This is a genomic window from Enterobacter sp. KB-221C9, from assembly GCF_041320715.1.
Classification (GTDB): Bacteria; Pseudomonadota; Gammaproteobacteria; order Enterobacterales; family Enterobacteriaceae; genus Enterobacter; species Enterobacter asburiae_D.
Window position 1 is genome coordinate 288,358 of record NZ_JBGIWG010000002.1, and the last position, 114,009, is coordinate 402,366.

Consider the following 114,009-nt stretch of genomic DNA (forward strand, 5'->3'; position numbering starts at 1 on the left):
CTTTATCCGTTAGCGTGCGCTGTTCAAGCACCGGCAGATTGCGCCCCAGCAGGCGGAAGTAGTCGGAATCGGTATGACCAAATTTCGCCAGGATGGCAACCTCATCGTCACGGAAATCCGCCAGCGGTTTGGCCGCTATCCACGGTTCCCATCCCAGCTCCTGCTGGGTAAACGCGACGGGGGCCGCCTTTCCGGTGACCGTTGTTGCGGTTGTGTGCCAGATGCCTGCCGCCACCGGCGCATCGCTTTTGGCGACGGGCTTGTCGTTCAGCAGCCGCAGCCCGGTGATGAGTCGGCTCTGGAAGCTCACAAACGCGACGAGCTGCGCCAGGGTAACAATGCCTTCCTTGCTCCATCCCGCCTGGATCAGCGCCTTCAACGCCGCAGGCGTCGCTTCGACGGGGGAGAACGTCAGCAGCCGCGCGAAATTCAGCGCCGGGGTCAGGCGTTCTGAGGTGGGGTCGGCCAGGCCAAACCCCGCATAGTGCGCGGCCAGCGCCTCCGCGCTGTGCCAACGGGCGACTTTTGCCGCCACGGCGAAGCGCTCGTCGAGTGCAAAATCACCATCCTGCTGGCTAAACAGGATTTCGTAGCTGCCCTGCGCGTGGCGCGTGGCGGCATCACGCGTGGCGCGCGCCTCTGCCAGAGGGGAACCGGGTTTAATTTCCGCCAGCTCGGCGAGAATGTCCTGACTTAATGACATAGGTGTCTCCTCAAAGTATGTGGGGGGCAATACGTTCGGCAATCAGTTCGATGGACCGCAGCGTGTCGCGATGCGTGGGTTCGACCGAATGAACCTGGAATGAGATATCCGTGGCGCGCCTGAGAATGGAATCCGCATTCAGTGAATGCAGCACCGTATCGGGCGAACCAATATGGGCGTCGAACTGGCGGCGATAATCGGTGACGCTGTCACCTTTAACCGTGTGCCCGGCAGCGCGATGCTGCTGGGCTTGCTTCGTGAGGCCCGGCGCCGCGACCTTGAGCGCATAGTCGTCGCTGTCGGCGACGAACGCCGTGCGGGAGGCCAGAATACGCGGCGCGATGCTCGCCGGCAGCGCATCGAGGTAGGCATCCACAATCGGGTTCTGGATCTCGTCGAGCGTTAAATCCAGCCGATCTGCCGGGCGCGGCTGCGTGCGCGAGAGCATTAAACCGTGTCCGGCCTGCGCGGCGCGAACGGCACCGTCGACAGAGAAGGTGGCAATCCAGATACGGTCAGCAAGCTGTGGCGCAGGCGGGTAAAGGTGGTTATCCGGATGGGTCAGGGAATCCCCGCGCCAGGCGCTTTGGATCACATGCAAATGGTCGGCAAAGGCCGCGCCGCGCTCCTCAAACGTCAGGCCGAACGGCAGAAATGAGGTCGGTGTGCCGCCCGATCCAAAACCGACTTCAAGACGTCCATCGGCGAGTAAATCGAGCACGGCGGCATCTTCTGCGACGCGCAGCGGGTTTTCCATCGGCAGGGTAATGATGGCCGTGCCCAGGCGGATGGTTTCGGTATGCGCGGCGACGTGCGCCAGAAACAGCAGCGGCGACGGCAGGCCGCCTTCACTTTCGTGGAAGTGGTGCTGCGCGATCCAGGCGCTGTCAAAACCGTGGCGTTCGGCGTGGCGGATCTGTTCAGTTGCCAGACGATAGCGCTCCTTCGGCGTAGCGTCGTCAAGCAGGCGGGTGAAAAATCCCAGGCGTTTTCGCGTCATGCGAACTCCTCCGTAGCGGGTGAAAAATGGGGAATGGCGTCAATCAGCTCGCGGGTATAATCGTTCTGCGGCGACGCGAATAAGGTTCCAACGTCGCCCTGTTCGACCACCTGACCGCTGCGCAGCACCGTGACGCTGTGGGCGATCCGGCGAACGGTAGACAGATCGTGCGTGATAAAAAGGTAGGTCAATCCCAGCTGCTGCTGCAGCTGCTGAAGCAGAGCCAGGATCTGCGCCTGGACGGTGACGTCCAGCGCGGAGGTGGCTTCGTCCAGCACCAGAATGGTCGGCTCGAGGATCAGCGCCCGGGCGATGGCAACGCGCTGGCGCTGTCCGCCTGAAAGTTCCCGGGCGGTGCGGCTCAGGAGTTCGACGGGCAGGGCAACCCGCTGCGCCACGGTCTCCACCCGGATCTTTCGCTCCGCTTTGCTCAGGCGAGAAAAATTCTTCAGGGGTTCTTCGATGATCTCGAACAGCGTCTGACGCGGGTCGAGAGAGGCAAACGGGTTCTGGTAGACAAACTGGATCTTCTGGCGCAGCTGACGGCGGGCCTCGCGGCTGAGCGCGGTGGCATCAATATCATCAATGATGACCTGCCCGCTGTCGGCCTGTTCAAAACCCAGCAAAATACGGGCGAGGGTGGTTTTCCCGGAGCCGGATTCACCGACCAGCGCATGCGTACTGCCGCGCCTGACGTCAAACGTTACCCGATCCAGCGCCTGAAGCTTGTGACCTTTGCCGAGGGAGAATTGTTTGCTGATGGCGAGGGCGCGAATGGCCGGTGACGCGAGCCGGCGGCCTGCTACCGGGGCGATGGTCAGGCGCTGGCCCTGGAGATCGCTCAGCAGCTGGCGGGTGTAGGCGTGCTGCGGCGTGCGGACGATATCGGCGGTGTTGCCCTGTTCCTGAACCTCGCCATCGCGAAAAACCAGCAGCCTGTCCGCGCGCTGTGCGGCCAGCGCCAGATCGTGGGTGACAAACAGAACGGCGGTACCCGACTCCCGGCGCAGGATATCCAGCAGATCGAGAATGCGTTTTTGCACCGTCACATCCAGCGCGCTGGTGGGCTCATCGGCAACGATCACATCCGGGCGCAGCGCAATCGCGATGGCAATCAACACGCGCTGTTTCATTCCGCCGGAGAGCTGGTGGGGATACTGCGTCATGCGCTGTTCGGGGTGGCTCAGGCCGACCTTTGTCAGCAGGGAGAGCACCTGCTCGTCGCGCTCGGCGCGGGTCACCTTCTGGTGTAGCTGAATAATTTCTCCGACCTGCGCACCGATGGTTTTCACCGGGTTGAGCGAATTACCCGGATCCTGCGGTACCAGGCTAATTCGCGCCCCGCGAAGGGTATCGAGACGCTTAGCGGACCATCGGCTAATCTCCTCGCCGTTGAGCGATATTTTTCCCGCATCGCGCCGGGCGTTGTCAGCCAGCAGACCAATGATCGCCTGTGCCGTGGTCGTTTTGCCGGATCCGGATTCGCCGACAAACGCCAGCATTTCCCCTCGCCCGAGCGTAAAGCTGACGCTATGCACCACCTCTCGCCACTGGCGCGCGGTACGGTAGCTAATCGTCAAATTTTCCACTGAGAGAACGGTCATTAGCGACCTCCGCTGAACTGTTGGCTGATACGGTTGGTGGCCAGCACCACGGCGATGACGACGACGCCGGGGAAGGTGGTGAGCCACCAGGCGGTAGAGAGATAGTTACGGCCTTCGGCAATCAATAAGCCCCATTCCGGCACCGGCGGCGGGGTGCCGTAGCCGAGAAAGCTCAGCGTGGAGAGCGCCAGGATGGCCTGACCAAACTGCAGCGTGGCAAAGGCGAGGACGGCGGTTAACGCGTTGGGCAGGATGTGTCGCCACAGCACCGCAAAGAACGTCCCGCCGCTGCCAAACGCCGCTTCGACATAATCCGTATGCCGGATGCGCACGACCTCACCGCGCGCGAGGCGGGCGAAGCTGGCAATTGAGGCCACGCCGACGGCAATCGCGGCGTTAACGGTGCCAAACCCGAGCAGAATAATCACCGTTAGCGAGAGCAGCAGAGACGGGATGGACAGCAGCACGTCGACGAAACGCATCAGCAGAGACTCGACGCGTCCGGCGAACGCCCCGGCAACCACGCCTAAGCCGGTGCCTACCACCAGACCCATCGTCACGGCGGCCAGCGCCGCGCTCAGGGAGTGTGATGCACCATAGACAATACGCGTGTAAACATCGCGGCCAAGCTGATCGGTGCCGAGCCAGTGTCCCGCCTGCGGCGCCAGGCGTTGTGCCCCGGCGATGCCCTCAATCGGGCTGTAGTGGGTTAACAGGCCGGGCGCCACGGCGGCAAAAGCGGCGAGAATAATCACCCCCCATGCCAGCCACAGTCCGGGCTGCCATTCCACGCCCTGCCACGCTGGAACGCGTTTTCGCGCAGCGGCAGCGTAATCGACAAGGCTCATGATGCACCTCCGGTAACGGTTTGCAGGCGGGGATCCAGCAGCGGCATCAGCAGATCCACCAGCAGATTGATCAGGACAAAACCGAGGGCGGAAATCATCACCACCGCCTGAAGCACGGCGATATCCTGGTTATTTACCGCCTGCTGGGTCAGCTGTCCGAGCCCGCTGCGGCCAAAAACGGTTTCCGTGATCAGCGCCCCGGCAATCAGCTCGCCCAGCAGCAGCCCGGCAATGTTCAGGACCGGCAGCAGGGCGTTGCCGGTAACGTGACGCCACAGGACGGCGGTTTCACTCAGCCCTTTGGCCCGGGCGACGGCGACAAACGGCTGCGTTGCCACCTGGTCCAGACTGCGCATCAGAATTTGTGCCAGCGGGGCGGAGATCGGGATCGCGACGGTCACGATCGGCAGGATCAACCCCTGCAGCGGCGTTGGGTTAATCACCGGGATCAGCCGCAGCTGAAAAGAAAAGAGCTGGATGAGGGCAATCCCCAGCCAGAACGTCGGTAAGGAGATAAACAGGACCGGCAGAGACTGGAGGGCATTGCTCAGCCAGCGCAGACCCGGCAGACGCGATGCAAAGGCCAGCGCGAACGCCAGCAGGACCGCGAGTACAAACGCGGGCAGGGCGAGACTCAGGGTATCCGGCAGATTGCTGGCAATCAGCTCGCTGACCGGCACGCCTGCCTGTAGCGAATAGCCGAAATCACCGCGCAGCATCGCCAGCAGCGTGTGGCCGTATTGCTGCCACAGCGGGCTGTCCGCGCCGTAGGCCACGCGCATCTCCTCGATTTGCGCCGGGCTTAAGCCCAGGTCCGGGTTCTGAAATTTAATCAGCACCGCGTCGCCCGGTAGCACCTGGAGCAACACGAACGAGAGGGTAAAGGCGGCCCACAGTACCAGCAGCCCGTGCCCAAAGCGTTGAAGAAGTGCGTGGCGCATCGTCAGCTCCTCAGTGTTTCTCAATCCACGCGCCGTAGAACGACGGGCGGCCTACCGCTTCAAAATTGACGCCTTTCAGCCACGGCGCGCCGGCAAAGACCTGCGGCTCTTCGAAAATCGGAATGACGTAGGCGTTATCCAGCAGGTAGCGCTGGGCATCGCCGCTCAGCTGCAGGCGTTTTTGCGGATCGACCTCAGCCGAAATGTTCACCAGCAGTTCATTCAGCTTGTCGTCACGGAAGTTTTTGACCTTGTCGCTGGATCCGCCTTTTTGCAGCAGCGCGTCGCGGTTAGCCGGGTAGAACATGCTTTTCACCACGTCAGGATCGGCGCGGCCCACTTCGGAGACGGTTAACGGGGTTTTCAGCGGGTCAAGGTTATCCAGCGTGCGGCTGCCTGCGTCACCGGCTTTGACGCTCAGCGCTACGCCCACCTGGCGCCACTGCTGGGCAACCAGCTGCAGCACCTCTTTGTTTTGCGGCTGCGGCAGGGATTCATACACCGTCAGTGCCAGCCGCTGGCCGTCTTTGGCGCGGATCCCGTCGCCGCCGGCTTTCCAGCCCGCGTCGTCCAGCAGCTGGTTAGCTTTTGCTGGGTCAAAGGTCAATTTGTCGCTGAGGTCGACAAAGCCAGCGGCGGAATCGGCAATCACCGACTTCGCCTGCGGATAGTTGGCCGAGAAGAGGGTCTCGACCACCTGTTTTGCATTGGTGGCATGCAGCAGCGCCTGGCGAACGCGAATATCGGAGACCAGCGGGTTATCCGGGCGGAAGCTGATGCTGTCATTCACCCCGCGCGTCGGGGCGGCGTAGATCTTATAGCCCTGGTCTGTCGCCTGCTTTTCGTCATACGCCTGCACCTGGCGAATAAAGTCGGCCTGACCGGCCAGCAGGGCGCCAACGCGCACGCTGTCTTCCTGAGTGACGATAAACTTAATGCCGTCTAGATTGGCTGGCCCCTGTTGCGCCAGATTTTTGGGACCCCACTGATAGTCTTTGCGCGCTTCGAGCGTCACTTCACGACCCAGCTTCTCGTCCTTCACCACAAACGGACCGGAGCCAATGATATGGCGGGCATCCCCCAGTTCTTCGAAGTTGCGCTTCAGCGTGCTGAGCGAAACCAGACCCGAGCCAATGGTGGCGGTGCCTTGCAGGAACCCCGGCGACGGTTTTTTGAAGTAGAACTTCACGGTCAGCGGGTCGATGACTTCGCTACGATCGTAGTTGTTGATCACTTCTGACACCGGCAGGCGCTGCGCCTTATTGCCTAAACCGTAGGTATCAAAATTTTTCGCCACGGCGTTTGCGTCCAGCGGCGTGCCGTCGGAGAAGGTGATGCCGGGACGAAGTTTAAAGGTGTATTCGGTTTTATCGGCGTTGGTTGTCCAGCTTTCTGCCACCCAGGGTTCCACCTGCAGCGTCTTTGGGTTCTGCCACGTCAGTTTGTCGGTGATTTGATTCAGAATGCCGCCGTTCGGGTAAAAGCCACCGGCAGGAGGATAGAGGTTGGTGTGCGCCTGTTGCTCCAGATAAATCAGCGTGCCGCCTTTTACGGGCGCATCTGCTGCCCAGGCTGCGGTTGTCGCCAGAATCAGCGCCGCCAGCAGCGGCAGACGAAATGGGGTTTGCATGGTGAATTCCTTTGTTATCTTCTTGTTAGCGTCGGATTCATCATCGGGCGCGGGGGAAAGCAAGGGAACAAAGGAATTAAGATAAGGATTGCCGGAAACTGAAAATAAAAAACGCCCCGTAACGGGGCGATGGCGGGGGGACTAGACGAATTTCGCCAACGGATCGGCGGCGGCAAATGCGACCGTTTTGTCTGCTGCTGGCGGATAGATCAGCTCGTTCGTGATGGCGATTTTGATCTTCTTCGCCTCGTCGCGGACGGATTTGACGGCCTGTTCCCAGCCCTCGGTATAGACTGCGCCCCACGCCCCTAAATCCAGGCAGGTAACATAGTTCACCTGACGATAAGGATATGGCGCGATGTTTAGCAGGCTGGCCGCCGCATTGTGTCCGGCAAATTTCCCAAGCTGGATGGCGTGCTGGCAGGTCATCAGCGCCGTGTTGCCCGCATCGTCCGTTTTGGCGTGCGCCATGTCGCCCGTTGCATAGATGTCCGGATGGGCTGGAACCTGCAGCGACTCGGTAACGATAAGCCGCCCCTGGTTGTCACGTTCGCCGTCAATCTGCTGGCTGAGGGGGCTGGCCTCAACGCCTGCCGTCCAGACCACGGTAGAGGCGGCAATACGTTCGCCATTTTTTAAGGTAACGCCGTTTGCGTCGATGGCTTCCACTTCGCTGTTAAGACGCCATTCAACGCCCAGCTCGCGGCTTGCGTCTTCAATGGTCTTGCGCAAGGCTTCGCTGTAACGTCCACCGATAACTGCACCGCGTTCAACTACGATTACTTTAATCGCCGTATTTTCACCTAATCGAGAACGAAGCCGGGCAGGGAGCTCGGTCGCTAGCTCAATGCCGGTGAAACCGCCGCCGCAGACCACAACGGTGTTGCGTTCTTTTGAGGCAGGCCGTGAAGCCAGTGAATCCAGGTGCTGTTCAAATACCAGCGCCGATTCCAGCTGGTCGATATCAAATGCGTACTCGGTAAGCCCGGCAATGGAAGGGCGTTTGGTCTGGCTACCCGTCGCCAGCACTAAACGTTCGTAAGCCACCGAGGATGTTATCCCTTGATTATCACGGAATACCACCGTTTTTGCCTGAGTATCAATATGTTCTGCGCTCCCGGCAATGAACTCAATATTCAGCTCAGCGAACAGTGCGGTCAGCGGCGCGACCAGCGTTGATACCTTTTCTTCATAGAAGCGCGGGCGAACGCGCAGCTCAGGAACGGGCGCCAGCACGGCAATCTTAAGACTGTCTTTTCCTTCCAGCGCCGACAGGCGAGCGGCACTGACCGCAGCCCACATACCGGAAAAGCCGCTACCCACAATTAAAATCTGCTTTTTCATACTCGATCCTTTTGATCGCCAGGCCGTGTACCTGACATAACTGCCACTATACTTGTCGGAGTTAACTGCGACAACTTCTTTCTGAGTTAAAAATCGTTATAATGGCCTGAACAGCAAACTGGGGTTAACCATGGCGTTTTACAGTTCCGGTGTGGAATACGGCATTCACAGCCTGATGTGCATGGTGGATGCGAAGGGCAACGAGCGGGAGATGAGCGTCAGGGAGATGGCTGCCCTTCAGGGCGTGCCGTACGATTATCTCGGTAAAATATTCACCCGCTTGTCGCGTGCCGGGCTGGTCATCAGTACGGAGGGCAAGGGCGGGGGCTTTAAGCTGGCGCGTCCGGCGGAGCTGATCACCGTGCTGGACGTAACGCACGCCATCGACGGCGAGAAAAATATGTTTGAGTGCAGGGAGATACGCCAGCGGCTGGCCGTGTTTGATGAAACGCCGCCTGCCTGGGTGTGTGACGGTCCGTGCGGGGTACGTTCGGTGATGGACAGCGCGCAGCAGCGAATGGAAGAGGAGTTAGCCCGGCATACCATTCTCGATCTGGCGCGCAAAATGTATCGGAAAGCACCGGACACGTTCCAGATAGAGGTTCAGGAGTGGATTTCGGACCGGCGTTCGTCGTAACTGTTGGCCGGGTAAGGCGAAGCCGCTACCCGGCGACAGGTATTTACGAGCGGAGATCAATGACCATACGGCCGCGGATCTGGCCCTGCTCCATCTCTTTAAAGATGGCGTTGATGTCCTCCAGCGGGCGCATCGTGACTTTCGGCACGACCTTACCTTCAGCGGCGAACTGGAAAGCTTCCTGCAGATCCTGACGGGTGCCGACCAGCGAACCTACCACCTGAATACCGTCCAGCACCAGACGCGGAATGTCGAGACTCATCGCTTCCGGCGGCAGGCCAACCGCGACCACGCGGCCACCGGCACGCACGGCATCAACGGCGGAGTTGAATGCTGCTTTTGCAACGGCAGTAACGACTGCGGCATGCGCGCCGCCCGTTTTCTCCTGCACAATTTTAGCGGCATCTTCGCTGCGGGAGTTGATGGTTAAATCTGCACCCATGCTGGCCGCCAGCTTCAGCTGTTCGTCGTTAACGTCAAGGGCGATAACTTTGGCGTTAAAGACGTTTTTGGCGTACTGCAGCGCGAGGTTGCCCAGCCCGCCCAGACCATAGATTGCAATCCACTGGCCCGGTTTGATACCCGAGACCTTCACCGCTTTGTAGGTGGTAACGCCAGCGCAGGTGATGCTGCTGGCCGCCGCCGAATCCAGGCCGTCCGGCACTTTTACCGCGTAATCCGCGGTGACGATGCACTCTTCCGCCATCCCGCCGTCAACGGAGTAACCGGCATTTTTCACATCGCGGCACAGGGTTTCGTTGCCGGTATTACAGTATTCGCAGTGGCCACAGCCTTCAAAAAACCAGGCCACGCTTGCGCGGTCGCCGACTTTCAGCGACTTCACGCCTGGGCCGACTTCTTTTACGATACCAATCCCTTCATGGCCCAGGATTACCCCGGTTTTATCGCCGAAATCACCGTTCTTCACGTGGAGATCGGTATGGCATACTCCACAGCATTCCATCTTCAGCAGGGCTTCCCCGTGCTTAAGCGGGCGTAATGTTTTTTCGGTGACGTTGACCTGGTGATCCTGAGTGACAACAGCAGCCTTCATGTGTATCTCCTTGTTCATGATAAGAATCTGTATAGCAGGTGTAGTACCCCTTAAGGATTGATACATTAGCCTGGTAATGCAAGGTTGCGGCAACATAATGTCATCATTTGATTCGATTGCAGATTAAGAATACGGCGTTCCTCTAATAATTTAGGGGGAAAATACTGGCCCGACGAGAGATACTCGCCGGGCGCAGACTTACAGCTGTGCCTCTATCTCCTCAATCTCTTTACGCCATTGTGCCTGCAGCTGCGGCTTTTGATGCTTTGGCTTTCGCGCCAGATCGTCTTCCAGCAGCGTTTCCAGCGCGACCAGCCGTTCGAGCAGGTCGTCATACGGCGAGGATTGAACCGACGCAGTAGCGATAACAGGCGCGGTGGATGTCACCAGCCCCGCGCTTTCACGCAGGCGCTCAAACACCGCTTCTGCATCGTGCCACTCGCTCAGCTTTCCCTCTTCAATCAGCCAGAAACGGTTGCAGCTTTGGCTAATTAACTGACGGTCATGGCTGACCAGCAGCACGCCGCCTTCGAACTGCTGAAGGGTTTGTGCCAGCGCCTCTTTGCCTTCCATGTCCAGGTGGTTGGTCGGCTCATCCAGCATTAGCAGGCTATAGCGGGCAAGCGTCAGGCCAACGAACAGCAGGCGCGAGCGCTCGCCACCGCTGAGCGTGCTGACCGTTTGCCCGTGACGCGCCCACGGGAAACCCGCGCTTATCAGCGCCATTTTGCGGTTCTGCGGATCCGGTGCGAAAGGCTCCAGCGCGTCGAGCAGCGTGGCGTTGTCCGCAAGCTGATGAAGCGTCTGGTCGTAATAGCCTGGCGACACGCGCGGATGGATTTTCAACCCGCTGTCTGCGGACTCTTCGGCGAACTGTTGCCAGATAAGCCTCATCAGCGACGATTTGCCACAGCCGTTACGACCGACAATCGCCACGCGATCGCCGCTTTTTAGCCGCGCCACGTCGATGTTAAACAGCGGCGGTAGCCCGGGCGCAGGCGGGACGCTGAGGTTTTCCATCTCCAGCAGACGGTCTGCCCGCAGCGCGTCGCCGCGCAGGGTTAACGTCCACGGGCTGCCTGCCGTGAGCGCCGTCTGGCTCTCCTTCAGCCGTTCGACCTGTTTTTCCATCTGTTTGGCTTTGCGGGCCAGGTCTTCGTTGTCGTAAACCTTGCCCCAGGTCGCCAGACGTTTGGCGCTGGCGGTCACGCGGTCTATCTCCTTTTGCTCCGCCTTGTGGCGCTGCGCGTCGCTTTCATCCTTTGCTTCAAGCGCCTTGCGGGCGGCCGTGCAGGGAAGGGCGAAGTAGTGCAGCGTTTTATCGCGCAGGATCCAGCTGCCGTTGGTGACGGCATCCAGCAGCTGTCTGTCATGCGAGACCAGCACGAAGCTGCCCGACCAGTTCTGTAGAAAATGCTCCAGCCAGAGCATGGTCGGCAGGTCAAGGTGGTTGCTGGGTTCATCGAGCAGGAGCAGATCCGGCTCGTGAATCAGCGCCCGCGCCAGCAGCAGGCGGGTGTGTTGCCCGCCGCTCAGCGTGGCGGATTGCAGCATCATATCCTGCGGCGTGAAGCCCATGCTCGCCAGCAGCGTTTCGGCTTTCCAGCGCAGGCTATCGCGCTCGGCTAAAGGCAGCTGTGCGAGTACGGCATCCAGCATGGTCAGCGGGAAAATGGCGTCCGGGAGATGTTGCTCCACGCGCGCCATCAGGCAGTGCCCGGCAAGCGCTACCGTTCCGGCGGCGGGGGAGTCTGTGCCGTCCAGCACCTTCAGCAGCGTGCTTTTTCCGCAGCCGTTGTCGCCCAGCAGGCCAATGCGGTCGCCTTTTTTCAGCGTAAAGGAGAGTGAGTCGAAGAGCGTGCCAAACGCCGTATCAACGCGTAAAGATTGTGCAGTGAGTAAAGTGCTCATTGTTGCTTACCCAAGAGTTACAGGCATGTTTATGCCTCGTCAAACATCGCTGACGATAACTCAGTAAGCCCGAGAGAAGGGATTTCAGGGGTTGGTGTCTTCGCTCAAGCAGAAGTTATCGCAGCACGATACCGATAACGCTTGAGCTGGTGCGATCACCAAATGTATGTGAAACATTGAAAATTTCACAGTACAGCATAATTGGCCTCCTTATATATTCAGTAGGTTAATGTGTGTCGAAAGTATAATCGAATGTCACACGATTGCACGTTAAGATTTTTGTCATTATGCCGATACCCTTCATTATGAAACCAAAAGGAGGTTGAGCGTATGGCCTATTATTACGCCTATCACAGTGCATCTAATTCCAGCAATTTTGATTACATCAAGGGATATGGTGTTAGTGCAAGTAGTGAGAAAAAGCTGAGTAATGTAAAAACAGGTGACTTTGTCTTTGTCATCCAAAATGTTCATAAATCTGTGGGATACCAGCTTTGCGGACTTTACCGTATTGAAGGGATCGATTTCGAGGAGGGAAACGTTTACCCCCATCGCGTGCAGTTGAGCGATGTGTCTAAGCTAGATGATTTTATTACGCTTGATCGCCACGAACTAAGCAAAGTTCTGCCTCCAGCGGGCAAAGAATACCGTTGGGATCGCTTCATGAATCACTTCGCTCAAACAGGAAGGACATTCCAGAAGCCTCTGGACGCGACGGTTATTGCCATCCTCAAGGAACAACTTAACCAACAGCGAGTGGACAGCGAAGATATTCCAGGCCGCGATGAAAACGACTTTTACGACAAAGTCAGCAAGGCGTTAAAACTACAATCCGAGGAAAGACGAAAGCGGCTGCAAAATGCGTCTGTGCATCCGGCGAAAAAACAGGTTTCCGTCTGGCGTTACGATCGTAATCCCGATGTGGTGGCCGAAGTACTCCTCAGAGCTCAAAATAATTGTGAATGTTGTGATGCCCCAGCGCCATTTCAGCGCACGAAGGATGGAAGATATTATTTAGAAGTTCATCACATTATTCCGCTATCAGAAAATGGGGAAGACAACGTAGACAATGCTATTGCCCTTTGCCCTAACTGTCATCGGCAGGAGCATTACGGTGAACCGCGGATAGATAAAAGCTGGCAACCTAGCAAAAAATAAGTGGGCCAGTGGCCCACTCACATTTTAAATCGAGGTACGGCGATAGCTGCGGTATTCAGGCTTCCAGAAGTTGTCGTCGATGGCCTGCTGCAGCGCGTCGGCAGAGGTTTTCACCGCCACGCCCTGCTGCTGCGCCATTTTGCCTACCGCAAATGCGATAGCGCGCGACACCTTGTGAATGTCTTTCAGCTCCGGCAGCACCAGCCCTTCACCGTTGTTGACCAGCGGAGAGTAGCCCGCGAGGGTTTCGCTTGCCGACATCAGCATTTCGTCGGTAATGCGGGACGCGCCGGAGGCGATCACGCCCAGACCAATGCCCGGGAAGATGTACGAGTTGTTGCACTGGGCAATGGGATAGGTTTTATCCTTCCATACCACCGGATCGAACGGACTGCCGGTCGCGACCAGCGCGTTACCTTCGGTCCAGGCGATGATGTCCTGCGGCGTTGCTTCCACGCGGGAGGTCGGGTTGGAAAGCGGCATCACGATAGGGCGCACGCAGTGCTTGTGCATCTCGCGAATAATCTCTTCGGTAAAGAGACCGGTTTGCCCGGAAACGCCGATAAGAATATCCGGCTTCACGTTGCGCACTACGTCCAGCAGGGAAAGGACTTCGTTGTCGGTATCCCAGTTTTTCAGGTTCTCACGTTTCTGCACCAGCTTGGTCTGGAACGGTAGCAGGTTTGGCATACCGTCGGTCAGCAGGCCGAAACGGTCCACCATAAAGACGCGGGAGCGGGCCAGCTCTTCGCTTAAGCCTTCACGCTGCGTCTGGGCGATAATCTGCTCGGCGATACCGCAGCCCGCAGAGCCTGCGCCCAGGAAGACGATTTTCTGGTAGCTCAGCTGGCTGCCGGCCGCGCGGCTGGCGGCGATAAGCGTACCCACGGTCACGGATGCGGTGCCCTGGATGTCGTCGTTAAAGGAGCAGATCTCATCGCGATAGCGGTTCAACAGCGGCATCGCGTTTTTCTGCGCAAAGTCTTCAAACTGCAGCAGAACGTCCGGCCAGCGCTGCTTCACGGCCTGAATGAAATCGTCGACAAACTGATAGTACTCGTCGTCGGTAATACGCGGATGACGCCAGCCCATATAGAGCGGATCGTTGAGCAGCTGCTGGTTGTTGGTGCCGACGTCCAGCACCACCGGCAGGGTATACGCCGGGCTGATGCCGCCGCAGGCAGTGTAGAGTGAGAGTTTACCGATTGGGATCCCCATCCCGCCAATGCCCTGGTCGCCGAGGCCGAGAATACGTTCGCCGTCGGTCACCACAATCACTTTGATATTGTGGTTCGGCACGTTCTGCAGAATATCGTCCATGTTGTGACGGTTCTGATAAGAGATGAATACCCCGCGGGAGCGACGGTAGATCTCTGAGAAACGCTCGCAGGCCGCACCCACCGTCGGGGTGTAGATCACCGGCATCATCTCTTCAAGATGGTTCTGCACCAGGCGATAGAAGAGGGTTTCATTGGTGTCCTGAATGTTACGCAGGTAGATGTGTTTGTCGATTTCAGTTTTGAAACCCTGATACTGGATCCACGCGCGCTCCGCCTGTTCTTCAATGGTCTCAACCACTTCCGGCAGCAGGCCAAGCAGGTTAAAGCTGCTGCGCTCTTCCATGCTGAAGGCGCTGCCTTTGTTAAGCAGGGGGAATTCGAGTAGAACCGGTCCGGCGTATGGGATGTATAAGGAACGATGTTTTTTCAGTTTGTTGTCCATGTCACTCACTCTTTTTATGAAGATCCGTCCCTGACACTGCTGTTTGTCATCTTTCTGGCCTGTGCGCTGGGGTGCGGTCAGGCGGTATTATAAAGGAGCTGAATATTAATTACCGCAACACATAAACAAAAACACCACCGGGGTTACCGATGGTGTTCTGGATCTCAGTCTGGAACTTACTTGCCCGCGTGGCGTTTTCTGCCGGTGGCGTGAGTGACCTGCGTTTCATGGTCGCCTTCAATCACCACTTTACGCTGATTAGAAAGCTTGTAGTTCAGTCCCAGAATATGGCGTGCCTGACGGTTCGATTTCATGTTAACTCCTCAATCCTGTTGATAGTTTTAAGGACCAGTTTGCTTACGCAAACGAAATGTAACCCCTTAGGTTGCTGATCCAGCTTAGCAGGTTTTTACAAAGGTGCGTTTTGCCCGCTGACGACGTAGTTAATGGTCTGCTGGTAGATGTCACTGAGGATGTCATTATCCGTTGATTCCACCCATTTGGTGAGTTCTATCAAAATGTCATCTTCAGTCACAGCACCGTGCTCGGCGTGAAGACCCTGCGCAATCGCGTTAACGAGTTCAGGTTGTGCTGCTGTGGTATTAGCCGGGTAATAAGTAAACATGCTGCCTCCGTGTCGTTGTCTGTTTAATGGTACGGCTCGCAAAAATTTAATTCATAAACAGAATGGCAAATATTTTCCCGGTTGTGGCTCAGATTCATCTTAGAAATAAAAATGACATAAGTGTATGCTTTTATGTGCTTTTAGAAGGGAAGGATATATCGACGGGCAACGGTGGGGATATTATGAGAGTGCTCCTGCTATCACGAATATATAGCAGGAGCAGATGTTAAATTACCACTTCATTTCGCCGGTATTCACTTTGGCGCTTAATTCCAGCGAGCTCTCTTCCGCCAGGCCCGGATACTGTTTTTTCAGGGTGCTGATAACGCCCGCGGAGTCTTTATGCGCGGACAAGGCCTTTTCAAAGCGCTGCAGATAGTCGCGGGTAAAATCAATCGCGCCAGTGCCCGCCGGTGGCGTGCCCAGATAGTGGCCCGGGATCACGCGTTCTGGCTTGTGCGCGGCCATAGATTGCAGCGTTTCCTGCCACTGCTTGCGGCTTTCCGGGGTCTGGGTGTCTGCCGTCCAGACGTGAATGCCCCAGGCTACCCCGGTGCCGCCGAGGATCGTTTTTGCTGACGGGATCCACACATAGGCCGCATAGCCGTCTGGCTGCTCGATATCGACCTTTTCCCCGTCAACCATAAACGTTGTGGAGGCAAGCACCTGCGGGACGACCAGCTCCGTTGGCGCGCCGTCTTTCATCTGCGGGCCCCAGAAGGCGAGCTTGGCGTCTTTGGTGGCTTTAATATGATCAACCACGTGCTGCGTGGCCACCACTTTGGCATTCGGGAAGGCTTTGACCAGCGGCTGCAGGCCAAAATAGAAATCCGGATCGCCGGAGGTGATCACAATCTTATTCAGGGTTTTACCGCTGCGGCGAATTTTCTCTACCAGCGCTTCGCCATCCTTCACGCTGAACTGCGCGTCAAACAGCACCGCTTCCTTCGGGCCGGAAACCAGCGTGGAGGAGACCGGGAAAATACCTTTATCCTGCGGGTTATAGGTATCAATGGTCAACGGCGCGGCAAAAACAGCCGGCGTGATAAGGGTGGAAAGCAGGGCAAGGTGAGTGAGTTTCATGCTGTTGTCTCTGTTGTTCAGGAATGTGTCTATTGTACGGATATTCGCATTTGCCAGAATTCCTGAAACAAGACATGCTTAGTTTCATAAATCGAGCAAATGGAGCTTATATGGATCGCGTTATCGCCGCTCAGGTCTACAACCGGATATGCGAGCTGGGCAGTTTGAGCGCGGCGGCCCGCGCGTTGGGCATTTCCCGACCGATGGTGAGCCGCTACCTTGAACAAATGGAGAAGTGGGCGGGAACGCGGCTGGTAAACCGCTCCACGCGTAAGCTGACGCTGACCGCAGCAGGGGAAAAGGTGCTGCAAAAAACGCGGACGCTCTCGCAGATTTCGCAGGAAATTGAAGGTCAGTCTGAGAAAGATCTTCCGTCCGGCACGCTGCGGGTGGCTTGCGCGCACTTTACCGCCATGCACCTGATTGCACCGGTTCTGCCCGGCCTGCTCTCGCGTTACCCGCAGCTGCGCATTGAGCTGGACGTGAATAACCACCCGGTCAGCCTGGTGGGAGAGCGCATTGACGTCGCCGTGCGCATTACCGACAACCCCGAACCCGGCATGATTGCCCGCCGGCTGGGGGAGTGTCGCTCGGTGCTCTGCGCCTCGCCGGACTATCTTGCACAGCACGGTACCCCCGTCAGCCCCGAAGAATTAGCGCAGCACAACTGCCTGCACTACAGCTTTTTCGCCGGGCAGTCCTGGCACTTCCTGACGCCGGAAGGTGAAAGCCTGAGCGTGGCCGTCAGCGGCAACCTGAGCGCCAGCATCTCTTCGCTGCTGATGGACGCGGCGATTAAGCACTGCGGTATCGCCATGCTGCCGGAGCGCGAAGCGTCTGCCGCGCTGGAGCAGGGATTACTGGTGCCGGTGCTGGAGGCCCTGGAGCCTAAACCGCTTGCCATCCATGGCATTTATCAGTCCCGGGAATACCAGCCTGCCGCGCTGCGCGTGTTTCTCGACGAACTTTCGCGCTACCTGGCATAAGAAGGGATCACTTCGCCTTTAGCCAGGGAGAAGACGTGCTCCAGAATATAATATCGGCCCCGAGATAACTTTCGCCGAAGCGGACAAATTCCGCTTTGGTGAACGGTTTTCCGGTCTGAGGATTCTTGTAGGTCAGGGTCGGTTCCTGAACCGCCATGGCGATGAGCGGCAGCGTTTGCTTATTTTTATGGAAGAAGGGATAGGCATTCTTCATGTGCGCCTTGCGGTTGGGAACAATGTCCGGCCCGCCCAGGCCGACATTGTTAGCGCTGGCATACGCAAACAGACGCCCCATGTAGCTGTGGTCATTATCCCACTCGCACGGCCAGAAGTTCACGTATTGCACCACGTGTGATTTCTGAAAAGCCTTTCGCGCAAAGGCCAGGTTTTCCATTTCTCCCGCGAAATAGCTGTCGCAGGTAAATCCGGCGGGCGGATTTTTTTCGTCGATATCAATGGCGGTTTCGGGCAGGTTTACCCCATACACCTCGCCATCAAAGCGTTTCGCAAGGGCCGCCAGCAGCGCCTGGTAGCGCTGGCGCACGGCGGGATCCCACTGACGCGCCACCCATCCTGAACCGACGGGCTTGCCTTCGCCGGGGTTATCGAACTGCGGCGCAATCCCGCCACCGTATCGCTTATCGTGCATCAGATAGTCCGGCACGTAGCGGGCGTCCGGCTCAAAGAAACGATCCTGGATTTGAATAAAAAGCTTTTTTCGGGCGGCCTTAACGCGCGCCAGATCCTGCTCAATCCGCGAGAAGTCATAGTTGTCCTTCTCGGGTTCCAGCAAGCGCCAGTTGTAAACGATCTGCACGCCGCCGATATCGCTTCGCGCAACAAGCGGAAACGCCGCGTCGAGATCGCCCGAGCTGGTATAGATAAAATTCTCCGGCGTTTTCGCCAGTGAAGACAGCGACAGAGCCAGCGTGGTTACGGCGACGGCCATCCTGAATTTTAGCGCCATATCATTATCCTTTTTGTCGGTACAGCAGGTAAAGGTCCTGGAATTGTCTGTGTTCCAGGGTGGGCCAGATGCGTAGTCTATACTTAACCCTTTGTAAGCCAAAAGGAGAGCAAGAATGACTATTCATAAGCACGGTTCGGCACACTGGTCTGGCGACATTAAGCGCGGAAAAGGAACGGTTTCCACCGAGAGCGGCGTTCTCAATCAACAGCCTTATGGTTTCAATACCCGCTTTGAGGGTGAAAAGGGGACCAACCCCGAAGAGCTGATTGGCGCGGCGCATGCGGCCTGCTTCTCAATGGCGCTGTCGCTGATGCTCGGGGAAGCGGGCTATACCGCCGACTCCATTGATACTACCGCGGACGTCTCTCTGGATAAAACCGACGGCGGCTTTGCCATCACAAAGGTTGCCCTGAAAAGCAAGATCACCGTTCCAGGCATCGCCCCCCAGCAGTTCGATGGCATTATTCAGAAAGCAAAAGCGGGCTGCCCGGTATCGCAGCTCCTGAAAGCCGAGATTACCCTGGACTATAAGCTTAACTAAGCCATAGCCGGGTTCACGCCCGGCTACCCCTTCAGCGCGGCGGGGAACACCTCCGCCAGCCACGCAATAAACACCTTCAGACGGTGCGTCAAATGCCGGTTCTGCGGGTAAACCACATGAAACGGATAGGCGGCAGGGCGCCAGTCGCCCAGGATCGCCGTTAGCGTTCCCGCCTGCAAATACGACTTTGCCGAATACTCAAAGGTCTGAACGATCCCCAGCCCCGCCACGGCAGCCGCCAGATGGGCATTGCTTTCATTGACGCCGAGATAGTGCGGAATGTTGATTTCCAGCGCCTCGCCGTTTTCTCTGAAACGAATCGGAAATGCCCGTCCGGTGACGGGCGAGAGATAGCTAATGAGCTTGTGCCCGTTGCACAGCTCCTGGGGATAGGCCGGGACGCCATGATTTTTGAGGTAACCCGGCGTTGCGCAGGTGACCATTTCCGCGTTACCGAGATGACGGGCGATGAGGGTCGAGTCGTCCAGCGGCCCGCCGCGGATCACGCAGTCTACGTTGCCGCTGATGAGATCGACCGGCCGGTCGGCCACGCCAAGGTCGATGCGAATATCCGGGTAGCGCCGCATAAAGTCCGGAAGCAGGGGGATGAGGACGTCCCGGGCGGTGGATCCGCCCACGTCAACCCGCAAATGCCCTTTTGGCGTCGCGCGGGAAACGCGAAACGAGGTGTCGATATCTTCGATATCAATCAGCACCCTGAGCGCTTTTTCATAGTATTCCATCCCTTCAGGCGTTGCGACCACCCGGCGAGTCGTCCGGTGCAGAAGACGTATCTCCAGGTGCGCCTCAAGCGATTTTACCAGCTTGCTCAGCGTGGCGATCGGCATATTCAGCGAGTCCGCCGCGCGGGTAAAGCTGCCGGACTCCACGACCCGCGTGAAGGCGCGCATCGCCATGAGCTGGTCCATGATGACCTCGGATTATTTCTGTAGGTAAATAGTCATTTTCATTTTTGCCCATTTTTCACTAATGCCGCAAGGGCTAAAGTTTGTCCAACGCAAACCCAACAAAAGGTAAATGACATGAACACGACTCTCTCAGGAAAAATCGCACTGGTCACCGGCGGCAGCACCGGTATTGGTCTTGCCACGGCGCAGGAGCTGGCGGCTCAGGGCGCGAAGGTGTATATCACCGGACGTCGCCAGGCCGAGCTGGACGCGGCGGTAGCAGACATTGCTTCAACCGCGGTAGGCATTCGCGCGGACGTCTCTAAGCTTGTCGATCTGGATGAGGTCTATGCCCGGATTGCCAAAGAAGAAGGCCGTCTTGATATCCTGTTCGCCAATGCCGGGGGCGGCGATATGCTGCCGCTGGGCGCGATCACCGAAGAGCAGTTTGACCGTATTTTCGGCACTAACGTTCGCGGGGTGCTGTTTACGGTGCAGAAGGCGCTGCCGCTGCTCTCCGCCGGATCGTCGATTATTCTGACCGGCTCGACGGTCTCCATTAAGGGGACGGCAAACTTTAGCGTCTACAGCGCCAGTAAGGCCGCCGTGCGCAACTTTGCCCGCTCCTGGGCCCTGGATTTGCAGGGCCGCGGGATCCGCGTCAACGTGGTGAGCCCGGGCCCGATCAAAACGCCGGGTCTCGGCGATCTGGTGCCGGAAGAACACCGTCAGGGGCTGTACGACGCGCTGGCCGCGCAGGTACCGCTTGGGCGTTTAGGCGCGCCGGGTGAGGTGGGTAAAGCGGTGGCGTTTCTGGCCTCCGATGCGGCCAGCTTTATTAACGCCACCGAGCTGTTTGTGGACGGCGGGATGGCGCAAATCTAATCCAGACTGCGCCAGCAGCGGACGTTACGGCCCTCGCGTGAGGGCTGTAACGGCTGAGGACGCTCACACCCCTGCGTTGCCATCGGACAACGGTCGCGGAAAAAACAGCCTTCGGGCAGATGACGGTTGCCGGGAAGCTCCGTTTTTCGTAACGCCAGATTTTCATCCAGCGGTTCACCGGTGCGGGGAACCGAGTCGAGCAACAGGCGGGTATAGGGATGGCGCGGCTCCCCCAAAACCTGCGCGGCGCTGCCCAGCTCCACAATCTGCCCAAGGTACATCACCGCCACGCGGTCGCTCATGTGTCTGACCACCGAGACGTTATGCGAAATTAACACGTAGGTCAGATTACGCTGCTGTTGCAGGTTCACCAGCAGGTTGAGGATTTGCGCCTGCACGGAGATATCCAGCGCGCTGGTGGGTTCATCAAGCACGATAATATCGGGGTCGGACGAGAGCGCCCGGGCGATGGCAATGCGCTGGCGCTGCCCGCCGGAGAAGGCGTGCGGAAGCCTGTCGAGATATTCCGGGCGAATGCCGACCTGCAGCGCCAGCTCCTCCGCCAGCTGACGGCGTTCGCGCTCGCTGCTGCGCTTTTGCACCCACACCGGCTCGGTGATGATGCGCCAGACCGGCAATCGCGGGTCGAGCGAGGAGAGCGGATCCTGAAACACCATCTGCATGCCGCCCGCGTGGAGCGCCCGCTGGCATGCGCCGGTGCTGGGCTTAAGCATGCCCATCAGCAGCTGGGCCAGGGTGCTTTTCCCGCAGCCGGATTCCCCGACGATGCCCAGCGTTTCACCCCGACGGATCTGGAGATCGAGCCCGTTAAGGGCATGGACCTGTTCCGTTACGCGGCCCAGCCAGTTTTTGCGCGCCGCAAAGTTCACGTGCACGCTATCCAGTTCCAGCAGTACATCAGACATGGTGTTTCTCCCGTTGCGGATACCAGCAGGCGGCCTGTTGGCCCTCTGCACCGTTGGGCTGTAAGCGCGGCGTTTCGCTGCATTTCACCCCGGCGGCAAAGCAGCGCTCGCGGAAGGCGCAACCCTGCGGAAGCTGGCTGAGGTTGGGCACCGTGCCGGGGATGGCGGGAAGCAGAGCGCGCGGCTCGCCGTTTTCCGGCGCGCACTGCAGCAGGCCGATGGAATAGGGGTGCACGGGGCGGTGGATCAGCGTTTGCGTGGCACCGCTCTCAATCACGCTGCCCGCATACATCACGTACATTCTGTCGCAAAGCTGCGACACCACGGCCATATCATGGCTGATAAACAGCACCGAGGTACCGCTGGCCCGCGCCTTATGCTTCAGCAGGCGCAGCACCTGGAGCTGGACGGTAACGTCCAGCGCGGTGGTCGGCTCGTCGGCGACGATCAGCTCCGGCTCGCAGGAAAAGGCAAGGGCGATCATCACCCGCTGGCGCATGCCGCCGGACAGTTCAAACGGATAACGCTCCATGACCTGCTTCGCGTCCGGGATTTGCATCTCTTCCAGCAGGGTAATCGCCTTCTGCTGCGCCTCGCGCCGCGAAAGCGGCTGATGCTGGCGGATCACCTCCACCATCTGTTTGCCAATCCGCCGCGTCGGGTTGAGGGCGGTCATCGGCTCCTGAAAAATCATCGCCACTCTGGCTCCGCGCCACTGGCGAAGCTGCTTCTCGGACGCCGTCAGGACGTTTTCGCCGAGTAACGTCACCTGACCATGGTGAATGCGGTAGCTCCCTTCCGGCAGCAGCCGCATGGCGAGCATGGCGGTCACCGATTTACCCGACCCCGACTCGCCCACCACGCCGACAATTTCGCCCCTGCCGATCTCCAGCGAGACGTGGTTCAGCGCATGGACCTCACCGCGAAAAATCGGGAAGCTCAGGTGCAGGTCCTCAATACGTAATACCGGTTCGGTCATCACTGCTTTCCTCCCGATTTCGGATCCAGCAGGTCGCGGATTCCGTCGCCAAACAGGTTAAAGCCCACGGCGGTAATTAAAATCGCCGCACCGGGAAAGGCGCAGTACCACCACTGGTCCAGGACGTAGTTACGGCCCACGGCCACCATCGCCCCCCATTCGGCGGTGGGCTGCTGCGCGCCCAGGCCAATAAACCCCAGCGTGGCGGCCATCAGAATGGCGCTGCCGATATCCAGCGAAGCCTGCACAATCAGCGGCGGCAGGGCGTTGCGCAGGATATGCCAGCGGATCAAATGCCAGCGGGACGCGCCAAACGTGCGGGCGGCCTGGACGTAGGTAAACTGGCGCACCACCAGGGTTTGCCCGCGCGCCAGGCGGACGTAAAACGGAATGCGGACGATCGCAATCGCCAGCATGGCGTTAAACAGGCTCGGACCGAGCGCGGCGGCCAGCGCCATGGTCAGCACCAGGGAGGGAATGGAGAGCATAATGTCCATCACCCGCATGATGATGGCGTCGCCGCGCCCGCCCAGCACGCCGGACAAACAGCCCAGCAGCGAGCCGATGCCGCCCGCAATCACCACCACCGCCAGCCCGGCGGTAATCGACTGCTGGCTGCCCGTCAGCACGCGGCTGAACAGGTCGCGTCCTACCTCATCGGTACCAAACCAGTGTTGCGCAGAAGGTGCCTGCAGGCGGGCGGTCAGATCCAGCGCGTTCGGGTCATGCGGCACAATCCACGGCGAGGCCACCATCAGAAAGAGCATCGCAATCATAATGACGCCGCCAACGATCGTGAGCGGGCTTTGACGCAGCATCCAGAACAGCTTTGCCCAGTTGATGCGTTGTCTGGCGGTTTTAACCGGGACGGGCGTTTCCTGCGTTAACATCATTCGGCACCTCCGCGCCCGATTCGCGGGTCAATCCACAGGTAAAGCAGATCGACCACCAGATTAACCAGCACGTAGGCCAGCGAAACGACGACGGCAAAGCCCATTACGGCAGGGAAATCGAGCGCCTGAATGGACGTCACCACCCAGGCGCCCATGCCCGGCCAGGCAAAGACGGTTTCGGTCAGCACGGCGCCGTAAAGCAGATCGCCCAACGCCAGCCCGAGGACGGTAATGGACGGGATCATCGCATTGGGCAGGGCGTAACGCAGGACGATGTACCAGCCGGGCAGGCCGCTGGCGCGCGCGGTGCGGATGTAGTCCTCGCTAAGCTGCTCCAGCATCGCCGAGCGAACCTGGCGCGCCACAATCCCCAGGTGAACAAACGCCAGCGTCAGCGAGGGTAAAATCAGGTGCTGAAGCGCGTTGAAAAAGACCTCACCGTTGCCCTCCAGCAGCGCGTCCAGCAGATAAAACCCGGTGACGCGCGTCGGCGGATCGAGCCAGTCGTCCAGCCTGCCGCCGCCGGGCAGAATCTGCAGGTGCCCGTAGAACAGCACGATGATGCCCAGCCCAAGCCAGAAGGCCGGCGTGGAGATCCCGGTCATCGCCATTAAACGCACCAGGTGATCCAGCCAGCGGTTGCGGTACACCGCCGATAAAATACCCAGCGGCACGCCGATGACCAGCGCCAGCAGCAGAGAACAAAAGGCCAGCTCCAGCGTGGCGGGGAAAAAGACCTTCAGGTCTTCGGCGACCGGACGCCCGGTACGGATGGACGTGCCTAAATCACCGTGCGCCAGGGCGTCCACGTAGCGGCCAAACTGTATATACAGCGGCCGATCCAGACCTAGCTGCTGGCGGATGTTCTGCACGATTTCGTCGCTGGCGCGATCGCCGGCCAGCAGACGGGCCGGATCGCCGGGGATCAGGTGCGAAATAATAAAGGTGATAATACAGACACCGGCCACCACCAGGAGTAACCCCCAGCAGCGCTGGCGCACGATGCTCCAGAACGTCATACACTTTCCCCCGGCGAGAACCGTTATTTGCTCATGGTGGCGATGTTGAACACCTGCTCGAGCATCGGATTAAAGGTGAAGCCTTTGACCTCTTTGTTCATCGCCAGCTGGTAGTTCTTCTGGAACAGATAAACGTAGGCCGCCTCGTCGATGACCACCTTTTGCGCCTGCTGGTAATCTTTGGTGCGTTCCGCCTGGTCGGTCGTTTTCAGCGCCGCCTGCAGCAGGGAATCGACCTCTTTGTTCTCATAGAACGAACGGTTGCCCGGCAGCCCTTTTTTGTCCGATTCGAACCAATAGTTCATGAACATGTACGGGTCGGCGAAGTCGGGGCTCCAGTTGCCGATGGCAATGTCGTAATCGCCTTTGCCCACGCGGTCGCGCATGGTGGCGTTGGCCAGTTTTTCCAGCTTGACGTTAACCCCGAGTTTGCCGAGGCTGGCCTGAGTGGAAAGGGCGATCGGCTCCCAGTTCGGATCGTTATCCGAATAGAGGAAGGTCAGGCTGGCGGGTTTGTCTTTGACCTTCTCCAGCGCCGCTTTGGCTTTGGCCTCATCGAAGCTGTACTGCATGGCCGTGGCGTCAAAGCCCCACATGCCTTCCGGGATCGGGCCGCGCATCTGCTTGCCGTTGCCGCTCAGAATGCCTTTCACCATTCCCTGGTAATCCGTCGCCCAGGAGATGGCCCGGCGTAAATCCACCTGATTGAGCGGCGCTTTACTGTTGTTGAGATAGAGGTAAGTTACGCGCAGGGACGGATATTCCGCGACGGCGACTTTGCCTTCCTGCTTCAGGGCCGCCAGCTGATCGACAGGCAGGGCGTCGGCAATGTCCAGATCGCCGCGGGAAAGCTGCAATCGGCGCGAGGCGCTTTCACCGATAATTTTCACCGAGACGCGCTTAAAGTGCGGCTTCTCACCCGGCCAGTGGGGGTTTGGTACCAGGATCAGCTGCTGGCCTTTCTGCCAGCTTTTGAGCATAAAGGGCCCGGAACCGGCGGTGTTTTGCGCCAGAATACCGCGCGCATCGTCTGCGGCATTGGCCTTCAGCACCGCCGGGTTAATGATGGACGCCCCGTCGTTTGCCAGCGTATACAGGAAAGGCGCGAACGGCTGGCTGAGGGTGAACTTCACCGTATGGTCATCGACGGCATCAATTTTCAGGTCTTTCGGGAAGGCTTCAGACGGCCCCTGGCCGAGCTTCAGCAGGCGCTCAAAGGAGAGTTTTACCGCTTCAGCGGTGACCGGCGTGCCGTCGGAGAATTTCGCGTTATCCGCCAGGGTAAAGGTCCACTCCTTCTGGTCGTCGGACGCCTTCCAGCCCGTCGACAGATCGCCTTCCACCTCGGTCGAGCCCGGCTTGTATTTGACCAGACGCTGGTAGGACGGATAGGTCACGGTCCAGTCGTTGTTATCAATGGTGATGGCAGGATCGAGCGTTTGCGGGTCGGCGGCTTTGCCGATCGCCAGCATGTCTTTCGGGACGGCAGCCAGCGCCAGCGGGGCGCTCAGGGCCAGCGTGGCGGCAATTACGGTCGAGAGAAGCGATGTTTTCATTGCAGTGCTCCAGGTTTAAAGAGAGGTGTGCGTCAGGGGAAAACAGGCAAAACGGTCGTCAAGCAGCGGATAGCTGGCGGCGTTCGGCAGTTCGAAGTGCCACCATTCGCTGCTGATACCGACAAAACCGCCGCCGAACATGATGGCGTTCAACAGCAGACGGTTGCGCTGGGCGTGCGGCGGCACGGAGGGGTGATACGAATGCGATCGGTCATGCATTTCGTCAAAACCGGCCCCCATATCCAGCACGGCGTTATGTTCATCCATCAGGGTGACGTCGATGGCCGTACCGCGGCTGTGATTGGAGCCAATCGCCACGTCGACCACGTATTCCGGGTTCGGGCAGGCATCCCACAGCTGAGCCTGCGCCTGCTGCGGCCGATAGGCGTCGTAGACCACCAGCTTTAGCCCGGCCAGCGAGGCAATGCTGATGGCTTTTGCCAGCGCGGTGGCCGCGTCGGTATGCAGCAGGCACAGCGCCTCCTGATAGATCGGGCGGCCGGTGATGTTGTCGGCGGTGGCGTACTTCAGATCGATATGCAGCGTGGGGAACGTCTTCGCTACATCAATCAGTTCACTCTCTTCGGGCATAGCTCCGCTCCTTTAGCGTTCGAATTGACCAAACTCTTGTTGTAATTGTCGGTTTACCGCCAGACGCGCCGGGAGGGCGTTACCCAGCGCTTCCGCCACGCCCGACAGCAGCAGGTTGAACAGGCAGCTCACGGGGGCAAGTGAATCCCAGAAATGACCGGTATCGGTTTTCACCTGCAGTAAATCAATCGGGTAATCCCGCGCCCACGGGCACCAGATGTCGGTGATTAAGGCCAGCGGAATGCCTTTCTCGCTGGCGAAGCGGCAGTACTGGCGGGCCATCGAGGAGTAGGTGCGCGTATCGGTCAGCACAACGTACGGGTGCGAAAACCCCGAGTTCAGGGATTCTACCCAGCTGCCGGAAGCCCCCTCCGAATAGCTCACGCGCGGGCGGAGGTACTCAAGGTGGCTGAAGAAGGCGTTGGCAATCCCGCGCGTGGACTGGATCCCCAGCACAAAAACCGCGTCCGCGTGGGCGAGGTTGTGCACCACCTGACGGAAGGCGTCCGTTTGCGCCAGCTGATACACCTGCGTGATGGCATCCACTTCCAGCGACAGGGCATGCTGAAGGCGGCTGGAAAGGGGGCGCTGCTGCTGCCAGGAGTCCAGCCGCTCGTTCATGCCCCAGGGCTGATACGGATCGCGCAGGCTTTTTTTTGCATCTTCCAGGTTGCGATACCCCAGCTTGCGCAGGAAGCGTCCAACGGTAATTCCGCTGGTCCCGCTTGCCTGACCCACGCTCTCAGCCGTTTCAAACGGGATTTGCGCGGCGTGCGCTAGCAGCCAGCTCCCGACCCGCTTTTCGCTGGGCGTGAGCTGGCTGAACGTCGCTTCGATACGGCTTAACATCTCAGGTTTCGTCGTCATACCGCCTCGCTGTTAACAGGCTGTCAATGGCTGAGTTTGTGTTACCTGGTTAACAATGCATGACGCGTGCCATGTTCACAGGGCGGGTAAAACCCGCTGTGCGGTAAACTTCATGCAATAATTGTTTAACCAATGATCAACATTTGTGCAGCGTAGTTCACTTTTGGTGCACTGTCTGACGCGGCAGGTATGAATTTGGTGAATACGTCAGTCCGTTCACATTTTTGATAAGATAGATGTACTGTGAATATAAAAGGGATTCCGGCATGGCAAATCTGCCCTGGCGAGTCAGCGTGCGCCTGATGACGCTTGCAAAGAAAATAGGGGTGGTCGTAGGGATAGTCCTGCTCGTCCTGCTGGCGGTTAGGGTCTATCTCTCGCAGCAGGGACCGGAACTGCACCTCTGGCATACCTGGCGGGCCGACGAGATGTCCGTGCGCGAGATGGATAACGCCAATTTTGCCGGGTATATCGCCCGGGAAAACGCCATTTTCGCCGATCTCGATCGCGCGGTGACGGCGAAAACAGAGGGCGAGGAACGTACGCCGCTAAACCGCTATTATCGCCAGAGCCTGGTGTGGCCCGGTCAGTTTGCTCCCGATGCCAACCGTTCGTTTGTGCTGATGCCTGCCGGAAAGCCGCGCGGCGCGGTAGTGCTGCTGCACGGTTTGACGGACTCGCCTTACAGCGTCAGGCGCCTTGCGGTGAACTATCAGCAACGCGGTTTTGTCGCGGTGGTCCCGCGGCTGCCCGGGCACGGCACCGCGCCCGGCGCGCTGACGGACGTTGACTGGGAGATGTGGCTGGCGGCGACGCGTCTTGCGGTGCGGGAAGCCACGCGTCTGGCGGGTGAGGCTGTGCCGCTGCATCTGGTGGGCTACTCCAACGGCGGGGCGCTGGCGATGAAATATACCCTCGATGCGCTGGACGCGCCTGCGCTGCGTCGACCGCAGCAGGTGATACTGCTCTCACCGATGCTCGGCGTGACGGCCTTTGCGCGCTTTGCCGGTTTCGCCGGGCTACCGGCGCTGCTGCCAGCCTTTGCTAAAGCGGCGTGGCTGAATATCGCGCCGGAATATAACCCGTATAAATATAACTCGTTCCCGGTGAACGCCGCGCGCCAGTCGTGGCTGCTGACGAAGGCCCTGCAGGAGCAAATTGGCCGCGCGGCGCGGGAGCAGCGGCTGACACAGCTGCCGCCGGTGCTGGCGTTCCAGTCGGTGATGGATTCCACGGTCAGCACCCGCGCGGTGGTGACCGGCCTGTTTGACCAGCTTCCGGCAAACGGCAGCGAGCTGGTGGTGTTTGACATCAACCAGGCGGCGAGCTTCCGCCCGCTGTTCAAACTGTCGTCCTGGACGGCCACCTCGGCGCTGCTGCCGGTTGCGCAGAGACGTTACGGTGTCACGATTATTACTAATGCGGACGCACACAGCTTCTCGACGGTAGCGAAAATTACCCCGGCCGGCAGCACCCGGGAGACGGTGGTGCCGCTCGCGCAGGCCTGGCCGCAGGATGTCTATTCGCTGTCGCACGTTGCCGTGCCGTTCCCGCCGGATGACGATCTCTATGGCCGTGAGCCTGGGGTGAAAAACCGCTACGGCATCAGCCTGGGGACAATTGCGCTTTGGGGCGAAACCTCCGTATTGAGCGTCGGAAAAGAGGCGCTGATGCGGGTCACCTCAAACCCGTTCTACGACTATATGCAGGAGAAGATTAACAGCCGGATCGGGGACGCGGAAAAGTAACCTTCCACTGTGGTGTGAATATGTTAGGTCGCATTGATTAAGTATGTTAAATAATAGCTTTAAGGCACCGCTCTTTCTCATTGGAACCTATTTTTGTGCTGACGACTCTGATTTACCGAAGCCAGTTGAATTTATCCCGCCCCTCCACCGAGCTGCGGGAGCTGGTGGAGCGCGCCAGAGGCCGTAACGCAAAGCTGAACATTACCGGTGTACTCCTTGCGAAAGGGAGCGACGTTCTGCAAATCCTGGAAGGGTCGGAAGAGAGCGTGGTTAACCTGTTCCATAAAATCCGTGATGATAAGCGGCACAGTGGGGTGGTTGAACTGATGCGGGATTACGGCCCGCGCAGACGCTTCGAAAACGTCGGGATGCTGCTGTTCGATCTGCAAACGCAGTCGCCGAAAGAGGTGCTGCAGTCGGTCCTGCACTACAGCAAGCTGGACAGCTATCTCACCTCCGACGATCGGGTATTCAAATTTATTCAGACGTTTATTATGGGCAAACGTCCGGCCCCGTCGGGCGCGCGCTATGTTCCTGAAAAATGGACGCTGTCACCCGAGGCGTTACCCTTTGGCGAACGCCTGGGACTGATGGCCAACCAAACCTGCCAGTTTGCGCTCCAGCCCATCGTTGAGCCCTCGGAAGGGAAGATCAGCTCGCTGGAAGCCCTCATCCGCGGCAACGACGGCGGCAGCCCGGAGCATTTCTTCAGCACCCTCGACCCGGACAAACTCTACGAAGTCGATCTCCAGACGAAAGCGTATGCCTTTGCGCTGGCGGAAAAGCTGGGGATTGGCAGCCATAAAATTGCGGTCAATCTGCTGCCGATGTCGCTGGTGAATGTCCCCGGCGCAGTGGAATTTCTGGTCGATCAGATTAAAAAACATGGTCTTCAGCCGGAGCAGGTGGTGATTGAAGTCACCGAAAACGAGATGATCTCCGGCTTCAACCAGTTTAACAGCGCCATCAAGCAGCTTCGCGGCGAGGGCGTTGGCCTGGCGATCGATGATTTTGGTTCCGGCTATGCCGGTCTTTCGCTGCTGACCCGCTTCCAGCCGGATAAAATTAAGATTGACCGGGAGATAGTGAGCGATATCCACCTCAGCGGCCCGAAGCAGGCGATTGTGCGCTCCATCGTCAGCTGTTGCTCCGATCTCGAAATTACCCTGGTGGCCGAAGGGATCGAGAAGATAGAGGAGTGGTGCTGGCTCGAGTCTGCCGGTATCCGTCGTTTCCAGGGCTTTCTGTTCGCCCGTCCGCAGATTAATGGCGTCGGTGATATTCACTGGCCGCATCTGGTGCGTTAGCCAATTTTCCTTCCGCGTTATTTCCCCTTCGCCCTGCCTGTGCTTAAATAGCTAAATCGGTTTAATATGGTTTAGCTAAGAGGGTTACATGAAAAAAATCTGGGTACTTGGCGATGCGGTAGTGGATTTGCTGCCTGATGGAGAAGGCAGATTACTGCAGTGTCCCGGCGGCGCACCGGCAAACGTCGCGGTCGGCATTGCCCGGCTGGGCGGCCAGAGCGCCTTTATCGGCAGGGTTGGCGACGATCCTTTCGGACGTTTTATGTCTAAGACATTAGCCGACGAGCGGGTCGACGTGAAGTCTATGCGCCTTGATCCGGCGCACCGCACCTCAACAGTGGTGGTCGATCTGGATGACCACGGCGAACGCTCGTTTACCTTTATGGTGCGCCCGAGCGCCGATCTGTTTCTGGAACCTGCCGATCTGCCGACGTTCAGCGCCGGGGAGTGGCTGCACGTCTGTTCCATCGCGTTAAGCGCAGAGCCGAGCCGTTCCGCGACGTTTGAGGCGATGGCCGCCATTCGCGAGGCGGGCGGCTACGTCAGCTTCGACCCCAATATTCGCCCGGACCTCTGGCCGGATGAGAACGCGCTGCGCCGCTGCCTGGAGCAGGCCCTGCAGAGCGCAGACGTGGTGAAACTCTCTGTCGAAGAGCTGGCGTTCTTAACCGGAGATGTGCCGGTAAGCGTCGGTCTGAACGCGCTGATGGCGCGCTGCCCGGCGCGTCTGGTGCTGGTTACTCAGGGTAAAGAGGGCGTCATCGCCTGGCATGACGGCACCGTTAAGCACTATCCGGCAACTCCCGTTCAGTGCGTCGATACGACCGGCGCGGGCGATGCCTTCGTCGCCGGACTGCTCTACGGCCTGGCCGCCGGGCAGGACCTGACGCCCGTCATCGCCTTAGCCCAGCGCTGCGGCGCGTTAGCCACTACCGCCAAAGGGGCGATGACCGCATTGCCCTGGCAGCACGATCTGTAATTCCTTCCTTCACAGGCCGCCATCCGGCGGCCTGAATTGTCGCCTCGATCACACTTACTAAAACGGTTTAGCAAAAAAGATTGCCGATCCAAAATTCAGAGGTTTAGTATCAGCAACCTAAACCGGTTTAGCAATTTAGCACGTTTAATGACTTCTTTTAGGGATGCGACAAAATGTATAAAAAACGCAGACTTGCCGTGATGATAGGCATGCTGGCCGGAAGTACCTCTGTTTTTGCCCAAACGGATATGACAAGTATCGAAGCGCGTCTTGCCGCGATGGAGCAGCGACTCCAGGCGGCGGAAACGCGTGCGCAGGTGGCTGAGAAGCGCGCCACGGATGCGGAACAAAAAACGCAGCAGCTGGTTGCCGCCCAGCAGCAGACGCAAACGACAGCCCAGGCGGTGGCGCAGCGTACCACCGCGCTGGAGAAGAAGGCGGATCAAAGCAGCGGGTTTGAGTTCCACGGCTACGCCCGTTCGGGCCTGCTGATGAACGATGCGGCCTCCAGCAGCAAAAGCGGTCCTTATCTGACCCCGGCCGGTGAAACCGGCGGTGCGGTAGGGCGTCTGGGTAACGAAGCCGACACCTACGTTGAGCTGAACCTGGAGCACAAGCAAACCCTGGACAACGGGGCCACTACGCGCTTCAAAGCGATGCTGGCCGACGGGCAGAGAACCTATAACGACTGGTCAGCCGATACCAGCGATCTCAATATTCGCCAGGCCTTCGCGGAGCTGGGCAATCTGCCTGATTTTACCGGCGCGCTGAAGGGCAGCACCTTCTGGGCGGGTAAACGCTTTGACCGCGACAACTTTGACATTCACTGGCTGGATTCCGACGTGGTGTTCCTCGCCGGTACCGGCGGCGGCGTCTACGACGTGAAATGGAACGATTCGCTGCGCAGCAACTTCTCCATCTACGGCCGCAACTTCGGCAGCGTGGAGCAGACCGACAATAACGTGCAGAACTATATCCTCACCATGAACCACTTCGCCGGACCGTTCCAGCTGATGGTGAGCGGCCTGCGGGCGAAAGATAACGACGACCGTAAAGACACCAACGGCGATCTCATTAAAACCGATGCCGCCAACACCGGCGTTCATGCGCTGGTCGGGTTGCACAACGAAAGCTTCTACGGCCTGCGTGAAGGGACCGCCAAAACGGCGCTGCTGTACGGTCACGGGCTGGGTGCGGAAGTGAAAAGCATCGGCTCCGACGGCGCGCTGCTGCCTGAGGCGGATACCTGGCGCTTCGCAAGTTACGGTGTCACGCCAATCGGCGGAGGCTGGAGCGTTGCGCCCGCCGTCCTGGCGCAGAGCAGTAAAGATCGCTACGTGAAGGGCGACAGCTATGAGTGGGTGACGCTCAACACCCGCCTGATTAAAGAGGTGACGCAGAACTTCGCCCTGGCGTTTGAGGGAAGCTATCAGTACATGGATTTAAGTCCGGAAGGCTATAAGGACCGCAACGCCGTTAACGGCAGTTTCTACAAGCTGACCTTTGCGCCGACGTTAAAAGCGAGCAAAATCGGCGATTTCTTCAGCCGTCCGGAGCTTCGTCTGTTTGCCACCTGGATGGACTGGAGCAGCAAACTGGATCATTACGCCAGCGATGATGCCTTTGGCAGCAGCGGCTTCAACGCCGGCGGGGAATGGAACTTTGGGGTCCAGATGGAAACCTGGTTTTAACCCATCACGCTCCCGCCTGGCGGGAGCGTTTCGCACATCATAAAAAAGAAGTCAGGCAGAGGTATCTATGGATTTTAATCAAATCGCCCGCGAGCTTATTCCGCTGCTCGGTGGCAAGGAAAATATCGCCAGCGCGGCGCACTGCGCAACGCGTCTTCGTCTGGTGCTGGTTGATGACGCGCTTGCCGATCAGCAGGCGATCGGCAAGGTCGACGGCGTAAAAGGCTGTTTTCGTAACGCCGGGCAGATGCAGGTGATTTTTGGCACGGGCGTGGTCAACAAGGTATACGCCGCGTTTATTCAGGCGGCGGGGATTAGCGAGTCCAGTAAATCTGAGGCCGCGGACCTGGCGGCGCGCAAGCTGAACCCGTTCCAGCGCATTGCCCGTCTGCTCTCCAATATCTTTGTCCCGATCATTCCCGCGATTGTGGCATCCGGCCTGCTGATGGGCCTGCTCGGCATGGTGAAAACCTACGGCTGGGTCAATGCGGATAACGCCATCTACATCATGCTGGACATGTGCAGCTCCGCGGCGTTTATCATTCTGCCTATTCTGATCGGTTTTACCGCCGCGCGGGAATTTGGCGGCAACCCGTATCTCGGCGCGACGCTGGGCGGCATTCTGACGCACCCGGCGCTGACCAACGCCTGGGGCGTGGCCTCCGGCTTCCACACCATGAACTTCTTCGGCCTTGAGATCGCGATGATTGGCTATCAGGGCACGGTATTCCCGGTGCTGCTGGCCGTCTGGTTCATGAGCATCGTGGAGAAAAACCTGCGCCGCGCGATCCCGGACGCGTTAGACCTGATCCTGACGCCGTTCCTCACCGTCGTTATCTCCGGCTTTATCGCCTTGCTGATTATCGGCCCGGCGGGGCGCGCCTTAGGGGATGGCATCTCCTTCGTTCTGAGCACGCTGATCGCCCACGCGGGCTGGCTGGCCGGGCTGCTGTTCGGCGGGCTTTACTCGGTGATTGTGATCACCGGTATTCACCACAGCTTTCACGCGATCGAAGCAGGGCTGCTGGGTAACCCGTCGATTGGCGTGAACTTCCTGCTGCCTATCTGGGCCATGGCGAACGTGGCGCAGGGCGGCGCCTGTCTGGCGGTGTGGTTCAAAACCAAAGATGCCAAAATCAAAGCCATTACCTTACCGTCGGCGTTTTCTGCGATGCTGGGCATCACCGAAGCGGCCATTTTTGGTATCAACCTGCGCTTCGTTAAGCCGTTTATCGCCGCGCTGATTGGCGGCGCGGTGGGCGGGGCCTGGGTGGTCTCAGTCCATGTCTACATGACCGCCGTTGGGTTAACCGCTATTCCGGGCATGGCCATCGTGCAGGCCAGCTCGCTGCTCAACTATATTATCGGTATGGTGATTGCCTTCGGCGTGGCATTTACCGTCTCACTGCTGCTGAAATATAAAACGGACTCTGAATAATGACGTTACCTTCCCGCTGGCCTGCGATCCTGCAGGCCGTTATGAAAGGCCAGCCGCGGGCGCTGGCGGATAGCCACTATCCGCAGTGGCACCCCGCGCCGGCGACGGGGCTGATGAACGATCCCAACGGGTTTATCTGGTTTGCCGGCCGCTACCACCTGTTCTATCAGTGGAACCCGCTGGACTGCGAGCATCGGTTTAAATGCTGGGGGCACTGGAGCTCTGCGGACCTGGTGCACTGGCAGCACGAGCCGCTGGCGCTGATGCCCGACGAAGCGTATGACCGCAACGGCTGCTACTCCGGTAGCGCCGTGGATAACCAGGACGTCCTGACCCTGTGCTACACCGGCAACGTCAAGTTTGATGACGGCAGCCGCACGGCCTGGCAGTGCCTCGCCGTGGAACAGCCGGACGGGACCTTTAAGAAGCTGGGGCCGGTGCTGGCGCTGCCGGAAGGCTACACCGGCCACGTGCGCGACCCGAAGGTGTGGCAGCACGACGGGATGTGGTACATGGTGCTCGGCGCGCAGGATGTGCAAAAGCGCGGCAAGGTGCTGCTGTTTAAATCAGCCGATCTGCACGCCTGGACGTCGTGCGGGGAAATCGCCGGTCACGGGGTCAACGGCCTGACGGATGCGGGGTATATGTGGGAGTGTCCGGACCTGTTCGCGCTCGACGGAACGCACGTTCTGATCTGCTGCCCGCAGGGGCTGGCGCGCGAGCCGCATCGCTACCTCAACACCTATCCGGCCACCTGGATGAGCGGGGCGTTTGACTATGCAAACGCCGCATTTGACCACGGCGATCTGCACGAGCTGGACGCGGGCTTTGAGTTTTACGCTCCGCAAACGACGCTGGCGGAAGACGGGCGACGCATTCTGATCGGCTGGATGGGCGTACCGGACGGGGAAGAGATGCTTCAGCCAACCCGGGCGCACGGCTGGATGCACCAGATGACCTGCCCGCGTGAATTACGCTATCGCGACGGCAGGCTCTGGCAGACCCCGGCGCGCGAGCTGGCGGCGCTGCGCGAAGATGAGCAGCGCTGGCAGGGGCGCGCCAGCGAAGCGCCAGGCCTGGACGCGACGCGCCTGGAGTTTGAGCTGAACGTATCGCAGGTGAATGTCGATTTTGGCGGCGCGCTGCGTCTCACGGTCGATGAGCAGGGCATACGGCTTGAACGCGCGAGCCTGAAAACCGGTGAAACGTTGAGCCGCTACTGGCAGGGCGACGTCACTCATTTGCGCGTTCTGTGCGACCGCTCCAGCGTTGAAATTTTCATCAATCACGGTGAAGGGGTGATGAGTAGCCGCTATTTTCCTGACCATCCGGCCCGGGTGCGATTCGAAGGTGCGTCCGATATCACATTACGCTACTGGTCGCTGCGCGCCTGCATGATAGAATGAGGGTTTTGGCAGCCGGATCTAAGTCGTTGTGAGAAAAACAAAACGCGTCACCATTAAAGACATCGCGGAGCTGGCGGGTGTGTCAAAAGCTACCGCCAGCCTGGTCCTGAACGGGCGCAGCAAAGAGCTTCGCGTGGCGGAAGAGACGCGCGAGCGCGTGCTGGCGATTGCAAAAGAGCACCACTATCAGCCCAGCATTCACGCCCGGTCGCTGCGCGATAACCGCAGCCACACCGTTGGTCTGGTGGTTCCTGAGATCACCAACTACGGTTTTGCCGTCTTTTCTCACGAGCTGGAAACGCTGTGCCGCGAGGCGGGCGTTCAGCTGCTGATCTCCTGTAGCGATGAGAACCCGGGGCAGGAGACGGTGGTGGTGAACAACATGGTGGCGCGTCAGGTGGACGGGCTGATTGTGGCCTCCAGCATGCTTAACGATGCGGACTACCACAAGCTGAGCGAGCAGCTGCCCGTTGTCCTGTTTGACCGCCACATCAACGACAGCGCGCTGCCGCTGGTCATCACTGATTCCATTACTCCAACGGCGGAACTGGTGGCCGACATTGCGCGCCAGCATCCTGATGAGTTCTACTTCCTCGGCGGCCAGCCCCGTCTATCCCCGACGCGCGACCGTCTGGAAGGGTTTAAGCAAGGGCTGCGTAATGCCGGTGTGGAACTGCGCCCCGAGTGGATCATTCACGGCAACTATCACCCGAGCTCCGGGTACGAGATGTTTGCTGAACTCTGCGCCCGTCTGGGTCGTCCGCCGAAAGCGCTGTTCGCCGCCGCCTGCGGGCTGCTGGAAGGGGTGCTGCGCTATATGGGCCAACATAACCTGTTGCAAAGTGACATCAGGTTAGCCAGTTTTGACGATCACTATCTCTACGATTCGCTGACGATCCCCGTGGATACCATTCGCCAGGATAACCGTCAGCTGGCGTGGCACTGCTTTGATTTGATTAGCAAATTGATTGAGGGCGAGACCCCGGAACCGCTGCAGCGGAAGCTGGATGCTACCCTGCAGCGACGCTATAAGTCAGCGAAATAGCCCGACTTGATACTTCAATAACTTTAATTAATTTAAGTTTTGGAATGGCCGATAACCAAAAGGAATAATTTTCCTTGAGGTATTGGTTTATGTCGTTGAAAAAGTCGTCCCTGATCGTCCTGTTCTCACTGCTTTTCTTCTTTGTTGTCAGCACTGTGACCAGCGTGGGCCTCATCATTAAAAGTAATAATTCCCTGGATAACGTCAACAAAGAGATCCAGGTTGTGCTGTCCATTATTGACCCTATCAACCATAGCCGTACGCTGCGCGTGCGGGTGATGGAGTATGTGAAGATGGTGGAAGCGGGCAACTCGGCGGACGGGGCTGCAAAGCTAACCGCCGTGAAAGAGGCGCTGACCAAAGCGGACCACGCCTTTGCGGCCTTTATGGCTTCGCCGCGTCTGACGGATGAAGCGTCGCTGGTGACTGCCTATCAGGATGCCTGGCAAAACTACCGCAACCAGGGACTGGCGCCGCTGATCGATGCCGCCGAGGCGCACGATGTGGCCAAATTTAACGCGCTGATCCCGGAAGTCTCCCGCCTTGACCGTCAGTACGAGATCGTTCTCGACCAGGTCCTTTCCGTCCACCAGAAATACGCCAAAAGCCTGAACGAAGATGCGAGCAGCAATTTCGTCTCCGGCCTGGCGATCATTGCCGCTATCGCCAGCCTGTTTGTGGTGGTGATTGTCGCCGTCAGCCTGCTGATGAAGCGCTTTGTCTTTGCGCCGGTAAACCTGGCGCGCGAGCACTGCAGCCAGATTGCGGCAGGCAAGCTGGACATACCGGTGCCGGTAAAGGGGAGCGCACATAACGAAATCGATCATCTCATGAGCTCGATGGAACAGATGCGTCAGGCACTGCTTGAGACCATCGCCCAGGTGCGCGACGCGAGCCATACCGTAACGCACGCGGCCCAGGAGATTGCCTCCGGGAATATCGACCTGGCGTCACGTACCGAGCAGCAGGCTTCCGCGTTAACCCAGACGGCGGCCAGCATGGAAGAGCTGAGCGCGACGGTGGCAAACAATACCGACAACGTTTACCAGGCCGGTAAACTGGTACAGGACGCGGTGAAAAATGCCCACACCGGCGAAGCGGTGACCCGCGAAGTCATCGACACGATGAATACCATCGCAGCGAACTCGAAGCGCATCGAAGACATTACCAGCGTAATTAACAGCATCGCCTTCCAGACCAACATCCTGGCGCTGAACGCGGCGGTTGAAGCCGCACGCGCCGGTACGCAAGGACGCGGCTTTGCGGTCGTGGCCAGCGAGGTACGCACCCTGGCGCAGAAAAGCGCGGTGGCGGCTAAGGACATCGAGAGCCTGATTGCCCAGTCGGTTTCCAGCGTGAAAAACGGTGCGGAGCTGGTTAGCCGCTCGGGCGAGGTGATTGACTCGATTATTTCATCGGTGAACAAAGTGAATACGCTGATGGAGCAGATCTCCGTCGCCTCTGAAGAGCAGAGCCGCGGGATCAGCCAGGTCGGGCAGGCGGTGACCGAGATGGATGGCGTGACCCAGCAGAACGCCGCGCTGGTGCAGCAGTCCGCCGCGGCCGCGGCCTCGCTGGAAGAGCAGGCGCAGCAGCTTTCACGGAGTATCTCGAGTTTTAGTTTGCCGGTGTAGGCTTGATTGTGTAAAGGAGGCTCCGCAGGGAGCCTTTGAATGTTAGCCATAACTGACCAGCCAAAATCACATAGCAAGGAAATAATAATCTTATTTCATCATATATCATGATAGAGTAGCTCGCTATGCAGGGGAGGTTAAATAATTTAAGTCTGTAATTATTGAGTAAGTCGCCATGAAATTTTCGTTGTTTGATATGATGGAATTCAGGACGACTCCACGCCACGAAAATTTATTTTCATCTTCATATTCCTCTCTCAAAAAAGACAATACGGAATGCTCGTTATTTAACCTTGTGATTCTTTTTCGGACTTTATTAACCCAATACGAAAAATCCTCTCTTATAATTAACCCATTTCTAATTCCCATTTCCATTTTACGCACATGCCAGTTTACAACGCTTTTAATATTGTCATCTAAGTCAGGATGGGCTTGTAGATTTAAAATATAAGCATTGGAATTTGAAAATAACTCTATTTTTACAAAATAAAGTTCCATCTCTAAACCATTTTTAAAATGCTCATCGAAAAATGGGTGAAGAAATCTCTCTGTTGATGAGTTTATTCTCTTGTTGAGTTTTTTGAAGTTGCAATCTCCGCAAGAAGGTACTAAATTCCAAACATTAAGGCTTAACTCACAAAAGGTATCTTTATCAAAGTAATGATCTAATGTTGAGCAGACGCCTTGTCCACAATAGGGGCATTTAATATTTTTGTAAGAATCTCGCATTACTGCAATGTATTTACATTCAACGTATTTCTTGCTTGAATTATACAGGGTGATTAAGGGTTTTTTAATCATTGAGTAATTTGTAACGCTTGCCGAATAATCATGCGATTGTTCGAATTCAGAAATTAATCTTTCATTATCCGATATAAACTCCTGCCAGTTATTAGCATCATTTAGAAAGCTTTTTAAACGGCCTCTTCTGTTATTTTTAACACTTTCCAATAAATTTCTAATTGTGATTCCATTTAGTAAGACTACCTCAGTTGGGGGTTTAATTTTCATTTAATCTGTCCGCAATTGATAAAAGTATCTCGCGATTTAATATGTTGTCCAAGGAATTCATTAACTCTTTTTTATTTTTGTATTTCTTGGCTACCTTTCGTAAAGTTGAATCGAAAAGACTGCTTTCTTCTTTCGTGTTAAATATATAATTGCTTATGATTTGTAAGTTACAAGAATAACTTTCAATTTCAGGGTTGTATACAACTATTTTGTTTTTGTTGTTTATGTTTTCAAAGATATTTACGCCTGTGCGGGGTATTTCTCGTGCTAAATGTAAAGAATGCGTTGCTATTATGCAAATTGAGTTTGTTTCTAATAAACATTGCGTTAATATTTTAATTGCCTGTGAGATGAAATTAGGATGCAGGAAGTTTTCTAATTCATCGATAAATATAAGGCTATTATTTTGAATGGAACTTAAAATACAGGATATTATTAATATAAAGTTGTCTTGACCGGAGCTTAATTTAATCTTTTTTCCATCTCGTACTAAAAAAACGCTTGAAACAATAGGTTCGTAATCCTCATTTATTTTTCGTTGATGTTTAATTATGCTTGATAATTCATTAAGTGATATAAAGGATGATAAATCACCATCAAGACCAACAATTGAGCAGTTTATATTTTTCGTAATTGCATCATCTAAGATTTTAAGAGTGCTAAAAGGAAGTTCCTCTGTAACTTCTCGCTTTATCATTTCATTAATAAGGCTGGTTAAATCAAACGATTCAACACCTTCACTTATATTGAATTTTTTGGTTCGCAAAGTTGAAAAATATTCATAATCATCATCGTAGTAATCATGTTTAATATTTCTAAGCCTTTGTAAGGCTTTATATGTGGAAGGATAGTTATCATTAACCGTGTTAGAGATCATTATTATTTTATTGATGTTATCAGAGAGTTCTTGGTTTTTTCCTCTCAGATAGCATTCGATTATTTTTTCGATGCTGTAACTTTTCCCTGAGCCGTTTTTACCAATGAATATATTCACTGGCATTCTCTCAATTATTTCATGCATAAACTTAAGCTTGATTTTTTTGTTATCTTCGATACTTGGCAGGTCAATCACCAAATCATCAAGAGAAGTTTTTTTTACATATTCCTTTTTGTTTTCTGAAAAAAGAAAATTAACGCCTTTAGCAAAGGCGTATCTACTCCTGTTGTGTAATAACAACATGTTCTTAGCGGAATTGCTGGCATGGTTAAAGATCCCTTTTTTTTCCATTACACCCAAATCAAATAATTGAGTTAATAATCTTTTCGCGTATGCCTTATTGTAGTTAGCTGCGAGTTTGTAATATGACTCATCCGAAATAACTTGAGTGAATATGGATGATTTGTTTTCCCTTGTGAGTTTTATATTTAGTAATTTATGATAATTATTTTTTATGTCTAATAGCGTTTCGTCGTTTAAAAAAACACGCGTAAAATCATTGTAATAATCGATGTTGTATTTGGTGACTATAGCAATGTCGCAAAAATATATCCCTTTTTCTTTTTCGTTTTTTAAAATTAAAAACCTTCCAGTCACCTTATTTTCTTTACTAATTTTAAAGTTGCTAAAGTTCTTATGAAATTGATCTTGGTTGGTGATATATAACACAAAACCTCCAGTTGTAATACGCATAGAACGCAGAAGTTTAAGAGCTTAGAAAGAAGTGAGCCGATTATGTCTAATACTATATCTGATTTTAGCTCACTCCTCTTTAATATTATTAAGGTCTTATATGAAGTTAACCATTTCATCAATTGATTGTTTAAGTTCTGCTAAAGTATATCTATTAGACTGCATGGTAACATTCTCTGGATGATGAATGTGGTTTCTTATAAAAGACTGTAATGTTGTACTTCTGGGTTGCTGCGGAATTCCGTTTTTTTCTTGAATCCATTGCTTAGAATACGCTAGGCCTTTTGAGAGTAACCACTGATCTACACTACCAATATTAGCAAGGCCATTTTTTTCTTGCAGATAACCATATAATTCATTATGTAAATCAACTGTAGGCAAGTCATATGCTCTATAACTAATTTCACCCCAAGATGGGCTCCATGGAAACATAGGAGAAGTCGTTGCAGTTGAGATGCTATTTCTATTATTTATTTTTTTAAAGATAAATAAACCGGTATTTTTTAGAAGAGGTGATGATAATATGAAAGGAGAATGTGTTGTTACAAATACTTGCTTCGTTCTCGATATTAACATTAAGGCATCAAGAAGTTTTTTTTGACCAGAAGGATGTAAACATATTTCTGGCTCATCTATGAAAAGATAAAATGGCTTAGACACCGGAGCATTGAGAACATTCGACATCAGGTTTGCATAAACCTGAAGAAGGGACAATGCAACAGCTCTCTGCATCCCATGCCCTTTTTCACCCATAGGAACTGCAACACCATCATCAATTATAATACTTGCAGTTTTGAAAAAGTTTTCAATTTGCAATTCATCAAATACGAAAGAAATATTGGCTGGGCCAAATTGTGATGAAAAAATGCTTTGTATTGAGGCTTCAACCTGAGCGATTTTTGTTCTTAATTGTGACGAAGAATTGTTGAACAGTCCATGATAGCTTTGCTGAAAAAGTTTATACTCTGGTGTGTTAACATGTCCAAGTGCTATTTCTTTTAAAAGAGAACCACAAATTGTTGATGCACCAAACTTAGACTCATCACTTGGATTTGTATCAGCCCATATGAAATTGTTGTCATAAAACTTTTTAAAGGGTGCGTCAATTCCAGATGTATTTGTATATACATTGTTTGTGCTATCCCAAAAATTTATTTTTTTTATGTCTTCAGGGGCGTTTTCATCCCATGATCTTTTCACCTTAAAATACTCGCCATTACCATTTAAATGGATAAAATTTGTAAAGGAACGAACTTTGTTAGGTTGTATATGGGCATTTACACATCCGCTAACATTCCCAGTATATGAAACTTCAACTGAAAAAGATGTTAAGGTTACGTGAGGATTCGATTTGTTTAAAAGTGATCTGGGTTCTTTTTTAGTGCTGTCTTTAATAAAGTCAAGAGCCTCAAATATGGTTGATTTCCCCGAGTTGTTTTCTCCAACAAATATATTTAATCCACTGCCATCTGTGTTCATGTCGGGAATATTAAAGTCTATTTTGTGCTTGCCGTGATAGCCTTTGAAGTTTTCAATTTCTAATGATTTTATAAACATATTACATCCTTTGTATGCTGTTAAGACTTAAGTGAAATAACTGTGTTTACCTCAGGAGACTCGAGGATTTGAAGGTTTTTCTTAAGTGTTTTTATTAAACTAACGTTATGGTTTTATATGGGCAATCTATACTGCAAGGGACTTTTATGCCTGTCAACTACCTAAAAAGTAAGTTTTCAATGTTTAGGCTAATTATTTGAATGAATAATTGAACACCTTTTCCACGCCTTTTCTTGTGGCAATGGGGAGCATTATGCGGATGTGATTTTTAATTAATGCATGAATTTCATGTGGTTAAGGTGTATTAATGCTTCGTAAAGGATCCTTGCTTCTCCTTTGTGCGACCTTGCATTTGTTGGGGCTGTAATTCGTATGCATGGTAAAATATGCTGCGCTTGCAAAATTTTTCATTCACCCCAGCAATATTTCCCTTCCTCATCCGTCTACCTCATCACAAGCCATAATCAGTTACTGTAAATGAGGTAAACACCATGAGAGATTTTGAAATGCACGGCAGAGGTCACGGGCGCGGATTTGGTCGCCACCATATGGGCAAGGGCTTAGTCATCGGCGCGGTGATTTTCATCGTGCTCGGCCTGCTGGTGATGACCCTGTGGAACGCCTTGCTTCCGGCCATCCTCGGCGTTAAGGCCATTGGATTCTGGCAGGCGCTGGGCATTCTGGTGCTGAGCCGTATTCTGTTTGGCGGGTTAGGTTTCCGCCCGGGGATGTTTGGCGCGCACCGCCGGATGCACGAGCGCTGGATGAACATGACGCCGGAGCAGCGCGAGGCATTCATTCAGCAGCGACGCGAAGGGTTTGGTCGCCACGGCCGCGGCCACTGCGGCTGGCATGGTCATCGTGACGATAAGCGCGATGACGCCACGCCAAAAGCGCCGGAAGCAGAGTGAGCGAAATGAAAGCCGGGGAGGCGGGCGGATCCATGCTGATGTCGGCGCTCAATGCCTGCCGCGCCCGGCTGACAGCCTTCATTCGCGGGCGGACGTCCGTCCGCGATGATGCCGACGACATTTTGCAGGAAGTGACGTATCAGCTGATGAAAGTGGAGCAGCCGGTCGAAAACGTCGCCGCCTGGCTGTTCCGCGCGGCGCGTAACGAGATGACCGACCGGGCGCGTAAAAAGCGCGAGGTTTCGCTCTCCGGCTATTTTACGGGCGAAGACGAAGAGGGTTTCCCGGAGGACGAGCTGGCCGAAACCCTGTTCGGCGTGCCGCACACGCCGGAAGAGGAGTATCTCAAAACGCTGCTGTGGGAAGAGCTGGGGCAGGCGCTGTCTGAACTGCCGCCGCCGCAGAGGGAGGTGTTTGAAAAGACCGAACTCCACGGCTACAGCATTAAAATGTTGGCAGAGGAGACGGGCGCCAGCGAGCAGGCGCTGTTATCCCGCAAGCACAAGGCGGTGCTGTTTCTCCGCACGCGGCTGCGGGACGTCTACGACGCGCTGACGGGCGAATAGCGGCGACAGACAAAACCTTACACTTCCGACACTTGTAGATTCATCACTATCGTTTATGATCGGGGCGTCTTGTCACTCTGGAATGTTATGCGCAACCGTCAGCTCCTCGGAAAATGGCTTTTGATCGTCACCTGTCTCGCGATGGCGCTTTGCCTCGTGCAGCGTGCGGTGATGCTCAACCATTTTTTACAGGGACTGGATCCGCAAATTTCTCTGAGCGCAGATGCCCCGGCTCAAAGCAGCAGCACCGAACAACCCGGCCCGTCGCCCTGCCAACTTGGCGCACACTCGCTGCTTTGCGCCCAGCCGCTGTTCTTCGACGGCGCGCTGCCGGCCATTATCATCTTCTTCGCGCTGCTGCAGCTGTTTACGCAAGGGCGGGCATTGGCTCCCGCAGAACAGCCCGTTCAGGCGCCGCCTCCCCGAATACACCTTAAAAACTGCGTTTTTCGTGAATGAAAATCATCGTCCTCACACGATAATTTTCACTGTTCACGGAGTAAAACATGGTTAACCTCTTCAGGGGATTCGTCTTCCTGTGGCTGTCCTGCATTGGCATTGTCCATGCGGCGGACACAGGCTGGCAGGTTTCCCCACAAAACGATCACGCCCGCACCCGCTTTCAGGCGGAGAGGGAGCAAACGCACGTTAAAGGCCTGCTCACCGTTGAGCTGAAGCCCGGCTGGAAAACCTACTGGCGATCGCCGGGCGAGGGGGGCGTGGCGCCGAAAATCAGCTGGCCCGAAGGCGTGACGGATAGCTGGTCCTGGCCGGTCCCGTCGCGCTTCGATATCTCCGGCATGACGACGCAGGGCTATCACGATAAGGTCACTATCCCGATCGCGCTCGATGGGGTGAAGGGCGACACGCTCGACGGAACGCTCACGCTCTCGACGTGCAGTAACGTCTGCCTGCTGACGGACTACCCGCTGCATCTCGATTTTACCCAGCCGGTGGATGAGGGCTTCCGTAGCCAGTTCGAGCAGGCGATGCGCGCCGTGCCCGGTACGTCTGGCGTATCCACGGATCTCTCCGCCTGGCTCTCTGGCGACAAGCTGGTGATTACCGGCACGACGGACGGGAAGTGGGATAATCCGGGGATCTACTTTGACCCGCTGGAGGGCGACATTCTTCCCGGCGAGCCGGTCATTAAACACGACGGCAATACCCTTCGGGTGACGGTACCCGTGACCGATGAATGGGGCGATAAACCCGCCTCGCTGGAAGGCAAAGCGCTGTCGTTTGTGCTGACCAGCGGCGGTCAAGCGCAGCAAACCTCACTCACCGTTGGCGCGACGCCGACAGCGCCCTCCGCGCCTGATGGGACGGGCAAAATGGTGCTCTTTGCGCTGCTGGGCGGGCTGATCCTCAACCTGATGCCCTGCGTGCTGCCGGTCATGGGGATGAAGCTTAACAGCATCCTGCTGGCGGGATCGGACAGGCACGCGATCAGGCTGCGCTTTCTGGCTACCAGCGCCGGGATCCTCACCTCCTTTATGCTGCTTGCGGGGATGGTGACCGCGCTGAAGCTGGCCGGAGCGTCGCTTGGGTGGGGCATTCAGTTTCAGAACCCGTGGTTTATTGGCCTGATGGTCGCCGTCACCTTCCTGTTTGCGCTGAACCTGTTTGGCGTGTTTGAGATGCTGCTGCCTTCCGCCGCCACGGGACGGCTGGCGACGGCAGGAGGAGCGGGGATTGGCGGCAGCTTCTGCGAAGGAATGTTCGCCACGCTGCTGGCGACGCCGTGCTCCGCGCCGTTCCTCGGTACCGCGGTCGCCTTTGCCCTTGGCGCGCCGCTGCACGCCCTGTGGCTCATCTTCCTGATGCTCGGCGTGGGCATGAGCCTGCCGTGGCTGTTTGTCGCCCTGGTGCCCAAAACGGCCTTGCTGCTGCCGAAACCCGGCCGCTGGATGAACACGCTCAAAGCTATCCTGGGCCTGATGATGCTGGCCTCCAGCCTCTGGCTGGCAACATTGTTGAGCGTGCATCTGGGCGAGGCGGTCAGCCAGATCGTTATGCTGGTGCTGATCGCCGTCGCGCTGGCGCTGTTCGCGCTGAAGGGGCAAAAATCCTCACCTCTGTTCTGGCTCGTGATCGTCGTGCTGTCGGCATTCGGCGGGTATCAGGCGCGCGGGCTGCTTAACGCGCCGCCTGATGCGCCGGAGCAAAATACCGCGCAGGCCATCCCGTGGCAGCCGCTCAGCGAGGAAGCCATCGGGCAGGCGCTGGCGCAGGGAAAACGGGTGTTTGTGGATATCTCTGCCGACTGGTGCGTGACCTGTAAGGTGAACGAGCATCGGGTACTGAATCAGCCGGACGTTATTGCCGCCCTGCGCCAGCCGGACGTGGTGGCCCTGCGCGGAGACTGGAGCCAGCCGTCCGCGTTTATTGCGGACTTTCTGGCGAAGCGAAACCGCTACGCCATTCCGTTTAACGCGGTTTATGGCCCCGGCCTGCCTGATGGCGAAATCCTCTCGCCGCTGCTGGACAAGCGCACCCTGGCCACCACCCTGAACAACGCAAAAGGCTAACCGTATTATGAAAAAACTCCTTATTACGCTTCTGCTTCTGCTGGCCCCGGTTCAGGTGTTCGCGGCCCAGCCGCTGACGCCGGACCAGGAGCAGCGTGCGCAAAAAACGATCGCTGATTTCCTGTTTAACGATCCGAACTCCCCGCGCATCGGCGCGAAAAACCCAAAGCTCACCCTGGTGGTATTTACCGACTACAACTGCCCGTACTGTAAAAAATTCGATCCGTACCTGGAGAAGATTGTCCAAAAATACCCGGACGTCGCGGTGGTCTTTAAGTTTTTACCTTTCCGCTCGGAAAGCTCGCTGACCGCCGCGCGTGATGCGTTAACGCTCTGGCGTCAGGATCCCGGGCAGTTTATGAAGCTGAACCATACCCTGATGGCCAGGAAGGGGTACCACGATGACGCCAGCATTCAGGAGGCGCAGAAGCGGGCGGGCGTGAGCGTCGCGACGCCGGACGATGAGAGTTTGCTGACGATCAAGCGCAGCCTGATCGTCGCGGAAAAAATGGGGATCCAGGGCACGCCCGCCACGCTAATCGGCGAGGGATTGCTGCCCGGCTGGGTACCTTTTGAACAGTTCGACGAAATGGTCAGTGACGCACTGAAAAAACGCTAACCTGAAGGGGGCGTAATGCCCCCGAAAAACCGGAGAGGGAAATGAAAAAATTACTGTTACTTTCGGCGCTGGCGACGTCAGGGCTGGTACAGGCGGCTGAAGCCATACCGGAGGTGGTGAAGCACTTCGGCGAGCAGCAGAACATTAAAATCATTAAGAAGCTGGATGCACCCGGCGGCGCACCGGCCTGGCTTGGGCAATATCAGGACATGGGCGTCACGCTGTTTTTAACCCCGGACGGCAAGCACGTCATCTCGGGTTATCTCTATGATGACAAAGGGAAGAATCTCAGCGAGGGCTATTTCCAGAAAGAGATCTACGCCCCGATGGGACGCGAGATGTGGAAGAACCTCAACGCGGCGCATCCTCTAAAGGAAGGGGCGGATAACGCTCCGCGTAAAGTGTTCGTTTTCGCCGATCCGTTCTGCCCGTACTGCAAGCAGTTCTGGGCCGAAGCGCAGCCGTGGGTGAAGGCGGGCAAGGTTCAGCTCAACACGCTGCTGGTGGCGTTTCTCAACCCCAACAGCGGACGTAACGCCGCCGCGATCCTGAATGCGAAAGATCCGGTTTCGGCCTGGCGCGAATACGAGCTTTCCGGTGGGAAAAAGTTACCTAAGCCTGACGGCGAGGCTTCCCGTGAAACGGTAGCGATCCTGCAGAAGCACCAGACGCTGATGGACAGCCTGGGCGCTAACGCCACGCCGGCCATTTACTATCTGAATGCGGAAAATGAGCTGCAGCAGGTGGTCGGTATGCCGGATGCGCAGCAGCTTGAGGCGATGTTCGGGCCGAAGCCGTAAAAAACAGGCAGAAACGGGGCGTTTCTGCCTGATAGTCACCTAGCTTCCCCAGCGTCCTTTCAGGTAGTTCACCGCCTGCTGCGTCTGCGGCTGGTTCAGGTAATCTTCCCTGAACAGGATGGTGCCATTCACGTTGGGCAGCGAATCGTTGAGATCGAGCTGTTTTTTCAGCTCCGGCACGCCGCCCTGAACCGTCCAGTCCGGCTCATTTTTCGACGGCTCTCCCACCTTGTAGAACGCAATGCCGATATACAGGCGAGTGTGGGTTGGCTTCACGACGTCGGCCCACCATTTGGTCAGCACGTCGTAGCGCGCGGCATCCCGCGAGAAGGGCCAGTAAATCTGCGGAGCGATGTAGTCCAGCAGACCCTGCTGCACCCACTGACGCGTATCGGCGTAGGATTCATCATAGGCCGCGGCGCCGCGGGTATCGGAGCCTGCCGGGTCAAAGGAGCGGTTACGCCACACGCCCGCCGGGCTGACGCCAAACTCAACGTCGGGCTTGGTCTGTTTGATCGCGCGGGAAACCTGGACGATCAGCTGCTGCGTGTTGTGTCTGCGCCAGTCGGCCTTTGAGGCAAATCCCTGGCCGTACTGCCGCCAGGTCTGTGCGTCATTGAGCGCTGAACCAGGCGTTTCAGTATAGAAGTAATCGTCAAACTGCACGCCGTCTACCGCGTAGTTCGCTACCACTTCGGTCACCACCCGGGTGATCCAGTCCCGCACTTCCGGAATACCGGGGTCGAGCACAAAGCGATCGCCGGAGACGCGCACCCACTCAGGGTGCTGGACGTAGACGCTGGACGGGCTCTGATAGGACGTCCGGTTCAGGGCGGCGATGGTTGACGGTTTAGTGTTGGTCGACACGCGGTACGGGTTGAACCAGGCATGGACCTTCATGCCGCGCTTGTGCGCTTCGTCCAGCATAAACTGCAGCGGATCGTATCCCGGATACTCGCCGATATTGCCCGTCAGCATATCCGACCACGGTAAAATTTTGGATGACCAGAGCGCCGTGCTGTCCGGCTTCACCTGGAAAAACACCGTGTTAATGCCGAGGTGCTTAAGGTTGTCGAGCTTGTTGGTCAGCGCCTGTTTTTGCATCGCGATGCGCTGGTCAGCGCTGCGGCCGTTCACCGAGGCCACCGGCGGCCAGTCGAGACGAGAGACGGTCGCCAGCCAAATCCCGCGCATTGGCTCATTTGCCTGCTGCGTCGGTTTGCTCGCGGTGGGGAGAGGGGTAACCAGTGATTTGGGTGGTTTTGAGGAGCAGCTCACAAGTAAAAGCGCGCAGGCAGCCAGCGCACCAATCCGTTTTACGTGTCGCGTCATTTGCGTATTAGCTCTTGATAATCCGACTGTTGGCCCAGGGATTAAAGGCGGGCTCCGCCTGTTCAGTGCTCACCTCATCGTGGAGGGAGTCCAGATACAGGGCTTCCACTTCCGCACGCGCCCACGGGGTGCGCCGCAGAAATTTCAGGCTCGATTTAACGCTGGGATCTTTTCTGAAACAGTTAATTTTGATTCGGTCACCCAGCTCGCTCCAGCCATATTTCGCCACCAGGGCGTTGACCATCATCTCCAGCGTTACGCCATGCAAAGGATCTTTGGAAATATGTGCAGTCATAGGTGTCCGGATATCTCAATGTTTGTGGGGGCAGGGTTACCGGTGAAAGGGTACAAGAAAGCAGGGGAAGCGGCAATTTTCCTTTTCCCCTTGCTTACCTTATGACGGACTCAGTGCGCTGATTTTCACCGACCTTTTTTCCCGCTTTGTTTTCAATCGTAAACGTAATCGACACCTCATCCTGGCCCACGGGCGTGGCCGTCAGCGTTTTGACCATCGTTCCCGAGTCCGCTGCGATCGTCATCGTCATCGTGCCCTTTGTCAGCACCTTATCGCGCTGGGTGATGCGCCAGGTCAGACGGCACTCGCTGCACGGTTTCCAGGTGTCGTTGATGGCCCAAAGGCGTACGGTCGCCGCCGTGCCGGATTTCCACTGTGGGGTGAGCGGTTCAATGGACGGCAGAACCGGCTGGTACGCGCGTTTTAACGCGTAAAAACCGGCTTTGGGCTTGCGCAGGTAGTCCACCACGCCCCAGTTGATGGAGGGCCAGGTCTCCACAAACATGAAGTGGAACAGGGCCGTCACCGGCTGGTAGCGCTGTCGGCGATAGCTCTCGGCCGCCGTGGCTACCAGCCGCGCCTGATACGCCTGGGTATTGCGGATCATCTCCTGAATGTTATTCCCGCGCGGGATACCGGCAAATTTAAACGTCTGGAAGGGCTGAAAATTATGGTATTTCCAGACGGCCCAGCCGGGATCGTCGGCGGCGGTGGTTTTTGGCCAGAGATGCACTGCCGGGATGATGGTTTGTAGCGTGGACAAGCGGGGAAGCGCCTGCGCGCCAAACTCGGTGATGATCCCCGTTTTGGCCGGCGTCAACAGGTCGCGTACGGTACCGAAATACCAGCCCGCCCAGTAGTGCTCTTCAACGGCGGAAAAGCGATGCACGATGCGGGAGGTATCTTCGGCAAGCGTGTCCGCCACCTGCTGCGTGAGCTCGCGGTTCAGGTTTTTGTTCCAGTCGGGGAAGCGTTTTTCCATCCAGGGTGAGTTCCAGGGCGGTTCGTTATGGCCGCCCCAGACGATGATGGCGGGGGAGTTGCCAAACTGTTCGAGCATCTCCCGCGTCTGTCGCACCGCGTTTTTCGTAAAGACGTCGCTACTGTCGTAGCCCCACTGCAGCGGAACATCCTGCCAGATCAGCATGCCCATCTCATCGGCAACATCATAAAGCGCGCGCCCTGCGACGTGTCCGTGCACGCGTATGGCGTTGGCGTTCATGGCTTCTACCAGACGAAGATCGCGACGATATTTTTCTCGGGTCATGGTGCCGAGCCAGGGGGAGCCGATGTAATTACTGCCCTTAATGAAAAGTCGCCTGTCGTTAATGAGCCAGCCTTTATTATCGGGCTGCTCAACGATCTTGCGCAGTCCGGTGCGGGTGAGCGCCGTATCCATTAACCCGTTTTCATCCCGTAATGAGACGCGAACCGTATACAGGTGGGGTTTCCCGGTGCCGACGGGCCACCACAATTTTGCCGCCGGCATGGGCAGCGTCACCTGCGCGGAATGGGCGCCGCTTTCGAGGGTAAGCGGAAAGTCTGCCTGGAAGCGTTTGCCGCTGAAATTGGCTGGGGTGGCGGTGAGTCGCGCGATAGCCTGTCCTTTACCGAGCGCGCGATAGCGAATCTCAGCCTTCAATGCAGGGCTTTTCAGCCCCTGCGACCAGTCGGGACGAAGGATGACCTCATCAAGGGTGGCTCCCCGGCTAAGATGCAGCCTGACCGGTCCCCAGATGCCGCCAGAGTTGGCGTCCTGTCCTTCTGGCGACCAGGCACCTCCGGGACGCGTGTCGTGCTGATTAAGAATCCCCTTCATGGCCGTTTTATGCAGGGGCCAGGTTGTATGCGGATCTTCATAAGGGCTATCCACCCGGAGCACGAGCTGGTTGTGACGTTGTAACGCGGGGCTGGCATCCAGCGAAAAGCGCTGAAAATAGCCCTCGTGCTTGCCCAGCGGCTGGCCGTTCAGCGTGACATCGGCCAGGTAATCGACGCCGTCAAACACCAGGGTGCTCATCACATCGGGCGGCTGAGCGGGTAGCGTAAAAGCGTGCTTATACCACAGCGCGCCCTGGTGATCGTACCCGGCGCTGTACCAGTTGGCAGGAACTTTCAGCCCGCGCCAGCCTGACGTGGGAGGATGCGTGCTGTCATTGGCGTCCTGAACCTGCCAGGTACCCGCAAGCGACCAGCTTACCGGCGCTGATGTCGCCACCATTGTGGGGAGAAACAGGGCAAAGAGCAGCGTGCAGTTACGAGTCATGAGTAACGTTTACCCCGCGCGCGTTGAGCCATGCCGCCAGGCGCAGCGATTCCTTGTGAAGTTGTTCATTCAGCGCCGCAAGCTGTTGCCCCTCCAGCGTATGCGCTTCGCTCTCCAGCGCCTGCAGCTGTTGCGCGAGTGCCCTGAAGTCCAGCGTAATGGCTTCTCCGCGCAGCTTATGGGCCGTGCGGCGCAGCGCTTCGCGATCGTTGCTGTCGATAGCCCGGGTGATGGCTTTCATGGCTTCAGCCAGCCCGTCGCCAAACAGGGCCAGCAGTTCCTGTACCAGGTCAGGATCGTCAGCGCACTGTTTCAGCAGGCGTGCTTCATCCGGGAAGGCGGAGGGGGCATCATGGTTCGGGAGCACGCGAGCAATCTCCTCAGCGAGACGCTCCTGGCTGATGGGTTTGGCAATGTAGCCGTCGAATCCCATGTTAAGGCAGCGCTCTTTATCCCCCTGCATGGCGTGTGCGGTCATGGCGACGGTGGGCTGCGTCGGTCCGGGCCGAGACCGTTCCTCCTCGCGAAGCAGGCGAATGGCGGTCTCGCCGTCCATTTCGGGCATCTGAAGGTCGATCAGCAAAACGTCCCATACGCCCGCGCGCCAGCGTTCAAGCAGCGCGACGCCGTTGTCGACAATCTGACAGCTATGACCGAGGCGTTCAAGCAGGCGCGCGGCGACCTTCTGATTGACCAGATTATCCTCAGCCAGCAGGATCCGTAACCCCGTTTCGCCCGGCGAGACGAGAGGCGACGGTGTGGTTTCCCCCGCGAGCTTCGGCGCACGTTCAAACGCTGCGGCAATCGCCTGATGCAGCTCGTCCTGCGCAATAGGCTTATGCAGATAGTTTTTGATGCCGATCCGCTTCAGCATATTGATATCAAAATGTCGGCTCATGGAGCTCAGCATGATGATATGGCTATCAGAAATCTGCGGCAGAACCGAAAGCTCAAGGGCCAGAGACACGCCGTCCATTTCCGGCATCTGCGCGTCCAGCAGGATCAGCGGCCACGCTGTGCCCGCTTTAACCCGATTAATGGCCTCGCTGGCTTTGTTGACGCAGGTGGGTTTCAGCCCCATCTGGCTAAGCATAGCGGCCAGCAGCCGCAGATTGGTCTCGTTATCATCGACCACCAGCACAGGTTCCCCGTTAAAGCGATCGCTATGCGGGCGTTCCTCCGGCGTAAGAAACTGTGTCGCAAGCGGCAGCGAAAACGAAAATTCGCTGCCTTTCCCCGGCTCGCTTGACACCGTTAACTCGCCGCCCATGGCCGCAACCAGCCGCGCCGAGATGGTTAACCCGAGCCCCGTGCCGCCGTAGCGGCGGGTGGTTGAGTTATCCGCCTGGCTGAAGGCTTCAAAAATGGCCTTCTGCTTATCTGTCGGAATGCCAATTCCGCTGTCGCGCACCCGAAAACGCCAGCGATCCGCGCTTTCGCCCGGCTCAACAATCAGGATGACTTCTCCCTGATGGGTAAATTTCAGTGCGTTACCTAGCAGATTGGTCAGGATTTGACGCAGCCGGGCGCCATCGATCGTCAGCACGTCGGGCACGTCGGGTGCGATATCAACCAGAAGCTCAATGCCTTTTTCGCTCGCGCCCGGCATATGCGGGCGAATAAGCGACTGGACGAAGGGGCGGACGGGGACGGGCTCTGTCTCCAGCTCGACTTTGCCGGCTTCAATGCGGGAGAAGTCGAGAATATCGTTGATGATATGCAGCAAAGACTGGGCGGAACTCATCACCAGCGTCAGATAATCGCGCTGATCGGCGCTGAGCGCAGTATCAAGACAGAGCTGGGTCATGCCAATAATGCCGTTCATCGGGGTGCGAATTTCATGGCTCATATTCGCCAGAAACGCGCTTTTCGCCTCGTTGGCCTTCCTCGCGTCCTGGGCGGCATTGATGGCCAGTATTTCTGCTTCTTTGCGACGCGTAATATCCTGCAGCGTGCCAATGACGCGTTCGGCGTTTCCTTCGATGGAGAGCGTAACCACCTGCCCGGACAGCATCATCCAGCGCAATCCTTCGGTTGGGTGATGAACGCGGATCTCGCATTCAAAGACCGGTCGATGATCCTGTTTCGAGGCGTGCAGCGCCTTGCGCAGCGCACCGCGATCCTCTTCGTGAACCTGGTTGAGCAACAAACGCACCGGATATCGCCACTGCGTCCGCGACTGGCCCAGCATGGAAAGCAGGGTGTCGTTGACCTGTAAGCTGTCGCCAGAAATCTGCCAGTCCCAGATCCCAATGTGAATGGATTCCGCCGTCAGCAGAAAATCGTCATGCAGCTGGTGGCGCGCCCGCTGCGCTTCATCCAGCTCCGTGATATCGCTGTGCAGGCTAACAATGCCGCCGTCCGCAAGGCGCTGATGCTGAACGAAGATACGGCGATGGCCGGCCTGCCGCACTTCACAGTGCTTATCCTGACGACAGTTGCGTATGACCGACTCGCGCAGCGTCTGGCGAAGACCGGGATCGACGTTGTAAACGGCGTCGATAAAGCGTTCCGCCAGCGCGTCAAGCGTTGTTCCCACCTTCAGCCATGGGGTGATGACCGGATAAAAAAGGGCCACGTTGTGATTCCAGGCCTGCAGTCGTTCGTCTCGGTCATAAATCATGACGGCGGCGGGCAGTGCGTTAAGATCGTAGGTGAATGCGTTCATCGTGATCCTCCCTACGCGCGGTAGTGCAGTTCTGCCTGTCGGCGCAGATATTCCAGCCCGGGCGCGATCGCCATAGCCCAGGCCGTCAGGATCTCATCGTCGCACTGCGGATCGCGCTGGCTCACCGTGTTCAGCATGGCTTCGCGCCAGAGCGCGAAAAATCGCGGGGGGAGATGCAGACCGTCGTCGCTTTGCTCCCGCGCCAGGCGCTCGAGAAAATCAGGCACGATTAATGCGCCGTCTACCGCAAGCATGGCGAAGAAACTTTTAAACAGGGTCTGCTGACCCTCCCGATCCGGCAGGCGAGAAAAATGCTGCTCCGTCTCGGGTGACATATGGACGAAGGCGTCATAGAACGTCTGAAAAAACGCTGTTTTGTCATTATCCGGAAATACGCGGTTCAAACTGGATTCAAACAGATCGCGGTAAAACTTCACGGCGTCCTCCTTACGGCGCTTTCGCCCGGTAGACAGTGCCCGACTGGCGTATATTCATCTGCCACACGGCGCGTAAAGTAGGTCTCTTTCTTCGACCGGCGGGCGTCAAACAGGGGCCCGGCGTTGTGTTTAAAGAAAAGGGCTTCCAGAACCGTGGCATTGGTGGAAAGGGTCAGGGAGGCGTTGGTATCGCCCGTGGCTTCAAGGCGGCCTTCGTACCAGCCTCTTAGCGGATCGTGAAGGTGCTCGGTGACCGACATCAGTACGTCGGTATACGGGGTGTCCCACAAGACCCACAGCGCAAAGACCGCTTTTGTCGATACCTGCGCGAAGCGGGTGTAATCCCGACCATCGTCGCCGACGGAGTTCCAGGCATAGCCATTTCCCCAGACGGTATCCTGAATATGCCAGGGGGCCTGAGGGAGCGAGAAATCCGCTCTGGCCGTCAGGATCTTCTCGGTCTCCCAGCGCGTTTTCTGGGTCAGCCAGACGTTTTCCGCCTGCTTGCGCAGACGCTTTTGCAGATCGGCCACCACCCCTTCTGGCTCCCAGCCAAACTCCAGGCCCGGCAGCATATAGGGAAGGGTGGTAATCAGGGAGGGCTGCCACGTGGTGCGCGGATCCCGGGCATCGACGGCCAGACGCCGCTGGGCGATGATGACGTGGTGCGCAGGGGGCGCAAACGCTTTATCCGGGGAAAATCCCCACAGATGAAACGCCGTCGCGGCGTATTCGCTTTCGCCCAGACGCAGCTCTTCCCGGACCACCGGCTGACCGTTTTGCAGGGAGGACGACCACAGCTCGCCTTCGCCATCAATGACCGGGCAGAAATTCCAGCGCAGAATGATTTTATCCAGGTACTCGCTGTACTGTGGCTCCCGCTCAGCGGTGAGGCGCAGGGCGAGCATCAGGCGAGCCATGTCGCGTGCGGACCAGCCATTTTTGACGGGGATGCCGCTAAAATCGACCAGCGCCGCCGTCTGGCTGGAATAAAGCCGCCCTGGCGTCCGAGCCTCGGTCAGCGTCAGGCGGTTGAGGGTGCCCATCAGCCGCGTCAGGCGGGCGTCATACTCGGCCTCATCAATCAGCCCCAGCTCTTTTGCCGCCAGCATGGCGATAAGCGTATCGCCCATTTGCCAGAGCGTAACGCGGGGCTGTTTGTCGCTCCCGTTGACCAGCCCGGTTTGCGGCTGCGTATTATTGACGAAATAGCGCCAGGCGATCGCCGCCCATTTCTGTTCTTCCGGCGTCAGGGCAGAGATACGCGCGCTGGAGTGCCAGCCGCCGGCGATCAGCCAGCGCCAGCCGGCACCCTGATGGCCAAACAGAGCGAATATGACCACGCCTGCGAGGAGTAATCCCGCGAGCCCTCTGGCTATGGTTTTAAGCATTGCGCAGTCACCGGAGGCAGTTTAACCGGCTCGTCCGCGCTGCATGAGGCGCACTGACAGGCCTGGCAGGCGGGTTTGGTGCGCTGCGTGACGCCGGTCCGGTCGCACCAGCTTTTTACGGCCGGCGTGCTGGTCAGGAAAGGGCGGCTACGAAGCGCGTTATTCTCTTCAAACTGATCGAGCAGTTTTTGATCCCAAAGAGACGGGGCAAAATCCTTGCTCTTCGGGTTGTCGGTGTTGAAGGCCAGCAGTTTCCCCTCTTTTTTGAACAACAGGGCTTCCAGCATGATGCCGTTATTGTTCGCGGTGAACTCTTTGATCGGCCCGTCACCGTTTTCATACAGCCCTTCGTAGTAGCCTTTTCCCTCTTCGTTGGCATTCTCAATGGTGTTGAGCAGGCGGTCGGTATAAGGCGAGTTCCACAGGACCCACATTCCCAGCGCCGCCTTCAGTGAAATTGCTGCAGCGTTAGGAACGAACTGGCCCTTGTCGGTGATCGTGTTCCAGTTGTACCCGTCGCTGAAGACGGTGTCATAGACGAAGTAAGGGGCTTTATCGAGCTGGTGCTCAGAGCGCGCGGTGAGCACGCCGGTGATGGTATAGCGGTTCTCCTGAGCCTGATAAACGCGGTCGGCAAAGTTTTTCATCCAGGCCTGGGAGTAGTCGCGCGGGGCGTTATCGCGATCGGTCGGCTTATCGAAGCCGAACTCCAGCCCGTAGAGCAGGTAGGATTCCGTCACGACGTAGTTATGCTGAGACGTATTGCGCGGGTCGCGTGAATCATACGGGACCAGCACGCAGTAGATTTCGGCCAGCTCGTACGGCTGCGGGCGGCTGGCTTTACAGGTATTGAACCCCCAAAGCTGGTAGCCCGCTGCACCGTACTCTTCATAGCCCAGCCGGCCTTCCTGAACATACTTCGGTTGACCGTTTTCGAGATAGGCGCCGTACAGCGTGCCGCAGGGGTCGATCGCATGGCTGAAATCCCAGCCGAGCACCACGTTATCAACGCTGTTGCCGTATTCCGGGTAGCGCTCTTTGATGATTTTCAGCCAGACCAGCATTCGCCCAATGTCCAGGGCCGAGAAGCCTATTTCGCCGGGCTTGTTGGTATAGTCCACCTTCTGGCCGCTGATGGTGTTATAGGCTTTGTTGGGCAACTCATTACGGAACAGCACAAGGGTGTTCAACGTGGCGAGGAATTTCAGCATCCGGCGGTCGAACTCGGCTTTATCTATGATACCCAGCTCACGCGCTGCCGTCATGGCGGCGATATAGGACGCGCTGTCCCACATGGTGGTGGAAGGATATTTGTTGACCGCATTCACCAGCCCCGTCGTGGGCTGATAGTTGGAGACAAAATACTGCCAGGCGTTTTTCGCAATGGTCATCTCTCTAGCCGTCAGCTCACCGCTGCGCGGGGAGTAACTTGATGCAGGCAGCCCGGTTTCCGCACGCACGGTCGAGAGCGCCAGCCAGCAGATCGTTATTCCCGTGAGCAGGTGGAAAAGGATCGAAGATCTTGGCTTCATGGCGTTGCTCCTGCAGCAGTAGATGAATGGGAGGGCACGTTGAGGCAGGCCAGACAGAGCATCTGGCCGTGCGCGATGTAGGACAAACTTTCCAGCACAATGGCGTTGGTGTCTGCGTCCACGACGCCATTGACGCTGTTATTAAGGTTGAAACCGCGCTGCCAGCCTTTACCCGGCACCAGAAGCGGCAGAACCTGCTGGCGTAGCGCTTCACTCCAGCCGTTGCGGAACAGGGCATACCAGGCAAACGCGGTGCGGGTTGAGGCGATCGCCACCTTCTCCGGTATCTCTTCGCGCAGGGCGCGCGCCTGAATTGGCTGCCTGTTGGGCAGATCGTTAACATAATCCGGCGCCGGTTCGGCGTAATCGGTGCTGACTGGCGGCTTTGGCGTGCGCAGGCTATGGCGCCGCTGCTGAATCTGCATAATCCGCCACGCGATTTCAGCGCTTTGTGCGTCAAAGCCAAGCTCAAGGCCGGTTAATAAATAGGGGAGACTGATTAGGGAGGTCTGCTTGCCCCAGGGCGTGCGCAGCCCTTCATCGGGAACCATGATCCCATCCAGGTCGATCATCTTTTGCCCTTCAGGCGGATTGGTGACCGCCAGTCCCGCCGCGCTGTCAATCAAGCGCAGCGTATGGCTGGCATAGAGCCGGTAGCCAAAGCTGTCTCGCTGCTCGTCGACAGCCAGCGTCCAGTGATGGAGCGGTACCGCTGCCTGGCTTTGGGTGTTGTTTTCCATCAGCGCGCCGGTGCGCCAGACGCTAAACAGATCGCGGATTGCGGCTGCGTGCTGAGGATAGCGCCACAGAATGGTCTGAAGCGCCGTCAGCAGACGACTCAGCCCAATTGCGGAGGCGTCTGGTTTCCCCAGAATTTTAAGGGTGTCCGCATGGTAATACGCGGCAGGGAGGCCTTGTTCATTGAGCGGCAGCTGCCCCAGCGTGAACAGGGCCGTGCTGACCCTCTCGTCAAACTCATCGCTGGAAATGATATTGAGCTGCTCTGCGGCAGCGGTCGCAAACAGATAGCTCCCTACGCTCCAGAGGCTCAGCCAGGGCTCTCCGTCGCTGGCATTCGACAGACCATTTGGCTGGGTATTGTTCACATAGTATTGCCAGGCCACCCGCGCCCAGATGGCCTCTTCATAGGTCAGCTCGCGTTTCGCGGGCAGCGGCGGGAAGTCTTTACTGAGCGCGATGCCGCCGCTGCTTTCCACGCGCGAAGGCATTTGTTTCTCAACCCAGACCACAATGGCAAAGCCAAGCAGGAACCCCAGCAGAATAGTGAGATAACTGCGCGCGGAAAGCAGGGCATCACGTATTCTCATTGGGTGACCTCATCTTCTTCGGCGGGCGTCCACATGGCCGCGAAAATCAGCGGCAGCATGGCGGCGATGTTTACCCCTCCCCAGAAAATATTGATGACGTAGCCCGAAGGATCGTCGACCTGGCCGCGTGCAACCTGAATCCCTCCCCAGATAAGCCCAGCCAGGGTCAGCACCACGATGGCAATCTGCGGCTTCACCAGATAGAGAAAACGGCCCGTCTGCCTCTCTTTTGGCGTGACGTGAAATTTGATCTGTTCGCCCCGAAGCACCGTATTGAGCGCGCGCAGGTTCATGGAAAAGAAGGAGAGGTAGGAGGCCCTGCCGTCCCAGGCCGAAATCCCCCATGTCCCGAACATAAAGGCCAGTTCGGAGAAAATAAAAAAGGGGAGAAAATGGAGATAGAACGGCGTCGACCAGGCAGATACCGGCGGAATGCCGGTGAACAGATAAATAATGGGTGAAATCAAAAACACCGTGTTCCATACGCAGGCCATATAAGACCAGAAGGTCGTGGCATACATCAGCGTCTGGGGGAGTGAAAGCCTGAAGCGGCGACGGCTGAAGATGTTGTCATGGAACAAAATATCCAGCGAACCTGCGGCGTATTTAAAGCGCTGGATCATCCAGGTCAGCATATCCTGCGGAGAGAGCATCTTCGACTCAACGCGCGGGTGCATGACCGAGCGCCAGCGTCTTGCGGCGTCACCGTGCAGCAGCACCGAGGTGTAAATATCTTCGGAGACGTGGAATTTGTAGGGCGTTAACTCAGTGTCAAATGCCACGTGCGGGCGCATCGCCTCCTGTAGCGCGCTCCGCGTTTCGTCATCGCGGATGTCGCGGGTATGGCGATGGATCTCCTCTTCGACGGACCAGACGTAGCTTCGCAGCGCGGCCTGCATCACGGCCTCGCGACGGTGGATGGACGCCGCGCCGCAGCAGAATGCCGCGTTGGCCCAGTTGCGCCGCCGCAGGATCACGTCATAGAACATGCGCGGATCGTTAAAAAACGGGTCACGGCCAATCGTGACCGGCCCCACGAATTTTTGTATCAGCCAGCCCAGGCCATAGCCCACTTTTCCCGCTTTCCGCTGGCCCCAGCGTGAAAGGCTTTCACCTTCCGGGAGATCGAAGAACCATTGAGGCGTCTGCACCCATGCCACGTCAGGGTCGCGGAAATAGCCCAGCGTATGGCTGAGAAGGGTGGGAAATACCCGGGTATCGGCGTCGCAGATGACAATAAAATCGCCGTCAGTTTGCTCAAGGCCATTGCGCAGATTACCGGCCTTAAAGCCGATGTTGGTCTGGCGACTGATGTAATTGACGCCTTCCTCATCGCAAACGGCTTTCATCTCCGGGCGACGGCCGTCATCGAGGACGTGGATCCGGTAGTCAATCGGATATGGGTAATCCATATTCAGGGCATCGCGAATGGACAGCCTGACCAGCTCGGTATCTTCGGAGTAGGTGGCAATAAACAGATCCACCTTAACGGGACGGGGCTCTACGGCCTCCTCATGTGACAGGCAGTCGTTAATCTCGCTCGGGGGCGGATTCTGGGGGGGATCCTGTTCTTTCCATAAATTGATGGTAAACAGCACGGTACCGATCCAGGCCAGGGTTTCGGCGAGGACCAGCGGTATGGCGTACCATAACGCGTCCGTGTTCAGGGAGGCGGTCCAGCGCCAGTAAATATAATTTGCGCCCAGAATAAGCGCCGCGACCGCTAACACCTGCCAGGTCATCATTACCCAGCGCGGCGTTTTCAACGGTTCCGGAGGTCGACGATGTTCAAAACGGGAAAAATAAAAATCCATAGTTCCGGCGTTCCTGATTCCGTGAAAATGCAGACCCATTCTGCTGCGAAGGCAGTTGCCAGAAGGCCAAAGAAAATAGCGATTAAACAAGATTTAAGGTAAGTGTATAACGCCGAATAAAAGTGTCCAGCCACGTTTATTACTATTATTTACCGTTGGTTAATTGTGATTAAATTCTGCTTAATCCTTCTTATCTGCCCGCGATAAATTGCGGTTACTATTCCTTTAGGCTATCTACTTTATTTAGACGTTAATTTTCGTTTGCAGGCAAAGGACACCCTATGAGCCATATTGCGCCGTCGATCGCGCAAGAAGATATAGCAAAATCAACATCATGTCGGTATGCCGTTGCAGGCGCTCGGGACCTGAGAATCGACTTTATGCGCGGAATTGCTCTCGTCATGATGGTCGTTGCGCATACTGAAGTGATGTCGGTATTTAATATATTTTCCTGGGAGCGTTTCGGGTTGACCACAGGTGCTGAAGGGTTTGTCATTCTCTCGGGATTTATGCTGGGTATGTTGAATCGCGCTCGCCTGCAAAAAGTCGTATTACTCACGGTTTCATGGGGGCTTTATCTCAGGGCGTGGAAAATATATCGTGTAAATATCATTATCATAGTGTCATTTATTCTTCTGGCATATGTCCCGCATATTAATCTTTTCGAGGTTACTCATTTTACCGATCGCTTTTCGGGTGAAAGCTGGTCGCTTTATCCAGTCACGCCACAAATAAAAGAGACCTGGTTCAACATTATCCTCTATTTGCAGATTGGCCCCCATCAGACGCAAATTCTGGGGCTGTATATCTTTTTGCTGCTCTTCAGCCCGCTATTTTTGGGGATGCTACAGAAGGGTAAAGTCTGGTGGATGCTGGGGCTGTCGCTGCTGGTGTACAGCCTGTGGCAGCGGTGGCCGCTCCGGTTGACGCCGTCGGAATTTGAATTCGCCTTTCCGCTGCTCGCCTGGCAGTTCATCTTTGTTCTGGGCATGGCCAGCGGCTGGTATAAAGCCGAACTGATCTCTTTCGCACGCACGCCGGCAGGTAAAGTGGTGGTGGTTGCGCTGGTGATGGTGGCGCTCATTCTGGGGTTCGTCGCACAGAACCATACCAACCCGTTTATGCCCCCCGCGCTGCTGATGCACGTGATTCCGCCTGACAGCTTCAATACCTTTTATCACACCTGGGCGGCGAAAAATGGGCTGGGCCCGGTGCGGGTGTTAAACGATATCGCCCTGATGGTCACCGTCTATCTGGTGCTGACCTGGTGCTGGGGGCCGCTCAACCGCCTGCTGGGATGGTTCCTGATCCCGCTAGGCCAGCACTCGCTATATACCTTTATTTTGCATGTGTACGTGGTGCTGCTGGTGAGTCAGTTCATCACCTTCGATTTGTGGCGTCATGCCTGGATAGAAAATACGGTAGTGCATGCTGCGGCACTGGGCATTTTGTGGCTCATGGCAAAATACAACGTCGCCGCACGCTGGATACCTAACTAAGGATGGCGGTTATGCGCGAAAAATGGCTCCTGGCGGGCGTCTTACTCGCCGCAATACCCGCGGCGGATGCGGCGCAGAGCAATGAGAAAGAGACGTTGCGCGATAAGAATGACGAACCCGTTCAGGCTGGCGTCTTTACCAGCCGGTGGGGGCGTTTGTTCTCGGGGAATGACAAGAAATTCTCTGGTGCCCTGAGCTTTAGTTCGGGGCTGAAAGAGCAGATGGTGAGCGTGCCCAATAGCTCGGACAGTGCCGCGCAGGAGAAAAAAATTAACCAGACGCTGAATCTTAGTCTTCAGTATTCCCCCTACAGCTTCTGGTTTGCCAACATTACCTCCCGGCTACCGGTCAGAGATACCAACCGCTACACCGCGGATTTTCGCTACAGCTTCGGCTATGACGACTGGCACGCCAATACGGTTAGCCTGGTATACGGCAACTACGGCGATAACCACTTCTGGACGTCGGGGAGCCGAAGACACACCTATTTCGAACAGGGTGCCTTTACGCTGGCCTATAAGTTTTCGCTACCGAAACCGGTTGAAAACACGCTCCTGATTAATAAAGGAGACTCCATCATTTGCCAGGTCGGGTACAGCTGGGTCCCGCGCTACTACGACCTCAGCAGCGATGACATCCGCAAAAATAAAAACGTCATGCTCGGCGGCTGCGGCTATACCTTCAAACAACATTTCTTCGTTCGCGCAACGGCGTTCTGGTTCCCGGACAGCAGCCAGCAGCAGCCCTGGAACGGCGATTACAGCTACAGCTTCGGCTATGCGGGCTATACGCCGGGATCGTTCTCCGTCCAGTACGCAAACTATGCCGGGACGCGCTATCCGGGACATGGAAACGGTAATGCAAAATTCAGGGAAGGGACCGTGAGTCTCATCTGGTTCTTACCGCTATAGGAGGGATGCATGTCAGCGCTGCACGTGTTAATCGTTGAAGATTCGCTGATTTATCGTCGGTTGCTCTCCCGAATGCTCACCGAGTGGGGGTATATCGTGAGCGAGGCGGAAAATGGCGTTGCTGCGCTGGAAATATTGTCCAGCCAGCCGGTCAGCATGGTGATAAGCGACTGGGAGATGCCGGAAATGGATGGGCTCACGCTCTGCCAGACGATACGCAACCGTCAGTTTGGCCGCTACGTGTATGTCATCCTGCTGACGGCACGCGAAAATGCCGGGGATTTAACACAGGGCTTTGATGCGGGGGCGGATGATTTTTTAAGCAAGCCTGTCGAACAGGCTGAACTACGGGCGAGGCTCCACGCCGGGGTACGTATTTTGACGCTGGAGGCGACCCTCGCGGCGCACAACAAGCGCCTGAGTGAAGCGTTACACCAGATTGAACAAGATCTTGAGCTGGCGGCGCGCGTTCAGCACTCGGTTCTGCCTTCACACCGCTTACGCTTCGGGGACTACTTTTCCGACTGGCTTTTCTTGCCGTCTGCCTGGGTATCGGGCGATGTCTTCAATATTTTTCCTCTGGACTCTCATCTGGGGTTCTATTGCGTAGACGTGTCCGGTCACGGCGTGGGGGCCGCGATGATGTCCCTCGCGGTGGCGCGTCAGTTCCTGCACGGCCGGGTGGTGGACCGATTTTTGTTTACTGCAGAGGGTGGAATTCAGTCGCCTGCTGAGGTCATCAGAATACTGAACAGCCGCTTTTGCAGTGAAGAAAACGACATCACCAGCTATTTCACCATCATCTACGGCGTGATCGACCCCGAAAGTGGTCAGGGGCTGTTGTGCCAGGCGGGACATCCTACTCCCGTGATTGTGAATGCAGACAATGCCGTCACTTCCGTAGGCGAGGGTGGACCGCCTGTCGGGCTGATGCCCGATCTCAGCTGGGAGGATGTCGCTTTTACCCTCAATCCAGGGGATCGCTTATGCTTATTCAGTGACGGCATCACGGAGTGCGAGAATAGCGAGGGCGAGCAGTTTGGCTCGCAACGTCTCGAACGCTGGCTTCATCAGCATGTCCGGATGCCGGTTGAAGAACTCTTGCCGCGGTTCGGTGACCACCTGACCGGCTGGCGCAACGCAAATCGTGATGAACCGACCGCCTTAACCGATGACGTTTCACTGTTAGTGATCGAGCGTCAGGGAGAACAGAATGATTATTAACACTGAACGATTACCGCATGCCAATATTCTCACGCCAGCGGTCCGGCGGCTGGATGCGTCCATTGCCGCGGCGTTTAAGGCTTCTGTCACGGAAGAAATTGGCAGCGATCGTAAAGCCTTGATTGTCGACTTTAGCAAAGTGGATTTTATCGACAGCAGCGGGCTGGGGATGCTGGTGTCGTTGTTTAAGCTGATGAACGGGAAAGGCGAAATGGCTTTATGTTCCCTGAACCCCGGGATCATGAATATGTTCACTCTGACCCGGATGGATCGCATATTCCGCATCTATCCGGATAAAAACAGCGCGCTTGCGCAGCTGGGGCAGTAGATGCAGACGCCGGTGCAGGCAAATTTTCCGGCGGCGCTCGTTTCCCTGACGCCGCTGGCCGGCTGGCTGGGAGACAGGCTGGGCGCGTTTGCCGTTGACGATGAGTGGCGTTTTGCGCTCGATCTCGCCGTCTGTGAAGTGGCAACGAATATCATCCGGCACGCGCTGCATGAGGATGCCTCGCGCGTATTCAGCGTACAGTTCGACATCCGGGACCATAATGTCTGCGTTATCTTTACCGACGCGGGTGATGCATTCCCGCTCGAGAGGCTTGAGGCCGCCCGACGAGACCGCTTCTGCGAAATCTCTCCGTTGCTGGAGAGCGGCAGGGGGCTGATGCTCATTTTGCTGAGCGTCGATCGTTTCTCAGTGGAACGAAAGGCAGGTAAAAATATTGCCACGCTTGAAAAGAAAGTAAGCGTATGACCTCCGGGCCATACGCGTGCTGTTTTCTATTTTGTGTTGGTGGCAAACAGCTCTGGCGCCCACGGACGCGGGTCAACCTCCATAAATGGCGCGCGCTCGAAGCGGTCCTTCAGCGCCCACGGCACCGTGCAGTCGAAGATGGTCTTGCAGGAGATGCCGTTTCCGCGAATCGAGGTGCTGTAATCCGGCGACTGCGACGGATCCAGCTGGTGGCCGCGGATCCCCGGAATATTCGTGATGCTGACATCGCCCTGCATGCGGGTGGTCATCGCCCACAGGATGTCGTCGCTGTCGAAAATATCCACGTCTTCATCGACAAGAATAATGTTCTTCAGCTCCGAATAGGTGGCTAAGGCGATAAGCGCCGCCTGGCCCTGACGTCCTTCGTCTGACGGCTGGCGTTTTTTCACCTGCAAAATACCGAGGAACTTGCCGCCGCCCGCGGTATGCGCATAGACGTTTTGCAGGAAGCCCGGAATGGCCTCCTCAACGGCATTGCGGATGCTGGCCTCCGTCGGCAAACCGGCCAGCGTGGTATGTTCTTCTCCCGGTCCCACCAGCGTTTGCAGGATTGCGTGGTTTCGCATGGTCACCGCTTTCACTTTGATCACCGGCAGAGACGGGTTCGCCTCGCCGCAGTAGCCCGGGAACTCCGGCATCGCGTGGCCGGTATTGGTGTGCTGATCTTCCCTCACGCGCACGCCCGGTAGCAGTTCGCCTTCAATGATGATTTCCGCCCGCGCGATGGCTTTCTCTTTTACCGCCACGCCCTGCACCAGCTCGACCGGCTGCTGGCGCAGCGCCCCGGCGACGCCAAGCTCGTTGTAGCCAAACGGCGTGGTGGGGGCCTCAAAGCACGCGCCGATATAGATGGCGGGATCGAGCCCCATGTTGATGGTCACCGGCAGCGGTTTCCCGGCCTCTTCGGCTTTTTTGCGGAAGACTTCAATATGCCGACCGGCGGCAAGGAACATGGAAAGCTCGTCCCGCTCCTGAACGCAGAGGCGGTGAATGGTGACGTCCGTCAGCGAGCTGTCTTCCGGATCGCTTGCCAGCACCAGCCCCATACAGAAGAACGGGCCTGCATCAATCGGCGTGTTTGTCGGTGCCGGAAGCAGCTTGCGCAGGTCGAAGTCAGGATCGTCAGCGTAGAAGACCTGTTCCTGACAGGGTGCCTGGGATGCAGGGACAACGACGGGTGCCACCGGCTTTTTCACCGCCTGCCCGACGTGTTTTGCCAGTTCAGAGGGTTCGCACCCCAGAAGAAGCGCCGCGCGCTCGCGGCTGGCGTGCATGCCCACCAGAATGCGGGAACCCGGATAGCCCTTCACGCTGTTGAACATCATGGCCGGGCCCGTGCGGGTTGGGCGTTTTACCGTGCCGCCCGCGCCAATATGACGGTAGACTCCCGCCAGCTCCGCGTTGGGATCGACCGGAAAATCGGTTTCGATATACTGCCCTTCGTGGCGCTGCAGCAGGGCGATGGCGCTGCGGAGATCGTTGATCGGGTTTTCCATATTTTCCTCCCTCGTTTGAATACCTCCATTTTTATGGCAATGACCAATAGCATCAATTGCATCATTACTGCAAAATTGATAAGTAAATTCATATCAAAAGGGAGGTGTTCCGTGCAGTTTCGTCAGATGCGCCATTTCATCGTCGTTGCCGAAGAGCTCCACATGCACCGGGCCGCTGAGCGTCTGAATATGGCGCAACCGGCCCTGAGCCAGCAGATAAAGGCGCTGGAAGAACGTTTAGGCGTCACGCTCTTTAGCCGGGCGAACCGCCGCTTAACCCTGACGCCCGCGGGCGACGCGTTTCTGGTGAAAGCCAGGCTCGCCATCTCCCTGACCGAGCAGGCGGTGCTGGACGCCAGGCAAACGGCAAGGGGCGAGCAGGGGGTGTTAAACCTGGGGTGCGTGTCGAGCGCGATGTTCGACGGCAGGCTCCCCGCCGCGCTGCGCCAGATGCATACGCGCTGGCCGGCCATTACCATGTCGCTGGTGACGGGAAACGTGCAGACGCTCTACGCAGCCGTGCAAAGCAACCAGCTCGATGTGGCCATTATCCGGGCGCCGCTGCCGTCGCTGCCTGACGATCTGCAAAGTCGTCCGTTCGCCTCGGAGAAAACGGTGCTGGCGCTGTATCGTCAGCACCCCCTGGCCGAATCGTCCGCGCTGACGCTTTCGTCGGTGAAGGACGAAAAATGGATCTCCCTGCGCGACCCGGAAGGAATGGGGCTGGAACAGTACTTTTATGACGCCTGCAGCGGGGCGGGCTTTCAGCCGGACGTGGTGCAAAACGCGACCGACGTGCCCACGGTGATAAGCCTGGTCTCGGCGGGATTTGGGCTGGCGCTGCTGCCTGCCTCGGCAAAGGTGGTGAGCGTTGAGAACGTCGTCTACGTGGACATCCTCGACCGGCTGCGGGAGAGCGAGCTGACGCTGGTTTGCCAGCGAATTATTCGCTCAGAGGTGCTTAAAAAGTTTCTGGCTACCCTCGATCACGCCTGACGTCCGGCCGCCTGCAGCAGCAGCTCGCGTAGCCAGGCGTTCGCTGGATCCTGACTGTTTTTCGGGTGCCAGTACATGTAGATGGTTATGGGCTGTAGCGGCAGCGGCGGCGGAAAAATATCCAGCGTGCTGGCAAACTGTCGCAGCATCCGTTCCGGTAACGTGCAAACAAGATCGGTACCGGCGACAAGCGCAGGCGCCACGGCATAGCTCTGCGTGGACATCGCGACGTGTCGCTGATAGCCCAGCCCGGCCAGGGTTTGATCGACAAAGCCGGTAAACGGATCCCCCGCCGACGACACCACCAGATGAGAAAGCGCGCAGTAGCTTTCCAGGTCTAACGCACCGTTCCCGCGCGGATGGTCTTTACGCTGGGCGGTGGCAAACGCGTCGTCGAGCAGTTTACGTCTGACCCAGCCGTCATGGGCACCCGCGCTCACGCCGATGTAGATATCGACATCACCGTTTTCCAGCTGCTGCGGCAGTTCGGCCATCTCCGGCAGGGCGAAGCGCAGGCGGATACCGGGAGCATCGGTGCTCACCTGGTTAAGCAGCCCGGTGCCCAGCATCAGCGCCGGGTTTTCATGCAGAGCGATAACAAAGGTCCGGCGGCTGGTGGGGGCATCAAAAGTGGTGGGGGCAAACATCGCGCTGATGCCGCGCAGTACGTTCTCCACCTGAGGCTTAAGCGCTTCCGCTCTCGGCGTGGGCAACACCCCACGTCCATGTGGGGAGGGGATAAACAGCGGTTCGCCAAACAGTGTTCGCAGACGCGCGAGACGGGCGGACAGCGCGGGCTGGCTGATGCCGAGCCGCGCGGCCGCATGGGTGATATTCCTGTCCTGAAGCAGCGCGTCCAGGGTCAGGATCAGGTCTATGTCCATGTCAGAGAGGGGCGTCATCTTATTTCGCGCTGCTGGCGTCCCGGTTGGTATAGGTGACAGGGACCCAGGCATAGCCGCCGTTTTCGCCTTTGGTGACATAGCCGATACCCGGGAACGGCAGATGGGGCGCGGCAACCAGGTCTTTATTTTTCACAAAGTCGGCAAACGCACGTTCGCGCACGCTTGCCGCTTTGCTCTGATCTTCATCGTAGGTAATGGTCACGTCAGGCTGCGGGAACTGGACCGCCGCGGCGTGAATGATGTCGCCGACGAAGGTGATCTTCTCGCCTTTGCTTGTCAGAGTGTAGAAGGCTGACCCCGGCGTATGGCCGGGATGGACCGTGCCGGTCAGCCCCGGGAGAATGTCAGATGTGCCGCTAAACGGCACCACCTTACCGGCGTCAAGATAGGGTTTTAAGGTTTTCTGCGCGACGTCAAAGTAGTTCTTTCCGTAGCCGGTTTTTTTCTGATTCTCGTCGTTAAAGAAAAAGTCGACGTCCGGTTTGCCAACAAAAACGCGCGCGTTGCTGAACACCACCTTGCCGTCTTTCACCAGGCCACCGGCGTGGTCGGAGTGGGCGTGGGTCAGCAGGACTTCAGTAATGTCCTCGGGTTTAATCCCCTGCGTGGCGAGGCTCTCAATCAGACGTCCGCCGTTGCCGGGGCCAAAGAGCTGGCCTGATCCCGTATCTACCAGAATTTTATGTCCGGGCATCGCAATCAGGAACGCGTTGATGGACACCTCGGCCGGACTGGTCTGGAAATTTTTCGCAAGCAGCGCATCAATTTTTTGCGGCGTTGTCCGGCGCAGCAGCTTGTGCAGATCCTGCGCGACGGTCCCGTCCGTAAACGAGGTAACCAGAACGTCGCCGACCTGAACGCTGTATCCGCCCGCCGGTTGTTTAACGACGTGCTGAGGCGTCTCTGCCGACGCCTGAAGCGCAGGGTAGAAAAGCAGTGAACTGGAAATCAGCGTGGACAGAGCAAGTTTTTTCACGGTAAGCATACGAGTCTCCTTTGAAAGCGCTCATCTTACTTCTTCGTAAAATTATAAGAACCTGCCCAGAAATGATAGGACCTATAAATGGGCTGGATAGGTCCAGTGGAAAAACGGCGGCTAACGTTTCGCAACGCGAATGGAAAAATGAGAGCGTGAACCGGAATTCATGTAACGAAACAACATGTGAACTGGCTTACATTTTTGACCTCTATCACACTTTATAGTGACGTCACCGTGTAGAGGGTACATTTCATCATTATGGCTTCCATTAAAGACGTCGCAAAAAAAGCTGGAGTATCAACAGCTACCGTATCGCGGGTGCTGAACAATCACCCCAGCGTGGTGCCCGAGACGCGTCGGGCGGTACGTGATGCGATGGATTACCTGTGTTATGTACCCAATAAAAGCGCGATTCAACTGAGCGGTAAGTGCTCAGGCCTGATAGCCGTCGTGCTGCCGAATCTGGTCAACCCGCATTTCTGCGAACTGCTGGCGACGTTTGAGGAAGAAGCCCGTTACATTGGCAAAACGGTGATCGTTAAAACGCATCAGAACCAGCCGCAGCAGGATAAACAGATCGTTCATACCCTGATCGGGATGGGAATTGACAGTTTGCTGTGGGTGCCGACGGAAGCGGAAGCTGAACTGGCGGAGTGGCTTACAGCAACACACATTCCGGTTGCCGTGGTGACGCAGGTTTCCCGTTTTTTTAACTCGGTGTCGATTGATCAGAGCAAAGGCGCGGAAAAAATTGCGGAACATTTTATCCAGACCGGACATACCGCATTAGGTTTTATTGCACAGGAGGGCGTAGACAATCGAAAAGTATCCGCCTGGAGTAAAAAAATCACCGGACACGGCATAGCACATAATCCACAGAACCAATTCTGGATACCAAAAGGTGAGGGTGAAAAAATATCAGGTCATATCAGTATCCTTGACGATATTATAGAAAATTTAGCCAGCCGAAGAGCGGTATGTACGGGCCTGATGATCTATAACGACGTCGCTGCCAGCTATATTATTGACGGGTTAAATGCCAAGGGGTTATGCATCCCACAGGACATTGCCATCGTGAGTTTCGATAATACGCTGCTGGCGCAGACCAAGAAAATTACCAGCGTCGCGCAGCCGATAAATGAAATTGCGCATCTGGCATTTCAGATGGTCAATAATAACAAGCAGGAAAGTATCGAAATGGTTGAAATCGACTCTCGCCTGATTATTCGTGAGAGCAGCATTACCCTTAATATCACTACGCTTTAAGTATTTATTAATCACATGCAACTCGAAGAGGGAATGTTTCCCTGATTTCGGATGATAAAGCTTGCTTTGTATTTATTATCAATATCTAAGGATATATATGACAGCCGCAGATAAACACAGCGCTTATGAAAAATTGAGTCTGAAAGAAAAGATCGGCTATGGTATGGGCGATGCAGGGTCATGTATGATCTGGAGCGTGCTGGCGCTATATCTGACCTGGTTTTATACCGACGTGTATGGCCTTGATGCCGGTATTGTTGGTACCCTTTTTCTGGTAATCCGTGTTTTCGACGCCTTCAGCGACCCCGTCATGGGCGCAATTTGTGACCGTACCCGAACCCGCTGGGGTAAGTTCCGGCCGTGGTTATTATGGATGGCCGTACCGTTTGGTCTGGGCGCGGTATTGATGTTCACCACGCCGGACCTGAGCATGAACGGGAAAATTATTTATGCATGGGTTACCTATCTGATTATGTCGTTGATTTATACAGCGATAAATATCCCGTACTGCTCGGTTGCTGGCGTTATTACGCTTAATCAGAAAGAGCGTCTGGGCTGTCTTTCATGGCGCTTCTTCCTCAATGGCCTCGCCACGCTGGTTGTATCTTCTTCTATTTTGCCGTTAACCGACTGGCTGGGTAACGGGAATAGGGCCTCTGGCTTTCAACTGACCATGATGATCATGGGGGGAGCCGCCACATTAATGTTCTTGTTCTGTTTTTCCAGTATTAAAGAGCGTGTGGTCTCGATTAAGACCAATGACTCTTTAAGAAAGGATCTTAACGACATCATTAAAAATGACCAATGGCTGTTGATGATCTCCATTACCTTCCTGAACGTTTTTCCAGCATTCATTCGCGGGGCAGTCACCATCTATTACGCCACCTATGTGATGCAGGCCTCCGTAGGATTTATCACCTTCTTTATGGCTCTCGGCGTGGCCTGCAATATGCTGGGTAGCGTCATTGCTAAACCGCTGACCGATCGTTTTGATAAAGTTAAACTCTTTCGCATTATTAATATTATTCTCGGCATACTTTCCTTTGCCCTGTGGTTTGTCGATCCGCATTCATTAACGCCGCTACTGACGCTCTTTTTTGTCATAAATATTCTGCACCTGATTCAGTCTGGGCCAATTCTGTGGGCCATGATGTCCGACGTCGACGATTATGGCGACTGGAAGTTTGGTAAACGGCTGACCGGTATTTCTTTTGCCGGGAATCTTTTCATGCTGAAAATGGGACTGGCTGTCGCCGGGGCTATTGTCGCGTGGATATTGTCCTGGACCGGTTATGTTGCGAATCAGGCTCAACAAAATCCGCAGACCCTCCAGGGCATTATTATGATGTTTTCGTTATTGCCGATGGTGAGCTATTTCTTTAGCGCGTGGATAGTGCGTTACTTCAAGCTGAATAATACCTTCCTCGAGAAAATAAAAGTCGAGCTAGCAAAGCGTGAACTAGAAACAAACCCTACTTACGCGTAGTAATAAACTTGTTGAATATTAATTGATCGAAAGGATTTTACACATGTCCAGTAATAATTATTACGATGTCACAGAGTGGAATGCAGGTAATCCATATGATGATATTGGTGAAGTGATTAATAGTATTATCGCAGATATTAAGAGTCGGCAAACAAATACCGATGTGAATGAAGGCGGTAAACCCGGCGCGGTGATTTATATTCCACCAGGTGATTATCATCTTCTGACGCAGGTTGTCATTGATATTAGTTATCTAAAAATCATGGGGTCCGGGCATGGTTTTACGTCTTCCAGCATTCGCTTTAATACCCCAGAAAGCGACTGGCCAAACTGGCATGAATTATGGCCAGGTGGCAGCCGTGTCCTGGTGGATATGTCACCCGAAGAAGGAGCCGAGGAATCTGCTGGAGCCGCATTCTATATTGCGCGCAGCGGTGATCCGCGGATAAGCTCGGTTGAGTTTGCTGATTTTTGCATCGACGGACTGCACTTTGTTGACGACGGTTCTGGAAGCAATGATCCGGAGAACAGCTACCTTAACGGCAAGACCGGCATCTACATAGCCAGCGCACAAGACTCCTTCCGCATCAGCGGTATGGGTATGGTTTATCTTGAGCACGGCGTGACCATTTATAATGCTGATGCCCTGGCTATCCATAACAACTTCATCGCGGAATGTGGTAATTGCATTGAGTTGCGTGGTTCCGGTCAGGCTTCAAAAATCACCGATAACCTGATTGGTGCGGGCTACAGAGGCTACTCTGTTTACGCTGAAAACTTCGGCGGCCTTTTAATTACCGCCAACAATATATTCCCGCGCGGAAAAAGCAGCGTGCATTTCTCCGGGGTGGTTCGCTCCTCAATCAGCAGTAACCGATTCCATTCCTTTTACCCAGGCATGCTGGTCATCGAAGAAGGCAGCGCTGAAAACCTTGTATCGTCAAACCATTTCTTCCGCGAGCGTGAACCCTGGGGGCCGATGCAGGGCTACAATAACGGCTTAGATGATTTATATGGCCTGCTGTATATCAGCGGTGATAATAATTCCGTCATTGCCAACCATATTTCCGAAACAATTGATACGCAATATATAACCCCGCCGGATGCTACTCCGGTCATTATTCGGGTGGTGTCGGGTAAAGGAAATTATATTTCTGACAATCATATTGTCGCCACAACCGAAACCACTGTTGAGGAGGCAGCGGCAGACGCCAGCGCGTGTTTCGCTACGCAGGTGAGTGCGTTACTGGCGACCGATGGTCTTGACGCGCTGACGGTGACAACCGTCCAGATTGAAGCGGCTTCGGTACAAAATACCGTGCTGGATTCAGGCACTAACGCTCAGGTAGTGATGGATAAAACTGCGAATGCCTTCAGAGCGACACCTACGCCTGCGAGCAAGATGTTGATGAATATTTAGCATCCCAGAAGATGTGAGTATCGCCCGGCGGCGCTACGCTTGCACGGGCCTACATTCCGTATATAGGCCGGGTAAGCGCAGCGCCACCCGGCAAAATTCATGGCTTCCAGCTGTCCGGCGTGGCTTTCGACCAGGAGCCATAAGCGGCATTAGGCAGCACAATCCAGTCGTTACCGAAGTGTTCCGCGCTGGCCTCAACCAGCTCACGCTGCTGCTCGCTCGGCTTTTTGTTTTTAAACTGCACGGCGAAATCCGGCAGGCTGTCGCCAAACAGCATCACGATCTGCTGTTTTTTGAGGATGCTCTGGCGACGCTCTTCCTTGCTGACCGTATCCAGAAGCACGCTTTCATCGGACACCTGCGGAAGTCCGAGGGCTTTTAACGTCCTGAGCGTATCGGCTTTATTTTCCTGCATGCGGTCCGAGACGTAGTAGATACGGACCTTGCTTTGATTCACATGGTCAAGAAACGCCTTCGCTCCCGGAATTAAGCCGGGCTTTCCCCGTTTCTCCCAGTCGCTCCAGGTGTCCCATTTTGTAAAGTCGTGACACTGCTCCGTGTCGCGCACCAGCAGAGGGGTGTTGTCCAGTACCGTTTCATCCAGGTCCATGACCACGGCGTAATTTTCAGGCGTTTTCAGATCTTTTAACTTTTCGTTAAAACGCTCGGTGGCAAACCGATACGTCTGCAGCTGAAGGGCCATAATCTCTGCCGATTTCTGCTGATAGCGCAGCGCCATTTCGTACGCTTTGGGTTCACACAGGTCGCGCCCGGCGGCCGTCGCCGCTGCCGTTGCACTCAAAACAGGTAATGCCAGCAGTAATGCCTTAGCCATTGAATTCACACTTCTTTCCTCAACACCGTGGTTAAAATCACGAAAGCGTAATGAAATTCGATGACAGAAATATGAAGGCTGCGTTGCTAGACCAGCATGTAATACCAGAACAGGGCGACTTCGTCTTTTTCCGGTAAGGCGTTGTAGAGAAAGCGATCGTATCCGCCCAGGGTGAACCCGTAGTTACGGTAGAACAGACAGGCAGAGACGTTCACATTTTGTGTTTCAAGCCGTAATCCCGGCGCGTTTACGCTGCGAGCCCAGACGTGTGCGGCGGCCATCAATTTTTGTGCGGCGCCGGTTCTGCGTTTTGTACGCTCAACGGCAATATAATCCACTGAGATAAATTTATTCCAGCCAATTGAAGCGGTAATAAATCCGGCTATTTCACCGTCATCCGTTTCGGCGATAAGAAATATGGCGTTCGGATTAACGCATTGGTTTTCAAGGGTTTGAATGTCGAGTTCGTAGGTTTTAATCCAGGGCTCGGTGACGGCTTCGATATGCAAATCACAGTGGATAAAGGGCTCTCGCGCAATGTGGCTAATGGTGAAAGAAAAGTCACAGCATTCGAGACGTACGAGGTCAGTATTTAATCCTTTTCGAATCTGCATAATTTTCCCGGTAGTGAGTTATTTCATAAAGAATAGACGAAGCGGTTAAATCCGCTGGGCTAACACACTTTCAATCCTGAACTAAGCTTGTACTTCGTTCCGCGTAAAATGTGGGTCATTCGAGGACAATGAATGGAATTCAGGACATTTCAAAAGCAGTGGGGTGCTGAGTTTATTTCCGATGACGTAGTACGTTTTCGCGTCTGGGCAGAAGGACAGAAAGAACTTACGCTACGTCTGGCTACCGCCGACGTGCCGATGACGGCAACCGGCGACGGCTGGTTCCAGGCAGATGTACCCGGCGTTACGCACGGTGCAGAATACCAATTTGTTCTTCAGGACGGCATGACGGTGCCCGATCCTGCCTCGCGCGCGCAAAAGGGCGAGGTTAACGGCCCCTCCGTCGTAATCGATCCCCGGCGCTATCAGCCACTCAACCGGGACTGGACAGGGCGGCCGTGGGAAGAGACGGTTATCTATGAACTGCACGTTGGCACCTTTACCCCGGAGGGCACCTTTCGGGCGGCCATCGACAAGCTGCCGTATCTGGCAGAGCTCGGTATTACCCAGCTTGAAGTAATGCCCGTCTCCCAGTTCGGCGGAACCCGCGGCTGGGGGTATGACGGCGTATTGCTGTATGCCCCGCACGCCGCCTACGGCACCCCGGAGGATTTCCACGCGCTTATCGACGCGGCGCACGACCTTGGGCTTTCCGTGGTGCTGGATATCGTGCTTAACCACTTCGGCCCCGAGGGAAACTATCTGCCCCTGCTGTCGCCCGGTTTTTTCGATGAGGATCGCACCACGCCCTGGGGTAACGGCATCGCCTATGAGCGGGAGCCGGTGAGGCAATATATTACCGACGCACCGCTTTACTGGCTGACGGAGTATCGTCTGGATGGGCTACGTTTTGATGCCATCGACCAGATTAAAGACGCCTCCGGGACGCACATTCTTGAGGAAATTGCAGAGAAGATCCGCGAGGCGATCCCGCACCGTCACGTTCACCTGACCACGGAAGACAGCCGCAACGTGATTTTCCTGCATCCGCGCGATGAGCAGGGCAACACGCCGCTGTTCACCGCCGAGTGGAATGATGACTTCCACAATGCCGCCCACGTGTTTGCCACCGGCGAAACGCACGCCTACTACCAGGATTTTGCCTTTGAGCCGGAGAAAAAGTTTGCCCGGGCGCTGGCGGAAGGCTTTGTCTACCAGGGCGAGATTTCGCTGCAAACCGGTGAATCCCGCGGGGTGGAGTGCCACACCCAGCCGCCGCAGTTCTTCGTCGATTTTATTCAGAACCACGATCAGACCGGGAATCGCGCCCAGGGCGAGCGGCTTATCACCCTTGCGGGGGCCGGTAAGACGCGGGTGCTGCTTGCCGCGCTGCTGCTTTCCCCCCATATCCCGCTGCTGTTTATGGGCGAGGAGTTTGGGGAAACGCATCCGTTCCTGTTCTTCACCGATTTTCACGGCGATCTGGCAAAGGCGGTGCGGGAAGGGCGCGCAAAAGAGTTTACCGGCCACGCCGGGCACGATGAAACCGTCCCGGATCCGAATGACGTGAACACCTTTGTTCGCTCAAAGCTCGACTGGAATAAGATTGCCACCGACGAAGGCAAAACGTGGCTGCGCTTCACGCGCCACCTGCTGACGCTGCGTCATCGCCATATCGTTCCGCTTCTGCGTCATGGCGGCAACGTTCAGGGCAAGGTGATCAAGACCGCGCCCGGCATGGTGGCGGTGAGCTGGCGCTTCCCGTCCGGGACGCTCTCTCTGGCGCTGAATATCAGCAATAAGCCCGCCGTGCTGCCCGATCTCGCGGGTGAGACGCGCTTCGCCTGGCCGGAAGTCACTGACGTTTTACCGCCGAACGGTATTGTCGTTCGCTTTGCTGATGGAGAAGCATCGTTATGATCCCTTCCGCCACGTACCGTATTCAGTTCCGTAATGGCATGACGTTTGACCGCGTTGCGGCGCTGGTGCCGTATCTGAAAGATCTTGGTATCAGCCACCTCTACGCGTCGCCCGTGTTTACCGCCACAGCGGGTTCTACCCACGGCTATGACGTCACCAACCCCAATGAAATCGACCCCGCAATCGGCGGACGAGAGGGGTTTGACCGCATGGCCGCAGCGCTTAGGCAGGCCGGTATGGGGCTGATTCTGGACATTGTTCCTAACCATATGTCGACCTCGCTGGAAAACCCCTGGTGGCGGGATGTGATTGAATACGGCCAGCAGAGCCGCTATTTCCGCTACTTCGATATCGACGGCTCGCGCCCGCTAACGCTACCGTTCCTCGGTGACACCTTTGAAGCGGAGCTGGAGAAGGGGGCCATCACCCTAAAACGTGACACTGTCACCAAAAAGGCCGCGCTGGTCTACTATAACGTCGAGTATCCGCTCAATCCGGGTACGTACAGCGAGGATAAGAGCGTCGCTGAACTGCATGACGCGCAAAGCTGGCGGCTGATGTCCTGGCGGGAAGCGCCGAAGCAGCTCTCGTGGCGGCGCTTCTTTGAGATCACCGGGCTGGTCGGCGTTCGGGTTGAAGATGACGCGGTCTTCGACGATTCGCACCGGCTGATCCTGGAGCTGGTTCACGCGGGCGTGGTGGACGGCCTGCGCATTGACCATGTCGACGGCCTTGCCGATCCGCTGGGCTATCTGCAGCGCCTGCGGCAGGAAGCCGGACCCGACTGCTACATCACGGTTGAAAAAATTCTCGCCAGGGGAGAACAGCTCCCCGCAGACTGGCCGATCTCCGGCACCACCGGCTACGAGTTTATCGCTTCGCTGGCGGAAGTGCTGGTCGACGACGCGAATCTGCCGCGCCTGGAGAAAATCCACGACGAGACGCTGGGGAGCACGGTCGATCGCCACGCCGAGCTGCGCGATGCCAAAGGCCTGATGACCGACCGCAATTTTGAGGGCGAATTCACCACGCTGCTTAACCTTGCTGACGATCTGGCCCGCCGCAATGAGGTTGCGCTGCCGCGCGAGGAGATCCGCCACGCGCTGCGCGAGCTGCTTATCGCCTTTCCGGTCTATCGCACCTACGGCACCCGGGAGGGATTAACCCCGCCGGACGTGGCGCTGCTCAACCGCGTGGTCGCCAGCGTGGAGACGTCTGAAGCGGCGCTGAGCCTGATTGTGCGCATTCTTACCGGCGACCTGCCGCAAGCGTGCCGCGAGTCCGCCGCGCTTTTCAGAACCCGCTTCCAGCAGCTAACCGGGCCGCTGATGGCGAAGTCGGTGGAGGACACGCTGTTCTTCCGCCATAACCTGGAGCTGGCGCTCAATGAAGTGGGCGCCGACCCGACGCCGCGCGCGTTTTCATTATCCCGTTTCCACCAGGAGATGCGCATTCGTCTCGCCCGTCAGCCCGACGCGCTGCTGGGCACCTCCACGCACGATACCAAGCGCGGGGAAGATGCCCGGGCGCGCCTCTACACCCTGACGGAGGCGCCGGAACGGTGGGGTGAAAACCTGGCCCGCTGGCGACAGATGAACCAGACCCAGGTGCGTTTTCTCAATGACGGTACCGCGCCTAACGCCGCCGATACCTGGATGATCTATCAGGCGCTGGCGGGAGTCTGGCCCGCCGCGCAATCACCGGACGACGCCGAAGGGCTTAAATCACTGGAAGAACGTTTTCTTGGTTTCCTCGAGAAAGCGCTGCGCGAGGCAAAACAGCGCACCGACTGGATCGACAGCAACGAGAGCTATGAGAGCGTGGTGTTGAGCTACGCGCGGCACCTGCTTTCGCCGGACAACACCCTGTTCCTGCATGATTTCAGCGAGGCGATGCAGCCTTTTATCCAGGCCGGGCTGATGAACAGCCTCAGCCAGACGGTGATCAAGCTGACGGCTCCCGGCGTGCCGGATATCTATCAGGGCAGCGAGGCGCTCAACTTTAGCCTCGTCGATCCGGATAACCGACGGGAGCCGGATTTCCCGACCCTGGTGCACAGCCTCAGCGCGGCGGATGCCACGGTGTTTGACAACCCGGCCTGCTGGCGAGACGGGCGCGTTAAACAGTTCGTCACCGCCACGCTGCTGCGGCTTCGACCGCATTACGCCGCGCTTTTCCGCTACGGCGACTGGCTGCCGCTTAAGGTCAGCGGCGCGCGCGAGGATAACCTGATTGCCTATGCGCGCGTTAAGGACGACGAGGCGCTGATTGTTGCCGTGCCGCGTCTGGTTTTTGGTGTCAACGGCAACGAAACGCTGTGGGTTAATACCACGGTAGCGATACCCGACGAACTGGCCGGGAAGCGCTATCGGGATCTGTTCAGCGGTGAAAGCCGCATTCTGCAAGAGACGCTGGATTTAACGTCAGAAAAGGGATGTGTACTGGTTCTGCTTACCTGCGAATAATCGTGGAGAACGAAAATGGCAAAGGATACTACGTTTGAAATTCGGGCCGGTCATGGCCAACAGTTGGGTGCTAATTATGACGGGAAGGGAGTCAACTTCGCGCTGTTCTCCGCTCACGCTGAGCGGGTGGAGCTCTGTCTGTTTGACCCGTCCGGGAAAACCGAAATCGCCCGGCTGGAGCTGCCCGAATATACCCATGAGGTCTGGCACGGCTATGTACCCGACCTGAAGCCCGGCGCGCTGTACGGCTATCGCGTCTACGGCCCCTACGATCCGGAAAACGGTCATCGCTTCAACCCGCATAAGCTGCTTATCGACCCCTACGCCCGCGAACTGGTGGGCGATATTGACTGGAACGACGCCCATTTCGGCTATGAGCTGGGGCATGATGAACTGGACCTCAGTTTTGACACGCGCGACAGCGCGCCGTTCACGCCGAAATGCAAGGTCATCGACCCGGACGCCTTTGACTGGCAGGACAACAGCCGGCCCAACGTGCCCTGGCCGCATACCGTTGTCTATGAGAGCCACGTGAAGGGCTTTACCCAGATGAACCCGGCCATTCCGCCCGAGCTACGCGGAACGTTTGAGGGGATGGGGCATAAAGCCTCGGTCGACTACATCAAGAGTCTTGGCATTACCTCGGTGGAGCTGCTGCCGGTTCACTGGTTCCCGGACGACCAGCATCTGCTAGACCGTGGCCTGAAGAACTTCTGGGGCTATAACACGCTCGGCTTTTTTGCTCCGGCGTCGCGCTATTACGGCCCGGCGGGGATCCAGGGCTTTCGCGACATGGTACGCGCGTATCACGATGCGGGCATCGAGGTGATTCTGGACGTGGTGTACAACCACACGGCGGAAGGAAATGAGCTTGGCCCCACGCTCTCGTTCAAGGGGATTGATAACTACAGCTATTACCGTACCCTGCCGGACCAGCATCGGTACTACATCAACGACACCGGGACGGGAAACACGGTCAATACCTCGCACCCGCGCGTGCTGCAGATGGTGATGGATTCGCTGCGCTACTGGGCGGAGTCGATGCATATTGACGGTTTTCGTTTCGACCTGGGGACGATCCTGGGCCGCGAGCCGGAAGGGTTTGACCCGCGCGGCGGTTTCTTCGACGCCATATCGCAGGATCCGGTGTTATCGAGACTCAAGCTGATTGGCGAACCCTGGGATATTGGCCCCGGCGGGTATCAGGTCGGCGGTTTCCCGCCGGGCTGGGGCGAGTGGAACGATAAGTACCGCGATACCGTCCGCGAGTACTGGAAGGGGGACAACGTCTCCACTGATTTTGCCGCGCGTCTGCTCGGCTCCGGCGATCTGTACGACCTGCGCGGGCGTCGTCCGTGGGCCAGCGTCAACTTCATCACCGCTCACGACGGCTTTACGCTGAATGACCTGGTGTCGTACAACGAAAAGCATAACGCCGACAACGGCGAGGACAATAACGACGGGCATAACGATAATCGCTCGTACAACTATGGCGAAGAAGGGCCGACGGAGAACCCGGATATTATTGCCACCCGCGAACGGCAGAAGCGTAATTTCCTGACCACGCTGCTGTTTTCCCACGGCACGCCGATGCTGCTGGCGGGGGACGAGTTTGGCCGCACGCAGAAGGGCAACAATAACGGCTACTGCCAGGACAGCGAGATCTCGTGGATCGACTGGAAGGGGTTATCCGAAAACGACGCCGCGCTGCACGAGTTTACACGACGGCTCATTGCCCTACGCGCATCGCAGCCGTTATTGCGTCGTGAAAGCTGGCGCGACGGGCTGGAGATCCGCTGGTTTAATGCCGGAGGCGGTCCGCAGCAGGCCGAGCAGTGGGATGAGGGCTCGACGCTCGGGGTCTCCATCAGCAGGCCGGATCTCAGGCAGGAGGACGGCATCTGGCACGACGTGCTGATGCTGTTCAACCCGTTTGAAGGCACCGTGCCGTTCCAGATCCCGCAGTTTGGCGAAGGGGGATGGGTGCTGGAACTGTCTACGGCAGATGACGCTGCCGCCGGGACAGCGATCACCGACACCGTAGAGTACGAACTGGCTGGACGCAGTATTACCCTCTTCAGACGACCTTAACTTTAGAGTGATGCCGCCGCGCGAGCGGCGGTGTCATACAGGGAGGAGATCGTGCGTAACAGCTGCGCGGTCTCGCCAATGGACTTCCCGGCAATGCCGCTCTCCGCGTGGATTGCGATCAAACACGCCTCCCGCACGTCCCGGTACTTCATGCACAACGCTTTCCCTTCCTCGGTGGTGGAGAAAAAGAGCTCTTTGCCCGCTTTCTCGCTCGTCACGTAGCCCGCTTTGACCAGCTTTTTCAGGGCGTAGGTCACCACGTGGGTATCTTCCACATTGAGAACGAAACAGATATCGGCCAGCTTTTTCTTGCGGTCGCGGTGGTTCACATGGTGCAGCAGCGAGACGTCAAAGGCGCCCATATCGGGCTCGCCGGCTGCGGTCATGCAGCGCACCATCCATTTATTGAACGCGTTGCTGGTCATGATCAGCGCGTACTCCAGCTCTGACAGTTCCGCGCAGCGCTCGGACACCAGATGGCGGGAAGATACGATCCGGCCATCGTTGATATCGTCGCGATCGGGTGAAGCACTCTTTTTCGAGGTCATAACGTTCCTTAGCCAGAAATGTAAACTCATCGATAAAATAAGAACATTTTATTGATAATTTGTTTACATGTTTTTGAGGTTCAGATATAGCTTTTTAGCGCAGGTTTTCCGAAACCTGACGAAAAACACAACATCGCTCGCCGCAAATTAAAAAAATAGCCGTCGGCGCGCAACGCTCACTTTGGATAGGGTAAACGTTATGGACGGTACTACGCTGTTGCCGCTGATCGGGATACCGATCGTGGTTATTGGTTTTGCGCTGCGCTTCAACCCGCTGCTGGTGGTCGTGGTGGCGGGGCTGGCGACGGGACTGCTGGTCGGTATGGATTTCGGGATGCTGCTGGAGACCTTTGGCGAAAAGTTCGTGAATAGCCGATCGCTGGCGACCTTCATTCTGATCCTGCCCGTGATTGGTCTGCTGGAATATTACGGGCTCAAGGAGCGTGCCCAGGCCTGGGTGGCGAAGATCGCCAGCGCCACCTCGGCGCGTATTCTGATGCTCTATTTTGTCGCCCGTGAAGGTACCGCCGCGCTGGGGCTGATGTCGCTGGGCGGTCATGCCCAGACGGTGCGCCCGCTGCTGGCCCCGATGGCCGAAGGGGCGGCGCTGAACGAATACGGCGAGCTGCCGCAGCACATCCGCGACAAAATCAAAGCCCATGCCGCCGCGTGTGACAACATCGCGGTCTTCTTTGGGGAAGATATCTTTATTGCCTTTGGCGCGGTGCTGCTGATCGACGCGTTCCTGAAAGAGAACGGTATTCCGGGCATCGAACCGCTGCATATTGGCCTGTGGGCTATCCCAACCGCCATTGCGGCATTAGTTATTCATATGACGCGCCTGCTGCGTCTGGATGCCAGCATCCGCCGCGACGTCATGGCCTGGCGTGCAGAGCAGGGTAAACAGGAGGTGGCGCAATGATGACGCTTATCACCATTAACCGCGTGTACTACCTGATCGGCTTCGTCGTGATGCTGCTGGTTGTGATGACCCTGCGCGATCGCGCCAATCCGAAGCGTTTTACCACCGCGCTGTTCTGGTTTTTATTCGGTGGGATCTTCCTGTTCGGCGACCTGATGGTGCAGGAGCTGGGTAAATCCCTGGCGTACCGGATTATCGGCGGCGGCGTTATCGCTATCGCGCTGCTGGCGGGTTTTGGTCTTGTCGGGAAAGGGCACTATGAAATGTCCACCGAAGACGAACGGCTCGCTTCGTCAGACCGCCTTAACAACTGGCTGTTCCTGCCCGCGCTGATGATCCCGGTGGTGACGGTGATCGGCACCCTGTTCCTGAAAGGGGTTTCGGTTGGCGGCGTGTTCCTCCTCGATCAGAAACAGCTCACCCTCGCGGCGCTGTGCGTGGCCTGCGTCGCGGCGATCCTCACCGGCTGGTGGCTGACCAAAGGCACGCCGCTGCACGCCATTCGTCAGTCTCGTCGTCTTGTCGATACCATCGGCTGGGCGGTGATCCTGCCGCAGATGCTGGCCATGCTCGGCGGCGTGTTCGTGGCGGCCAATACCGGTGATTCGGTACAGAAGGTGGTGAGCCTGTTCGTTAACCCGGATAACCGCTTCATGCTGGTGGTGATTTACTGCGTGGGGATGGCGCTGTTTACCATGATCATGGGCAACGCGTTTGCCGCCTTCCCGGTGCTGAGCGCGGGGATCGCCTTGCCGTTTTTGATCAACGTGCATCACGGCAACCCGGCGCCGCTGCTGGCGATTGGCATGTACGCGGGCTACTGCGGCACGCTGATGACGCCGATGGCCGCGAACTTCAATATCGTTCCCGCCGCGCTGCTGGAGCTGAAAGACAAATATCAGGTGATCAAGATCCAGATCCCGACCGCGTTAACCCTGCTGGTGGTGAACGTGTTCCTCATGTATTTCCTCGTGTTTCGCTAAGGAGCTGTTATGGAATTAACGCAACATCAGGCTGACGCGTTTGCCCGCATGCCTTTGACCTATTTGCGCCAGGAATACCCGAACCACATCATGCATCTGCTGAATGATGATGGCGACGTGCTGCCGCCTCGCGAACTGCACCCGATTTTCTACGGCTGTTTCGACTGGCACTCGGCGGTGCACGGCTACTGGCTGCTGCTGCGCTGCGTGCGCCTCTATCCCGAACTGCCGAGCCGGGACGCGGTCGTCGCGCTTTTCGACGAGCATTTGACGGAAGAGAACGTGGCGAAGGAGCAGGCCTATTTCACCGCGCCGTTCCGCGCCTCGTTTGAGCGCCCGTATGGCTACGGCTGGCTGCTGGCGCTGGCCCAGGAGCTGAAGCAGTCGTCGCTGCCGCAGGCCGCAGGCTGGTACCGGACGCTTGAGCCGCTAACCCAGGATATTCGCAACAGGCTGGTGGATTACCTCAGCAAGCTCACCTATCCGATCCGCGTCGGGACGCACTACAACACCGCGTTTGCCCTCGCGCTGGGGCTGGACTATGCACGAGCCGTGGAAGATAGCGCGCTTGAGCAGGCGATTGTGACGGCGGCGGAGCGGTTTTATCTCGCCGACACGCGCTATCCGGCGCACTACGAACCCGGAGGTGATGAGTATATTTCCGGTGCGCTGACGGAAGCGCTGCTGATGAGCAAGGTGTCGGAGGGCTTCCCGGCCTGGTTTGACGCGTTTCTGCCGGATGTCGGCTCCGTTGCGGCGCTGATGAACCCGGCGGAAGTGAGCGATCGTACCGACCCGAAAATCGCCCATCTCGACGGATTAAACCTCAGCCGCGCCTGGTGCATGAAGCATATTGCCAAAGCGCTTCCCGCTAACCATCCGGCGCAGCAGGCGCTGCGCGAGGCGGTGACGAAACACCTGACGGCAAGCGTCGAGCATGTTGTCGGCAGCCACTACAGCGGCGGGCACTGGCTGGCGAGCTTTGCGCTGCTGGCGCTGGAGTAAACAAACGAGTCGTCTTTTTTGCCGGGTGGCGCTGCGCTTACCCGGCCTACAAAACTACACCGGGCGAATCAGGCCGATGCCCGAACCGCAGGGCGCAGCCTGCTCAGGCTAAACAACACCGACCCCGTCGAGGCGATGACGGCTATCCACAGTGCAACGTGGATGGCATGTTGATGGTCCCACCCCGTCGTCGCGGCCAGCAGCACGCCCACCGCGGCGGCACCGAGACACTGGCCGAACGTCCTGACGATAGACAACACGCCGGAGGCATAGCTGGCATATTCCCGCGCCACGTTAGAGAGCATTTCCCGGTTATTGGGGCTCTGAAAGCAGCCAAACCCAATCCCGCAAACGAGACTGCGCAGGCAGATATTCCATGCGGAAGGGCTGTCCGGCAACGTCGCCAGCAGGACCAGCCCACCGACAAAAATCATCAGCCCGACTGTCGAGATCAGCGGCGCGGAAATCGTATCTGCCCAGCGTCCCGCATGCGGCGCAATCAGCACGATGCCGATCGGCCACGGGGTGAATAGCAGCGCGGAGACCACCGGGCTGTAGCCATACACGCTCTGAAACAGGAACGGCAGCGCGACAAAGGTGATGCCCTGACTGACAAACGAGGCCAGCGAGGTCAGGGCAGCGAGGGTGAAGCGTCCGTTTTTAAACATGACGGGCGGCAGGATGGGACTTCGCGCTCGCCGTATCCGCCAGATAAAGGCGATGGCGCTGACCAGCGTGAGAAGCCCCCAGCCGACGGCCTCCTGGCTAATGTGTTGCGTCACGCGCTGAAGGCTGTCGGCCAGCATAATCGCTGAGCCTAACAGCGCGGCGGAGAGCACGGCGCCAGGCGCATCAAAGGATGAGCGGTCAACGGCCGATTCCCGCGGCAAGGCGCGCCACGCCAGCAGCAGGGCAACACTGCCCGGAATAATGTTAATGGCGAACAGCCACTGCCAGCTCAGCGCGTCCAGTATGGTTCCGCCCAGCACGGGGGCAACTGCCGTGCTGGAGGCGATAAGCAGGGCGTGCAGCCCCAGAATGCGGCCAAGCAGTCGACCCGGAAAAACGGATCGCAGGATCGCCGGGGCGATACTCAGCGTGGCCGCGCCGCCGATGCCTTGCAAAATACGCATGCCGATCAGCATTTCTGGCGTGGTCGCCAGCGCGCAGCCGATCGAGGTGAGCGTAAAGGTGGCAAGCCCGGCAAGAAACACCGGGCGATAGCCCACGCGCGCCGCCAGCGCTGCGAAGATGGCTAGCGTCATTGCCGCTGACAGCAGGTAGCCGTTGGCGAACCAGACCGCCACGTTTGCGGGGACCTGCATCGCCCTTGCCATGGAGGGCAACGCGATGTTGATCATGGTGCCGTCAAAGACGCCCATCAGCGTGGTGGTCATGACGGCGGCCATCACCCTGGCGCGTTCGTGCCCGGGTAAACCTTCATCGCCGGGCTGGTTTGAAAATAGCGTCATCGTCGTTACTCCGGATAAAAATAGTGATGACGAAACTATAATCATGCGGTATACAGGGCGGAAGACGCATCAGCTGCACTTAATCGTTGCATTTAACGCCTTATCTGAGGAGCCATCGTGTCCGATCCTGACTTTAACCTTCTGGTTGCACTCGACGTTCTGCTCGCAGAAGCCAGCGTGGCGGGCGCGGCGCGGCGTTTGAACCTCAGCACCTCCGCCATGAGCCGCACCCTGAGCAGGCTGCGGGAGGTGACCGGCGATCCTATTCTGGTGCGGGCCGGGCGTCATATGGTGCTGACGCCCTGGGCCGAAGCCACGCGGGATCGCGCCAGAAGCGCCGTGCATGAGGCGAGGGCGGTGCTTCAGCCCTCCACCGACGCGCTGAAGGTGGAAAATCTCGAGCGGCTGTTCACCATCAGAGCCAACGACGGTTTTGTGGTGGCGTTTGGACCACTGCTTATTGCGGCGGTGGCGAGCGTGGCGCCCGAGGTGTGCATCCGCTTCTCCCCGAAACCTGAAAAAACGTCGCGTTATTTGCGCGAGGGGCTTGTCGACCTGGAGATCGGCGTGCAGAGCAATATGGGGCCTGAAATACGGCTGCAAAGGCTCTTTCAGGATCGGTTTGTTGGCGCGGTGCGCAAGGGGCATCCGCTGTCATCACAGCCTGACGTCAGCCTTGCCGATTATGTCGCGTGGGGCCACGTGGTGGCCTCACCGGACGGATCGTTACACGGGTTTGTCGATGACGCGCTGGCGGAACGGGGGATGAAGCGCAAGGTCGCCAGCGTGGTGCCCGGATTTCCGACGGCGCTATCCGTGGCGCTGGCGTCCGATCTGATTGCGATGGTGCCGGCGCTGTACCTGCTCAATCAGCCGATGAACGAGCGCGTGCACGTCTTTGAGCTGCCGTTTAAAACCCGGACCATTACGGTGTCACAGATGTGGCATCCGCGCATGGAACGGGACCCGGGGCATCGATGGCTCAGGGAAAAGGTACTGGAAGTGTGTAGGCCCGTGCGCTGACGCTCAGGCCGCTTTTCCCGGCACGGAGAGGATGAAGCGTGTCGATATCGCATCCGATTCCACGCGGATTTTTCCATGGTGCGCGGTGACGATGGACTTCACGATGGCAAGCCCGATCCCGCTGCCTTCGCCTTTGCGCTGTCTGGACGGATCGACGCGATAGAAACGGTCAAACAGCTTTGCCAGATGTTCCTGAGGGATCGGCGTACCGGGATTTTCTATCATCAGTTCAACGTTGTTATCCTGATTTCTGAGTGAGACCGTCACCGTTTTGCCTGCTGGCGTATAGCGCAGGGCATTGGAGAGCAGATTATTCATTGCTCTTCTGAACATCTGAGGATCGCCTTCTATCAGGCAGGGCATCCCGTTAAATTTCAGCGTGATGTTGCGTTCTTCCGCCCAGGCTTCGAAGAATTCGAAGACTTTCAAAACCTCCGCACTTAAATCAAACATCACCCGGTCAGGGATCAGCTGGTTATTATCCGCCTGCGCCAGAAAAAGCATGTCGCTGACCATCCGGGTCATCCGGTTGTACTCTTCAAGACTGGAATAAAGAACATCTTCCAGCTCTTTCTGCGAGCGGTTCTGGCTCAGCGCGATTTCCGTTTGCGTCACCAGGTTGGTGATGGGCGTTCTGATTTCATGCGCGATATCGGCGGAAAAATTCGCCTGACGGGTAAAGACATCTTCAATCTTTTCGATCATATGGTTGAAGGAGATGACCAGCTGTTCCAGCTCAACGGGTACGAGAGACGGCTCCAGCCGCGCATCCAGGTTTTCTGAGGTGATATTTTTAATGGCGTTGCTGACGTTACGCAGGGGCAAATGTCCCTGACGAACCGCAATGCGGATGACAAGAATAATCAGCAGGCTGATCGCCGCGGCAATCATCAGGAGATTCTTTTTCAGCGCCTCCAGGTAGTGCAGATGAAAATTAATGGAGAGTCCAATCAGCATAACGTAGTTCTGCGTTTTGCCCTGCAGCGTCGCCGTTCCTGAAGAGGCGATAATCCGGTACGTTTGCATGTTCATGTCGGACCCGGCGTGCACAGGCGTGGCAGGGCCTTCAACCGTCCAGTGAAACACATCCTGTGTGCGACAGTGTTCGCTAAAATCCGCCGTGTTCATCGCAGGGCGCAGTGCCGCCCCTTGCGCCGAGCTGAACAGCGTATTTCCCTGCGGATCCAGGAGCAGGACGGCTACGCTGCGGTAGCCGGCGATCGACTCTTTGATCTTGCTGATTTTCTTTTGATCGGGGTCGGTGGACGATCGCAGTATGCGGTGCATCGTAGTGCTGATTTGCTGCAGATCGTTGATATCCTGCTCGGCGAAATGCTTTTCAACGGAATGGAGCATAAACCAGGTAAAGGCGAAAAAGGCCAGTATCGTGGAGAGACTGATAAAAAAGGTCAGCCGCAGGGCAAGAGAAAAGGGGCGCCTGGGAAGCTTAACGTGCATCCGGTACCTCCAGCATATAGCCCACGCCGCGCACCGTCTGGATCAGCTTCGGTTCATAATCGTTATCGATTTTCGCGCGAAGCCGCTTTACCGCCACATCTATTGCGTTTGTGTCGCTGTCAAAATTCATGTCCCACACCTGGGAGGCAATCAGGGAGCGGGGAAGCACCTCTCCCTGATGACGCATGAAAAATTCCAGCAGGCTAAACTCTTTGCTGGTTAACAGGATGCGACTTCCGGCCCGGCTTACCTTTCTCGACACGAGGTCAACCGTCAGGTCTGCCACCTGAAGCTGGCTTTCCGCGATCACAGTATTTCCGCGTCTTAACAGCGTCCTTACCCGAGCGAGCAGCTCAGCAAAGGCGAAAGGCTTAATCAGATAATCATCAGCGCCCAGCTCAAGCCCTTTAACCCGGTGTTCAATCGTGCCGAGAGCCGTGAGTAACAGGATGGGCATCCCTTTGCCGCCTGAGCGGAGCATGCGGACAATGTCCCAGCCGTTCACATCGGGCAGCATGATATCCAGAATCAGCAGATCGTATTCAGCGGTCATGGCGAGATGGTAGCCGTTCAGGCCGTTATCCGCGTGGTCCACAACAAACCCCGCTTCAGTCAGCCCCTTACTCAGGTACTCACCGGTTTTAATTTCGTCTTCGACGATCAGTATTTTCATCATGCTCCCCTGACTGGCTGCTGATGACATTCTAGTGAGCCTGCGACCGTTAACAATGACTTACGCTAAAAATGACAACATTGTCATTATCCTGTCACCCGTCAAACAGGATGCATTCCGTAGAGTAGCCCTAAAACTACTCTGGACTTCATTTAAACCGTTATGTTCCTGTTAAAACGACTAAGCATCAGCACGGTATTTATTCTGGCAGGCTGCGTCTCGCTGGCCCCAGAGTACCAGCGACCGGAAGCGCCTGTACCCCAGCAGTTTTCGCTCTCCCGTAACGGCCTGACGCCCGCGGCGGCGGGGTATCAGGACACCGGCTGGCGACGCTTTTTTGTCGATCCTCAGGTTGCGGGGCTGATTACGGAAGCCCTGAATAACAATCGCGATATCAAAATGGCCGCCCTGAAGGTCGAGGAAGCCCGGGCGCAGTTCAACGTGACGGATGCAGATCGTTATCCTCAGCTGAATGCCTCCTCGGGCATCACGTACAGCGGCGGGCTGAAAAGTGACAAACCCACCACGCAACAGTACGACGCGGGCATTGCGCTTAGCTACGAACTCGACTTTTTCGGCAAGCTGAGGAACATGAGTGATGCCGACCGACAAAACTTTTTCGCCAGCGAAGAGGCCCGTCGCGCGGTGCATATCCTGCTCGTCACTAACGTTTCTCAGAGCTATTTCAACCAGCAGCTGGCGTATAAACAGCTGCGCATTGCGCGGGATACGCTGACAAATTATCAGCAGTCTTATGCGTTCGTTGAGCAGCAGCTGGTGACGGGCAGTACGAATGTCCTGGCGCTGGAACAGGCCCGGGGACAGATCGAAAGCACGCGGGCAGATATAGCCAAAAGAGAGGGGGAGCTGGCGCAGGCCAATAATGCCCTGCAGCTGGTCCTCGGCACGTATCGCGCGCTGCCGGGCGACGGCGGCATGAACGCCAGCGACGTCGCGCCGGTAAAACTGCCTCCCCACCTTTCCTCAGCGATACTGCTACAGCGCCCGGATATTATGGAAGCGGAGTATCAACTTAAAGCGGCCGATGCGAATATCGGCGCGGCGCGTGCTGCTTTTTTCCCGTCTATATCACTCACCAGCGGGCTTTCAACCGGCAGCACGGAGTTGTCCAGCCTGTTCACGTCAGGGAGCGGGATGTGGAATTTTATTCCTAAAATCGACATTCCCATTTTTAATGCGGGCAGGAATAAGGCCAACCTGAAGCTGGCCGAAATTCGCCAGCAGCAGTCGGTTGTGAATTACGAACAAAAAATTCAGTCCGCCTTCAAACAGGTTGCCGACGCGCTCGCGCTGCGTGACAGCATTAACCAGCAGCTTGCTGCGCAACATCGGTATCTTGATTCGCTACGCATTACTCTGCAGCGGGCCAGAGGGTTATATTCCAGCGGTGCGGTCAGCTATATCGAAGTGCTTGACGCGGAACGTTCTCTTTTCTCCACGCAGCAAAATATTCTCGACCTTATTTATGCCCGGCAGGTTAATGAAATTAATCTCTTCACCGCGCTCGGCGGCGGTTGGGTCGAATAACGTTATTTAATTAAACAGGAAAATAAACATGCGCAATTCACTTAAGGCTGTTGTATTCGGTGCCATCTCCATTGTGTTTTCTGCCGGTATCCAGGCTGAGGTTCATCAGCACGAGGGGATGAGTTCTGCCAGCGAAGGGACCACAGAGCCGCTCATCACCGGGACCGGCATCGTGAAGGACATTGATCTCACGAATAAAAAAGTCACGATTTCTCATGAAGCCATTCCGACGATTGGCTGGCCCGCGATGACCATGCGTTTCACCTTTATTCAGGCTGACGAGAGTATCAATGCCTTAAAAGTCGGCAGTCACGTTGATTTTTCGTTTGTTCAGCAGGGCAATATCTCTTTACTGAAGAGCATTAAATAGCGAGAAACGGCATGGCCTCATTAAAAATAAAATATGCTGCCATGGTTGTCAGCAGCCTTATTGCGGGAGGGCTGATCTCGGTGACGGCATGGCAGGCGATTCATTCATCTGAAAAAACGGAAAATAGCGCACCAGAAAGAAAGGTGCTTTTCTGGTATGACCCGATGAAGCCAGACGTTAAATTCGATAAGCCCGGCAAATCGCCGTTTATGGATATGGATCTGGTACCGAAATATGCGGATGAAAACGACAATAAAAGCAGTGCCGGTATCCGTATTGACCCAACACAGGTTCAGCACCTGGGATTAAAAACGCAAAAGGTGACGCGCGGAACGCTGAATTATGCCCAGACGATCCCGGCCAACGTCAGCTATAACGACTATCAGTTTGTGATTGTGCAGGCGCGCGCGGAAGGCTTCGTGGAGAAAGTGTACCCGCTGACGACGGGCGATAAGGTGAAGAAAGGCACGCCGCTTATTGATATTACCATTCCTGACTGGGTAGAGGCGCAGAGCGAGTTTCTGCTGTTATCCGGCACCGGCGGAACCCCAACGCAAATAAAAGGGGTTCTGGAACGGCTTCGGCTGGCGGGTATGCCGGATGAGGATATTCAGAGGCTGCGTGCGACCCGCACTATCCAGACCCGGTTTACCATCAAGGCGCCGATCGACGGAGTGATCACGGCCTTTGACCTGCGTACCGGCATGAATATTTCCAAAGATAAGGTGGTGGCGCAAATTCAGGGGATGGATCCGGTCTGGATCGGCGCGGCAGTACCTGAATCCATTGCTTATCTGCTGAAAGATACCTCACAGTTTGCCGTTTCGATACCGGCTTATCCGGATAAATCCTTCCCGGTTGAAAAATGGAGTCTTCTGCCGAGCGTGGATCAAACCACCCGTACGCTGCAGGTGCGCCTGCAGGTCGCTAACAAGGATGAGCTGCTGAAACCGGGCATGAACGCGTACCTGAAGCTGAATACCCAAAGTCAGGAAATGCTGCTGATCCCCTCCCAGGCCGTTATCGATACCGGCAATGAACAGCGCGTGATTACGGTTGATGCGGACGGGAATTTTGTCCCGAAAAGGATCCACGTTCTGCATGAATCTCAGCAGCAGTCCGGCATTGGTAGCGGACTGGAAGAGGGGGAGTCGGTAGTGGTCAGCGGTCTGTTCCTGATTGACTCGGAGGCCAATATTACCGGCGCGCTGGAGCGCATGCGTCACGCTGAAGCTGCTGACGGCGCGCATTCTGGCCATTAAGGAGACGATGATGATTGAATGGATTATCCGGCGGTCTGTCGCCAACCGTTTCCTGGTCATGATGGGGGCGCTGTTTCTCAGCATCTGGGGGGCATGGACCATTATCAACACCCCGGTCGATGCCTTGCCCGACCTCTCTGACGTTCAGGTGATTATCAAAACCAGCTATCCCGGCCAGGCTCCGCAGATTGTCGAAAACCAGGTGACCTATCCACTCACTACCACCATGCTCTCGGTTCCCGGCGCAAAGACCGTGCGCGGTTTTTCGCAGTTTGGTGATTCGTACGTGTACGTCATTTTTGAAGACGGAACCGATTTGTACTGGGCCCGTTCGCGCGTGCTGGAGTATCTGAACCAGGTTCAGGGCAAACTGCCCGCTGGCGTCAGTTCTGAAATCGGTCCTGATGCCACCGGCGTGGGCTGGATATTTGAGTATGCGCTGGTGGATCGCAGCGGAAAACACGATCTCGCAGAGTTGCGCTCATTGCAGGACTGGTTCCTGAAATTTGAGCTGAAAACGATCCCGAACGTGGCCGAAGTAGCCTCCGTTGGCGGCGTGGTGAAGCAGTATCAGATCCAGGTCAATCCGTTAAAACTGGCTCAGTACGGCATTAGTCTGCCGGAGGTTAAGCAGGCCCTTGAGTCGTCTAACCAGGAGGCAGGGGGATCGTCAGTTGAAATGGCGGAAGCGGAGTATATGGTCCGGGCCAGCGGTTATCTGCAGACGATGGACGATTTCAATAACATCGTCCTGAAAACCGGAGAGAACGGGGTACCGATTTACCTTCGCGATGTTGCCCGCGTACAAACGGGGCCGGAAATGCGGCGCGGTATTGCCGAGCTGAACGGGCAGGGAGAAGTTGCGGGTGGCGTGGTGATCCTGCGTTCGGGCAAAAATGCGCGTGAAGTCATTACGGCGGTGAAAGATAAGCTGGAGACGCTGAAGGCCAGCCTGCCGGAAGGCGTCGAGATTGTGACCACCTACGATCGCAGCCAGCTAATCGATCGGGCAATCGACAACCTGAGTTCCAAGCTGCTCGAAGAGTTTATCGTGGTGGCCATCGTCTGCGCCCTGTTCCTGTGGCACGTTCGCTCTGCGCTGGTCGCGATTATCTCTCTGCCGCTTGGCCTGTGTATCGCCTTTATCGTCATGCATTTCCAGGGGCTGAACGCCAATATCATGTCGCTGGGAGGCATTGCTATTGCCGTCGGCGCGATGGTGGATGCCGCTATCGTCATGATTGAAAACGCGCACAAACGGCTGGAGGAGTGGGATCACCAGCATCCGGGAGAGCAGATTGATAACGCCACGCGCTGGAAGGTGATCACCAACGCCTCTGTCGAGGTTGGCCCCGCGCTGTTTATCAGCCTGCTGATCATCACCTTATCCTTTATTCCTATCTTTACCCTTGAGGGCCAGGAAGGGCGGCTGTTTGGTCCGCTGGCCTTCACCAAAACGTACTCCATGGCGGGTGCGGCCGCGCTGGCCATCATCGTTATCCCCATCCTGATGGGGTTCTGGATCCGGGGTAAGATTCCCGCTGAGACCAGTAACCCGTTGAACAGGCTGCTGATTAAAGCCTACCATCCGCTACTGATTAAGGTGCTCCACTGGCCAAAAACAACCCTGCTGGTTGCGGCCTTGTCCATCTTCACGGTGATCTGGCCTCTCAGCCAGGTGGGCGGCGAGTTCCTGCCGAAGATCAACGAAGGCGATCTGCTGTATATGCCATCAACATTGCCGGGTGTTTCTCCGGCAGAAGCAGCGGCGCTGTTACAGACCACGGACAAGCTCATCAAAACCGTGCCTGAGGTGGCCTCTGTTTTCGGCAAGACGGGTAAGGCCGAAACGGCTACGGATTCCGCGCCGCTCGAAATGGTGGAAACCACGATTCAGCTCAAACCTGAGGATCAGTGGCGACCCGGCATGACGATTGACAAGATTATTGACGAGCTCGACAAGACCGTTCGTTTGCCCGGCCTGGCGAACCTCTGGGTACCGCCGATCCGTAACCGGATAGACATGCTTTCCACCGGGATCAAAAGCCCTATTGGTATCAAGGTGTCGGGTACCGTTCTGTCGGATATCGACGCTACGGCGCAGAGCATCGAGGCCGTTGCCAAAACGGTGCCGGGCGTGGTGTCTGCCCTGGCTGAACGTCTGGAGGGTGGGCGCTACATTGATGTCGATATCAACCGGGAAAAAGCCTCCCGCTACGGGATGACGGTGGGCGATGTGCAGCTCTTTATCTCCTCGGCCATCGGCGGGGCGACGGTGGGTGAAACGGTGGAAGGCGTCGCCCGATACCCGATTAATATTCGCTATCCTCAGGACTACCGGAACAGCCCGAGCGCGTTGAAGCAGATGCCTATCCTCACCCCGATGAAGCAGCAGATCACGCTGGGTGATGTTGCGGATATCAACGTGGTTTCCGGCCCCACGATGCTAAAAACGGAGAATGCCCGACCTGCGAGCTGGATTTATATCGATGCCCGCGGCAGGGATATGGTGTCGGTGGTGAACGACATTAAGACGGCCATCAGTCAGAACGTAAAGCTGAGACCGGGCACCAGCGTCTCATTCTCCGGACAGTTTGAGCTGCTCGAGCACGCCAACAAGAAACTGAAGCTGATGGTACCGATGACGGTGATGATCATCTTCATTCTGTTGTATCTGGCGTTCCGTCGCGTGGATGAAGCGCTGCTGATCCTGATGAGTCTGCCGTTCGCCCTGGTCGGGGGAATATGGTTCCTCTACTGGCAGGGCTTCCATATGTCTGTCGCAACCGGCACAGGTTTTATCGCTCTGGCCGGGGTGGCGGCAGAATTTGGGGTGGTCATGCTGATGTATTTGCGTCATGCCGTTGAGGCACAGCCGGCGTTATCCCATCGGGAAACGTTCATCGAACAGAGGCTTGATGACGCCCTTTATCATGGCGCCGTGCTGCGCGTGCGGCCAAAGGCAATGACCGTCGCGGTAATTATTGCCGGTCTTCTGCCCATTCTGTGGGGGACCGGTGCAGGGTCAGAGGTCATGAGCCGGATAGCGGCGCCCATGATTGGCGGGATGATCACGGCGCCGCTGCTATCGCTGTTTATTATTCCTGCGGCGTATAAGTTAATTTGGCTGCGCAGGCATAAAAAGCCATAAAAAAAACCGCCAGCGATGGCGGGTTTTTTACGGGATGAACGCTTAGCGCGCTGTTTTAGCACGCGTCTGGCTGAGAAGCTTGCGCCAGGCACGATTATGCAGAGTAAACAGCAGCATCTTATAGAAGGCGGTGGAAAGGATACAGCTGCCGCTAAGCAGTAGCATGACGATACTCACTAGCGCCGCGGTCAGACTGACGCCCGGAGCAGCGCTACCGCTCAGCGCGACCAGCAGATAGGCCGCCGTTAATACCAGGCTTATCACCGCCAGCGTAAGGTGTAACCGTACGGCGCGCATGCTGCCTTTGCCAATCATAAACATCGTCACGCCGTTAAGGCCAGCGAACAGAAGGGCGATCAGGACAACCCACACGAATACGTGTCCCGCTGGCTGATCGAGTCCGGCGAGTACGCCATACCCCAGCCACAGCTGCGGAATGGCGAAACTGACAATCACCCCGAGGGTACTGATTGCCGCTGGAATACCCATGGTGTGAAGGCCTACAGGTTTGCCCATTTCTTCAGCCAACTGAGTCTTTAGCTGTTGCAGCTGTGTCGGGGAGGCATTGCTTATGCTGGTAGCCACCTCGTTACAGTGTTGCAGGCGACGGGGAAAAATTTTAACCATTTGAATACTCAGCGTTTAGTTAGGCGAAAATGACTGCAACAGACCGACTACATAGCGCCCGGACTGGACGGTGTTTTGAGGATTGCGGATCGTCCCCGTGAGTGAACTGCCCACAAAGGCCGATGCGTTGTTCACAGCACTCATCAGCTCACGTTGCAGTGATTTTTGTAATGATTCGCTGGGGAAACGTTTCGGGTAGACGCCTGCGCGGATCGCTGCCTTCACGCCGGCGCTGGAGATACCTGGATTCTGCGCTTTAATGATCTCTTCCGTGATGCGCTTACGCTCAGCACGGCTCAGGCTTTGGAACCAGGCGGTAACTTTATTTGAGGATGCCGCTTTCATCAGCTTGTACGTTTCTAAAGTACCTCGCAGCGCGGTTCCTGCGGCAGCCAGCGAAATGACATCCAGAACCGTCGTGGTAGCTACATACCAGTCCTGGCTGTCGAGCCAGGCAACATCGGAACCATGATCGTTATGGATAGCCAGCAGACGGCCCGCGCCAATCATGCATTGTGCGCCAGTTGCCAGCGTACCGGACAGGCTAATCGCGGCAATCACACCGGACCCGCCAGCGGTGAAAGGCACTGCCGCACCGGCACCAAACGCCATAACAAGCGTAACAATCATCGCGCCACAGGCAAAACCGGTTGAGGTAATTTCCGTAGCAAGTGAGGGAGTCGTTAGCGTCGCCACCACAGCTTTTTCTGCACTGATTTCCTTAGCATCCGGAATTTTACTGATTACCACATGGCTGACGGTGCTCTGATTCACATCTGCAATGCGGCGTGAAGGGCGTACCAGCCAGCGCTGTTTGCCATCATCAAAAATGATGCCGACATTGTAAAAGTTACGCGTGCAGTCGAGTTGGGCGGCCAGCTTTTTAAAATCGATATCAGCACCGGTTTGTAGTCCCAGGCTGCGCGAGAGGTCATAAGAGGGAAGGGTGCTGTCAGGCGACTGCTGACCTGGTAAGTTCATCGGGGAAGCTCCTTCATTCCGTGAGGACAATTAATTAGCAGGGTAATTTATTGAAGAAATTTATGATTCGCACTTTAAGACTTAGATAATAGCAGCGTTAACTCATCGATCAAATCACTTCCGAGCCGTTGATACAACCAGCCTTCGTGGGTCCTGATGTAGGTTATGGCCGTTACCCAACGCTCATCCGGAGCATCCGGGTTTGAGCGTTGTATCTAATCATCCGTGTTTTTAACCTGAACGGTGACATAAAGTTGCCTGGCAGTCGCAGAACTGCAGTGCAAGCAATCATACCTAATGTCGAATATTTGTATTCTCTACTCATTTACTGCTGAATTTAAACTTGAAGCAGCAATGTCAGGGGAAAACGCCTCCAGGGTTGCTTCTCACTCCAGAACAGGCTGAACTCAGGGAAATGAGAAAACTAATACAACACCTGGAAATGAAAATGAGTTGGAGGGTTAGGTAAGTGTATGATTAATTGTACTCTACAGGCGGTTATGAACTAAATGTCCATCAAACATGATTTAACATAATATACATTATGCGCACCAATATGGACTAAGGCGAAATCTAGCGTTTTGTGGACACATTGGTCCTGCATGCTAATGGCCTTTGAAAGCGTCTTCGCTGACCACCTCACCGTTTTGCCCTGTTGATATAAGCCTGTAAACCCTCAGCAAGAAAATCAAACACCGTTTTACAGGCCTGGCTGTGACGTAAATCCTCATGCATCACCAGCCAGGTGTCGAGATGAAATGCAAAGAAATCAGGCATTATCCTCTGTAGCTGCGGAAAAAAATCGGCGAGCTGTACCTGACACATACCGATACCTGCTCCGGCGCGTATGAGATTTAATTGTGCAATATCACTGTCGGTTCGCACGGTAAACAGATCGCGGTTTAGCTGTGGGTACTGTTTAAGTGCTTGTAAAATAAAGGGCGTCATGTTGTCGAAACCCACGAGCGTATGGGTAAATAACTCATCAATACTTTCCGGCGCACCATGTCGTGACAGATACGCTGGCGCGGCATGCAGACCTATTTCAATCCTGCCCATCCGACGCGCAATCAGTTGCTCCTGCACCGGAGTGGTCATGCGTACAGCAATATCCGCTTCCCGGTTCAGTAAATCCTGAACGCGGTTAGACAGAACCAGTTCAACGGTTATTTGCGGGTATTCTTCCTTTATGTGTGCAATCACCGGAGGCAGAACCTCGGTGCCGATAATTTCACTGGCGGCAACGCGCACTACGCCCCGTAATCCGGTTGCGCCGGAACTGAAACTGGCAGCCGACCGCTCAATCATCATGGCCGTATTTTCCATCGCTTGCGCATGGCCCTTCAGCTCGACGGCTGCGTCCGTGGCCTGCAATCCTGTCTGCGAACGGGTAAATAAAACAAGGCCGAGGGCTGATTCCAGTGCCGCAATATGACGTCCGGCAGTTGGCTGGGTAATGGCCAGCCTGCGTGCGGCCCCAGACAAGGACCCTTCTTTCATCACGGCCAAAAAGGTGCGATACCATTCCCACGGGATATTGAGCTTCATACAAAAATGCATACCTGCTGGCTTATATTATGCAATTACATTTATCCCGTGCGCTCATTAAGATGTCAAGCAGATATCCAATAAGGGTCAGACGATGAAAAGCACAGATAAGGTACTGATATTGGGCGCAACGGGCGGGATTGGTGGCGAAATTGCCCGTAAATTGATCCATGACGAATGGGATGTACGTGCATTACGCCGCAGCGTTCCGGGAAAAGACGCGCACAGCAATAGTATTACGTGGATAAGCGGCGATGCGCAGAATGCTGAGCAGGTTGAGGCCGCGGCGTCCGAATGCAGCGTGATTGTCCATGCCGTTAACCCGCCGGGGTATCGAAACTGGGAACAGCTGGTTTTGCCCATGCTGCATAACACCATCAGCGCAGCGGAGCGAAACGGTGCATTAATCGTTCTGCCGGGCACGATTTATAACTACGGTCCGGATGCTTTTCCCCTCTTACGCGAGGATTCCCTTCAGGATCCGGTTACCCGAAAAGGAGCCATACGTGTGCAAATGGAGCAGGAGCTCGCAGCCTATGCACAGCGTGGCGGAAAGGTACTGATTTTGCGGGCTGGCGACTTTTTTGGTCCCCATGCTGGAAACAACTGGTTTTCACAGGGATTAGTCAAACCGGGGAATCCACCGAAGGTCGTTAAAAACCCCGGGAAAACCGGCGCAGGCCATCAGTGGGCTTATCTGCCGGATGTTGCCGAAACGCTCGCAGCACTGCTGGTACGTCGGGATGAGCTCGAGCCGTTTGCCTGTTTCCACATGCGCGGGCATTGGGATCCTGATGGGACAGCGATGACCGCAGCCATAAAGCACGTCGCGGAGCGTGCCGGTGTTAAGGCGAAGGTGAAGCCATTTCCGTGGTGGCTTGTCTCTATGATGAGTCCTTTGAACCCCACGCTGCGTGAAATGCGGGAGATGCGCTATCTTTGGGAGCAGACAATAGAGATGGATAATTCAAAACTGATTGCTTTTTTAGGCCATGAACCGCAGACCCCTCTTATTGAGGCCGTGCATTCCACATTAGCGGGCCTGGGCTGTATTTAACATAATCCTAACCTGCGCGTTTAGTAAGGGTTGAACGATGTCTGATATACTTCAGCTTTTGAAAAATGCAGCCCTAAGCAAATGGAAATTGAATTAAATAAAAGTGTTCAAGAGCGAATCTTTCATGCTGTCATTTTTGAAGTGATAGCTAACGTTATCATCGCGCTGTCGCTTGCCTGGCTGATGAACGTGTCGGTACTCCAGTCAGGTTCGCTGTCCGTGATATCCGCACTCACCGCGACGGCCTGGAATTTTGTATTTAATAAACTCTTCGACTCTCTGCAAAAAAAACATCAGTTTCAAAGAACATTTCTCGTTCGTGCGATCCATGCGGTGGGATTTGAAACAGGACTGATCGTCACCTTAATTCCCGTCGCGATGGTTATGCTGGATTTAACCATGACTGAGGCATTTTTCGTTGAGATTGGTCTGGTACTGTTTTTCCTGCCATACACAATGCTGTTTAACTGGCTATACGACTACCTGCGCTGGACATTTGTTGGACGGAAACGCTCTGCGATATAGCGGTTAATGCCATTCGTCCGTCTCGGCATCGGAAAGGACTGCTTTAATAGACGCCCGTCACATTGCCACGTTCTTTAGCATGTTCGCATCCCTCTCCTTCTATACTTTTTATTTCTCTCTTTTATAAGGAAGGAACCATGTTCGATCATGTGAAATTCGGCGTCAGTGATTATGAAAAAAGTAAGACCTTCTTTCTCCATGCGCTTAAGCCGCTTGGTGTAGAACTCATCGATGAAGGCACGCCAGACTACGGTGTCGAAATGAGTTCAGGAGACGTTTCGCTCTGTCTTTTTCAGACAAATGATAAACCTGCCCCTCTGCATCTGGCGTTTGTGGCCAACACGCGCCAGCAGGTCGATGCGTTTTACCATGCCGCCCTGCGCGCCGGCGGACGTGATAACGGCGGGCCGGGGTTGAGGTCATACGGTGAAAATTACTATGCCGCGTTTGTCATCTCGCCTGATGGCCACAATATCGAGGCGGTTTGCCATGCGCCGGATCGCGCGTAGCTCAAGGCCTCTTCAGTCGCTTTCTGAGGTCAACACGACGGAGACCCCCCTTTCCGATACCGCGCGGATCCAGTCCTTATCGGTATTGTCTTCAACGACGATGGTGTTCACCGATGACACATCGCCAATCACAAACGAAGACGCTGTGTTGATCTTTTCCGGAGAAGCCAGGACAACCGTCTCCGCGGCTCTGCCGGAAAATGCACGTTTGATGCACGCCTCTTCGAAATCACCGGTTGTCAGCCCCGCGTCGGGGTGAATGCCGGTCACGCCCATAAAGAACAGATCTGCATGAATATTTTCGATACCTTCGATGGCCGCAGCGCCGACCGCAACGATAGAGTGCTTATACAAGCGACCGCCGATCAGAATCACCTCAATGGACGGATGATCGACAAGCCCCAGGGCAATGCTTGGGCTGTGCGTAACCACCGTAATGCGTAGGTCTGCCGGTAAAAACGTAATCAGCTCCGAGGTCGTCGTGCCACCGTCGACGATCACCACCTGGCCTGATGAAATCAGCTTCGCGCCTTTGCGGGCCACTCTTTTTTTCGCATCCATTTTCACGGATTGTCGTTCAGCAAAGGGCGCAATCGCGGAAGATGCCGGAAGCGCGCCGCCGTGAACGCGCTGTAAACGCCCTTCTGCCGCCAGCTCGCGCAAATCACGCCGAATGGTGTCTTCAGAGACGTCAAAGAACACGCTAAGCGCTTTTGACTGGACCTGACCTTCGGCATCGAGCTTTTCGAGGATCAATTGTTTTCGCTGACTGGTGAGCATCATGAATTCCTGATATTGCATGTTTTATCTTGAAACTGCACGATAATGCTGTTTATGATAATTACTCTACGTAAGGAGGAACAAACGTGCAATCAAAACGTGCAGATGTGCGCATCATTGACAGTGAAACGCTGTCAGATAACTGGTACGTCCTTAAAAAATACACCTTCGATCTGCAGCGACGCGATGGCGAGTGGCAGCGTCAGCACCGGGAAGTCTACGACCGTGGGAACGGCGCGACGATTCTGCTCTACAACCGTGATAAAAAGACGGTGATCCTGACTCGCCAGTTCCGCTTCCCCGCCTTTATCAACGGCCATGAGGACGATTTAATCGAAGCCGCTGCGGGATTGCTGGACAATATGGATCCCGAAAGCCGCATAAAAGCAGAGGCGGAAGAAGAGACGGGATTCCACGTTTCACGCGTGCAGAAAATCTTTGAAGCCTATATGAGCCCGGGTTCCGTTACGGAAAAGCTCTATTTTTATCTTGCCGAGTACCAGCCGAAGGACAGAACCGGCGCAGGCGGCGGGATCAAGGCGGAAGGAGAAGATATCGACGTGCTGGAAATGACGCTTGAAGAGGCATTACGCGGCATTGAAACGGGCAAGATTGTCGACGGGAAGACCATCATGCTGCTTTATCATGTTGCGCTGAAAGGCATTCTCTAGCCTGCCGCTCTTCGGACACCTGCCGCCGTGCAGGTGTCCGCCTGTGCTATTCTTGCAGAAGCATGCAAAACGGAGAACCGAAAATGGCCGACTGGAACCCTTCTCTTTACCTGCAATACGGCGCGGAAAGAACGCGTCCTGCCGCTGAACTGCTCGCCAGAATTCCTCTGGATGAGGTCTCCACCATCGCTGATTTAGGCTGCGGGCCAGGAAACAGCACGGCGTTGTTGAAGCATCGCTGGCCATCGGCACGCATCACCGGGGTCGATAACTCCCCTGCAATGCTTGAGGAAGCACGCGGCGCGTTACCCGACTGCCATTTTGTTGAGGCCGATATCCGCCAGTACAAGCCTGGCCAGCCGCTGAACCTGATTTACGCTAACGCATCGCTACAGTGGATCCCAGACCATTACGACCTCCTGCCGCACCTTGTTTCCCTGCTCACGCTTAACGGCGTATTAGCGATCCAGATGCCTGACAACTGGCTTGAACCCACTCACGTAGCGATGCGCGAAGTGGCGCTGGAGCAAGACTACCCCGATCGCGGCCGCGAACCTCTGCCGGGCGTGCATGCCTATTACGACATCTTGTCGGAGGCCGGTTGTGACGTGGATATCTGGCGGACAACCTATTTCCATAAAATGAGCTCCCACCAGGCCATTATTGACTGGGTAAGCGCTACCGGTTTGCGCCCGTGGCTCCAGGAACTGAATGAGAGCGAGCAGAAACGGTTCCTGAAACGCTACCATGAACTGCTGGAAGAGCAGTATCCACTCCAGGAAAACGGGCAGATACTGCTGGCCTTTCCGCGGCTGTTTATTGTGGCTCAGCGTCAGCCCTGAACGAGGCTATGAACGGGCCTCTTTGAGCAGCTGTTGGATAACCTTTTCCTGCTGCTCATAATCTCCTTCGCCAAAGGCGGTATAGCGTAGCTGGCCTTTGGCATCGAAATAGTAGTGAGCTGGCCAGTACTGGTTACCGAAAGCGTTCCAGATTTGGTAGTTGTTATCCGTCACCACCCGATACGGCAGCTGCCATTTATTTACCGCATTTTTTACCGAGGCGAGCGGCTTTTCCCAGGGATATTCCGGCGTGTGAACCCCAATCACGACCAGCCCCTGCGACTGATACTTTGCGGCCCAGTCTCGCACGTGCGGGAGCGTATGCTGGCAGTTAATGCAATCCCACGTCCAGAAATCAATCAACACCACCTTACCCCGCAAGGATTCAGACGTGACAGGGTCACCGTTAATCCACCCTGTCCCGCCGCTTAGCGAAGGCAGCTGGCTGCTGGGCTCTGTCATCACGACCGGCTGGAGCTTCACCGGCGCGGCTGTGGGTTTCGCCAGCGTCAGGAGTGTTGTCTCCAGACGGTCCGCAACGCCGTTTGCCCCTTTCAGAAGCGAGGTCATTCCTGTTGCGTTAAACACGACAGCCGCCAGCATCGCCACGCCCGCCCCCTGCCGCAGCTTTTCCATCAGCGCCGATTTTGCTCTTAGCGGCGCCATCAGCGTGCGGCCTCCTAAAACGAGCAGGCTTAACATCAGCGCGCATCCGCTGCCATAGGCCGCCAGCAGCGCGCCCGTTGCAATGGCCGAGTGGCCCGCGATATTAATGCTGAAAATGGCGCCCAGTATGGGCCCGGCGCAGGGGGACCAGAGCAGCCCGACCGCCAGCCCGGCCAGAAAAGCCGATGCCATACCGCGCGTTTTCCCGCTTCGGGCGTTGAGGACGTTTCCCGCGCTGACGGCCGGACCCGCAATACGCTGGGCGAACGACGGAAAAATTAAGGCCAGCGCGGCAGCGGCCAGAATGACGAGGGCGATCCAGCGCCCGACGATGGTTGCCTCTGCGATCCACTCGCTGGCGACGGTGACGACCATCGCCACCAGGGTGAACATCACGATCATCCCCGCGAGCAGGGCCAGAATATGGCGTCGCTGCCCCTGAAAACCGGCGAACAGGAGCGGAATAACCGGGAGCGTACATGGACTGAGCAGGCTTATCATCCCGCCCAGAAAAGCGATTAACAGAAACATAGAAACCTCACAATACAAGTCCTGCGACGCTGCAGTGAGGCTATTTCATCGTGCGGATGTGTTCAGGATATGTGTAAAAATGCGGGTTTTGTCTGGCTCTGTATCACCCGGGCCGGGAGATACAAAGCCGTACAATTACCTAACGGAGCGGTAGCGTAATGGAGACATCCAGCCCGCCTTCGGCCCGGTTCGTCAGGTTGAGCTTTCCTTCCAGCTGAGCGGTGAGCTGCGCGGCAATCGCCAGCCCGAGTCCTGTTCCGCCGGTATCGCGGTTGCGAGATGTTTCAACCCGATAAAACGGCTGTAATACCGCCTCAAGCTCGGCTTCGGGGATCCCCGGTCCGTCGTCCACAATGTGAATAACCACCTTGTTGTCAGACGAATCATCTATGGCAATCGCAGCACGCTCGCCGAACTTGAGGGCGTTATCCAGCAGGTTGGTCATCACCCGGCGAAGCGCCTGCGGACGCGTGACGATCGGTAAACGGGCTTCGCCTGCCTGAAACTGCACGTTTTTACCGATGTCCTGATAATCGCAGGCAATGCTATTGACCCATGCGTTCAGCTCCAGCTTCAGCGAGGTCTCTTCCAGGGATTCTGATGACCGGGCATACGCAATACCCTCCCGCACCAGACGCGACATGTTATCAAGGTCGTTTAAGAGCTTGTCCCGCAGTTCAGGCTGCTCCGTCATTTCAACGCGAAGCTTCATGCGGGTAATGGGCGTCTGAAGATCGTGAGAAATGGACGCCAGTATCTGCGCGCGCTCTCTGAGATAAGACTGAATGCGCGCCTGCATTGCGTTGAAGGCATGGGCTGCACGCTGCACCTCCAGCGGCCCTTTCTCCGTCATTGGCGTGCTGGCCGCAGGATCCAGTGCATCCACCGCGCGGGTAAATTGTGAAAAAGGCCGTACCACCTGCCGCACGGCGATCCATGAGCAGGCCGCCAGGAGAAGCAGCTGCAGGATGAGCACAACGGGCAGCCAGCTGGCGACCGGCGGCATGCGCGGGATCAGGTCAATGGTCAGCGGCGAGCCATCGCGTAACGTAAGATGCGCCTGGATGTGCGAAATGGCGCTGGGAACGGCGGTGAAGCTGAGCGGATACTCTGCCGCGAGCGTCGCTTTTAAGGTACGGATGGCATCCTGTGAACGCTTATCCGTCGGCGCTGCGCCGGGCTCCCCTGTACCCAGAATATAGCGATAGTTACCCCGTTCAAGCCTCGGCAGCCAGGCCACGCGCTCGCTGGCAGGTAGCCGGTCTAAAATGGCGACGCTGGTTGCGACGTCGTTTTCCAGATTACCAAGCATCACCGTGCGGGCGCTGTGCATTCGCTCAATCATGACCAGCGTCAGGCTCAGGGCGTTAGCCAGCAGCAGGCCGGGCAGCACGACGATCAGCAAACGGGCCAGCAGCGAGCGTGGCCACAGCCTCATTCGTTAACCTCTTTGATGGTCACCGGCATCGTAAAGACGTAGCCTTCGCTGCGCACGGTTTTGATATAGGCGGGCGTACGGGCATCTTCGTTCAGGCGCTGACGAACCCGGCTAACCAGCAGGTCGATAGAACGTTCAAACAGCTCGGCGTCGCGCCCCTGCGTCAGGTTGAGCAGCTGATCGCGGGTCAGCACCCGCTGAGGATGGTCAAGGAAAACGCGCAGCAGGCGATACTCCGCCCCGCTGAGCGCCACAATCACCCCTTCCGGATCGATTAAGTGGCGGGCGACGGTATCGAGCTGCCATTCACCGAACATCACCAGCCGCCCTGCTTCTGTCACCTGTAGATTGGGCGGCATCGTGCGAAAACGCCGTAAAATCGCTTTGATACGCGCCAGCAGTTCGCGGGCGACAAATGGCTTTACCACGTAGTCATCCGCGCCCATCTCCAGACCCAGGATCCTGTCCGTCTCCTCGTTGCGGGCCGTCAGCATCAGGATGGGCAGATCTTTGTGTTTGCCGCTGCGCAGCTGCCGACACAGCGTAAGCCCGTCGTCGCCGGGCATCATAACATCGAGCACCACCAGGTCGATATGCTGTTTATCCAGCACTACGCGCATCTCTTTGCCGTTGGCCGCGCCCGTGGCGCGATAGCCCGACTTAACGAGATAATCGACAATCAGTTCACGAATATCCCTGTCGTCATCGACGACAAGGATATGATCAATATGCTCCACCGAAATCTCCAGACCGAAGGGTAACGTATTGAAAATAGCACATTTCAGAGCTTGTCAGCGTCAACGACGGCCTTGACGAAATCCTGCGGATCTTCCTGAGGTGGATTGTGCCCCACGGTTGCCCCGAAGGTACGATGCTCATATTTACCGGTAAATTTACCCGCATAGGCCTGCGGAGCCGGATGCGGCGCCCCGTTGTTTCCGCCTTCGATGGTGATCGTTGGAACGGTGATATTCGGTAGCGCGGCCAGTTTTTGCTCGTAGCTGTCGTATTTGCGCTCGCCTTTTTCCAGCCCCAAACGCCAGCGATAGTTGCTGAGCGTCACGGCGACGTGATCCGGATTATCGAGCGATTTGGCGCTGGCGTTAAAAACAGCATCGCTAAATTTCCAGTCAGGCGAGGCCTGAGACCAGATCAAACGGGCGAAGTCATGCGTGTTTTTGGCATAGCCCTCAGCACCGCGCGCGGTGGCGAAATAGAACTGATACCACCACTGCTGCTCCGCTTTTGGCGGCAGCGGCTGTTTGCCAATCTGCTGGCTGCTGATGAGATACCCACTCACCGACACCAGTGATTTAACGCGCTCTGGCCACAGCGCCGCAACGATATCCGCCGTACGAGCCCCCCAGTCATATCCTGCAAATACCGCCTGCTTTATATTCAGGGCATCCATCAGGTTTACAATATCTTTCGCCATGGCTGAAGGCTGGCCGTTGCGCGGCGTTTTGGCGGACAGGAAGCGCGTGGTGCCGTAGCCGCGCAGAGAAGGCACAATCACCCGATAGCCTTTTGCCGCCAGCGCGGGGGCGACCTCGGCATAGCTGTGAATATCGTACGGCCAGCCGTGCAGTAAAATAACCGGCTGGCCATTTTTCGGGCCGATGTCGACATAACCGACATTCAGATCGCTGGCGTTGATTTGCTGCGGATGATCAAAGGCGGCCGCGACGTTTGTGCCGGTGACTTCGGCCTGACAGGCCATCACGGTGCCAAGAGAAACGGTCATTGCGAGGGTTGAGTACGCGAGTTTGCTAAACATGTTGGTATCTCCGGTTGAGTACAATTCACGGGGATATAACAACACTGCAATGTATAGCGGATATGTGCGAAAGCGGGTTTATTGCAAGCCTGTGTATGTATCCGGGATGCTGATACAGTGTGATACAAACACAGGCGTTGTCGCCTTAAAGGGAGAGGCGGTAGCGGACGTAATCGTCAGCTTCACCATATTTGTCATAGAGTTTACGCGCCGGGTTGTTCTCCCGGGTGACCCAATACAGTTTTGACCACCCTTCGCGCTTGCCTTCCTCAATCAGAGCATCAATGAGCGCCTTACCTGCGCCCGCCCCGCGTTCGTCGGCATCAACAAACAAATCTTCCAGGTAGCAGATGGGAGCCGTTGACCAGGTTCCTTCGTGCAGAATGCACATCGCGAAACCGATGACCTTTTGGTCCTTCTCTACCACGCGGCAGAACATCCGGGAATGCGCTGAGAGCGCCCTTTCCCATGTCGATGCGGTGACGGATTCCTCAAGGTAGCAATCATAAAAATGGGTATAGCCATCCCACAGCGGTCGCCATTGGGAATAGTCATCTTCGCGTAGAGGTCTTACTGTGACAGCCATGTATTCCTCACATTACAAATCGATCGTCATTTCGAAACAGCGTAAATCAACACCTGCCATACGCGAGTGATGAAAGGTTTCGCTCAGCGTCACAAACCCCAGCTTCTGATAAAACGACTGGGCGTTAGGCGTTGCATCCAGCCTCAGGCGGGTTATCCCCCGACTGCGGGCCTCATTTTTTAGCGCCTCGATAATCCGGGTCGCCATGCCTTTACCGGATGCCGCGGGCAAGGTGAATATCGCCTCCAGACAGTGGGTATCCAGATCCAGATAGCCGGTTGCCGCAATATCACCCTTTTCATCTTCCACCACATAAAAAGGGTATTCAACGATCGTCTGCCGAAAGCGTTCGGGCATGAGATCTGGCGTCCAGCGCGCAATGACATCGGCGTCGTAGCTTGTTTTACAGCCGTGACGAATTGCTTGATTGCGAATATTCCAGAGTATTTCGGCTTCCTGTGGCTTAGCTTTTCGTAACGTCATAACCCCCCTTTAACGGCTTTTTAGCCGCATTTCCCGTGCCAGTCTGGCAAGACGCTGAGTACGACAATAGAGCGTAAACAGCACAAAGCCGCTGCTGTTCATCACCACCCGACAAAGTAACAGCGCTAAGGATGCGATGACCAGCGGCCAAAGGCCTCCGTCATGCGAAAGCAGGGTATGTAAAACCTGAACGAGGGTCGTTATCAGCAGAATGATGAACAACGCCCTAAACCCCAACAATCCCGACGTCTTCCCACGAGCCAGGAGTACGCTTATCACAATGAGCGCGCCTGTCATCGTCAATGATGGTACGAAAAAGCTCAATGCATGATGTAAAGGTGACAATCCCTGCAACGCGCTGAGAAAAGGCAGAAGGTTTAACGCAAACGCCACTAAAAAAAGAGGTAACAGCACTGCTACCGGATAAGGATTTTGACGCGGAAGCTCGCTGAGTGGACGCGAAAAATACCGTTCCAGCTCGGGCGTGGAATGATTCAAGAGACGGATATCACGATGAGCAATAGCCTCCTCTATTTCTTTGCCATGCTTCAGGAGATCCTGGAAAACCCGTCCGGTTAAAAATCTCAAAAACTTCATCAGAATACCGCCAGTGACTGAATGGTACCGATAATGTATTTACCAGTCCGTGGTAAATTACTGGGCGCTGCAATAACGCCACTCACAGCACTCCCGGCCAATGCTGCGGCACTTGTAACCACTTGCCCAAGTTGTCGAGTGAGTTCTACCTGAACAGGCCCGGTTGGAAATCGTTTCGGATAAAGACCAGCGCGTATAAGTGCCTTAATTTCCTTGTTGCTTATACCGGGGTTTTGCGCGCGAATTATCAATTCGGTCAAACGAGCACGATCCTGACGAGGATAACTTTTTAACCACTCAGTGGCTTTCAAGGAAGATATAGATTTCATTGCACGCCAGGTGGTAACTGCTTCTTTTAGCGCCCCTCCTGCACTTGCTAACGAAATTACATCCAGCGAAGTTGAGGTGGCGACGTACCATTCTTGCGTATCGAGCCAGGCAACATTACCGCCACCGTTTTCAACCAAATCATAGATACGATAAAGGCCGTTAACGCATTGCAACCCGGTCGCAAGGGTGCCTGCGTAGCCAATCGCTACCAAAACACCACTTCCTCCTGCAGTAAGGGGGGTTGCCGCCGTGCCGGCAAGCATCACACCTCCAGTGATGATCATCGCCCCACATGATAGTACCGTTGATGCAAGTTCAGTTCCCATAGATGTAGATGCCACAGCATCAGTCAAGGATTTACCTACGCTAGAGGTGGATGGTTGTGAGTTCGCTTTAGTTACAATTACGTGAGTTACAATACCACTTTGACCATTAGGATGACGCTGACCAGAGCGAACCAGATAGCGTTGAGCACCATCAGAATAAATGATCCCGGCCTGAGCGAATTCGCGATTACAGTCCATTGCGGAACCCAGTGCTTTGAAATCGAAATCAGCAGCTCCAAAACCTGCTATGCGCGCATAATCATATCCGGGTAGATTTTTCTCAGGATTCATTCCAGGCAAAACCATACATTACTCCTTATGTGGGTGGGTAAGTTAACCCAACTAATCTGACGGTAATCGAGCGCTCTGCAGAGCAAAATTTTGGTAGTAAATACGTTACAACGCAACTAAATAGAATGTGGTAGAAGTGAAAATACCAGAACGCAAACAAAAGCATAACGCTTAAATATGGAGATCCGCGGATGACGATACCGACGCTCACGACAGAACGCTTATTGCTAAAACCGCTTGTTGCTGAAGATGCAGCCCAGATTCAAAAGCTTTATCCGCGCTGGGAGATTGTCCGTTATATGGTCTCTTCCGTGCCCTGGCCCTACCCGGACAACGGCGCAGAAAACTATGTCAACAACGTGGCGCTGCCGGATATGGCAAAAGGGATCGCCTGGTTCTGGAGCATCCGACGTCGCGAGGTGCCGGATGAGTTGATGGGCATTATCTGTCTGTACGACGTCGAAGATAACAACCGTGGATTCTGGTTGGCCCCGGAGTTTCAGGGCCAGGGATATATGCGCGAGGCCAGCATTGCCGCGACGGATTACTGGTTCAATACGCTAAACAAACCCGTATTACGCGCCCCGAAAGCCGCCGCTAACAGCCGCTCCCGGCGTATTTCAGACAGTAGCGGCATGCGGCTTATCAGAACGGAACAAAAAGCCTACGTCAGCGGTATGCTGGATTCTGAGCTGTGGGAAATCACCCGCGACGAGTGGAACGCCCGTCAGGTCAGCTGATAATGCCTATCCGGCATCAGCCTTTCCGGAATGTTCTCTTCATCGTTCATCTGCAGCAGATCGCGTTCCATCATGTTGCAGATGGCGTCCAGCGGCAGATCGTTATTCTCGGTGCCAAACGGGTCTTCCAGCTCTTCCGCCAGGGTGTCCAGCGAGATAAAGGTGTAAGAGATCAGCGCCGAGACAAAGGGCGTCATGTAGTGCAGGTCCACGACCAGCGCGAACGGCAGCATGATGCAGAACAGATACACCGTGCGGTGCAAAATCAGCGTATAGGCAAAAGGCACCGGCGTTGTCGCAATACGTTCGCACCCGGAAAGGACGATGGACATATCGTTCAGACGGTTGTTCAGACTGTGGAACAGGATGTCTGAGAGTTGCCCGTTACGCCGCCGCACGGCCAGCCACTCCCCCATGATCAGTAAAATACGGTTCGCCGGTGAGTTGGCGCTCATCACGTGACGTAAATCATCCGGAGCAAGATAGCGAGAGAGCTGCTCGGCGTTCAGCTCCCGCCGCAGGGTCATGCGCAGGCAGTTGGCAAAAGCAATTTGCAGGCGGACAAATTCACCCAGGTGCTTATCGTCGGGCAAGGTGTTTTTTACCTCGCGAAACAGCGAGCGTGCCGCTATCATCAGCTGTCCCCAGAGCAGGCGAGCCTCAACGTAGCGTGAATAACAGGCGTTGTTTCTGAAACCGAGAAAGATAGCGATCGCCACGCCGAGAATGCTAAATGGCGCCACGGTAAATTTGATGCCCAGCGAGGTATACCACGGCAGCATCAGGATAACGGCGATAGAAAGCAGGAAGTTGAGCAGCAATCGGGTGTAGATTTTGGGAAGTACCGAACCGTGCCAGACAAAAATCAGTTGTAGCCAGTGCTGTTTAGGACGAACAATCATAGTGAGTTTCAGGAAAGAAAAGAGCGAGGCTATTAAACGTGATCCCCCTCACAGTTGCAAGCATGTTAACGAAACATTGAATTTTCTCGCCTGCTTAGCAATAACCGCACGGTGCTGCATGTGCTTTTAAAAAAAAGGGCAAATAGTATGTTGTAACTAAATAAAGGTATCGTTAAACCCGGCCGAAGCCGGGTCACGTGATTAGCAAAGGGATTTAACCGCTGCGCGCATTCCCTTCAGCAGAATGGCATCAAGGTCCAGAGTGACCTGGTCGACAAGACCGGAGACCTGCGTCAGATCCTGTTCCCAATGCTCGCTCACGCTCAGCACTGACTGCACCAGATCACGGGTACTCAACTGCTGGTCGCGGTGCTGCGCCCAGAGCTGCTGATAACGTTCCAGCCAGAATGCGTCATCCTGCACCGGATAGCTCTCCCCGTTACGCTCCCCGCGATAGAACGCAATCAATGCAGCCAGCGCGAACGTCAGACGCGCTGGTAATTGTCCGCCGGCCTTCTGCCCTGCCAGCAGCTGCGGCAGGATGCGGGTGCGGTATTTGGTCATGCCGTTAAGCGCAATGGAAAGCAGCTGGTGTCGGATGTAGGGGTTACGGAAACGCCCTGTTACCGCACTGGCGAAGGATTCCAGCTCGTCACGCGGCAGATCGAGAACAGGAATGATCTCCTGATAAATCGCTTTTTCGACGAATGCGCAGATCTCTGCATCATTCATCGCCTCGCCCACCGTATCCAGCCCGGCCTGGAATGCCACCGGCACCAGCGCCGTGTGCGCGCCGTTCAGGATGGCGACTTTGCGCTCTTTGTAGGGCCTGATGTCGTCGACAATCAGCACGTTCAGCGGGTGCTTATCCAGACGAAGTTCGCGCGCAAGGGATGCCGGGCCCTGAATCACAAACAGATAGAAATGTTCAGCCGTGTCCAGGAACCCATCGTGATAGCCCAGCTCCGCTTCCAGGGCTGCCGCTTCGTCACGCGGGTAACCCGTCACGATGCGGTCAACCAGCGTCGAGCAGAAGCTGTTGGCGTCGTTTAGCCACCGGATAAAGGCGGCAGGCAGCGCCCACTCCTGGGCATAGCGCAGAACGAGTTCACGCAGTGCATCCCCGTTGTAGTCAATCAGTTCGCACGGAATGATGATCCAGCCTTTATCCGGTGCGCCGTTGAAGTG

General features: G+C 56.2%; 102 protein-coding genes (2 of these 102 cut by a window edge). 45 read left to right on the plus strand and 57 right to left on the minus strand.

The genetic code is table 11. The annotated features are described in order from the left end of the window. The 7 genes from AB8846_RS03485 to AB8846_RS03515 form a co-directional block, all read right to left on the minus strand. Nucleotides 1–703, minus strand: the 5' portion of a protein-coding gene (locus AB8846_RS03485; RefSeq protein ID WP_370732035.1) for an alkylhydroperoxidase domain protein. It extends 389 nt beyond the left edge of the window; only the first 703 of its 1,092 coding nucleotides appear in the window; the start codon lies at nucleotides 701–703; its stop codon lies off the left edge, out of view. Nucleotides 704–713: 10 nt separating this feature from the next. Beyond that, nucleotides 714–1,703, minus strand: coding sequence for a putative FMN-dependent luciferase-like monooxygenase (locus AB8846_RS03490; protein ID WP_370732036.1), 990 nt, complete (start codon nucleotides 1,701–1,703; stop codon nucleotides 714–716). Next, nucleotides 1,700–3,307, minus strand: a complete 1,608-nt coding sequence (locus AB8846_RS03495) for a dipeptide ABC transporter ATP-binding protein (protein WP_370732037.1) — start codon at nucleotides 3,305–3,307, stop codon at nucleotides 1,700–1,702. The genes AB8846_RS03490 and AB8846_RS03495 overlap by 4 nt, the downstream gene beginning before the upstream one ends. Continuing rightward, the gene (locus AB8846_RS03500) at nucleotides 3,307–4,155 is read right to left on the minus strand and encodes an ABC transporter permease (protein ID WP_032656932.1); all 849 of its coding nucleotides are present in this window, start codon (nucleotides 4,153–4,155) and stop codon (nucleotides 3,307–3,309) included. Before AB8846_RS03500 ends, AB8846_RS03495 begins: the two co-directional genes overlap by 1 nt. Then, nucleotides 4,152–5,096, minus strand: coding sequence for an ABC transporter permease (locus tag AB8846_RS03505; protein ID WP_370732038.1), 945 nt, complete (start codon nucleotides 5,094–5,096; stop codon nucleotides 4,152–4,154). Before AB8846_RS03505 ends, AB8846_RS03500 begins: the two co-directional genes overlap by 4 nt. Before the next feature lie 10 nt (nucleotides 5,097–5,106). Next, nucleotides 5,107–6,726, minus strand: a complete 1,620-nt coding sequence (locus AB8846_RS03510; RefSeq protein ID WP_370732039.1) for a TIGR04028 family ABC transporter substrate-binding protein — start codon at nucleotides 6,724–6,726, stop codon at nucleotides 5,107–5,109. 141 nt (nucleotides 6,727–6,867) lie between these two features. Continuing rightward, on the minus strand, nucleotides 6,868–8,070 hold the full coding sequence (locus AB8846_RS03515; protein ID WP_370732040.1) for an NAD(P)/FAD-dependent oxidoreductase: 1,203 nt from the start codon (nucleotides 8,068–8,070) through the stop codon (nucleotides 6,868–6,870). A gap of 130 nt (nucleotides 8,071–8,200) precedes the next feature. Between AB8846_RS03515 and AB8846_RS03520 the strand changes: the two genes are divergently transcribed. Beyond that, nucleotides 8,201–8,707 (plus strand): Rrf2 family transcriptional regulator, encoded by a 507-nt coding sequence (locus AB8846_RS03520; protein ID WP_063142705.1) that lies wholly within the window; start codon nucleotides 8,201–8,203, stop codon nucleotides 8,705–8,707. Nucleotides 8,708–8,750: 43 nt separating this feature from the next. Here AB8846_RS03520 and adhP read toward each other — a convergent pair whose 3' ends face one another. Then, entirely contained in the window at nucleotides 8,751–9,761 is a 1,011-nt protein-coding gene (adhP, locus tag AB8846_RS03525) for an alcohol dehydrogenase AdhP (RefSeq protein ID WP_028018928.1), read from the minus strand. Between the two features lie 198 nt (nucleotides 9,762–9,959). Beyond that, nucleotides 9,960–11,672 carry an ABC-F family ATP-binding cassette domain-containing protein gene (locus tag AB8846_RS03530; RefSeq protein WP_370732041.1) on the minus strand — a complete coding sequence of 571 codons (1,713 nt, stop codon included), beginning with the start codon at nucleotides 11,670–11,672 and terminating at the stop codon, nucleotides 9,960–9,962. Between the two features lie 330 nt (nucleotides 11,673–12,002). On the opposite strand from AB8846_RS03530, the gene AB8846_RS03535 reads away from it, so the two are divergent. Beyond that, nucleotides 12,003–12,830, plus strand: a complete 828-nt coding sequence (locus AB8846_RS03535) for an HNH endonuclease signature motif containing protein (RefSeq protein ID WP_335243791.1) — start codon at nucleotides 12,003–12,005, stop codon at nucleotides 12,828–12,830. Nucleotides 12,831–12,854: 24 nt separating this feature from the next. On the opposite strand, the gene AB8846_RS03540 is transcribed toward AB8846_RS03535, so the two are convergent. The 4 genes from AB8846_RS03540 to AB8846_RS03555 all read right to left on the minus strand — a co-directional run bounded on the left by AB8846_RS03540 (nucleotide 12,855) and on the right by AB8846_RS03555 (nucleotide 16,260). Continuing rightward, on the minus strand, nucleotides 12,855–14,552 hold the full coding sequence (locus tag AB8846_RS03540; RefSeq protein ID WP_370732042.1) for an NAD-dependent malic enzyme: 1,698 nt from the start codon (nucleotides 14,550–14,552) through the stop codon (nucleotides 12,855–12,857). 176 nt (nucleotides 14,553–14,728) lie between these two features. Next, complete coding sequence (gene sra / locus AB8846_RS03545) at nucleotides 14,729–14,866, minus strand: stationary-phase-induced ribosome-associated protein (protein WP_008501714.1); 138 nt, start codon at nucleotides 14,864–14,866, stop codon at nucleotides 14,729–14,731. Between the two features lie 95 nt (nucleotides 14,867–14,961). Continuing rightward, nucleotides 14,962–15,177: a biofilm-dependent modulation protein gene (bdm, locus tag AB8846_RS03550; RefSeq protein WP_370732043.1), complete on the minus strand. Its 216-nt coding sequence runs from the start codon at nucleotides 15,175–15,177 to the stop codon at nucleotides 14,962–14,964. 231 nt (nucleotides 15,178–15,408) lie between these two features. Continuing rightward, nucleotides 15,409–16,260 (minus strand): Vmh family MBL fold metallo-hydrolase, encoded by an 852-nt coding sequence (locus AB8846_RS03555; RefSeq protein ID WP_370732044.1) that lies wholly within the window; start codon nucleotides 16,258–16,260, stop codon nucleotides 15,409–15,411. Between the two features lie 110 nt (nucleotides 16,261–16,370). Between AB8846_RS03555 and AB8846_RS03560 the strand changes: the two genes are divergently transcribed. Continuing rightward, nucleotides 16,371–17,246: a LysR family transcriptional regulator gene (locus AB8846_RS03560; protein WP_063142709.1), complete on the plus strand. Its 876-nt coding sequence runs from the start codon at nucleotides 16,371–16,373 to the stop codon at nucleotides 17,244–17,246. 7 nt (nucleotides 17,247–17,253) lie between these two features. Here AB8846_RS03560 and AB8846_RS03565 read toward each other — a convergent pair whose 3' ends face one another. Further along, nucleotides 17,254–18,213 carry a hypothetical protein gene (locus tag AB8846_RS03565; protein WP_370732045.1) on the minus strand — a complete coding sequence of 320 codons (960 nt, stop codon included), beginning with the start codon at nucleotides 18,211–18,213 and terminating at the stop codon, nucleotides 17,254–17,256. 115 nt (nucleotides 18,214–18,328) lie between these two features. Between AB8846_RS03565 and AB8846_RS03570 the strand changes: the two genes are divergently transcribed. Further along, nucleotides 18,329–18,757 carry an OsmC family protein gene (locus tag AB8846_RS03570; RefSeq protein WP_370732046.1) on the plus strand — a complete coding sequence of 143 codons (429 nt, stop codon included), beginning with the start codon at nucleotides 18,329–18,331 and terminating at the stop codon, nucleotides 18,755–18,757. A gap of 23 nt (nucleotides 18,758–18,780) precedes the next feature. On the opposite strand, the gene AB8846_RS03575 is transcribed toward AB8846_RS03570, so the two are convergent. Then, nucleotides 18,781–19,686 (minus strand): LysR family transcriptional regulator, encoded by a 906-nt coding sequence (locus tag AB8846_RS03575; protein ID WP_370732047.1) that lies wholly within the window; start codon nucleotides 19,684–19,686, stop codon nucleotides 18,781–18,783. 114 nt (nucleotides 19,687–19,800) lie between these two features. Here AB8846_RS03575 and AB8846_RS03580 point away from each other — a divergent pair, with 114 nt between their 5' ends. Then, nucleotides 19,801–20,550: an SDR family NAD(P)-dependent oxidoreductase gene (locus AB8846_RS03580; protein WP_370732048.1), complete on the plus strand. Its 750-nt coding sequence runs from the start codon at nucleotides 19,801–19,803 to the stop codon at nucleotides 20,548–20,550. On the opposite strand, the gene AB8846_RS03585 is transcribed toward AB8846_RS03580, so the two are convergent. The 7 genes from AB8846_RS03585 to AB8846_RS03615 are packed head-to-tail and all read right to left on the minus strand — an operon-like array spanning nucleotide 20,547 to nucleotide 27,381. Beyond that, nucleotides 20,547–21,476: an ABC transporter ATP-binding protein gene (locus AB8846_RS03585; RefSeq protein ID WP_370732049.1), complete on the minus strand. Its 930-nt coding sequence runs from the start codon at nucleotides 21,474–21,476 to the stop codon at nucleotides 20,547–20,549. The genes AB8846_RS03580 and AB8846_RS03585 overlap by 4 nt on opposite strands. Further along, on the minus strand, nucleotides 21,469–22,455 hold the full coding sequence (locus AB8846_RS03590) for an ABC transporter ATP-binding protein (protein ID WP_370732050.1): 987 nt from the start codon (nucleotides 22,453–22,455) through the stop codon (nucleotides 21,469–21,471). The genes AB8846_RS03585 and AB8846_RS03590 overlap by 8 nt, the downstream gene beginning before the upstream one ends. Beyond that, complete coding sequence (gene ddpC / locus AB8846_RS03595) at nucleotides 22,455–23,348, minus strand: D,D-dipeptide ABC transporter permease (protein WP_047647662.1); 894 nt, start codon at nucleotides 23,346–23,348, stop codon at nucleotides 22,455–22,457. The genes AB8846_RS03590 and ddpC overlap by 1 nt, the downstream gene beginning before the upstream one ends. Next, on the minus strand, nucleotides 23,345–24,367 hold the full coding sequence (locus tag AB8846_RS03600) for an ABC transporter permease (RefSeq protein WP_370732051.1): 1,023 nt from the start codon (nucleotides 24,365–24,367) through the stop codon (nucleotides 23,345–23,347). The genes ddpC and AB8846_RS03600 overlap by 4 nt, the downstream gene beginning before the upstream one ends. A 23-nt stretch (nucleotides 24,368–24,390) precedes the next feature. After that, nucleotides 24,391–25,923, minus strand: a complete 1,533-nt coding sequence (locus AB8846_RS03605; RefSeq protein WP_370732052.1) for an ABC transporter substrate-binding protein — start codon at nucleotides 25,921–25,923, stop codon at nucleotides 24,391–24,393. Nucleotides 25,924–25,938: 15 nt separating this feature from the next. Beyond that, nucleotides 25,939–26,514 carry a D-alanyl-D-alanine dipeptidase gene (ddpX, locus tag AB8846_RS03610; RefSeq protein WP_335243802.1) on the minus strand — a complete coding sequence of 192 codons (576 nt, stop codon included), beginning with the start codon at nucleotides 26,512–26,514 and terminating at the stop codon, nucleotides 25,939–25,941. Nucleotides 26,515–26,526: 12 nt separating this feature from the next. Continuing rightward, a complete protein-coding gene (locus AB8846_RS03615; protein WP_370732053.1) occupies nucleotides 26,527–27,381 on the minus strand; it encodes a MurR/RpiR family transcriptional regulator in 855 nt (284 codons plus the stop codon). Between the two features lie 266 nt (nucleotides 27,382–27,647). Here AB8846_RS03615 and AB8846_RS03620 point away from each other — a divergent pair, with 266 nt between their 5' ends. The 8 genes from AB8846_RS03620 to AB8846_RS03655 all read left to right on the plus strand — a co-directional run bounded on the left by AB8846_RS03620 (nucleotide 27,648) and on the right by AB8846_RS03655 (nucleotide 38,629). Next, nucleotides 27,648–29,129, plus strand: a complete 1,482-nt coding sequence (locus AB8846_RS03620; protein ID WP_370732054.1) for an alpha/beta hydrolase — start codon at nucleotides 27,648–27,650, stop codon at nucleotides 29,127–29,129. A 95-nt stretch (nucleotides 29,130–29,224) separates the two neighbouring features. Continuing rightward, on the plus strand, nucleotides 29,225–30,436 hold the full coding sequence (locus AB8846_RS03625) for a diguanylate phosphodiesterase (protein WP_370732055.1): 1,212 nt from the start codon (nucleotides 29,225–29,227) through the stop codon (nucleotides 30,434–30,436). An 88-nt stretch (nucleotides 30,437–30,524) separates the two neighbouring features. Continuing rightward, complete coding sequence (locus AB8846_RS03630; RefSeq protein WP_370732056.1) at nucleotides 30,525–31,415, plus strand: aminoimidazole riboside kinase; 891 nt, start codon at nucleotides 30,525–30,527, stop codon at nucleotides 31,413–31,415. A 173-nt stretch (nucleotides 31,416–31,588) separates the two neighbouring features. Beyond that, nucleotides 31,589–33,106: a carbohydrate porin gene (locus tag AB8846_RS03635; RefSeq protein ID WP_370732057.1), complete on the plus strand. Its 1,518-nt coding sequence runs from the start codon at nucleotides 31,589–31,591 to the stop codon at nucleotides 33,104–33,106. A gap of 67 nt (nucleotides 33,107–33,173) precedes the next feature. Beyond that, entirely contained in the window at nucleotides 33,174–34,544 is a 1,371-nt protein-coding gene (locus AB8846_RS03640; protein WP_024909534.1) for a sucrose-specific PTS transporter subunit IIBC, read from the plus strand. Then, a complete protein-coding gene (locus AB8846_RS03645; protein WP_370732058.1) occupies nucleotides 34,544–35,950 on the plus strand; it encodes a sucrose-6-phosphate hydrolase in 1,407 nt (468 codons plus the stop codon). Before AB8846_RS03640 ends, AB8846_RS03645 begins: the two co-directional genes overlap by 1 nt. A gap of 28 nt (nucleotides 35,951–35,978) precedes the next feature. Further along, a complete protein-coding gene (locus AB8846_RS03650) occupies nucleotides 35,979–36,995 on the plus strand; it encodes a LacI family DNA-binding transcriptional regulator (RefSeq protein ID WP_370732059.1) in 1,017 nt (338 codons plus the stop codon). A gap of 89 nt (nucleotides 36,996–37,084) precedes the next feature. After that, on the plus strand, nucleotides 37,085–38,629 hold the full coding sequence (locus tag AB8846_RS03655; RefSeq protein WP_370732060.1) for a methyl-accepting chemotaxis protein: 1,545 nt from the start codon (nucleotides 37,085–37,087) through the stop codon (nucleotides 38,627–38,629). Between the two features lie 123 nt (nucleotides 38,630–38,752). Here AB8846_RS03655 and AB8846_RS03660 read toward each other — a convergent pair whose 3' ends face one another. The 3 genes from AB8846_RS03660 to AB8846_RS03670 form a co-directional block, all read right to left on the minus strand. After that, entirely contained in the window at nucleotides 38,753–39,640 is an 888-nt protein-coding gene (locus AB8846_RS03660) for a hypothetical protein (RefSeq protein ID WP_370732061.1), read from the minus strand. Continuing rightward, on the minus strand, nucleotides 39,630–41,246 hold the full coding sequence (locus AB8846_RS03665; RefSeq protein WP_370732062.1) for an AAA family ATPase: 1,617 nt from the start codon (nucleotides 41,244–41,246) through the stop codon (nucleotides 39,630–39,632). Before AB8846_RS03665 ends, AB8846_RS03660 begins: the two co-directional genes overlap by 11 nt. 120 nt (nucleotides 41,247–41,366) lie before the next feature. After that, a complete protein-coding gene (locus AB8846_RS03670; protein WP_370732063.1) occupies nucleotides 41,367–42,827 on the minus strand; it encodes an ATP-dependent endonuclease in 1,461 nt (486 codons plus the stop codon). A 491-nt stretch (nucleotides 42,828–43,318) separates the two neighbouring features. On the opposite strand from AB8846_RS03670, the gene AB8846_RS03675 reads away from it, so the two are divergent. From AB8846_RS03675 to dsbG, 6 genes are all read left to right on the plus strand, one after another. Then, nucleotides 43,319–43,738 carry a hypothetical protein gene (locus AB8846_RS03675; protein WP_370732064.1) on the plus strand — a complete coding sequence of 140 codons (420 nt, stop codon included), beginning with the start codon at nucleotides 43,319–43,321 and terminating at the stop codon, nucleotides 43,736–43,738. A 5-nt stretch (nucleotides 43,739–43,743) separates the two neighbouring features. Then, nucleotides 43,744–44,304: an RNA polymerase sigma factor gene (locus tag AB8846_RS03680; protein ID WP_080277788.1), complete on the plus strand. Its 561-nt coding sequence runs from the start codon at nucleotides 43,744–43,746 to the stop codon at nucleotides 44,302–44,304. Between the two features lie 87 nt (nucleotides 44,305–44,391). Beyond that, nucleotides 44,392–44,763: a hypothetical protein gene (locus tag AB8846_RS03685; RefSeq protein WP_045356147.1), complete on the plus strand. Its 372-nt coding sequence runs from the start codon at nucleotides 44,392–44,394 to the stop codon at nucleotides 44,761–44,763. Nucleotides 44,764–44,810: 47 nt separating this feature from the next. Next, complete coding sequence (locus tag AB8846_RS03690) at nucleotides 44,811–46,835, plus strand: protein-disulfide reductase DsbD family protein (RefSeq protein WP_370732065.1); 2,025 nt, start codon at nucleotides 44,811–44,813, stop codon at nucleotides 46,833–46,835. Between the two features lie 7 nt (nucleotides 46,836–46,842). Next, complete coding sequence (locus AB8846_RS03695; protein WP_370732066.1) at nucleotides 46,843–47,454, plus strand: DsbA family protein; 612 nt, start codon at nucleotides 46,843–46,845, stop codon at nucleotides 47,452–47,454. Nucleotides 47,455–47,495: 41 nt separating this feature from the next. Beyond that, nucleotides 47,496–48,254, plus strand: coding sequence for a thiol:disulfide interchange protein DsbG (gene dsbG, locus AB8846_RS03700; protein WP_370732067.1), 759 nt, complete (start codon nucleotides 47,496–47,498; stop codon nucleotides 48,252–48,254). 39 nt (nucleotides 48,255–48,293) lie between these two features. Here dsbG and AB8846_RS03705 read toward each other — a convergent pair whose 3' ends face one another. The 9 genes from AB8846_RS03705 to AB8846_RS03745 form a co-directional block, all read right to left on the minus strand. Further along, entirely contained in the window at nucleotides 48,294–49,586 is a 1,293-nt protein-coding gene (locus AB8846_RS03705) for a glycoside hydrolase family 10 protein (protein ID WP_370732068.1), read from the minus strand. Between the two features lie 7 nt (nucleotides 49,587–49,593). After that, the gene (locus tag AB8846_RS03710) at nucleotides 49,594–49,881 is read right to left on the minus strand and encodes a VF530 family DNA-binding protein (RefSeq protein ID WP_063142730.1); all 288 of its coding nucleotides are present in this window, start codon (nucleotides 49,879–49,881) and stop codon (nucleotides 49,594–49,596) included. Nucleotides 49,882–49,975: 94 nt separating this feature from the next. After that, nucleotides 49,976–52,147 carry a glycoside hydrolase family 2 TIM barrel-domain containing protein gene (locus tag AB8846_RS03715; protein ID WP_370732070.1) on the minus strand — a complete coding sequence of 724 codons (2,172 nt, stop codon included), beginning with the start codon at nucleotides 52,145–52,147 and terminating at the stop codon, nucleotides 49,976–49,978. Continuing rightward, a complete protein-coding gene (locus AB8846_RS03720) occupies nucleotides 52,137–54,815 on the minus strand; it encodes a response regulator (RefSeq protein WP_370732071.1) in 2,679 nt (892 codons plus the stop codon). Before AB8846_RS03720 ends, AB8846_RS03715 begins: the two co-directional genes overlap by 11 nt. Nucleotides 54,816–54,826: 11 nt before the next feature. Then, nucleotides 54,827–55,252 carry a globin gene (locus AB8846_RS03725; RefSeq protein WP_063142733.1) on the minus strand — a complete coding sequence of 142 codons (426 nt, stop codon included), beginning with the start codon at nucleotides 55,250–55,252 and terminating at the stop codon, nucleotides 54,827–54,829. Further along, a complete protein-coding gene (locus AB8846_RS03730; protein ID WP_370732072.1) occupies nucleotides 55,249–56,643 on the minus strand; it encodes a DUF3131 domain-containing protein in 1,395 nt (464 codons plus the stop codon). Before AB8846_RS03730 ends, AB8846_RS03725 begins: the two co-directional genes overlap by 4 nt. Further along, nucleotides 56,628–58,175: a DUF3131 domain-containing protein gene (locus AB8846_RS03735; protein ID WP_063142735.1), complete on the minus strand. Its 1,548-nt coding sequence runs from the start codon at nucleotides 58,173–58,175 to the stop codon at nucleotides 56,628–56,630. Before AB8846_RS03735 ends, AB8846_RS03730 begins: the two co-directional genes overlap by 16 nt. Beyond that, on the minus strand, nucleotides 58,172–59,503 hold the full coding sequence (locus AB8846_RS03740) for a DUF3131 domain-containing protein (protein ID WP_370732073.1): 1,332 nt from the start codon (nucleotides 59,501–59,503) through the stop codon (nucleotides 58,172–58,174). The genes AB8846_RS03735 and AB8846_RS03740 overlap by 4 nt, the downstream gene beginning before the upstream one ends. Beyond that, nucleotides 59,500–61,317, minus strand: a complete 1,818-nt coding sequence (locus tag AB8846_RS03745; RefSeq protein ID WP_370732074.1) for a glycosyltransferase — start codon at nucleotides 61,315–61,317, stop codon at nucleotides 59,500–59,502. Before AB8846_RS03745 ends, AB8846_RS03740 begins: the two co-directional genes overlap by 4 nt. A gap of 281 nt (nucleotides 61,318–61,598) precedes the next feature. Between AB8846_RS03745 and opgC the strand changes: the two genes are divergently transcribed. The 5 genes from opgC to AB8846_RS03770 are packed head-to-tail and all read left to right on the plus strand — an operon-like array spanning nucleotide 61,599 to nucleotide 65,705. Further along, nucleotides 61,599–62,816, plus strand: a complete 1,218-nt coding sequence (opgC, locus tag AB8846_RS03750) for an OpgC domain-containing protein (protein ID WP_370732075.1) — start codon at nucleotides 61,599–61,601, stop codon at nucleotides 62,814–62,816. Between the two features lie 11 nt (nucleotides 62,817–62,827). Then, nucleotides 62,828–63,727 carry a hypothetical protein gene (locus AB8846_RS03755; protein ID WP_331412248.1) on the plus strand — a complete coding sequence of 300 codons (900 nt, stop codon included), beginning with the start codon at nucleotides 62,828–62,830 and terminating at the stop codon, nucleotides 63,725–63,727. A gap of 9 nt (nucleotides 63,728–63,736) precedes the next feature. After that, entirely contained in the window at nucleotides 63,737–64,951 is a 1,215-nt protein-coding gene (locus tag AB8846_RS03760; protein ID WP_370732076.1) for a PP2C family protein-serine/threonine phosphatase, read from the plus strand. Beyond that, nucleotides 64,941–65,279: an STAS domain-containing protein gene (locus AB8846_RS03765; RefSeq protein ID WP_032657000.1), complete on the plus strand. Its 339-nt coding sequence runs from the start codon at nucleotides 64,941–64,943 to the stop codon at nucleotides 65,277–65,279. The genes AB8846_RS03760 and AB8846_RS03765 overlap by 11 nt, the downstream gene beginning before the upstream one ends. Beyond that, nucleotides 65,280–65,705 carry an ATP-binding protein gene (locus AB8846_RS03770; protein ID WP_370732077.1) on the plus strand — a complete coding sequence of 142 codons (426 nt, stop codon included), beginning with the start codon at nucleotides 65,280–65,282 and terminating at the stop codon, nucleotides 65,703–65,705. Between the two features lie 26 nt (nucleotides 65,706–65,731). Here the strand turns inward: AB8846_RS03770 and AB8846_RS03775 are convergent, their stop codons facing one another. Next, nucleotides 65,732–67,222, minus strand: a complete 1,491-nt coding sequence (locus AB8846_RS03775) for a UbiD family decarboxylase (protein ID WP_370732078.1) — start codon at nucleotides 67,220–67,222, stop codon at nucleotides 65,732–65,734. A 111-nt stretch (nucleotides 67,223–67,333) separates the two neighbouring features. Here AB8846_RS03775 and AB8846_RS03780 point away from each other — a divergent pair, with 111 nt between their 5' ends. Beyond that, the gene (locus tag AB8846_RS03780; protein WP_370732079.1) at nucleotides 67,334–68,218 is read left to right on the plus strand and encodes a LysR substrate-binding domain-containing protein; all 885 of its coding nucleotides are present in this window, start codon (nucleotides 67,334–67,336) and stop codon (nucleotides 68,216–68,218) included. On the opposite strand, the gene AB8846_RS03785 is transcribed toward AB8846_RS03780, so the two are convergent. Both AB8846_RS03785 and AB8846_RS03790 read right to left on the minus strand, forming a co-directional pair. After that, on the minus strand, nucleotides 68,209–69,120 hold the full coding sequence (locus AB8846_RS03785) for a LysR family transcriptional regulator (RefSeq protein WP_370732080.1): 912 nt from the start codon (nucleotides 69,118–69,120) through the stop codon (nucleotides 68,209–68,211). The two genes, AB8846_RS03780 and AB8846_RS03785, sit on opposite strands and share 10 nt — an antisense overlap. Nucleotide 69,121: 1 nt before the next feature. Then, the gene (locus tag AB8846_RS03790; RefSeq protein ID WP_370732081.1) at nucleotides 69,122–70,108 is read right to left on the minus strand and encodes an MBL fold metallo-hydrolase; all 987 of its coding nucleotides are present in this window, start codon (nucleotides 70,106–70,108) and stop codon (nucleotides 69,122–69,124) included. A gap of 252 nt (nucleotides 70,109–70,360) precedes the next feature. Here AB8846_RS03790 and AB8846_RS03795 point away from each other — a divergent pair, with 252 nt between their 5' ends. The 3 genes from AB8846_RS03795 to AB8846_RS03805 all read left to right on the plus strand — a co-directional run bounded on the left by AB8846_RS03795 (nucleotide 70,361) and on the right by AB8846_RS03805 (nucleotide 74,274). Further along, a complete protein-coding gene (locus AB8846_RS03795) occupies nucleotides 70,361–71,368 on the plus strand; it encodes a LacI family DNA-binding transcriptional regulator (protein ID WP_370732082.1) in 1,008 nt (335 codons plus the stop codon). Between the two features lie 97 nt (nucleotides 71,369–71,465). Next, nucleotides 71,466–72,854 carry a glycoside-pentoside-hexuronide (GPH):cation symporter gene (locus tag AB8846_RS03800; protein ID WP_370732130.1) on the plus strand — a complete coding sequence of 463 codons (1,389 nt, stop codon included), beginning with the start codon at nucleotides 71,466–71,468 and terminating at the stop codon, nucleotides 72,852–72,854. A gap of 43 nt (nucleotides 72,855–72,897) precedes the next feature. Then, on the plus strand, nucleotides 72,898–74,274 hold the full coding sequence (locus tag AB8846_RS03805; RefSeq protein ID WP_370732083.1) for a NosD domain-containing protein: 1,377 nt from the start codon (nucleotides 72,898–72,900) through the stop codon (nucleotides 74,272–74,274). A gap of 97 nt (nucleotides 74,275–74,371) precedes the next feature. Here AB8846_RS03805 and AB8846_RS03810 read toward each other — a convergent pair whose 3' ends face one another. Next, the gene (locus tag AB8846_RS03810) at nucleotides 74,372–75,118 is read right to left on the minus strand and encodes a 5'-nucleotidase, lipoprotein e(P4) family (protein ID WP_370732084.1); all 747 of its coding nucleotides are present in this window, start codon (nucleotides 75,116–75,118) and stop codon (nucleotides 74,372–74,374) included. 77 nt (nucleotides 75,119–75,195) lie between these two features. Beyond that, nucleotides 75,196–75,723 carry a GNAT family N-acetyltransferase gene (locus AB8846_RS03815; protein ID WP_370732085.1) on the minus strand — a complete coding sequence of 176 codons (528 nt, stop codon included), beginning with the start codon at nucleotides 75,721–75,723 and terminating at the stop codon, nucleotides 75,196–75,198. Between the two features lie 132 nt (nucleotides 75,724–75,855). Between AB8846_RS03815 and treZ the strand changes: the two genes are divergently transcribed. From treZ to glgX, 3 genes are read left to right on the plus strand one after another with little or no spacing between them, the layout of a single operon-like run. Further along, nucleotides 75,856–77,643 (plus strand): malto-oligosyltrehalose trehalohydrolase, encoded by a 1,788-nt coding sequence (treZ, locus tag AB8846_RS03820; protein ID WP_370732086.1) that lies wholly within the window; start codon nucleotides 75,856–75,858, stop codon nucleotides 77,641–77,643. Next, nucleotides 77,640–80,108, plus strand: coding sequence for a malto-oligosyltrehalose synthase (gene treY, locus AB8846_RS03825; RefSeq protein WP_370732087.1), 2,469 nt, complete (start codon nucleotides 77,640–77,642; stop codon nucleotides 80,106–80,108). The genes treZ and treY overlap by 4 nt, the downstream gene beginning before the upstream one ends. A 15-nt stretch (nucleotides 80,109–80,123) precedes the next feature. Next, entirely contained in the window at nucleotides 80,124–82,199 is a 2,076-nt protein-coding gene (gene glgX, locus AB8846_RS03830) for a glycogen debranching protein GlgX (protein ID WP_370732088.1), read from the plus strand. Between the two features lie 2 nt (nucleotides 82,200–82,201). On the opposite strand, the gene AB8846_RS03835 is transcribed toward glgX, so the two are convergent. After that, on the minus strand, nucleotides 82,202–82,747 hold the full coding sequence (locus AB8846_RS03835; RefSeq protein WP_023311843.1) for a winged helix DNA-binding protein: 546 nt from the start codon (nucleotides 82,745–82,747) through the stop codon (nucleotides 82,202–82,204). Nucleotides 82,748–82,946: 199 nt separating this feature from the next. Here AB8846_RS03835 and AB8846_RS03840 point away from each other — a divergent pair, with 199 nt between their 5' ends. Genes AB8846_RS03840 through AB8846_RS03850 form a run of 3 tightly spaced genes read left to right on the plus strand, consistent with a single transcriptional unit; the run spans nucleotide 82,947 to nucleotide 85,657 of the window. Continuing rightward, nucleotides 82,947–83,669 (plus strand): DUF969 domain-containing protein, encoded by a 723-nt coding sequence (locus AB8846_RS03840; protein ID WP_032657020.1) that lies wholly within the window; start codon nucleotides 82,947–82,949, stop codon nucleotides 83,667–83,669. After that, nucleotides 83,666–84,652 carry a DUF979 domain-containing protein gene (locus AB8846_RS03845; protein WP_370732089.1) on the plus strand — a complete coding sequence of 329 codons (987 nt, stop codon included), beginning with the start codon at nucleotides 83,666–83,668 and terminating at the stop codon, nucleotides 84,650–84,652. The genes AB8846_RS03840 and AB8846_RS03845 overlap by 4 nt, the downstream gene beginning before the upstream one ends. Before the next feature lie 9 nt (nucleotides 84,653–84,661). Then, complete coding sequence (locus AB8846_RS03850) at nucleotides 84,662–85,657, plus strand: DUF2891 domain-containing protein (RefSeq protein ID WP_370732090.1); 996 nt, start codon at nucleotides 84,662–84,664, stop codon at nucleotides 85,655–85,657. Between the two features lie 68 nt (nucleotides 85,658–85,725). Here the strand turns inward: AB8846_RS03850 and AB8846_RS03855 are convergent, their stop codons facing one another. Further along, complete coding sequence (locus tag AB8846_RS03855; RefSeq protein WP_370732091.1) at nucleotides 85,726–87,129, minus strand: MFS transporter; 1,404 nt, start codon at nucleotides 87,127–87,129, stop codon at nucleotides 85,726–85,728. 117 nt (nucleotides 87,130–87,246) lie between these two features. Here AB8846_RS03855 and AB8846_RS03860 point away from each other — a divergent pair, with 117 nt between their 5' ends. Further along, a complete protein-coding gene (locus AB8846_RS03860) occupies nucleotides 87,247–88,152 on the plus strand; it encodes a LysR family transcriptional regulator (protein WP_370732092.1) in 906 nt (301 codons plus the stop codon). Nucleotides 88,153–88,155: 3 nt separating this feature from the next. Here the strand turns inward: AB8846_RS03860 and AB8846_RS03865 are convergent, their stop codons facing one another. Next, the gene (locus AB8846_RS03865; protein ID WP_370732093.1) at nucleotides 88,156–89,610 is read right to left on the minus strand and encodes a Cu(+)/Ag(+) sensor histidine kinase; all 1,455 of its coding nucleotides are present in this window, start codon (nucleotides 89,608–89,610) and stop codon (nucleotides 88,156–88,158) included. After that, on the minus strand, nucleotides 89,600–90,283 hold the full coding sequence (locus AB8846_RS03870; protein ID WP_121423768.1) for a copper/silver response regulator transcription factor: 684 nt from the start codon (nucleotides 90,281–90,283) through the stop codon (nucleotides 89,600–89,602). Before AB8846_RS03870 ends, AB8846_RS03865 begins: the two co-directional genes overlap by 11 nt. 162 nt (nucleotides 90,284–90,445) lie before the next feature. Here AB8846_RS03870 and AB8846_RS03875 point away from each other — a divergent pair, with 162 nt between their 5' ends. From AB8846_RS03875 to silA, 4 genes are read left to right on the plus strand one after another with little or no spacing between them, the layout of a single operon-like run. Beyond that, complete coding sequence (locus AB8846_RS03875; RefSeq protein ID WP_370732094.1) at nucleotides 90,446–91,831, plus strand: efflux transporter outer membrane subunit; 1,386 nt, start codon at nucleotides 90,446–90,448, stop codon at nucleotides 91,829–91,831. 28 nt (nucleotides 91,832–91,859) lie between these two features. Further along, a complete protein-coding gene (cusF, locus tag AB8846_RS03880) occupies nucleotides 91,860–92,201 on the plus strand; it encodes a cation efflux system protein CusF (RefSeq protein ID WP_370732095.1) in 342 nt (113 codons plus the stop codon). 11 nt (nucleotides 92,202–92,212) lie between these two features. Then, nucleotides 92,213–93,463 carry an efflux RND transporter periplasmic adaptor subunit gene (locus tag AB8846_RS03885; RefSeq protein WP_370732096.1) on the plus strand — a complete coding sequence of 417 codons (1,251 nt, stop codon included), beginning with the start codon at nucleotides 92,213–92,215 and terminating at the stop codon, nucleotides 93,461–93,463. A 10-nt stretch (nucleotides 93,464–93,473) separates the two neighbouring features. Next, nucleotides 93,474–96,614 (plus strand): Cu(+)/Ag(+) efflux RND transporter permease subunit SilA, encoded by a 3,141-nt coding sequence (gene silA / locus AB8846_RS03890; protein WP_370732131.1) that lies wholly within the window; start codon nucleotides 93,474–93,476, stop codon nucleotides 96,612–96,614. Nucleotides 96,615–96,656: 42 nt separating this feature from the next. Here the strand turns inward: silA and AB8846_RS03895 are convergent, their stop codons facing one another. The 3 genes from AB8846_RS03895 to AB8846_RS03905 all read right to left on the minus strand — a co-directional run bounded on the left by AB8846_RS03895 (nucleotide 96,657) and on the right by AB8846_RS03905 (nucleotide 99,770). Continuing rightward, complete coding sequence (locus tag AB8846_RS03895) at nucleotides 96,657–97,130, minus strand: hypothetical protein (protein ID WP_311392450.1); 474 nt, start codon at nucleotides 97,128–97,130, stop codon at nucleotides 96,657–96,659. A 126-nt stretch (nucleotides 97,131–97,256) separates the two neighbouring features. Next, nucleotides 97,257–98,222, minus strand: coding sequence for a hypothetical protein (locus AB8846_RS03900; RefSeq protein WP_370732097.1), 966 nt, complete (start codon nucleotides 98,220–98,222; stop codon nucleotides 97,257–97,259). 639 nt (nucleotides 98,223–98,861) lie between these two features. Continuing rightward, a complete protein-coding gene (locus tag AB8846_RS03905; RefSeq protein ID WP_370732098.1) occupies nucleotides 98,862–99,770 on the minus strand; it encodes a LysR family transcriptional regulator in 909 nt (302 codons plus the stop codon). Nucleotides 99,771–99,864: 94 nt separating this feature from the next. On the opposite strand from AB8846_RS03905, the gene AB8846_RS03910 reads away from it, so the two are divergent. The 3 genes from AB8846_RS03910 to AB8846_RS03920 all read left to right on the plus strand — a co-directional run bounded on the left by AB8846_RS03910 (nucleotide 99,865) and on the right by AB8846_RS03920 (nucleotide 101,861). Beyond that, nucleotides 99,865–100,827 (plus strand): NAD-dependent epimerase/dehydratase family protein, encoded by a 963-nt coding sequence (locus AB8846_RS03910; RefSeq protein WP_370732099.1) that lies wholly within the window; start codon nucleotides 99,865–99,867, stop codon nucleotides 100,825–100,827. 81 nt (nucleotides 100,828–100,908) lie between these two features. Next, nucleotides 100,909–101,352 (plus strand): PACE efflux transporter, encoded by a 444-nt coding sequence (locus AB8846_RS03915; protein WP_370732100.1) that lies wholly within the window; start codon nucleotides 100,909–100,911, stop codon nucleotides 101,350–101,352. Between the two features lie 137 nt (nucleotides 101,353–101,489). Next, complete coding sequence (locus tag AB8846_RS03920; protein ID WP_370732101.1) at nucleotides 101,490–101,861, plus strand: VOC family protein; 372 nt, start codon at nucleotides 101,490–101,492, stop codon at nucleotides 101,859–101,861. A 12-nt stretch (nucleotides 101,862–101,873) separates the two neighbouring features. On the opposite strand, the gene AB8846_RS03925 is transcribed toward AB8846_RS03920, so the two are convergent. After that, nucleotides 101,874–102,641 carry a DeoR/GlpR family DNA-binding transcription regulator gene (locus tag AB8846_RS03925; RefSeq protein ID WP_331414118.1) on the minus strand — a complete coding sequence of 256 codons (768 nt, stop codon included), beginning with the start codon at nucleotides 102,639–102,641 and terminating at the stop codon, nucleotides 101,874–101,876. An 86-nt stretch (nucleotides 102,642–102,727) separates the two neighbouring features. Here AB8846_RS03925 and AB8846_RS03930 point away from each other — a divergent pair, with 86 nt between their 5' ends. Beyond that, nucleotides 102,728–103,312 (plus strand): NUDIX domain-containing protein, encoded by a 585-nt coding sequence (locus AB8846_RS03930; RefSeq protein WP_370732102.1) that lies wholly within the window; start codon nucleotides 102,728–102,730, stop codon nucleotides 103,310–103,312. Nucleotides 103,313–103,395: 83 nt separating this feature from the next. Further along, nucleotides 103,396–104,154, plus strand: coding sequence for a trans-aconitate 2-methyltransferase (gene tam / locus AB8846_RS03935; RefSeq protein ID WP_370732103.1), 759 nt, complete (start codon nucleotides 103,396–103,398; stop codon nucleotides 104,152–104,154). Nucleotides 104,155–104,160: 6 nt separating this feature from the next. On the opposite strand, the gene AB8846_RS03940 is transcribed toward tam, so the two are convergent. The 8 genes from AB8846_RS03940 to AB8846_RS03975 all read right to left on the minus strand — a co-directional run bounded on the left by AB8846_RS03940 (nucleotide 104,161) and on the right by AB8846_RS03975 (nucleotide 111,194). After that, nucleotides 104,161–105,351 (minus strand): cytochrome c biogenesis protein/redoxin, encoded by a 1,191-nt coding sequence (locus AB8846_RS03940; RefSeq protein WP_370732104.1) that lies wholly within the window; start codon nucleotides 105,349–105,351, stop codon nucleotides 104,161–104,163. Between the two features lie 139 nt (nucleotides 105,352–105,490). Further along, the gene (locus AB8846_RS03945; RefSeq protein WP_370732105.1) at nucleotides 105,491–106,789 is read right to left on the minus strand and encodes an ATP-binding protein; all 1,299 of its coding nucleotides are present in this window, start codon (nucleotides 106,787–106,789) and stop codon (nucleotides 105,491–105,493) included. Further along, nucleotides 106,786–107,526 (minus strand): response regulator, encoded by a 741-nt coding sequence (locus AB8846_RS03950; protein ID WP_063142774.1) that lies wholly within the window; start codon nucleotides 107,524–107,526, stop codon nucleotides 106,786–106,788. Before AB8846_RS03950 ends, AB8846_RS03945 begins: the two co-directional genes overlap by 4 nt. Nucleotides 107,527–107,570: 44 nt before the next feature. Next, nucleotides 107,571–108,566, minus strand: a complete 996-nt coding sequence (locus AB8846_RS03955) for an alpha/beta fold hydrolase (RefSeq protein ID WP_370732106.1) — start codon at nucleotides 108,564–108,566, stop codon at nucleotides 107,571–107,573. Between the two features lie 145 nt (nucleotides 108,567–108,711). Next, the gene (locus AB8846_RS03960; RefSeq protein ID WP_370732107.1) at nucleotides 108,712–109,152 is read right to left on the minus strand and encodes an N-acetyltransferase family protein; all 441 of its coding nucleotides are present in this window, start codon (nucleotides 109,150–109,152) and stop codon (nucleotides 108,712–108,714) included. A 12-nt stretch (nucleotides 109,153–109,164) separates the two neighbouring features. Continuing rightward, entirely contained in the window at nucleotides 109,165–109,635 is a 471-nt protein-coding gene (locus tag AB8846_RS03965) for an N-acetyltransferase family protein (RefSeq protein ID WP_370732108.1), read from the minus strand. A gap of 9 nt (nucleotides 109,636–109,644) precedes the next feature. Further along, nucleotides 109,645–110,232 carry a hypothetical protein gene (locus AB8846_RS03970; RefSeq protein ID WP_331412281.1) on the minus strand — a complete coding sequence of 196 codons (588 nt, stop codon included), beginning with the start codon at nucleotides 110,230–110,232 and terminating at the stop codon, nucleotides 109,645–109,647. Further along, entirely contained in the window at nucleotides 110,232–111,194 is a 963-nt protein-coding gene (locus AB8846_RS03975) for a hypothetical protein (protein ID WP_331412282.1), read from the minus strand. The genes AB8846_RS03970 and AB8846_RS03975 overlap by 1 nt, the downstream gene beginning before the upstream one ends. Before the next feature lie 176 nt (nucleotides 111,195–111,370). On the opposite strand from AB8846_RS03975, the gene AB8846_RS03980 reads away from it, so the two are divergent. Beyond that, entirely contained in the window at nucleotides 111,371–111,919 is a 549-nt protein-coding gene (locus tag AB8846_RS03980; RefSeq protein WP_054829724.1) for a GNAT family N-acetyltransferase, read from the plus strand. Here the strand turns inward: AB8846_RS03980 and AB8846_RS03985 are convergent. Both AB8846_RS03985 and AB8846_RS03990 read right to left on the minus strand, forming a co-directional pair. After that, entirely contained in the window at nucleotides 111,907–112,821 is a 915-nt protein-coding gene (locus AB8846_RS03985) for a bestrophin family protein (RefSeq protein ID WP_193939615.1), read from the minus strand. The two genes, AB8846_RS03980 and AB8846_RS03985, sit on opposite strands and share 13 nt — an antisense overlap. 201 nt (nucleotides 112,822–113,022) lie before the next feature. Continuing rightward, nucleotides 113,023–114,009 carry the 3' portion of a tagaturonate reductase gene (locus tag AB8846_RS03990; RefSeq protein ID WP_370732109.1) on the minus strand. The gene runs 465 nt beyond the window's last position, so only the last 987 of its 1,452 coding nucleotides appear in the window; its start codon lies off the right edge, out of view; its stop codon occupies nucleotides 113,023–113,025.

What these genes read in the sequence shown, in the direction of transcription:
- AB8846_RS03555 (WP_370732044.1), bottom strand. Translation starts at nt 16,260, where the DNA reads ATGAAACTCACTCACCTTGCCCTGCTTTCCACCCTTATCACGCCGGCT.
- AB8846_RS03660 (WP_370732061.1), bottom strand. Translation starts at nt 39,640, where the DNA reads ATGAAAATTAAACCCCCAACTGAGGTAGTCTTACTAAATGGAATCACA.
- AB8846_RS03520 (WP_063142705.1), top strand. Translation starts at nt 8,201, where the DNA reads ATGGCGTTTTACAGTTCCGGTGTGGAATACGGCATTCACAGCCTGATG.
- AB8846_RS03965 (WP_370732108.1), bottom strand. Translation starts at nt 109,635, where the DNA reads ATGACGTTACGAAAAGCTAAGCCACAGGAAGCCGAAATACTCTGGAAT.
- AB8846_RS03955 (WP_370732106.1), bottom strand. Translation starts at nt 108,566, where the DNA reads ATGTTTAGCAAACTCGCGTACTCAACCCTCGCAATGACCGTTTCTCTT.
- AB8846_RS03705 (WP_370732068.1), bottom strand. Translation starts at nt 49,586, where the DNA reads ATGACGCGACACGTAAAACGGATTGGTGCGCTGGCTGCCTGCGCGCTT.
- AB8846_RS03655 (WP_370732060.1), top strand. Translation starts at nt 37,085, where the DNA reads ATGTCGTTGAAAAAGTCGTCCCTGATCGTCCTGTTCTCACTGCTTTTC.
- AB8846_RS03785 (WP_370732080.1), bottom strand. Translation starts at nt 69,120, where the DNA reads ATGACGCCCCTCTCTGACATGGACATAGACCTGATCCTGACCCTGGAC.
- AB8846_RS03895 (WP_311392450.1), bottom strand. Translation starts at nt 97,130, where the DNA reads ATGGGCAAACCTGTAGGCCTTCACACCATGGGTATTCCAGCGGCAATC.
- AB8846_RS03905 (WP_370732098.1), bottom strand. Translation starts at nt 99,770, where the DNA reads ATGAAGCTCAATATCCCGTGGGAATGGTATCGCACCTTTTTGGCCGTG.
- AB8846_RS03790 (WP_370732081.1), bottom strand. Translation starts at nt 70,108, where the DNA reads ATGCTTACCGTGAAAAAACTTGCTCTGTCCACGCTGATTTCCAGTTCA.
- AB8846_RS03740 (WP_370732073.1), bottom strand. Translation starts at nt 59,503, where the DNA reads ATGAGAATACGTGATGCCCTGCTTTCCGCGCGCAGTTATCTCACTATT.
- glgX (WP_370732088.1), top strand. Translation starts at nt 80,124, where the DNA reads ATGGCAAAGGATACTACGTTTGAAATTCGGGCCGGTCATGGCCAACAG.
- ddpC (WP_047647662.1), bottom strand. Translation starts at nt 23,348, where the DNA reads ATGATGTTAACGCAGGAAACGCCCGTCCCGGTTAAAACCGCCAGACAA.
- AB8846_RS03685 (WP_045356147.1), top strand. Translation starts at nt 44,392, where the DNA reads ATGCGCAACCGTCAGCTCCTCGGAAAATGGCTTTTGATCGTCACCTGT.
- AB8846_RS03715 (WP_370732070.1), bottom strand. Translation starts at nt 52,147, where the DNA reads ATGACTCGTAACTGCACGCTGCTCTTTGCCCTGTTTCTCCCCACAATG.
- AB8846_RS03910 (WP_370732099.1), top strand. Translation starts at nt 99,865, where the DNA reads ATGAAAAGCACAGATAAGGTACTGATATTGGGCGCAACGGGCGGGATT.
- AB8846_RS03730 (WP_370732072.1), bottom strand. Translation starts at nt 56,643, where the DNA reads ATGCTTAAAACCATAGCCAGAGGGCTCGCGGGATTACTCCTCGCAGGC.
- AB8846_RS03675 (WP_370732064.1), top strand. Translation starts at nt 43,319, where the DNA reads ATGAGAGATTTTGAAATGCACGGCAGAGGTCACGGGCGCGGATTTGGT.
- sra (WP_008501714.1), bottom strand. Translation starts at nt 14,866, where the DNA reads ATGAAATCGAACCGTCAGGCACGCCATATTCTGGGACTGAACTACAAG.
- AB8846_RS03980 (WP_054829724.1), top strand. Translation starts at nt 111,371, where the DNA reads ATGACGATACCGACGCTCACGACAGAACGCTTATTGCTAAAACCGCTT.
- AB8846_RS03510 (WP_370732039.1), bottom strand. Translation starts at nt 6,726, where the DNA reads ATGCAAACCCCATTTCGTCTGCCGCTGCTGGCGGCGCTGATTCTGGCG.
- AB8846_RS03800 (WP_370732130.1), top strand. Translation starts at nt 71,466, where the DNA reads ATGACAGCCGCAGATAAACACAGCGCTTATGAAAAATTGAGTCTGAAA.
- AB8846_RS03735 (WP_063142735.1), bottom strand. Translation starts at nt 58,175, where the DNA reads ATGAAGCCAAGATCTTCGATCCTTTTCCACCTGCTCACGGGAATAACG.
- AB8846_RS03920 (WP_370732101.1), top strand. Translation starts at nt 101,490, where the DNA reads ATGTTCGATCATGTGAAATTCGGCGTCAGTGATTATGAAAAAAGTAAG.
- AB8846_RS03690 (WP_370732065.1), top strand. Translation starts at nt 44,811, where the DNA reads ATGGTTAACCTCTTCAGGGGATTCGTCTTCCTGTGGCTGTCCTGCATT.
- AB8846_RS03900 (WP_370732097.1), bottom strand. Translation starts at nt 98,222, where the DNA reads ATGAACTTACCAGGTCAGCAGTCGCCTGACAGCACCCTTCCCTCTTAT.
- AB8846_RS03535 (WP_335243791.1), top strand. Translation starts at nt 12,003, where the DNA reads ATGGCCTATTATTACGCCTATCACAGTGCATCTAATTCCAGCAATTTT.
- AB8846_RS03670 (WP_370732063.1), bottom strand. Translation starts at nt 42,827, where the DNA reads ATGTTTATAAAATCATTAGAAATTGAAAACTTCAAAGGCTATCACGGC.
- AB8846_RS03875 (WP_370732094.1), top strand. Translation starts at nt 90,446, where the DNA reads ATGTTCCTGTTAAAACGACTAAGCATCAGCACGGTATTTATTCTGGCA.
- tam (WP_370732103.1), top strand. Translation starts at nt 103,396, where the DNA reads ATGGCCGACTGGAACCCTTCTCTTTACCTGCAATACGGCGCGGAAAGA.
- AB8846_RS03560 (WP_063142709.1), top strand. Translation starts at nt 16,371, where the DNA reads ATGGATCGCGTTATCGCCGCTCAGGTCTACAACCGGATATGCGAGCTG.
- AB8846_RS03840 (WP_032657020.1), top strand. Translation starts at nt 82,947, where the DNA reads ATGGACGGTACTACGCTGTTGCCGCTGATCGGGATACCGATCGTGGTT.
- AB8846_RS03720 (WP_370732071.1), bottom strand. Translation starts at nt 54,815, where the DNA reads ATGAACGCATTCACCTACGATCTTAACGCACTGCCCGCCGCCGTCATG.
- AB8846_RS03505 (WP_370732038.1), bottom strand. Translation starts at nt 5,096, where the DNA reads ATGCGCCACGCACTTCTTCAACGCTTTGGGCACGGGCTGCTGGTACTG.
- AB8846_RS03575 (WP_370732047.1), bottom strand. Translation starts at nt 19,686, where the DNA reads ATGGACCAGCTCATGGCGATGCGCGCCTTCACGCGGGTCGTGGAGTCC.
- treZ (WP_370732086.1), top strand. Translation starts at nt 75,856, where the DNA reads ATGGAATTCAGGACATTTCAAAAGCAGTGGGGTGCTGAGTTTATTTCC.
- cusF (WP_370732095.1), top strand. Translation starts at nt 91,860, where the DNA reads ATGCGCAATTCACTTAAGGCTGTTGTATTCGGTGCCATCTCCATTGTG.
- silA (WP_370732131.1), top strand. Translation starts at nt 93,474, where the DNA reads ATGATTGAATGGATTATCCGGCGGTCTGTCGCCAACCGTTTCCTGGTC.
- AB8846_RS03815 (WP_370732085.1), bottom strand. Translation starts at nt 75,723, where the DNA reads ATGCAGATTCGAAAAGGATTAAATACTGACCTCGTACGTCTCGAATGC.
- AB8846_RS03885 (WP_370732096.1), top strand. Translation starts at nt 92,213, where the DNA reads ATGGCCTCATTAAAAATAAAATATGCTGCCATGGTTGTCAGCAGCCTT.
- AB8846_RS03770 (WP_370732077.1), top strand. Translation starts at nt 65,280, where the DNA reads ATGCAGACGCCGGTGCAGGCAAATTTTCCGGCGGCGCTCGTTTCCCTG.
- AB8846_RS03645 (WP_370732058.1), top strand. Translation starts at nt 34,544, where the DNA reads ATGACGTTACCTTCCCGCTGGCCTGCGATCCTGCAGGCCGTTATGAAA.
- AB8846_RS03630 (WP_370732056.1), top strand. Translation starts at nt 30,525, where the DNA reads ATGAAAAAAATCTGGGTACTTGGCGATGCGGTAGTGGATTTGCTGCCT.
- AB8846_RS03985 (WP_193939615.1), bottom strand. Translation starts at nt 112,821, where the DNA reads ATGATTGTTCGTCCTAAACAGCACTGGCTACAACTGATTTTTGTCTGG.
- AB8846_RS03530 (WP_370732041.1), bottom strand. Translation starts at nt 11,672, where the DNA reads ATGAGCACTTTACTCACTGCACAATCTTTACGCGTTGATACGGCGTTT.
- treY (WP_370732087.1), top strand. Translation starts at nt 77,640, where the DNA reads ATGATCCCTTCCGCCACGTACCGTATTCAGTTCCGTAATGGCATGACG.
- AB8846_RS03615 (WP_370732053.1), bottom strand. Translation starts at nt 27,381, where the DNA reads ATGACGACGAAACCTGAGATGTTAAGCCGTATCGAAGCGACGTTCAGC.
- AB8846_RS03640 (WP_024909534.1), top strand. Translation starts at nt 33,174, where the DNA reads ATGGATTTTAATCAAATCGCCCGCGAGCTTATTCCGCTGCTCGGTGGC.
- AB8846_RS03585 (WP_370732049.1), bottom strand. Translation starts at nt 21,476, where the DNA reads ATGTCTGATGTACTGCTGGAACTGGATAGCGTGCACGTGAACTTTGCG.
- AB8846_RS03940 (WP_370732104.1), bottom strand. Translation starts at nt 105,351, where the DNA reads ATGTTTCTGTTAATCGCTTTTCTGGGCGGGATGATAAGCCTGCTCAGT.
- AB8846_RS03620 (WP_370732054.1), top strand. Translation starts at nt 27,648, where the DNA reads ATGGCAAATCTGCCCTGGCGAGTCAGCGTGCGCCTGATGACGCTTGCA.
- AB8846_RS03580 (WP_370732048.1), top strand. Translation starts at nt 19,801, where the DNA reads ATGAACACGACTCTCTCAGGAAAAATCGCACTGGTCACCGGCGGCAGC.
- AB8846_RS03960 (WP_370732107.1), bottom strand. Translation starts at nt 109,152, where the DNA reads ATGGCTGTCACAGTAAGACCTCTACGCGAAGATGACTATTCCCAATGG.
- AB8846_RS03855 (WP_370732091.1), bottom strand. Translation starts at nt 87,129, where the DNA reads ATGACGCTATTTTCAAACCAGCCCGGCGATGAAGGTTTACCCGGGCAC.
- opgC (WP_370732075.1), top strand. Translation starts at nt 61,599, where the DNA reads ATGAGCCATATTGCGCCGTCGATCGCGCAAGAAGATATAGCAAAATCA.
- AB8846_RS03680 (WP_080277788.1), top strand. Translation starts at nt 43,744, where the DNA reads ATGAAAGCCGGGGAGGCGGGCGGATCCATGCTGATGTCGGCGCTCAAT.
- AB8846_RS03605 (WP_370732052.1), bottom strand. Translation starts at nt 25,923, where the DNA reads ATGAAAACATCGCTTCTCTCGACCGTAATTGCCGCCACGCTGGCCCTG.
- AB8846_RS03710 (WP_063142730.1), bottom strand. Translation starts at nt 49,881, where the DNA reads ATGACTGCACATATTTCCAAAGATCCTTTGCATGGCGTAACGCTGGAG.
- bdm (WP_370732043.1), bottom strand. Translation starts at nt 15,177, where the DNA reads ATGTTTACTTATTACCCGGCTAATACCACAGCAGCACAACCTGAACTC.
- AB8846_RS03850 (WP_370732090.1), top strand. Translation starts at nt 84,662, where the DNA reads ATGGAATTAACGCAACATCAGGCTGACGCGTTTGCCCGCATGCCTTTG.
- AB8846_RS03870 (WP_121423768.1), bottom strand. Translation starts at nt 90,283, where the DNA reads ATGAAAATACTGATCGTCGAAGACGAAATTAAAACCGGTGAGTACCTG.
- AB8846_RS03565 (WP_370732045.1), bottom strand. Translation starts at nt 18,213, where the DNA reads ATGGCGCTAAAATTCAGGATGGCCGTCGCCGTAACCACGCTGGCTCTG.
- AB8846_RS03490 (WP_370732036.1), bottom strand. Translation starts at nt 1,703, where the DNA reads ATGACGCGAAAACGCCTGGGATTTTTCACCCGCCTGCTTGACGACGCT.
- AB8846_RS03865 (WP_370732093.1), bottom strand. Translation starts at nt 89,610, where the DNA reads ATGCACGTTAAGCTTCCCAGGCGCCCCTTTTCTCTTGCCCTGCGGCTG.
- AB8846_RS03845 (WP_370732089.1), top strand. Translation starts at nt 83,666, where the DNA reads ATGATGACGCTTATCACCATTAACCGCGTGTACTACCTGATCGGCTTC.
- AB8846_RS03760 (WP_370732076.1), top strand. Translation starts at nt 63,737, where the DNA reads ATGTCAGCGCTGCACGTGTTAATCGTTGAAGATTCGCTGATTTATCGT.
- ddpX (WP_335243802.1), bottom strand. Translation starts at nt 26,514, where the DNA reads ATGCCCGAAGAGAGTGAACTGATTGATGTAGCGAAGACGTTCCCCACG.
- adhP (WP_028018928.1), bottom strand. Translation starts at nt 9,761, where the DNA reads ATGAAGGCTGCTGTTGTCACTCAGGATCACCAGGTCAACGTCACCGAA.
- dsbG (WP_370732067.1), top strand. Translation starts at nt 47,496, where the DNA reads ATGAAAAAATTACTGTTACTTTCGGCGCTGGCGACGTCAGGGCTGGTA.
- AB8846_RS03540 (WP_370732042.1), bottom strand. Translation starts at nt 14,552, where the DNA reads ATGGACAACAAACTGAAAAAACATCGTTCCTTATACATCCCATACGCC.
- AB8846_RS03975 (WP_331412282.1), bottom strand. Translation starts at nt 111,194, where the DNA reads ATGGTTTTGCCTGGAATGAATCCTGAGAAAAATCTACCCGGATATGAT.
- AB8846_RS03915 (WP_370732100.1), top strand. Translation starts at nt 100,909, where the DNA reads ATGGAAATTGAATTAAATAAAAGTGTTCAAGAGCGAATCTTTCATGCT.
- AB8846_RS03755 (WP_331412248.1), top strand. Translation starts at nt 62,828, where the DNA reads ATGCGCGAAAAATGGCTCCTGGCGGGCGTCTTACTCGCCGCAATACCC.
- AB8846_RS03775 (WP_370732078.1), bottom strand. Translation starts at nt 67,222, where the DNA reads ATGGAAAACCCGATCAACGATCTCCGCAGCGCCATCGCCCTGCTGCAG.
- AB8846_RS03570 (WP_370732046.1), top strand. Translation starts at nt 18,329, where the DNA reads ATGACTATTCATAAGCACGGTTCGGCACACTGGTCTGGCGACATTAAG.
- AB8846_RS03600 (WP_370732051.1), bottom strand. Translation starts at nt 24,367, where the DNA reads ATGACGTTCTGGAGCATCGTGCGCCAGCGCTGCTGGGGGTTACTCCTG.
- AB8846_RS03835 (WP_023311843.1), bottom strand. Translation starts at nt 82,747, where the DNA reads ATGACCTCGAAAAAGAGTGCTTCACCCGATCGCGACGATATCAACGAT.
- AB8846_RS03805 (WP_370732083.1), top strand. Translation starts at nt 72,898, where the DNA reads ATGTCCAGTAATAATTATTACGATGTCACAGAGTGGAATGCAGGTAAT.
- AB8846_RS03970 (WP_331412281.1), bottom strand. Translation starts at nt 110,232, where the DNA reads ATGAAGTTTTTGAGATTTTTAACCGGACGGGTTTTCCAGGATCTCCTG.
- AB8846_RS03795 (WP_370732082.1), top strand. Translation starts at nt 70,361, where the DNA reads ATGGCTTCCATTAAAGACGTCGCAAAAAAAGCTGGAGTATCAACAGCT.
- AB8846_RS03495 (WP_370732037.1), bottom strand. Translation starts at nt 3,307, where the DNA reads ATGACCGTTCTCTCAGTGGAAAATTTGACGATTAGCTACCGTACCGCG.
- AB8846_RS03765 (WP_032657000.1), top strand. Translation starts at nt 64,941, where the DNA reads ATGATTATTAACACTGAACGATTACCGCATGCCAATATTCTCACGCCA.
- AB8846_RS03590 (WP_370732050.1), bottom strand. Translation starts at nt 22,455, where the DNA reads ATGACCGAACCGGTATTACGTATTGAGGACCTGCACCTGAGCTTCCCG.
- AB8846_RS03515 (WP_370732040.1), bottom strand. Translation starts at nt 8,070, where the DNA reads ATGAAAAAGCAGATTTTAATTGTGGGTAGCGGCTTTTCCGGTATGTGG.
- AB8846_RS03925 (WP_331414118.1), bottom strand. Translation starts at nt 102,641, where the DNA reads ATGCTCACCAGTCAGCGAAAACAATTGATCCTCGAAAAGCTCGATGCC.
- AB8846_RS03695 (WP_370732066.1), top strand. Translation starts at nt 46,843, where the DNA reads ATGAAAAAACTCCTTATTACGCTTCTGCTTCTGCTGGCCCCGGTTCAG.
- AB8846_RS03635 (WP_370732057.1), top strand. Translation starts at nt 31,589, where the DNA reads ATGTATAAAAAACGCAGACTTGCCGTGATGATAGGCATGCTGGCCGGA.
- AB8846_RS03500 (WP_032656932.1), bottom strand. Translation starts at nt 4,155, where the DNA reads ATGAGCCTTGTCGATTACGCTGCCGCTGCGCGAAAACGCGTTCCAGCG.
- AB8846_RS03945 (WP_370732105.1), bottom strand. Translation starts at nt 106,789, where the DNA reads ATGAGGCTGTGGCCACGCTCGCTGCTGGCCCGTTTGCTGATCGTCGTG.
- AB8846_RS03745 (WP_370732074.1), bottom strand. Translation starts at nt 61,317, where the DNA reads ATGGATTTTTATTTTTCCCGTTTTGAACATCGTCGACCTCCGGAACCG.